The organism is Limnobaculum zhutongyuii (genome assembly GCF_004295645.1).
Lineage (GTDB): Bacteria > Pseudomonadota > Gammaproteobacteria > Enterobacterales > Enterobacteriaceae > Limnobaculum > Limnobaculum zhutongyuii.
This window is the reverse complement of record NZ_CP034752.1, coordinates 4,000,001-4,115,343: the sequence shown is the minus strand read 5'-3', so window position 1 is coordinate 4,115,343 and position 115,343 is coordinate 4,000,001. Positions and strand designations below refer to the sequence as shown.

General features: G+C 46.9%; 89 protein-coding genes, 4 tRNA genes, 5 pseudogenes and 1 riboswitch (2 of these 99 running past the window's edge). Of the genes and pseudogenes, 47 read left to right on the top strand and 51 right to left on the bottom strand.

Annotated elements, in window-relative coordinates; translation table 11 throughout:
• On the top strand, positions 1–889 hold the 3' portion of the coding sequence (locus tag EKN56_RS18335; protein ID WP_130593121.1) for an NAD(+)/NADH kinase. 35 nt of this gene lie to the left of the window's left edge; 889 of the gene's 924 nt are visible here — the last part of the coding sequence; the start codon falls outside the window, past its left edge; it ends in the stop codon at positions 887–889.
• A gap of 339 nt (positions 890–1,228) precedes the next feature.
• Positions 1,229–2,851 (top strand): annotated as a pseudogene (locus EKN56_RS18330) (sigma 54-interacting transcriptional regulator); the annotation flags it as partial.
• 69 nt (positions 2,852–2,920) lie between these two features.
• On the opposite strand, the gene fdhF reads toward EKN56_RS18330, so the two are convergent.
• The 13 genes from fdhF to EKN56_RS18265 all read right to left on the bottom strand — a co-directional run bounded on the left by fdhF (position 2,921) and on the right by EKN56_RS18265 (position 17,351).
• A complete protein-coding gene (gene fdhF / locus EKN56_RS18325) occupies positions 2,921–5,065 on the bottom strand; it encodes a formate dehydrogenase subunit alpha (protein WP_130593119.1) in 2,145 nt (714 codons plus the stop codon).
• 39 nt (positions 5,066–5,104) lie between these two features.
• Complete coding sequence (locus tag EKN56_RS18320) at positions 5,105–5,644, bottom strand: 4Fe-4S dicluster domain-containing protein (protein WP_130593118.1); 540 nt, start codon at positions 5,642–5,644, stop codon at positions 5,105–5,107.
• A gap of 403 nt (positions 5,645–6,047) precedes the next feature.
• Positions 6,048–6,521, bottom strand: coding sequence for a hydrogenase maturation peptidase HycI (gene hycI, locus EKN56_RS18315; protein ID WP_130593117.1), 474 nt, complete (start codon positions 6,519–6,521; stop codon positions 6,048–6,050).
• Positions 6,521–6,931, bottom strand: a complete 411-nt coding sequence (locus EKN56_RS18310) for a formate hydrogenlyase maturation HycH family protein (RefSeq protein ID WP_130593116.1) — start codon at positions 6,929–6,931, stop codon at positions 6,521–6,523. Before EKN56_RS18310 ends, hycI begins: the two co-directional genes overlap by 1 nt.
• Positions 6,932–6,935: 4 nt before the next feature.
• Positions 6,936–7,718, bottom strand: coding sequence for an NADH-quinone oxidoreductase subunit B family protein (locus EKN56_RS18305; RefSeq protein WP_130593115.1), 783 nt, complete (start codon positions 7,716–7,718; stop codon positions 6,936–6,938).
• Positions 7,715–8,269: a hydrogenase 4 subunit H gene (gene hyfH, locus EKN56_RS18300; RefSeq protein WP_130593114.1), complete on the bottom strand. Its 555-nt coding sequence runs from the start codon at positions 8,267–8,269 to the stop codon at positions 7,715–7,717. The genes EKN56_RS18305 and hyfH overlap by 4 nt, the downstream gene beginning before the upstream one ends.
• A 16-nt stretch (positions 8,270–8,285) precedes the next feature.
• Entirely contained in the window at positions 8,286–9,998 is a 1,713-nt protein-coding gene (locus EKN56_RS18295) for a hydrogenase large subunit (RefSeq protein WP_130593113.1), read from the bottom strand.
• Positions 9,999–10,021: 23 nt separating this feature from the next.
• Positions 10,022–11,587 (bottom strand): hydrogenase 4 subunit F, encoded by a 1,566-nt coding sequence (locus EKN56_RS18290; RefSeq protein ID WP_130593112.1) that lies wholly within the window; start codon positions 11,585–11,587, stop codon positions 10,022–10,024.
• Positions 11,588–11,592: 5 nt separating this feature from the next.
• Positions 11,593–12,243: a hydrogenase 4 membrane subunit gene (gene hyfE, locus EKN56_RS18285; RefSeq protein ID WP_130593111.1), complete on the bottom strand. Its 651-nt coding sequence runs from the start codon at positions 12,241–12,243 to the stop codon at positions 11,593–11,595.
• 11 nt (positions 12,244–12,254) lie between these two features.
• Entirely contained in the window at positions 12,255–13,694 is a 1,440-nt protein-coding gene (locus tag EKN56_RS18280; protein WP_130593110.1) for a hydrogenase 4 subunit D, read from the bottom strand.
• 18 nt (positions 13,695–13,712) lie between these two features.
• Positions 13,713–14,636 (bottom strand): respiratory chain complex I subunit 1 family protein, encoded by a 924-nt coding sequence (locus EKN56_RS18275; RefSeq protein WP_130593776.1) that lies wholly within the window; start codon positions 14,634–14,636, stop codon positions 13,713–13,715.
• A 55-nt stretch (positions 14,637–14,691) separates the two neighbouring features.
• Positions 14,692–16,710, bottom strand: a complete 2,019-nt coding sequence (gene hyfB, locus EKN56_RS18270; RefSeq protein ID WP_130593109.1) for a hydrogenase 4 subunit B — start codon at positions 16,708–16,710, stop codon at positions 14,692–14,694.
• Positions 16,710–17,351 (bottom strand): 4Fe-4S dicluster domain-containing protein, encoded by a 642-nt coding sequence (locus EKN56_RS18265; RefSeq protein WP_130593108.1) that lies wholly within the window; start codon positions 17,349–17,351, stop codon positions 16,710–16,712. Before EKN56_RS18265 ends, hyfB begins: the two co-directional genes overlap by 1 nt.
• 428 nt (positions 17,352–17,779) lie before the next feature.
• Between EKN56_RS18265 and EKN56_RS18260 the strand changes: the two genes are divergently transcribed.
• From EKN56_RS18260 to EKN56_RS18245, 3 genes and pseudogenes are all read left to right on the top strand, one after another.
• Entirely contained in the window at positions 17,780–18,682 is a 903-nt protein-coding gene (locus EKN56_RS18260; RefSeq protein WP_168189684.1) for a winged helix-turn-helix domain-containing protein, read from the top strand.
• A gap of 699 nt (positions 18,683–19,381) precedes the next feature.
• Positions 19,382–22,131 (top strand): annotated as a pseudogene (locus EKN56_RS21570) (autotransporter outer membrane beta-barrel domain-containing protein).
• A gap of 257 nt (positions 22,132–22,388) precedes the next feature.
• Positions 22,389–22,784: a surface-adhesin E family protein gene (locus EKN56_RS18245; RefSeq protein ID WP_130593104.1), complete on the top strand. Its 396-nt coding sequence runs from the start codon at positions 22,389–22,391 to the stop codon at positions 22,782–22,784.
• 84 nt (positions 22,785–22,868) lie between these two features.
• Here the strand turns inward: EKN56_RS18245 and EKN56_RS18240 are convergent, their stop codons facing one another.
• The 8 genes from EKN56_RS18240 to dpaL form a co-directional block, all read right to left on the bottom strand.
• Positions 22,869–23,108, bottom strand: a complete 240-nt coding sequence (locus EKN56_RS18240; protein ID WP_130593103.1) for an acyl carrier protein — start codon at positions 23,106–23,108, stop codon at positions 22,869–22,871.
• Position 23,109: 1 nt separating this feature from the next.
• A complete protein-coding gene (locus EKN56_RS18235) occupies positions 23,110–24,822 on the bottom strand; it encodes an AMP-binding protein (RefSeq protein ID WP_130593102.1) in 1,713 nt (570 codons plus the stop codon).
• 11 nt (positions 24,823–24,833) lie between these two features.
• The gene (locus EKN56_RS18230; protein WP_130593101.1) at positions 24,834–25,394 is read right to left on the bottom strand and encodes a GNAT family N-acetyltransferase; all 561 of its coding nucleotides are present in this window, start codon (positions 25,392–25,394) and stop codon (positions 24,834–24,836) included.
• Positions 25,395–25,481: 87 nt separating this feature from the next.
• The gene (locus EKN56_RS18225) at positions 25,482–28,196 is read right to left on the bottom strand and encodes an autotransporter outer membrane beta-barrel domain-containing protein (protein WP_130593100.1); all 2,715 of its coding nucleotides are present in this window, start codon (positions 28,194–28,196) and stop codon (positions 25,482–25,484) included.
• Between the two features lie 1,006 nt (positions 28,197–29,202).
• Positions 29,203–30,489, bottom strand: coding sequence for an MFS transporter (locus EKN56_RS18220; RefSeq protein ID WP_130593099.1), 1,287 nt, complete (start codon positions 30,487–30,489; stop codon positions 29,203–29,205).
• Between the two features lie 77 nt (positions 30,490–30,566).
• A complete protein-coding gene (locus EKN56_RS18215) occupies positions 30,567–32,159 on the bottom strand; it encodes an N-acyl-D-amino-acid deacylase family protein (protein ID WP_130593098.1) in 1,593 nt (530 codons plus the stop codon).
• Positions 32,160–32,257: 98 nt separating this feature from the next.
• Entirely contained in the window at positions 32,258–33,442 is a 1,185-nt protein-coding gene (locus EKN56_RS18210) for a YgeY family selenium metabolism-linked hydrolase (RefSeq protein ID WP_130593097.1), read from the bottom strand.
• Between the two features lie 35 nt (positions 33,443–33,477).
• Complete coding sequence (gene dpaL, locus EKN56_RS18205) at positions 33,478–34,695, bottom strand: diaminopropionate ammonia-lyase (protein WP_130593096.1); 1,218 nt, start codon at positions 34,693–34,695, stop codon at positions 33,478–33,480.
• A gap of 377 nt (positions 34,696–35,072) precedes the next feature.
• Here dpaL and EKN56_RS18200 point away from each other — a divergent pair, with 377 nt between their 5' ends.
• The 3 genes from EKN56_RS18200 (at position 35,073) to EKN56_RS18190 (ending at position 37,907) form a co-directional block, all read left to right on the top strand.
• Positions 35,073–36,821, top strand: a complete 1,749-nt coding sequence (locus tag EKN56_RS18200) for a sigma-54 interaction domain-containing protein (RefSeq protein WP_130593095.1) — start codon at positions 35,073–35,075, stop codon at positions 36,819–36,821.
• Between the two features lie 55 nt (positions 36,822–36,876).
• Positions 36,877–37,278, top strand: a complete 402-nt coding sequence (locus EKN56_RS18195; protein WP_130593094.1) for a hypothetical protein — start codon at positions 36,877–36,879, stop codon at positions 37,276–37,278.
• An 86-nt stretch (positions 37,279–37,364) separates the two neighbouring features.
• Positions 37,365–37,907, top strand: coding sequence for an HD domain-containing protein (locus EKN56_RS18190; RefSeq protein ID WP_130593093.1), 543 nt, complete (start codon positions 37,365–37,367; stop codon positions 37,905–37,907).
• Between the two features lie 52 nt (positions 37,908–37,959).
• On the opposite strand, the gene EKN56_RS18185 is transcribed toward EKN56_RS18190, so the two are convergent.
• Both EKN56_RS18185 and EKN56_RS18180 read right to left on the bottom strand, forming a co-directional pair.
• On the bottom strand, positions 37,960–38,955 hold the full coding sequence (locus tag EKN56_RS18185; protein ID WP_130593092.1) for an MBL fold metallo-hydrolase: 996 nt from the start codon (positions 38,953–38,955) through the stop codon (positions 37,960–37,962).
• Between the two features lie 76 nt (positions 38,956–39,031).
• Positions 39,032–39,613: a hypothetical protein gene (locus EKN56_RS18180; protein WP_130593091.1), complete on the bottom strand. Its 582-nt coding sequence runs from the start codon at positions 39,611–39,613 to the stop codon at positions 39,032–39,034.
• A 167-nt stretch (positions 39,614–39,780) separates the two neighbouring features.
• Between EKN56_RS18180 and yccX the strand changes: the two genes are divergently transcribed.
• The 3 genes from yccX to birA all read left to right on the top strand — a co-directional run bounded on the left by yccX (position 39,781) and on the right by birA (position 42,930).
• Positions 39,781–40,062 (top strand): acylphosphatase, encoded by a 282-nt coding sequence (yccX, locus tag EKN56_RS18175; RefSeq protein ID WP_130593090.1) that lies wholly within the window; start codon positions 39,781–39,783, stop codon positions 40,060–40,062.
• 868 nt (positions 40,063–40,930) lie between these two features.
• Positions 40,931–41,968 carry a UDP-N-acetylmuramate dehydrogenase gene (gene murB, locus EKN56_RS18170; protein ID WP_130593089.1) on the top strand — a complete coding sequence of 346 codons (1,038 nt, stop codon included), beginning with the start codon at positions 40,931–40,933 and terminating at the stop codon, positions 41,966–41,968.
• Positions 41,965–42,930, top strand: coding sequence for a bifunctional biotin--[acetyl-CoA-carboxylase] ligase/biotin operon repressor BirA (gene birA / locus EKN56_RS18165; RefSeq protein WP_130593088.1), 966 nt, complete (start codon positions 41,965–41,967; stop codon positions 42,928–42,930). The genes murB and birA overlap by 4 nt, the downstream gene beginning before the upstream one ends.
• 54 nt (positions 42,931–42,984) lie before the next feature.
• Here the strand turns inward: birA and coaA are convergent, their stop codons facing one another.
• Positions 42,985–43,938 (bottom strand): type I pantothenate kinase, encoded by a 954-nt coding sequence (gene coaA / locus EKN56_RS18160; RefSeq protein ID WP_130593087.1) that lies wholly within the window; start codon positions 43,936–43,938, stop codon positions 42,985–42,987.
• 235 nt (positions 43,939–44,173) lie between these two features.
• Here coaA and hypF point away from each other — a divergent pair, with 235 nt between their 5' ends.
• From hypF to EKN56_RS18145, 3 genes are all read left to right on the top strand, one after another.
• Positions 44,174–46,456 (top strand): carbamoyltransferase HypF, encoded by a 2,283-nt coding sequence (gene hypF / locus EKN56_RS18155; RefSeq protein ID WP_130593775.1) that lies wholly within the window; start codon positions 44,174–44,176, stop codon positions 46,454–46,456.
• Positions 46,457–46,531: 75 nt separating this feature from the next.
• Positions 46,532–47,707, top strand: a complete 1,176-nt coding sequence (locus EKN56_RS18150) for a hypothetical protein (RefSeq protein WP_130593086.1) — start codon at positions 46,532–46,534, stop codon at positions 47,705–47,707.
• A 761-nt stretch (positions 47,708–48,468) separates the two neighbouring features.
• A complete protein-coding gene (locus EKN56_RS18145) occupies positions 48,469–51,240 on the top strand; it encodes an autotransporter serine protease (RefSeq protein ID WP_246019883.1) in 2,772 nt (923 codons plus the stop codon).
• Between the two features lie 293 nt (positions 51,241–51,533).
• Here EKN56_RS18145 and frdD read toward each other — a convergent pair whose 3' ends face one another.
• The 6 genes and pseudogenes from frdD to purB form a co-directional block, all read right to left on the bottom strand.
• The gene (frdD, locus tag EKN56_RS18140) at positions 51,534–51,890 is read right to left on the bottom strand and encodes a fumarate reductase subunit FrdD (RefSeq protein ID WP_168189576.1); all 357 of its coding nucleotides are present in this window, start codon (positions 51,888–51,890) and stop codon (positions 51,534–51,536) included.
• Between the two features lie 13 nt (positions 51,891–51,903).
• The gene (frdC, locus tag EKN56_RS18135; RefSeq protein WP_130590195.1) at positions 51,904–52,293 is read right to left on the bottom strand and encodes a fumarate reductase subunit FrdC; all 390 of its coding nucleotides are present in this window, start codon (positions 52,291–52,293) and stop codon (positions 51,904–51,906) included.
• Positions 52,294–52,311: 18 nt separating this feature from the next.
• Positions 52,312–53,046 carry a succinate dehydrogenase/fumarate reductase iron-sulfur subunit gene (locus tag EKN56_RS18130; RefSeq protein WP_130590196.1) on the bottom strand — a complete coding sequence of 245 codons (735 nt, stop codon included), beginning with the start codon at positions 53,044–53,046 and terminating at the stop codon, positions 52,312–52,314.
• Positions 53,039–54,847, bottom strand: a complete 1,809-nt coding sequence (frdA, locus tag EKN56_RS18125) for a fumarate reductase (quinol) flavoprotein subunit (protein WP_130590197.1) — start codon at positions 54,845–54,847, stop codon at positions 53,039–53,041. The genes EKN56_RS18130 and frdA overlap by 8 nt, the downstream gene beginning before the upstream one ends.
• 230 nt (positions 54,848–55,077) lie before the next feature.
• Positions 55,078–56,481: pseudogene (locus EKN56_RS18120) on the bottom strand (anion permease).
• A gap of 176 nt (positions 56,482–56,657) precedes the next feature.
• Positions 56,658–58,010 carry an adenylosuccinate lyase gene (purB, locus tag EKN56_RS18115; protein ID WP_130593084.1) on the bottom strand — a complete coding sequence of 451 codons (1,353 nt, stop codon included), beginning with the start codon at positions 58,008–58,010 and terminating at the stop codon, positions 56,658–56,660.
• A gap of 333 nt (positions 58,011–58,343) precedes the next feature.
• Here purB and EKN56_RS18110 point away from each other — a divergent pair, with 333 nt between their 5' ends.
• The 13 genes from EKN56_RS18110 to EKN56_RS18050 all read left to right on the top strand — a co-directional run bounded on the left by EKN56_RS18110 (position 58,344) and on the right by EKN56_RS18050 (position 70,943).
• Positions 58,344–59,393 (top strand): LacI family DNA-binding transcriptional regulator, encoded by a 1,050-nt coding sequence (locus tag EKN56_RS18110; RefSeq protein WP_130593083.1) that lies wholly within the window; start codon positions 58,344–58,346, stop codon positions 59,391–59,393.
• 381 nt (positions 59,394–59,774) lie between these two features.
• Complete coding sequence (gene hybO, locus EKN56_RS18105; RefSeq protein WP_130593082.1) at positions 59,775–60,893, top strand: hydrogenase 2 small subunit; 1,119 nt, start codon at positions 59,775–59,777, stop codon at positions 60,891–60,893.
• A 2-nt stretch (positions 60,894–60,895) separates the two neighbouring features.
• Positions 60,896–61,885, top strand: a complete 990-nt coding sequence (gene hybA, locus EKN56_RS18100; protein WP_130593081.1) for a hydrogenase 2 operon protein HybA — start codon at positions 60,896–60,898, stop codon at positions 61,883–61,885.
• On the top strand, positions 61,869–63,050 hold the full coding sequence (gene hybB / locus EKN56_RS18095) for a Ni/Fe-hydrogenase cytochrome b subunit (protein WP_130593080.1): 1,182 nt from the start codon (positions 61,869–61,871) through the stop codon (positions 63,048–63,050). The genes hybA and hybB overlap by 17 nt, the downstream gene beginning before the upstream one ends.
• Entirely contained in the window at positions 63,047–64,750 is a 1,704-nt protein-coding gene (gene hybC / locus EKN56_RS18090) for a hydrogenase 2 large subunit (protein WP_130593079.1), read from the top strand. Before hybB ends, hybC begins: the two co-directional genes overlap by 4 nt.
• Positions 64,750–65,235 carry a HyaD/HybD family hydrogenase maturation endopeptidase gene (locus EKN56_RS18085; RefSeq protein ID WP_130593078.1) on the top strand — a complete coding sequence of 162 codons (486 nt, stop codon included), beginning with the start codon at positions 64,750–64,752 and terminating at the stop codon, positions 65,233–65,235. The genes hybC and EKN56_RS18085 overlap by 1 nt, the downstream gene beginning before the upstream one ends.
• Positions 65,236–65,237: 2 nt before the next feature.
• On the top strand, positions 65,238–65,729 hold the full coding sequence (gene hybE, locus EKN56_RS18080; protein ID WP_130593077.1) for a hydrogenase-2 assembly chaperone: 492 nt from the start codon (positions 65,238–65,240) through the stop codon (positions 65,727–65,729).
• A complete protein-coding gene (hypA, locus tag EKN56_RS18075; RefSeq protein WP_130593076.1) occupies positions 65,722–66,063 on the top strand; it encodes a hydrogenase maturation nickel metallochaperone HypA in 342 nt (113 codons plus the stop codon). Before hybE ends, hypA begins: the two co-directional genes overlap by 8 nt.
• A 107-nt stretch (positions 66,064–66,170) precedes the next feature.
• Positions 66,171–67,310 carry a hydrogenase nickel incorporation protein HypB gene (gene hypB, locus EKN56_RS18070; protein WP_130593075.1) on the top strand — a complete coding sequence of 380 codons (1,140 nt, stop codon included), beginning with the start codon at positions 66,171–66,173 and terminating at the stop codon, positions 67,308–67,310.
• Positions 67,301–67,594 (top strand): hydrogenase maturation factor HybG, encoded by a 294-nt coding sequence (gene hybG, locus EKN56_RS18065; RefSeq protein WP_130593774.1) that lies wholly within the window; start codon positions 67,301–67,303, stop codon positions 67,592–67,594. The genes hypB and hybG overlap by 10 nt, the downstream gene beginning before the upstream one ends.
• The gene (gene hypD, locus EKN56_RS18060) at positions 67,581–68,696 is read left to right on the top strand and encodes a hydrogenase formation protein HypD (protein ID WP_130593773.1); all 1,116 of its coding nucleotides are present in this window, start codon (positions 67,581–67,583) and stop codon (positions 68,694–68,696) included. Before hybG ends, hypD begins: the two co-directional genes overlap by 14 nt.
• A 3-nt stretch (positions 68,697–68,699) precedes the next feature.
• Positions 68,700–69,725, top strand: a complete 1,026-nt coding sequence (hypE, locus tag EKN56_RS18055) for a hydrogenase expression/formation protein HypE (protein ID WP_130593074.1) — start codon at positions 68,700–68,702, stop codon at positions 69,723–69,725.
• Between the two features lie 165 nt (positions 69,726–69,890).
• Positions 69,891–70,943: a PDDEXK nuclease domain-containing protein gene (locus EKN56_RS18050; protein WP_130593073.1), complete on the top strand. Its 1,053-nt coding sequence runs from the start codon at positions 69,891–69,893 to the stop codon at positions 70,941–70,943.
• A gap of 88 nt (positions 70,944–71,031) precedes the next feature.
• Here EKN56_RS18050 and EKN56_RS18045 read toward each other — a convergent pair whose 3' ends face one another.
• The 4 genes from EKN56_RS18045 to atoD are packed head-to-tail and all read right to left on the bottom strand — an operon-like array spanning position 71,032 to position 74,902.
• Positions 71,032–72,216, bottom strand: coding sequence for an acetyl-CoA C-acetyltransferase (locus EKN56_RS18045; RefSeq protein WP_130593072.1), 1,185 nt, complete (start codon positions 72,214–72,216; stop codon positions 71,032–71,034).
• A gap of 39 nt (positions 72,217–72,255) precedes the next feature.
• On the bottom strand, positions 72,256–73,578 hold the full coding sequence (locus EKN56_RS18040; RefSeq protein WP_130593071.1) for a TIGR00366 family protein: 1,323 nt from the start codon (positions 73,576–73,578) through the stop codon (positions 72,256–72,258).
• On the bottom strand, positions 73,575–74,240 hold the full coding sequence (locus tag EKN56_RS18035; protein WP_130593070.1) for a CoA transferase subunit B: 666 nt from the start codon (positions 74,238–74,240) through the stop codon (positions 73,575–73,577). The genes EKN56_RS18040 and EKN56_RS18035 overlap by 4 nt, the downstream gene beginning before the upstream one ends.
• Before the next feature lie 2 nt (positions 74,241–74,242).
• The gene (atoD, locus tag EKN56_RS18030) at positions 74,243–74,902 is read right to left on the bottom strand and encodes an acetate CoA-transferase subunit alpha (RefSeq protein ID WP_130593069.1); all 660 of its coding nucleotides are present in this window, start codon (positions 74,900–74,902) and stop codon (positions 74,243–74,245) included.
• Positions 74,903–75,574: 672 nt separating this feature from the next.
• On the opposite strand from atoD, the gene EKN56_RS21520 reads away from it, so the two are divergent.
• The gene (locus EKN56_RS21520) at positions 75,575–77,416 is read left to right on the top strand and encodes a polyurethane esterase (RefSeq protein ID WP_130593068.1); all 1,842 of its coding nucleotides are present in this window, start codon (positions 75,575–75,577) and stop codon (positions 77,414–77,416) included.
• A 50-nt stretch (positions 77,417–77,466) separates the two neighbouring features.
• Here the strand turns inward: EKN56_RS21520 and EKN56_RS18020 are convergent, their stop codons facing one another.
• The 8 genes from EKN56_RS18020 to EKN56_RS17985 all read right to left on the bottom strand — a co-directional run bounded on the left by EKN56_RS18020 (position 77,467) and on the right by EKN56_RS17985 (position 86,842).
• Positions 77,467–78,474, bottom strand: coding sequence for a purine-nucleoside phosphorylase (locus tag EKN56_RS18020; RefSeq protein ID WP_130593067.1), 1,008 nt, complete (start codon positions 78,472–78,474; stop codon positions 77,467–77,469).
• A gap of 202 nt (positions 78,475–78,676) precedes the next feature.
• Complete coding sequence (atoC, locus tag EKN56_RS18015) at positions 78,677–80,053, bottom strand: acetoacetate metabolism transcriptional regulator AtoC (protein WP_130593066.1); 1,377 nt, start codon at positions 80,051–80,053, stop codon at positions 78,677–78,679.
• Positions 80,050–81,900 carry a two-component system sensor histidine kinase AtoS gene (atoS, locus tag EKN56_RS18010; RefSeq protein ID WP_130593065.1) on the bottom strand — a complete coding sequence of 617 codons (1,851 nt, stop codon included), beginning with the start codon at positions 81,898–81,900 and terminating at the stop codon, positions 80,050–80,052. The genes atoC and atoS overlap by 4 nt, the downstream gene beginning before the upstream one ends.
• A 222-nt stretch (positions 81,901–82,122) precedes the next feature.
• Positions 82,123–82,716, bottom strand: a complete 594-nt coding sequence (locus EKN56_RS18005; RefSeq protein WP_130593064.1) for an ATP-binding cassette domain-containing protein — start codon at positions 82,714–82,716, stop codon at positions 82,123–82,125.
• A complete protein-coding gene (locus EKN56_RS18000) occupies positions 82,700–83,503 on the bottom strand; it encodes an ATP-binding cassette domain-containing protein (RefSeq protein ID WP_130593063.1) in 804 nt (267 codons plus the stop codon). The genes EKN56_RS18005 and EKN56_RS18000 overlap by 17 nt, the downstream gene beginning before the upstream one ends.
• On the bottom strand, positions 83,491–84,297 hold the full coding sequence (locus tag EKN56_RS17995; protein ID WP_168189715.1) for an ABC transporter permease: 807 nt from the start codon (positions 84,295–84,297) through the stop codon (positions 83,491–83,493). The genes EKN56_RS18000 and EKN56_RS17995 overlap by 13 nt, the downstream gene beginning before the upstream one ends.
• Before the next feature lie 8 nt (positions 84,298–84,305).
• A complete protein-coding gene (locus tag EKN56_RS17990) occupies positions 84,306–85,274 on the bottom strand; it encodes an ABC transporter permease (RefSeq protein WP_130593061.1) in 969 nt (322 codons plus the stop codon).
• Entirely contained in the window at positions 85,274–86,842 is a 1,569-nt protein-coding gene (locus tag EKN56_RS17985) for an ABC transporter substrate-binding protein (protein WP_130593060.1), read from the bottom strand. Before EKN56_RS17985 ends, EKN56_RS17990 begins: the two co-directional genes overlap by 1 nt.
• A 362-nt stretch (positions 86,843–87,204) precedes the next feature.
• On the opposite strand from EKN56_RS17985, the gene EKN56_RS17980 reads away from it, so the two are divergent.
• The 13 genes from EKN56_RS17980 (at position 87,205) to rpoC (ending at position 101,487) form a co-directional block, all read left to right on the top strand.
• Positions 87,205–87,280: transfer RNA gene (locus tag EKN56_RS17980), tRNA-Thr, on the top strand.
• Between the two features lie 11 nt (positions 87,281–87,291).
• Positions 87,292–87,376, top strand: a tRNA-Tyr gene (locus EKN56_RS17975).
• 215 nt (positions 87,377–87,591) lie between these two features.
• Positions 87,592–87,666: transfer RNA gene (locus tag EKN56_RS17970), tRNA-Gly, on the top strand.
• A 3-nt stretch (positions 87,667–87,669) separates the two neighbouring features.
• A tRNA-Thr gene (locus EKN56_RS17965) sits at positions 87,670–87,745 on the top strand.
• A gap of 114 nt (positions 87,746–87,859) precedes the next feature.
• Complete coding sequence (gene tuf / locus EKN56_RS17960) at positions 87,860–89,044, top strand: elongation factor Tu (RefSeq protein ID WP_130593059.1); 1,185 nt, start codon at positions 87,860–87,862, stop codon at positions 89,042–89,044.
• 237 nt (positions 89,045–89,281) lie between these two features.
• Entirely contained in the window at positions 89,282–89,665 is a 384-nt protein-coding gene (gene secE / locus EKN56_RS17955) for a preprotein translocase subunit SecE (protein ID WP_130593058.1), read from the top strand.
• A 1-nt stretch (position 89,666) separates the two neighbouring features.
• Complete coding sequence (gene nusG, locus EKN56_RS17950; protein ID WP_108901157.1) at positions 89,667–90,212, top strand: transcription termination/antitermination protein NusG; 546 nt, start codon at positions 89,667–89,669, stop codon at positions 90,210–90,212.
• 178 nt (positions 90,213–90,390) lie between these two features.
• On the top strand, positions 90,391–90,819 hold the full coding sequence (gene rplK / locus EKN56_RS17945) for a 50S ribosomal protein L11 (protein WP_130593057.1): 429 nt from the start codon (positions 90,391–90,393) through the stop codon (positions 90,817–90,819).
• 3 nt (positions 90,820–90,822) lie between these two features.
• Entirely contained in the window at positions 90,823–91,530 is a 708-nt protein-coding gene (gene rplA / locus EKN56_RS17940; protein ID WP_130593056.1) for a 50S ribosomal protein L1, read from the top strand.
• Between the two features lie 325 nt (positions 91,531–91,855).
• A complete protein-coding gene (gene rplJ / locus EKN56_RS17935) occupies positions 91,856–92,353 on the top strand; it encodes a 50S ribosomal protein L10 (RefSeq protein WP_130593055.1) in 498 nt (165 codons plus the stop codon).
• A 62-nt stretch (positions 92,354–92,415) separates the two neighbouring features.
• On the top strand, positions 92,416–92,784 hold the full coding sequence (gene rplL, locus EKN56_RS17930) for a 50S ribosomal protein L7/L12 (protein ID WP_130593054.1): 369 nt from the start codon (positions 92,416–92,418) through the stop codon (positions 92,782–92,784).
• 330 nt (positions 92,785–93,114) lie between these two features.
• Positions 93,115–97,143 (top strand): DNA-directed RNA polymerase subunit beta, encoded by a 4,029-nt coding sequence (gene rpoB, locus EKN56_RS17925; protein ID WP_130593053.1) that lies wholly within the window; start codon positions 93,115–93,117, stop codon positions 97,141–97,143.
• Positions 97,144–97,269: 126 nt separating this feature from the next.
• A complete protein-coding gene (rpoC, locus tag EKN56_RS17920; RefSeq protein WP_130593052.1) occupies positions 97,270–101,487 on the top strand; it encodes a DNA-directed RNA polymerase subunit beta' in 4,218 nt (1,405 codons plus the stop codon).
• A gap of 307 nt (positions 101,488–101,794) precedes the next feature.
• Here the strand turns inward: rpoC and thiH are convergent.
• From thiH to rsd, 7 genes and pseudogenes are all read right to left on the bottom strand, one after another.
• Positions 101,795–102,906, bottom strand: a pseudogene (gene thiH, locus EKN56_RS17915) (2-iminoacetate synthase ThiH).
• Positions 102,903–103,691 carry a thiazole synthase gene (locus tag EKN56_RS17910; protein WP_130593051.1) on the bottom strand — a complete coding sequence of 263 codons (789 nt, stop codon included), beginning with the start codon at positions 103,689–103,691 and terminating at the stop codon, positions 102,903–102,905. The pseudogene thiH and the gene EKN56_RS17910 overlap by 4 nt, the downstream one beginning before the upstream one ends.
• 1 nt (position 103,692) lies before the next feature.
• Positions 103,693–103,893, bottom strand: coding sequence for a sulfur carrier protein ThiS (gene thiS, locus EKN56_RS17905; RefSeq protein WP_130593050.1), 201 nt, complete (start codon positions 103,891–103,893; stop codon positions 103,693–103,695).
• Complete coding sequence (locus EKN56_RS17900) at positions 103,883–104,638, bottom strand: HesA/MoeB/ThiF family protein (protein WP_130593049.1); 756 nt, start codon at positions 104,636–104,638, stop codon at positions 103,883–103,885. Before EKN56_RS17900 ends, thiS begins: the two co-directional genes overlap by 11 nt.
• 2 nt (positions 104,639–104,640) lie before the next feature.
• On the bottom strand, positions 104,641–105,309 hold the full coding sequence (gene thiE / locus EKN56_RS17895; protein ID WP_130593048.1) for a thiamine phosphate synthase: 669 nt from the start codon (positions 105,307–105,309) through the stop codon (positions 104,641–104,643).
• Positions 105,302–107,236 carry a phosphomethylpyrimidine synthase ThiC gene (thiC, locus tag EKN56_RS17890; RefSeq protein ID WP_130593047.1) on the bottom strand — a complete coding sequence of 645 codons (1,935 nt, stop codon included), beginning with the start codon at positions 107,234–107,236 and terminating at the stop codon, positions 105,302–105,304. The genes thiE and thiC overlap by 8 nt, the downstream gene beginning before the upstream one ends.
• A gap of 95 nt (positions 107,237–107,331) precedes the next feature.
• Positions 107,332–107,447, bottom strand: a riboswitch (TPP riboswitch).
• Between the two features lie 113 nt (positions 107,448–107,560).
• Positions 107,561–108,055, bottom strand: coding sequence for a sigma D regulator (gene rsd / locus EKN56_RS17885; RefSeq protein ID WP_130593046.1), 495 nt, complete (start codon positions 108,053–108,055; stop codon positions 107,561–107,563).
• Positions 108,056–108,157: 102 nt separating this feature from the next.
• On the opposite strand from rsd, the pseudogene nudC reads away from it, so the two are divergent.
• The 6 genes and pseudogenes from nudC to EKN56_RS17855 all read left to right on the top strand — a co-directional run bounded on the left by nudC (position 108,158) and on the right by EKN56_RS17855 (position 112,610).
• Positions 108,158–108,933, top strand: a pseudogene (gene nudC, locus EKN56_RS17880) (NAD(+) diphosphatase).
• Between the two features lie 105 nt (positions 108,934–109,038).
• Complete coding sequence (gene hemE, locus EKN56_RS17875) at positions 109,039–110,103, top strand: uroporphyrinogen decarboxylase (RefSeq protein ID WP_130593045.1); 1,065 nt, start codon at positions 109,039–109,041, stop codon at positions 110,101–110,103.
• Positions 110,096–110,785, top strand: a complete 690-nt coding sequence (nfi, locus tag EKN56_RS17870; protein WP_130593044.1) for a deoxyribonuclease V — start codon at positions 110,096–110,098, stop codon at positions 110,783–110,785. Before hemE ends, nfi begins: the two co-directional genes overlap by 8 nt.
• Before the next feature lie 60 nt (positions 110,786–110,845).
• Entirely contained in the window at positions 110,846–111,436 is a 591-nt protein-coding gene (locus EKN56_RS17865) for a YjaG family protein (RefSeq protein ID WP_130593043.1), read from the top strand.
• Positions 111,437–111,624: 188 nt separating this feature from the next.
• The gene (gene hupA, locus EKN56_RS17860; RefSeq protein WP_130593042.1) at positions 111,625–111,900 is read left to right on the top strand and encodes a nucleoid-associated protein HU-alpha; all 276 of its coding nucleotides are present in this window, start codon (positions 111,625–111,627) and stop codon (positions 111,898–111,900) included.
• A 74-nt stretch (positions 111,901–111,974) separates the two neighbouring features.
• On the top strand, positions 111,975–112,610 hold the full coding sequence (locus EKN56_RS17855; RefSeq protein WP_168189683.1) for a DUF1481 domain-containing protein: 636 nt from the start codon (positions 111,975–111,977) through the stop codon (positions 112,608–112,610).
• A 274-nt stretch (positions 112,611–112,884) separates the two neighbouring features.
• Here the strand turns inward: EKN56_RS17855 and purD are convergent, their stop codons facing one another.
• Both purD and purH read right to left on the bottom strand, forming a co-directional pair.
• On the bottom strand, positions 112,885–114,174 hold the full coding sequence (gene purD / locus EKN56_RS17850) for a phosphoribosylamine--glycine ligase (RefSeq protein ID WP_130593040.1): 1,290 nt from the start codon (positions 114,172–114,174) through the stop codon (positions 112,885–112,887).
• A gap of 41 nt (positions 114,175–114,215) precedes the next feature.
• Positions 114,216–115,343: the 3' portion of a bifunctional phosphoribosylaminoimidazolecarboxamide formyltransferase/IMP cyclohydrolase gene (purH, locus tag EKN56_RS17845; protein ID WP_130593039.1), read on the bottom strand. It continues 462 nt past the right edge of the window; only the last 1,128 of its 1,590 coding nucleotides appear in the window; its start codon lies beyond the right edge, outside the window — the gene reads right to left on this strand; the stop codon is at positions 114,216–114,218.

Genomic DNA, 115,343 nt, shown 5'->3' with positions numbered 1-115,343 from the left:
CCGGCCTACTCGCTTACAGGAACTTATCCAGCGTTATGGTACCAAAGGGCAGGCCGAGTTTTACCTTAAACATTTGGGAGAGTCATTTGACTACTATCAAGAGGAGCATCGCCTGTTTATGCAGGCGTATGACTCAGTAGTAGAAAAGCTCAAAGGAACTGGCCGGTTGCAAGTGTTGGACCGGCGTTTTTTGCCCACTTATCAGTTTTCTGATGACGATATTGTAGTGGTGTTGGGGCAGGATGGGCTGGTTGCTAATACGCTGAAGTATTTGTCTGGCCAGCCAGTGATTGCGATTAATCCTATGCCAACGACTTATGATGGCATATTGCTGCCTTTTAAGGTCGGTGATTTAACCGGAGTGTTGAAATCCCTTTTATTAAACCGTTCGACAATTAAATCAATCAAAATGGCGCAAGCCACTACGAATCGTGGCCAATCACTATTGGCGGTTAACGACCTGTTTATTGGCCCCGCCAGCCATAGTTCAGCTCGCTATGAAATTGTATCTGGTAACCAGCGCGAGCGGCAAAGCAGCAGTGGAGTGATTATCAGTACTGGCCTGGGTTCTACCGGATGGTTTAAAAGTATTTTGGCTGGTGCGGCCGGTATTGCCGGAGTGGCGGTTTCATCCAAATTGAGTCAGGGATTTGCCTGGGATAGCGACTTTCTCTATTTCTCTGTCAGAGAACCTTTTCCCAGTAAAACGACCGGAACAAATTTAGTTTTTGGTAAAGTGGATAGTGCTCATCCATTAACTCTTCAGTCAAATATGGCAGATAATGGCGTTATTTTTTCAGATGGAATTGAGAATGACCGTATTGATTTTACTGCGGGCACATTGGTTAATATTGGTATTAGCAAAAGCGTTGGTCAACTGGTAGTGTAATATGTTATTGGCGACAAATTGTGTTATAAATTATAACCATATCAGATAACTAAGCACATAATGTGCATGCATATCGCATAAACCATCAGCGCTTATTACCACTATTACAGCCTAAATTTGATCCACGTTCATTTTTAGTAATCTAGTTGGCAAAAGTCATACAAACAATAAGGTTAATGGCGTAAACTATTAGCTATTACAGTAAGTTCAGAACGCATTCCTGATACTCAATGCAGAAGATAGCGAGTTCACTGATATCGCACCTGCACCAATATAGTCTGCCTGAGTAATTCATTTTCTGGCTTTAATGGCGATAGGACTATGGCATTGTTACACATAGAGCAATCAACCGGTCTTGATGAGGAAGATGCACTCCGACAGGAGTTGGAGAACTTTCGCATTTTGGTTGATGTCACCAATACTGTTATTGCCAAAAGAGACCTTACTGAACTCTCTTGTGAACTTTCTGATGAGATACATCACTTCTTTAATATCAGCTATATCAGCCTTGACCTGCCAGATAATACTAATCAACGTTTGAGCCGCTACACCACCTACTTTAAATCCAGCCAAAAAGTACAACGAACTCAGGAAAGTCTTTCGTTAGATAGCCCAACGTTATCACGAGTATTTAATGAGCCACAGGCTCGGCTGATATATGGCTGTAAGTTTAACCGGCACGATAACAATGACGATTATATTGGGGCAATGCTTAAAACTACACTGCCGACGTTTTGTCTCTTACCGCTGATATTTAACGAAAAAGTGCTGGGTGTGCTGTGTTTAGGTAGTATTGATGACAGCGTCTTTTCCAGCAAAAATATTCATCTGCTCCAGCATATTGCAGCAAGAATCTCGATAGCTATTGATAATGCACTGGCGTATGAAGAGATTTCTCGCCTGAAAGACAACCTGCTTTATGAGAACCAGTATCTCACTGAAGAGATCAAAAATTTTGAGAATTTTGATGAGATAATTGGCCAAAGTGAAGCTATGTCATCGGTGCTTGAGCAGGTTGCTATGGTGGCCGAGAGTGATTGTACCGTTCTGATACTGGGAGAAACTGGTACAGGAAAAGAGCTGATAGCCAGAGCCATTCATAAAATGAGCCAGCGTAGCGCCCGCACTATGATTAAAGTTAACTGTGCGGCGATACCTTCAGGTTTGCTGGAGAGCGATCTGTTTGGTCATGAAAAAGGGGCATTTACTGGGGCAACGGCTCAACGCATTGGCCGTTTTGAACAGGCTAATCGTAGTTCGCTGTTTCTTGATGAAGTGGGGGATATCCCACTGGAGTTGCAAGCCAAGCTGCTGCGGGTTATTCAGGAACGAGAAATAGAGCGTCTGGGAAGTAACAAGATCATTCCCGTTGATGTCAGACTGATTGCCGCCACTAACTGTAACTTGCATCAGATGGTCATTGATAAGCAGTACCGCAGCGATCTTTATTATCGACTGAATGTATTTCCTATTGTAATTCCACCGCTACGCGATCGTCCGGAAGATATTCCTCCGCTGGTTAAATTTTTTACCAAAAAGATCGCTCGTCGTATGAACCGGCATATCGAAAGCGTGCCAACAGAAACCATCAATTTGCTTAAAAAATTACCCTGGCCGGGGAATGTCCGTGAGCTGGAAAACGTTATTGAAAGAGCAGTTATCCTGACCAAAGGCACTACGCTGAATCTTCAACCGCATGAATTACAATACCATCTTTCACCTATGGATAGTCATCCTCAGCCGGTAAAAGTCATGGCTAAGCTGATGAAGACCAAGCCAGTAAAACTGGCCGATGATGATGAAACAGAACGTCAGGAAATTATTCAGGTGCTAAAAGAAACCAACGGCATCGTCGCAGGCCCAAGAGGAGCCGCAGAAAAGCTGGGTCTAAAGCGAACCACCCTGCTGTCCCGCATGCAGCGCCTGGGAATTTCAGTAAAAGATATTCAGGATGATAGTTGAATAGAGATAGATGGTTAGAAATAAAGAAAAAGGGCTGAAAAATCAGCCCTTTTCTGTATAACTGACCCGCTAGACTTCAGCGGCCTGACGTAACCGACTCTTCAACGCGCTGTACTCTTTCTGCACATAGCTTTCAGCCCAATTTTGATCCGGAATTGCTTCAAGCTTAACCGCACAGTGTTTGAATTCTGGCGTTCTGGAGATAGGATCCAGCTCATCCAGCGTCAGCTTGTTACAGGCACCGATCCACCACTGGTAGGTCATATAAACCGCGCCTTTATTGGTACGATCGCTAACGGCAGCACGACTAATGACTTTACCCCGACGGGAAGAGATCCAAACCAACTGCTGATCGCGAATACCTAATTCTGCAGCATTCTGCGTGTTGATTTGAACATAACCAGGCTCGTCCGCCAGCGTTTGCAGTGCGGCACAGTTACCGGTCATTGAACGACAAGAGTAGTGACCCACTTCCCGCACCGTTGCCAATGCCAATGGATACTCTTCATCGGTGAGCTCCATCGGTGGCCGCCAGTCGGTGGCATACAGTTCACCTTTTCCATTTGGACGGTTAAATTTACTGCCGGCAAACAGATATTGGGTTCCCGGATGGTCCAATGTTGGGCATGGCCATTGTACATAGCCTAAGCCTTCCATCTTCTCGTAAGTTGCACCATAGTAAATTGGGCACAGTTCACGCAGTTCGTCCCAAATTTCTTTAGTGTTGTTGTACTTCATCGGGTAACCAAGAGCGGTAGACATCCGGCAGATAATTTCCCAGTCGGTTTTTACATCGCCTTTAGGTTCAACGGCTTTGTAGAAACGCTGGAATCCGCGGTCTGCGCTGGTATAAACCCCTTCATGCTCACCCCATGAGGTGGCCGGGAAGATAACGTCAGCCATGGCTGCCGTCTGGGTCATAAAGATATCCTGAACGATAACCAGCTCGAGGGCTTCAAAACCCTGACGCACTACCGACAGATCCGGTTCAGTTTGCATTGGGTCTTCACCCATTACATAGAATGCTTTTACCTTACCGGAAATTGCGTTATGTGGTAGTTCGCTGAGAGGATAGCCTTTTTTCTCCGGAATCGACTCAACGCCCCAGGCTTTAGCGAATTTCTCGCGGGCAACGGGGTCGTTGACATACTGATAACCCGGCAGAGTATCAATCAGTGCTCCCATATCGCAGGCGCCCTGAACGTTATTTTGACCACGAACAGGTGCAACACCGACATTAGGGCGACCTATATTCCCCGTGAGCAATGCCAGACTGGTTAAACAGCGGACGGTATCAACTCCTTGCCCCCACTGAGTTACCCCCATGCCCCACAGAATGGTTGCCGATGGTGCAGCGGCATACATGCGGATGGTTTCACGGATCTGTTTAGCCGATAATCCGGTGATACTTTCCACGTACTCCGGAGTATATTTCTCAACGTTCTTGCAGTATTCCTCAAACCCTTCGGTGTGATTTTCAACAAACTCTTTGTTGTACAGATTTTCGCTGATTAACACATTAGCAAAGGCATTCAGCAACGCGACGTTACTGCCGTTTTTCAACGGTAGATACATGTCAGCGATACGTGCCGTTTCAATATAACGTGGATCGCAAACAATCACTTTGGCACCCTTTGCCTTAGCCTTTAAAATACGGCGGGCAACAATAGGGTGAGAGTCTGCGGCGTTATAACCGAAGATAAACAGACATTGAGTGTCTTCCATTTCAACGATGGAGTTACTCATCGCGCCATTACCCACTGAGCGGTGCAGACCTGCAACCGAAGGGCCATGTCAAACGCGTGCGCAACAATCCACGTTGTTGGTGCCAATAGCGGCACGGGCAAATTTCTGCATGATGTAGTTCACTTCGTTGCCGGGGCCACGAGATGAACCAGACGTCATAACAGCATCCGGACCGTGCTCTTCAATGATCTTTTTCATGCGGGAGCTGGCAAACTCGATTGCCTCGTCCCAGGATACGGCTTCAAGCTCACCGCCGCGCTGACGACGAATCATCGGCTTGGTCAGGCGGGGAGTCAGAATTTTGGTATCATTCAGGAAATCCCAACCATAGTAGCCTTTTAAACAAAGCTCACCCTGGTTGGTCACACCGTTGGCACCTTCGGCCCCAACGACTTTCCCGCCATCAACCAACAGGTTGATTTTACAGCCCGATGCACAATACGGGCAGACGGTAATAACTTTTTTCATGCTCGTTTAACTCCTCAAGCCAGTCGATATACCTGATGACTAAAAATGAATTTCTATGGCTTCATCCAGCGCAGCCCGTTCCTGTTTCTGCCGCATCATGGCATCAAGAGATTCCGGTGTGACCAGACGTAATGCATTGGTTGGGCAAACTCTGACGCAGGTAGGGCTTTCAGCAATTCCTTCACAGAGGTCGCACTTCAGCGCTTCAGTTTTTTGCCGTTGACTGGTGACGACGCCCGGCACAGTAACGCTTTTCGTCACGATGCTCATGGCACCGTAAGGGCAGGCGATAGCACAGGTTTTACAACCAATACATTTTTCCTGCATAACCTGAATACTGTCGTTACGTCTGACAATAGCACCGTTAGGGCATACTTCTGCACAGGGGGCATCTTCACAATGGCGACATAGAATGGCGGTACTTACGGTTTGTCCTCTGACAACCTTGATACGAGGAGCAAAGCTTTTAACCGACATATTAGCCACATCGTTATCAGTGCTATGGACCACCGCGCAGGCAACTTCACAGGTGCGACATCCAATACAGTTTTTTGGATCGGCGATAACGAACCGGTTCATAAATGTATCTCCATTACTCGCTTCCGACGGCAACCCGCCAGTAATAAATCGTGTTTAAACGTTGGTATACCCTGCGTTAAGTATGCTCACCATTAACTAAGCAGGGTTTATGCCAGTTTTTCTTATTTTATAATTTGTTGAATTTTAATAACTAATGCAACAAAGCGAATTCGTGCCGAGTGCCATAAGGCCATTATATCGACAGATACTTCGGCAAATATGTCGATAAACCGGGCGTGATAACTATTTGCAGAGTGAATAATTCCCTGGCAAAAATAGCTTGCCCCAAGCAGTGATACACCAGATAAACAATGGCAATCTTGATGTGCCGCAATATTCAGTATGATTCAGCAAACTTGTCTATTTGATGGTCATCAATTTGTGAATATGCCTGAATGTATATTTAGAGCGATATGAACTGTTGCTCGTATTGCCTGGCGATCAAACTGCGATATATCTCTTTTACTGCCACCTTAACTTCATCCGTCATTGGGAAGGCGAATGAAACGATAGAGGGTTGAATACCAATAAAAATGACGTTTGGAATATCTTCTTTCAGTTGGTCAATCAGAAAGCTCAACGGTAAGTTATGAGTACTCATAATGAACATTTCCGCGATCATGTCCGCATCAATAATGCGGATCTCTCCGGCATCCAACTCCATGTCTGCTGCATCGACAATTATCAAGGTGTCAGGCTTGAGGTCCCGAATCTGATGGGCAGAGTTCTCTGGTGCAGATCCACCATCAATCGCCAGCCAGCCGGAAATAGGCACTTCGTTCATCATGTCATAAAGCAGTGGTCCTGCACCGTCATCCCCCATCATGTTATTGCCGACGGTAAGCACCACATTATTACCGGAGGTTTGCTGTGACATTAATTTCGTCTCCTGACCATAAGATAGATAGCGGGTTCACGTTCGATGTCGTGCAACGCCTTCATCAGCGTATTTGTCCACAGGAGTTGCTCTTCTGTCAGTTGCTTAGTCACTACCGACCAAGCTTTTGCCAGAAGTTGGGTATGAGTACAATCAATGGTGATTTCACCGAATTTGATTAACCCTTCCATTTTACGCCGAGCCTCACCGCCCTCGGGTAATTGAGCAATCCAGTGGCGGTATTCCTCTGTTGGGCACTCCATCAGGGTTTTCAGACAATCAATCACACCAACGTGATGACCAATGGCCAGCGAATAATACATAACCTGCTGAGCCTGTTCGGGCATATCCTCATCGCTATCAAGGAATTTTTGATTGAGAGAGTAAAACACCACTTTATCTTCATTCATTACGCTATTTCCCATTGATTAACGGCGTACAGATGTTTTGCAAATTAGTGACAATCTCAGTTAAACGAGGGTCATCATGTTGTTTGAGATAATGGTGGATGCGCTCATCAACGTGCTGAGGGCTATCCTGAGTGAGTAACTGCATAAAGGTTTGGGCAATGTCACCACCCTGACGATAACCGGCCATACGACGTGCTTCTCGTTCCAGTTCGACTCTTAACTCCGGCGGTAGAGAAGGGAAGCGCAGTAGTGATTGCTCACCTACTGTTTCAGTGTGGTCAGGCAGTTTGAGTTTTTGATCCAACAGCCCCAGCGCCATGGCAAAACCATAGATAGTGGCGGCAGGAGTTGGAGGGCAGCCGGGAATATAGACATCAATGGGTACAATCTGGTCGCTGCCTCCCCATACACAATAGAGGTCGTGGAAGATTCCGCCACCGCACCCGCAGGCTCCGTAAGAGATACAAATTTTCGGATCGGGGGCTGACTCATAGGCACGAATAGCGGGCGTTCTCATGGCTCTGGTAACGGCACCGGTAAACAGCAGAATGTCAGCATGGCGTGGTGACGAGACCACTTTAATGCCAAACCGCTCGGTGTCGAACACCGGGGTGATAGTGCCAAAGATCTCAATTTCGCAGCCGTTACAGCCACCGCAGTCCACGCGATAAACATAGGCAGAACGTTGAATATCTTTCAGTAACGCTTTCTTCAGTTTTGCTACTTGCTCATCAACGGTGATTGGCGTTGAAATACCGTTAACCGCGTCCGGAACATTGATATTCATTTCGCCGCCTCCTGATTGAGATGTTGCCCCAGAGTAACGCCCGGCGCGCTGATGGAATTATGTTTTCGTTTACAGTCCGGACAGGTTTCAAACAGCGGGCGCATGGTCTGTGCTTCTTCAGCAGAAAGCCCCGACTGAATTAACAGCGCGATGGCGTAATCGATAGATTTACGCGGAGCAAATGGTCGATGGCATACCTGACAATCTGTCAACTGGAATACCGCTTCCTGAAATAGATCCTGTTTATTGAAAACAGCCAGTTCAAAATCTTCCGACAGGCGAATCGCCTTGGTAGGGCAGACTTCTTCACAGCGTCCGCAAAAGATGCAGCGGCCAAGGAATAGTAACCACTTACGTTCACCGGTAGCGGTATCTGTGCTCATGGTTAAAGCATTTGCCGGACAGGCCATGGTACAGGCAGCACAAGCGATACATTGCTCTGCGTGATATTCCGGTTTGCCGCGAAAATCAGGGCAAACTTCGTAGGGCTTGAACGGATATTTAACCGTGGTATCGCCGACGTTAAGTATGGTTTTTAATAACTTAAACATACTGGATTATCCTCCGTTATTTCAGCGGCGAGTTTTTGCGCTCAATGCCATACCGTTCAATTTCTTTATAGGCAACGGTTTGAGCTTTGCGCTTGCGCACATCAACCACGGTGACCCGGTCGGTACAGGAGTAGCAAGGGTCAAGGCTGCCAATAATCAGCGGCGCGTCAGATACGGTATTCCCCCGCAGCATATAACGCAGCGGTGGCCAGTTAGCATAGGTTGCGGCACGGCAGCGCCAGCGGTAAAGCTTTTGATTATCACCCAGCATGCTCCAGTGAATATCTTCACCGCGTGGTGCTTCGGTAATACCCAGGGCAAAGTTATGTGGCTGATAGCTAAAGCCCTCTACTAACAGCGGACCTGCCGGCAGGTTATCCAGTGCGTATTCAATGATGCCAATGGATTCAAAAAACTCCTGGATGCGGATCATGACCCGTGAATTAACATCACATCCTTCCATTACGTGCATATCAAAAGGAATGGAGGCGTAAGCAGTAAAAGGGTGAACTTTACGCACGTCCCGATGATAGCCGCTGGCACGAACCACCGGGCCAACCGGGCTGTAATCGCGGGCAACCTTACGATCCAGTATGCCAACGCCGCTGGTGCGCTGATGCATATTTGGCGTTTCCAACAAAATTTCTACCAGACGAGTCACTTCGGCGCGCATCTCCTGTAGCATTTTAATCGTCTGGATACGCTGCTCTTTCAGAATATCCCGTCGGACACCGCCAATCAGATTAAGGCCGTAAGTTTTACGGGCACCGGTCAGCATTTCTGCCATCTTCATGGCTTTTTCACGCACGCGGAAAAACTGCATAAAGCCGGTGTCGAAACCAACAAAGTGGCAGGAGAGGCCAATATTCAGCAGATGGCTGTGTAGCCGTTCTACCTCCAGTAAGATGGTACGAATCATTTGGGCCCGTTCAGGTACCCGAATTCCCAGCGCATTTTCTACCGAGTTGGCATAGGCGACGCTATGGGTAAAGCCGCAGATACCGCATACCCGGTCGGCGAGAAAGGTGACTTCATCGTAGCCCATTCGGGTTTCTGCCAGTTTTTCCATGCCGCGGTGAACGTAGAACAGGCGATAATCTGCATCCACAATATCTTCACCATCAACAAACAGACGGAAGTGGCCCGGCTCATCGGAAGTAATATGTAACGGGCCAATTGGCACTACCCGACTTTCTCCGGCTTCATTAACAAACTGGTAGGTTTCAGTTTTGGTGGTTGGATCCGGACGTTCCCGGTAGTCCATAGCATCTTTGCGTAGCGGATAGATATCGTCCGGCCAGTCATCGGGCAGAACTAAGCGACGTTCGTCAGGTAACCCTACAGGGCGAAGGCCGTACATATCGCGAACTTCCCGCTCCCCCCAGACACAGGCAGGAACCCGGGGAGTAACTGAAGGGAACTCTAATGTGCGCTCGTCCACCAGTATTTTAACTGTGACAAAACTTTTTACTGTGGCTTCCATCGAAAGCACGTAGTACACCGCATAGTGTCCGTTAAGCGGGCGTTCATCGTTACCAAACAGTACCGATATCCAACCGCCTTGCACGTAATACAGCCATTCTACGACTTCCGGCAGCATATTGATTTTTATCGTTACAGTAACCTGATTTTCCGTTTGCCAGCTTTCATCGATGATTGCTGAAGGAAACTTCTGTCTTAAACCTTCGACATAGTCATGACCGACTTTGGTTTCATTGGATATATTCACTTTTCTTCTCCTGTCGATCCTTGCTATTGACCATGCGTGACGGCAGATTGAACGCTTTGCCACGGTAATGTCAGGTAATCACTTAACGGTGCACCACCATTATCCAACACGATGCTGGTGGCATTGTGCAGCAACTGTAAAACCGGTTGAGGAATATGCAGACCCATGACCAGCATTAACACCATTAGTACCGCAATCGGTAAGGTGGTCAGGCTACCAAGCTCACCTTTTGCTACCGCCTCAGGGCTTGGGCCTAAAACGGTACCTGCCACCATTCTTACCAGTCCGGCGAGAACAATGGTTAACAGCAGCAAAGTGATGATAATCACAGCGATTTTTTCACTCTGAATACCGGCCGTGACCAGCATAAATTCGCTGATAAATACGTTAAACGGCGGCATGCCACCGAGAGCCAACGCACCTCCGGCAAACAGAATTGCAGTGACCGGTGCCACTTTCATGATGCCTTTGATAGCGTCCATATCCCGGGTACCGTACTTCAGCAGGACGTTACCGGAGCAACAGAACAGTAGCGTTTTTGCCAGACTGTGGTTAATGGTATGCAGCAGAGCAGCGAGGATACCCAACGGACCGCCGATACCCATGGCGAGAGCGATCAGCCCCATGTTTTCCACACTGGAATAGGCCAGCAGACGTTTCATATCGCGCTGGACGATAATAAACAGGGCGGCAACGGCGACAGACAGCAGGCCAAATACCAACATCAGAGTTTGTGGGAAGGCCGGGCCGATAGCTTTGCTGACGATAATGTAATAGCGGATAACAATCAGCATGGCACAGTTAAGCAGTACGGCAGACAGCATGGCGCTGGTTGGGCTGGGCGCTTCACTGTGGGCATCCGGTAACCAGGCGTGCATAGGGAATAAACCAGATTTAGTACCAAAACCAATCAGCACGAAGGCAAATGCCAGATGCATCAGGGTTGGATCCAGTAACTCTGCATTATCGTGCAGTACCGTCCAGAAGATGGCGCTACCCGGATCGGTTAATACGCTGGCCGCATTAGCATAAACCAGCACCGTTCCATACAGGCCAAAAGCTACGCCGACAGTACAAATGATGATGTATTTCCAGGCTGCTTCTAATGAAGATCGTTGGCCGTATAACCCGACTAAGAATGCGGAGCTCAGGGTGGTTGCTTCAATGGCCACCCACATCATAATGATGTTATTAGCGGTTACCGCCACCAGCATGGTGAATAGAAACAGATGGAAGAAACCATAATAGTTACACAGTGTTGGTACCGTGACTTCACCATGATCTACTTCGTGCCCCATATAACCCATGGAGTACAATCCGGTAAGCAGGCCGATAATACCGATGATGGCGATAAACAGGGCACCTAAACTGTCGATATAGATCCACTGATGCATGGCTAGCAGTGTGTCATTGGTTATCACATCGCTGACAACCATCAGGGATAACAGACAGGTCAGGATAATTCCCGCCAGATGGAGCAGGGAGGTTGCCTGACGGGATGCCCCACCTAATCCACGAGATGCAAAGCAGAGCAGCGAGATAATCAGCGGCACCAGTAATAGTGCATAAATCCATTCAGTATTTGTCATCTCGGTTACCCCTTCAACGCAGTGAGTTGACGTACGTCCAGGGTTTTCAGCGTGCGGTATATCTTACGCGCCATCACGGACATAATGATTACGGCAAAAATAGCATCGGTAGCTACACCAATTTCCACCAGTTCCGGCGCCTTATACGCCATCAGAGCCAGCGTCAGATGAGCGCCGTTCTCCATCAGGCAGTAGCCAAAAATCTGTTTGAGAATATTGCGCTGGCTAACAATGCACAGCAAACCCAGAAAGAAGTGGCTGAGAGAGACGCTCAGCGCTGGTTTTAGGTTCTCAACCATTGGTAGCTTCACTAAATCCACCACCAGATAGCTCAGAACAATGATGATGGCGGCAATCAGTATCAGTAGCCCCATGCCAATCACCGGGGTATCGGCGTTAGCGTCCTGAAGTTTCCCCAGCGCCTTATACATGATGTAGGGCACCAGCAGAACTTTGGTGACAAAGGCAGTTCCCGACCAGAGGAACAGCTCTTCGGCGTTCATGGTATAAGCCAGGGCGATAAAAATAAGTACCAGTATCAGCGACTGCAGAGCATAGAACAGAGCAGAGTTTTTCGGCTGCCTGGCGCCGATGACAAGCAGTGAGCTGATGATTAGCAGCCCCGCCAGATTGTTTACAATAAGCGTTCCGGTCATTATCAACTCCGTTATCCAAGCCACCAGGCGGCGATAAAGCTCGAGCACAGGGACATTACAATCAGAATGATTAGCACCCCTTGCATCGCAACAGGTACCGGTGAAGCGGTTGCCACTGCTTCAGAAGGTTCACCGGGTACGGTTTTACCAAACCAGTAGAGGAACCAACCAAAACTGGCCACCGACTCAATCAGCGCCAAAATCATTACCGGCATCATCCACCAGTGGTCTGCGGACATTGCAAAACCGGCGGCAAACAGCGGGAATTTACTGAAGAATCCGTTAAACGGCGGAATACCGGTGATGGCCAATGCGGCAATACAGAAACCAATACCCACCAGCGGCATACAGCGCATAATTCCGCGCAGTTTTGGCAACATACGGGTTCCACAGCTGTAACTCAGGGTTCCTGCTACCAGGAAGAACAGGCTTTTGGCAAAGGCATGGTTAAAGATGTAAGCAATACCGCCATCGAAGGCCATTCTGGAGCCGAAAACCGATAGAGATAACGCCAGAAAAATATAGGAAAGCTGAGTAATGGTGGAATAGGCCAACAGGCGTTTAAGGTCGGTTTGCGGTAAATACATGATGAAGCCGTAAATCAACGTAATCATTGCCATGGTTACGCCTACGATGCCGATAATTTCAGGGATTTCACCGGCAGACATCAACGCTCGGGCAAAAATATACACTCCAACCTTCACCATGGAGGCGGCATGTAAGTAAGCACTCACCGGAGTTGGTGCTTCCATGGCGTCAGGCAGCCATACGTGCAGCGGTAACTGCGCTGATTTACCCCAGGCGGCAAACAGAATGCCAAACAGTACGATGGTTTTAGCGTCACCATTCAGGTCTGCCAGCGCCGTAAGGGAGAAGGTCCCGGTTTCAGCAAATAACCAGGCGGCAGCCAGATAGAGACCAATGGCAGCAACATGGGTGATCAGCAGTGCTTTTAACGCGGAACGTAGCGACTTCGGTTTTTGATAATAACCAATCAGTGCCCATGAACATCCACCGGTAATTTCAAAAAACAGCAGTTGTCCGGCCAGCGTTGAGGAGAGCACTAAACCCGCCATCGCGCCAATAAATACCAGTAACAATGCATAATAGCGTGACTGACCTTCGTGAGGATGTTCCCGGTTCTCTTTCGTCAGATAAGCGCCGGAGTAAACACTAACTAATAATCCAAGCACCACCACGGCAAACACAATCAGCGTACTGATGCGGTCAATGGTCAGGCCAAACAGTACTGAACGACCAAAACTCACCAGTTCGTACGTGACATCTGTTCTGCCATGGCTAAACCAGGTGATGGCCAGCAACAGCGTAGCGATTGAGGCAATGGCCGCAAACAGCGTACAGAGCCATTTGGCGGTACGCTGCGGCGCCAGTCCGGTGATGATGGCACCGATAAAAGGGACCAAAATGGCCGCGAGAGCGATATTTTCCATAATCGGTTTCTTAGCTCCTTACAGACCAGTGAGATAAAACACAAATGCCAGTGCGGCAACGCCAAACCCGACCCATGTGGTACGTGAGGTCAGCAGGAAACGGCCCCGGGCCAGACTGTTTTCAAACAGTGAAGCAATCACAAACACCACCAACAGTTTGATAAGAAACAGCACAATGGCGAGGGATAGTGAGCCAATCGTCAGGACTTCACTGTTGCCAAAAGGCAGCAGCACGCCAACAAACAGCGAAGCAATCACCACCTGTTTTAGTGCCAGTCCAAGTTTTACCAGCGCCAGTGACGGGCCGGAATATTCTGTCAGAGGGCCTTCCTGTAATTCCTGTTCGGCTTCTGCCACGTCAAAAGGAATTTTTCCCATCTCGATAAATACCGCGAAAGCGCAGGCACCCATGGCCAACAGGGTCGCAGTTGGTGATTGCAGTGGGTCGGTGGCCAGTGAGGTGCTGATGCTGCCTAAATTGGTGGAGCCAGCAATCAGCGCGATCACGATAAGGGATAGCACCAGAATAGGTTCTACCAGCACGCCTAACGTGACTTCCCGGCTGGCACCGATACCGGCAAAAATACTGCCGGAGTCCAGTCCTGCCAGCGCAAAGAAGAAGCGGTACAGTGCAAACAGATAGATAACGGTAATTAAATCGCCCCCTACGCCAAACGGAGAACCCAAGGTGACAATGGGTAGCGCCATAGCGACCACCAGCATCGAGCTGAGCAAGACATAAGGCATAATGCGCGAAATGATACCGGAAGCCTCCGGCGCAATATTTTGACGGCGCAGTAGTTTGAAGATATCCCGATACTCCTGCAGCACGCCGGGACCACGGCGGGATTGCATTCTGGCCTTAATCACCCGGGAAATTCCGGACATTAAGGGCGACAGGGCCAGCAAGGCCACCGCCTGAATCAGGGCAAACAGAAACATACCGAAGGTGGTCATGATTTCTGAGTCAGAGAGTGTGATTGGCATGTTTCGCTCCTTACATCACCGTAACCAGCATCAGGACCGTCAGCGCAATGACCACATACAGGCAATAAAGCCGGAAGTCACCGTGCTGCAACCATTGAATGCGTTTACCGGACCACAGCACTGCCCTGGCAATAGGGAGTACCACCTTTTCTTCCCACCAGGGCTCTGCCCGAGTGGCTCCACGGATAGTGGATTGCATAGCCCGTGACATAACGGGAGAAGGGTCCAGCGTTTTACGCAGGCGATACAGCGGTGCAAACATAGTACGCAATGGTTGAGTGAAACCACCGGCTGACACCGCCATCTGGCCGTCATAACCATATCCACAGGCCCAGGGATTACCGCCGTGACGATGGCGCAGGCGTTGGCTTTTGAAGATGGAATAAATCAGCAGCGGCAGCGTCAGGAATCCAATCAGCAACAAAGCAATCAATGGGGTGGAGAGAACCGTTTGTGGGGAAGAGCCAGGGAAGACTAGCGAACCGCTGGCAACCGGCATGGCTGCCTGCCCGGTTAACTGAGCTGAAATATTGGCAATGACCGGAGAGACCAGTGGAGCACCAACGCCCAGCGCGATACAGAGCAACGCCAGCAGCACCATTGCCAGAATCATCGGTAATGGAACTTCGGTGGCGTTAGCCGCTTTTTCACTGCGCGCCGCACCGGCAAAGCTGATACCGTAAACCTTCACAAAACACAGCGCAGCCAATGCGCCGGTAATTGCCAGCATCACGATGGCAACAGGACCGGCGATGCGCATAATAAATGAACCTTCATGGCTCATGGTGAACAGTGCCTGATAGGTAAACCATTCGCTGACAAAACCGTTTAGCGGCGGCAGCGCTGAAATTGCCATGGTGCCGATCAGGAAGGTGATTGCGGTGTAAGGCATTAGCTTAGCCAGGCCACCCATCAGCTCCATATCTTTGGTATGAACCCGATACATCACAGAACCCGCACCTAAAAATAGTAATCCTTTAAATACCGCATGGTTCAGTAAGTGGTACAGGCCACCAAGAATCCCTACGACAGCCAGAACCGGATGTTGAGTAGCGATTCCAATCATGCCGACGCCCACACCCATCAAGATAATGCCGATGTTTTCTACCGTATGGTAAGCCAGCAGCTTTTTGATATCGTGTTCAGCCAGAGCGTACATAACCCCAAGAACGGCAGAGACAGCACCAAAGGCTAATACTACCAATCCCCACCAGGCGCTGGTGGCGCCGAGAATATCAATGCCGACTTTGATAATGCCGAAGATACCAATCTTTACCATAACGCCAGACATCAGGGCGGAAGCGTGGGAAGGGGCCGCCGGGTGAGCGCGGGGTAACCAGCCGTGTAGTGGAATCATCCCGGCTTTGGCACCAAAGCCAAAGAAGGCCAGCAGGAACACGGCGGACGCCTCTGGCGCAGACAGATTTGCCTGACGGAAGCTGTCGAAGTCCATGCTGCCGCTCTCTTTATACAGAATAAAGAAAGCTATCATGATCAGTACTGAACCAGCGTGGGCAATCAGAAAATAGAGTAGCCCGGCACTGACGGCTTCATCGTCCTGTTCGGTAATGACCAGAAAGTAAGATGCCAGAGACATCATCTCGAAGAACACTAAAAAGTAAAAGGCGTTATCCATCACGACCAGTGCCACCATTGAAGCGATAAACAGGTTCATAAATAAACCCATATATCTCGCGCCCTTACCAAGGTACTCCTCTGCATAAGAGAGGGAGTACAATGAGGTGACCACCACCAGTAAAGAAATAACCATCACCATAAAGGCAGCTAACCCATCCAGTCGTACAATGAAATGGGCAAATGAGAAAGGACCATCAACGGCAAACGTCATCATGTCAGCGCCCATCAAAATTGGCGCAGAAGCTAATAAACCAAAAATGCCGCCAACCATACTGGCAATAGCGGATAGCCTGATAACCTGCCGTTCACTACGGCTAACCAGCGGTGGCAGAATAGCACCGACCAAATAGATGACAATGGAGATAAGCAGTAATTGAAGAGGATTACCCATTATTCTTTCCCCGCTCGCTGTTGGTCTGAATGGTTATCCCCGAAAGCATTGTCGGTATGAAAGACTTCCATAGCCTCAAGGCGTTTAGCGGCGTTGGCTTGCTCAATGGCATTTTCATCGACTAAAAACAGGGTCTTGGTAGGGCAGACACGAACGCATTCAGGGCCGTGGGGCAGGAAGGCACATAAATCACATTTCACCGCTACTTGACGCAAACCCGGTGCCCAGCTCAACATAGGGTGGAGTCCCTGATTGTAGGGGGCCGTCCGTGCTTCACGTGCATGCGCATCAGCTTGTGAAAAACGATCGTAGCTGACAGGAGCCGATAATGGTTTACTTCCATCAGGTGTGATAGCCCCGAACGGGCAGGCGATAGCGCAAAGTTTGCATCCGATGCATAAGCTCTCATTAAGCATAATGGCGTTGTTGTGGTGAGTAATCGCCTTAACCGGGCAAACCCGGGCACAGGGCGCATCTTCACAATGTCGACACAGAATAGGCGCCGTACTGCTGGCATCGCGCATTACGATTAATCGGGGATGCGACTGTAGGCCTGCTGCTTTATGTACTTCACTACAGGCGGCCATACAGGTATTACATCCGATGCAATCTTTTGGCTCCGCAATAACAAAGCGGTTCATAGCCATCCCTCCGGTATTGAGATCGTCGTCCGACAGATGAAATAGTCATACTTTTAACGGATGAGATACCTTAAGCATATTTCATGCCATATGAAGTATCTTCATAATTGCATGATATTATTGTTGTTTTTATTTTTCGTGACGAAGTGGCTATGTCGTTCGACATAAATGACGTGACGTGGCAGGACGGCAAATAGAATGGTTAATATTAATAACGCAATTAAATTGTGGTAATTATAAATAATTTATTACGTGTTTAATTTCAGTTTTATGAATATTAAAAACACATTTGTTTTGGTTAAAGTGTGTTTTGTGAGATGATGTATATATATTATTCATTATTTATAATATGAATTAGTTAGTATTTTTGTAAATTTTAGCAATGCATTTGTTTTGTAATGAAAAATGGATAAAGGGATCTAACCATTGTGCATGGTATAAAATATCGGTTTAACGATCTTGTTGTTTTCGACCCGGACGAAGCTACGCTGAGCTTGGGAGAGCTTAACGATGATAACGTTATTGCTATTTCCAGCGTAACCTGTCGTCTGTTGCTGTTATTCGTTGAAAATCATGGTGAAGTTGTCAGCCGGGATGTGATATTTAAGCGCATCTGGGATGATTACGGCATGATTTCAGGAAATAACAATCTAAATCAAAATATTAGTAAGCTCAGAAAGATAGTCAAAACCTTAGGTATTGATGATGAGTTTATCTCAACGGTGCCGAAGACGGGGTTTGTATTAAATAAAGAGATTAAGCTGGATGTGTTGCGTGAGGCTGAAGAAAATGCACAACCAGCCACCAGTCCGCTGTTGGATGAAATTTTACCTGTTAGCGATGTCAATAAAATCAAGGATCCTGTCGGGTCAATTGACCCTGTACCTGCAACTGAGCCAGTATTAAACTCGCCTAAAAATATAAAACCCTCCAATTCTCTGTTAAATAAGAAAAAGATATATCTGTTGTCTTTCATCTCATTCATCACGTTAGCTGCGGTCATGGTTTATTTGCTTAATTATCGTATGGCACCCGTAGCGCATGAAGGCTATCTGGGGATGGTAAATGGGTGCAAAGTGTTTCTGGTGACAAATCAAGGTGAAAGTATTATCAATAATAAGCCAGTGAGTGAGGAAATGCTTAGATATGCGGCAAGTAAGCAACAAGTTTGCCGTGGTGATGAGTATTTATTGATTAGGGATGATGCTTTAGTTCAAACCTATATTCCCGGAGTTAATCGTTTGTTTTTGCTGAAGTGTGGAATTTTACGCGAGCATCGGATTGAGATGTGTTCGGGATTAAGCGGTGAGAGTAATTTAATTTCTAATTAAATCATATTAATAGGTAATTACTGCATATGTGGTGGGTGTCCATGCTGCGAAATTGATTTTCCTTGTATATTATTTCAAAAATTATTTTTATCTATTAAAAAACACCATTGACCTGTGATTTTGTATATTTATTCTTCTATTTTTAATTATTCATTAACAACCTTTTTGTTTTTTAGTAATTGCATCGGTGGTTGATTATTTTTTTGGGTTTTAATCCTGATGTTGAAGGTTTTAATTAGTGTAATCTGATTATTTTTTTGAATAAAAATATTATTTTTGGGATAAAAAACTAAATGCATGCGATTTGCTTATGTAATGTATTGAAAGCGTTGTTTTTGCAGTAATATATCAATTAATAGCTGCACTGTTTTTCATGGCGTTTTAAAACGGAATTTTAAATTAAATTTGATGCATTTCGAGTTTGATTTCGGAAGGAATATGAAAACCTTGAAAGATTCATCTCAAATTTCTTCCAAAGTGTTGTTTCAATTGCATCCATTGATTAGCTCGAAATGGCTTGTGTGACACGCATTCAAATATTCCCTTTTAATAGACTGCAACAGGGCAGTTTCCATTTAATGACATAAATGATGATTGAGTAACTGAATTATCGTGAATCGCGGGAAAGATTGATATGAGCGGTAACTCTGGCATTCAGGACACTGTTATCTCGAAGTTTCTTAAGGAAAAGGTGGTGAAATGAAAAATTTTATCCGTGCAGGAAAAAAAGAGTTAAGGCTGTCAAAAACAGCACTGTGCATAAGCTCTGCTTTGTTTTTAGCGGGTTTTTCTGGTGCATCTTCCGCTGCTAATTGTAGCCCTAATGGTGGCACCTTAATCTGTACCGTTGTCGGTGGGTCATCAGGCACCGTAGCATCAATCATGGGGGGAGAATATGCTCTCCTTAATCAATATAGTGATGTTGAAATCAATGCGACTGGTTCTGCAGTTGCTGCCGGTGGTGTAGGCCCGCGTGGATTCGGTATTTATGTTGACAGTAGTGGAACACTGACAGCAGATAATATCTTGATAACGACGAACGGTAGTACCTCTGACGGTATCCGCGTTAACAAAGGAAATTACGATTTTACCATATTAGGGAAATTGACCATAAAGGCTCAGGGTAGCTCTGGTGATGGTATTAACGTTGCCAACTCGAATGGTGCCGGGGGATATGTCCATATCGCTGGTGAGGGTGCCGAGATTGAAAGTAAAGGTGGAATAGGCGTTCGGGCGAATATAACCTCTAATAGCAGAGGAAATAAAATCGTTATTGCTGATGGGGCGAAGATAACAACACTGGGTACTGGCGCAAACTCCAGCGCTGGTCAGGGGTATGCTGTTTATGCTGGTAACCGCGACAGGGATACTGAGACCCTGCCTCTGATAGGCACTGCCAGAGTGATTATTGGTGACAATAGCGAGATTAGTACTGCTGGTAAAAATGCCCATGCTGTTTATGCGAATAAAACCGGGGTTATTGAGTTAGGTAGTACCAAGATAACGACTACGAATACTGGTGCTCATGGCATAGCCGCTGAAGACGGGATAACTTTTAAATGTCCTAATAGTATATGCTTAATACTTGGTACAGGCTATACCGACCAAAGAGCTTATGATGGTGGCCAGGTTTATTTGACTGGCAATACAGAGATTGAGGTAAGTGGCGCTGGTAGTTATGCGATGTATGCATCAGGTACTGATTCTTTTATCGGTTCGACCTACTCGGATAGAAGCAGTGCTCCAGGCATCTACACTGTAACCGGTGATTTATTTGCTCAAAAAACCGGTGAAATCGATTTAACTATGATCGACGGCAGTAACTTCACCGGTGCAACCTACTCTAACGAATATGATACCAGCGGTGTAGCAAATACCACCACTAACGGTACGGTAAATCTAAACATCTCCGGAGCCAGCAGTGTCTGGAATATGACCGCAGATTCTGTGGTGTCTAATCTGACATTGGATGGCGCAACGCTGAAATATGTTGAACCTGCAGATTTGACTGACCCAACTGCGTTTGTGACTAAAAACCTGATTGTTGCCGGTAACTACACCAGTAACAACGGTACGCTGGTACTGAATACCGTATTAGAAGATGAAACCTCTCCTACGGATAAACTGATTGTTAAAGGCGATACTGCGGGCCATACCGATGTTCAGATTGTTAACATCGGTGGTAATGGTGCATTGACTCCGGATGGTATTGAGATTGTTACCGTTGATGGTATTTCTGCGGGTACGTTTGGTAATAGCCGGCGTATTGTTGCAGGGGCATTTGACTACTTTGTCCGCTCCGGTAGTACTATTGCAGGAGCAGAAGATAAGAACTGGTATCTGATTTCTGATTACACTCCACCACCAGATCCGGAGCCAGAACCAGAGCCTGAACCAGAACCAGGCCCGGATCCTGATCCAGGACCAGGACCGACACCAACTCCGGATCCGGATCCTGAAGAGGAAAAACCAGTCACTCCGGTTTATCGTCCGGAAGCGGGTAGCTATCTGGCAAACATGGCCGCAGCAAACACCATGTTTATCACACGGTTACACGATCGTTTAGGCGAAACACAATACACTGACGCTTTGACCGGGGAGAAAAAAGTTACCAGTATGTGGATGCGCCACGTTGGTGGACATAACCGTTTCCATGATGGTAGCGGTCAGTTAAAAACCACCAGTAATCGTTATGTCATGCAGATTGGTGGCGATCTGGCTCAGTGGAGTACTGATGGATTAGATCGCTGGCATGTAGGGTTGATGGCCGGCTATGCTCGTAACAGCAACCATACTACATCTAACGTAATGAAATATTCTTCCAAAGGTGAAGTTGATGGTTACAGTGTAGGCCTGTATGGAACCTGGTATGCCAATGAGGCAGATAAGACGGGTACTTATGTTGATACCTGGATGTTGTATAACTGGTTTGATAACGAAGTAAACGGCGAACAACTGAAGAAAGAGAGCTATAAATCCCGTGGTATTACCGCATCGATTGAGGGGGATATAGCTTCAAACTGGGTGAAAGTGAGCGTGCCAGTTATTGGTTCCAGCCAAAAGCTCAGGTGATTTGGATGGGCGTTACTGCTGACAATCATACTGAAGATAACGGTACTCGAGTTAAGTTTGATACCGATAAAAATGTGCAAACCCGCGTTGGTGCGCGCTTCTATGCTAATGGCCATAGTCAGCTGGATGATGGTAAAAACCGTGAGTTTGAACCATTTATTGAAGCTAACTGGATTCATAACACCAGCAATTATGCCGTTGTGATGAACGAAACCAAGAACAAGCAGAAAGGCACCAGAGATATCGGCGAAGTGAAAGTTGGTATCGAAGGTAAGCTGAATAATAATCTAACCAGTTGGGTTAACGTTGCTCAACAGTTCGGTAGTAATTCCTACACCGATACACAAGGAATGGTTGGTATTAAATACAGCTTCTGATTATTAGCTGTTTGAGGTATTAATGATAACGGTCAGCGAAAGCTGGCCGTTTTTTTATCAGTGGAGCGAGCTGATGGTTAATCCGTCGGACATTCGAAGATTGTTTTAATATTGCTCTCTTCTACGGTATGATTGCCATACATAATTGTATGTTTTAATTGTTATTATTCTATTTTGAACGAATTGATATTATTGCATGTAATACCTTCGTTGGTTGTCAGGGATGCACAGATTTACTTTTTAATAATGGATTTAACATGATGAGAATATTGAGCGTAATTTTTCTGTTTTTATCTTTAGCTGTTGGGGCTCAGGCAAAGTCGACTGTTCCAAAACATTTTTCGGAAAACTGGATAGAACTATCAGAAAACAAAAGCGGTAGCCTGTTCTTTATTGATGAGGATAGTATTAAGAAAATCAATAAAAAAGAATCGATAGTGCAGTTTAGTTTGTTGATACTGAAGAGTAATAAAGATCTCAAATCCGTGATGGAAATTGATTGTGATAAACAAACGGTGCGCTCCGGGCCTGAGTATCAATATAAAAAGAGCGGGTCATTATTGATTAAGTTTGATGATTGGGAAAAAGAGAGCTCAGTAATCAAAGAAGGTACTGTTTTTGAAGTGGTGAAAAACTACGTTTGCACCCCCTAGCATTAGCGATTTAACAGATTGAAATAAATAAAAAATAGCGCCAGACTTGGCGCTATTTTTGCTTAATGATTAGCGACAGTTTGATTAGCTGGTGTGATTTTTTTCCAAGATATTCGCCAGATCTTTCACCGAGCCTAACTCCAGCCACTCTGCAACCGGCACTTCTTTTTTCAAAAAGCGCTCTACTTGCATCATAATGCTGGCAAAATCTACGCTGTCCAGCGTGGGTTTTAGCTGCTCAATCAGGCTGTCATCCTGAATCTGCTCCACTGGAATCGACAGGCAGCCCGATAGTATTTCTTTACTCTTATGTAGATAGTTCATCTCAGATATGCCCCTCTGAATCGTAGATAATAACCATATTGCCAGACAGATACGCCTCTTTGGCCTGTGCTCTGGCCAGTTTTCCTGAAGAGGTTAATGGTAACTTCTGGGTGGTAAACAATACTCTGGCCTGAACACCCGCAATTTTACGTGTCAGGTTTTGGATCTCTGTCGCCAATTGCTGAAGCTGATTATGGTCTGCTGCCAGTTCTTCGCTAGCACTGAACAGTATTGCCATTCTCTCTTCTTGCTGCTGGTTAATACTAATGGCAGCTATATTATTGACGCCAATCTGCGGCATAGTTTGTAGCAGCGACCACTCTATATCCTGTGCCCAAATATTACGGCCGCGAATAATGATGACATCTTTCTCACGACCGCTGATAAACAGCTGGTCTTGCCATAAATAACCGAGATCGCCGGTATAAATATAGCCTTCATTGTCTGACTCAATAGGAGCCTGATCGTCAATATAGCCTGTAATAATGCTGGGGCCTTTTACCCATATCTGACCGATTTCTCGCTCTGAAAGCTTGGCTTGAGTCGCTCCATCAATGATCTTAACTTCAAACCCCGGCAGCGCTTTACCACAGGAGACAATAGGTTTTTGAATCAGCTCGCTGGTTAATGTGTCGATGACCGGCGGTTGATCCACATCTGATGTGGTCACGGCCAGCGTAGTCTCAGTCAGTCCATAGCTTGGCAGGAACGATTGATAATTAAAGCCGCTGCTGGCGAAGCAGCCAGAAAACATCTTCAGCATATCCGGGCTAATCAAATCGCCACCAATACCGGCTACCCGCAGTGAAGAGAGGTCGAGAGATGGCTTATTTTCACTTTCCGCATATTTTTTCATGGCAAACTGATAGCCAAATACCGGAGCAAAGGTAATGGCCGTTTTATACTTTGACATCAGCTCCAGCCAAATCAGCGGGTTCTGAACAAAGTTCTCTGCGCTCAGGCAATCGACGGTACGTTGCCCATATACCGAGGCCAGAAGGAAGCCAATCATTCCCATGTTGTGATGGAAGGGCAGCCAGTTAAACGAACGATCTTCCGGGCGCAGCTTCATGCCATAACGTAAAACCGCATAGATGTTGGTATGTAAATCACGCTGGCTTATTTGCACCCCTTTCGGGTGGGTTGTCGAACCGGAAGAGAACTGAATATAGGCCGGCTCATCCGCCGTGAATGGAGAAAGTGCTGACAGTTCCGGCCGATCAAGTTGTTGTGCCTGATGAACCATATCGCTATACACCAGGGTAGGAATTGAAACTGATTTACCAATAGCATCAGCAATAGCTTGTGAGCTGATAATGGCTTTAGCCTGAGAAGAAGCAATAATTCTGTCTAATTTCTCAAGATAGGCTGGCATACCGCCAAGGTTGACGGTAAAGGCTATTGGGCAGGGAATTAATCCTAAATACTGGCAGGCAAAAAACAGTAGCAAAAAATCAGGGCTAGTTTCCGCTATAAAAATCAGGCGGTCATGACGGGAGAAGCCTTGTTGTTTAAGCTGTAGTGCTACCCGCATGGATTGGGCCTGCATTTGTTTATAATCCAGAACACCCGTTAGCTCACCGGAAACGTTGAAAAAGTTGAATCCGGCTTCGCCTCCAGCGGCATAGGCCAGCGCTTCCGTCGTGGTAGTAAAATCACCGTGTCGGATCGGGATACTGTTAAGTGTTGGTGTAACAACTAATTCTGATGACATAAGCGTGGCTACTATTTGTGTCGTAATGAAGAGAAGATCAGGATATCAACCCGCTCACCGTCAGGAGCAAGGCACTCCTCTTTAAGTACGGCTTCCAGATTAAAACGAGGATTCTTAACAAAGCAAAATAGCATACGCTTATTTTTGGCCAGAATACGTGCCGCCATTTTATGCAGATCGCGATAAAGGTAGAAGTGATCCAATAACGCATCAATGGTTGCCCAAAGAACGGGTTTACCCGGATATCCAGGAGCCCCAACGCCCGCAGTAATATGACCTACTTTATGATTAAGATTAACGTCAATGGTATAAAAGCCCACCAATAAGTCATTCTTCTTATCAAAGATACCAATAAAGTAATTACGATGGTTATCAAACTGCTTGGTGTAATCAGCTAATTGCTGGTGGGTGAAGTTCAGAGGTGGGAGGTTAAGTCCTTCCATCATATCCTGACTGTTCATCCACTTCAGGAAGTCAGGGGTGACATCATTTGGCGTTAAGCTACGTAACAAATATCCGTTGGTTTCAATATAAATCGGGATCCCTGCCAGATTGGGGGTGTTGGAAGCCATTTTTTCTCCCGTCTTGATTGCTGTTAATTATGTGGAATTCCCCAGTTGCATAAGGGGCAACTGGGGAAAGTCTTCAGCATAACACTATCAGAAACGCCAGTTTATATATACTTTTGCTCCATGATCTTCAGTGTTATTACCAACCTGACCATTGTACATGGCACCTATATTGGTGTTTGGTGTAACGCTGATTTCAGCGCCTGCTTCAAATATAGCTGCATCCCGACTGATAGACGAACCAATCACATTAAAGCTGTTTGCATTACTAAAGTTCAGCGTTGATGTTGAGGTTACATCGTTATAGGCATGACGCCAGCCAATATTAGTCCAGATTTTAGTCGATTGGCCGTTTTCCAGTGTAAACTGCTTGGTCATCCGGCTACCAAGAGCGGTAAAGAAGACATCCATATTATCACTGGCGCTGGTTAATTTAGCTTTACCACCACGTTCAGTGAATCCATCGGTATCAATGTGAACATAAGCTGCACCAATGTAAGGCTCAACGGTCAGGGTATCCGTAATATCAAACAGATAACGACCTTCGGTAAACACCTGTGTGGTTGAGGCATTGTAGTCCGCTTCCAGATGGTCACGTAGTTTCTGGAGCTTCACATAACGATCGGTAGTGTAATCATGCCAGGTGTAACCTACACCGGTATGCAGGTTAAAGTTACCCCACTGACCTTTGGCATAAGCTCCCACATGGTAATCATAGCGTTCGGCAGTAGAAGAGCGATCGGATACTTTTATATCTGCTTTACCGTAACCACCAGCAAGCCCCATCTTCCAGTTGTCATTCAGGGATTTATCAACCCCTAAAATAACGCCGGCGATATTGCGTTTCATCCGGGCTGAGCTACCCGAAGCGTCGAAGGTACCCCATGAGGTATAAATATGACCCCAGGCACCGGTGCCAACTGTCGTATCTAACAGACGATTATTAATGGCTTCACGCAGGAAACGGCTATCTTCCAACAGGGCGCTCTTGGCCGAGGCATGGATTTCACCAGAAAGCTGGTTTAGTGCATCTTTGGCTGAGTCGACATCAGGTTGAGAAACGATCTCCTCTTTGATGTCATTATCTTCGTTTTCCTGTTCGTCAACATTTCCACCAACGTTACATTCGTTGGAGGTCATACCATCAGTACAGATATCCTGCTCGTTACGGGTGACAACCAGATAAGCGTTATCCGCATCGTATTCATAACCCAGATCGACATAAGGCCGTGATTCCAGCGGACCAAATGCGCCGGAGACGCCGCCGGTAGCGCTAAGAATACGCCAACGACTGTCCGGTACATACAGAACGGGTTCACCACCCGCCATCGCAATAACGCCCGCACCATTTAGTGTTGCACTACCGTTAACCTGAATCACGTCAGCAATGTAGGTATTAACTACATCGCCTTCAGCATTGGTGCCAGAGGACTCAATATCGGTTGAGAGGTTGGTTATATAAGTAGAACCTGCTTCCATCACCAGATCGCCATCAATAGTAAGCACTTCTGGCGTGGTGGAACCAAACTGCCCCGGAGAAATGATACCTCCGTTACCCACAGTAGTATGACCGACATTACCAATACCCGCTAATGTGCCGCCATTGGAGACAAACATGGTACCACCCAGCACGTTATTGGCTACCAGCGTACCGCCAGTCACATAGGTTTTACCGGTGAAAATACTACGGTCGCTGTCAAAGGTCGTAACGCCATTAACCTGCTTAATTGACCCCTGACCCTCAGCACCGCTGATCAATTCATTTTCAAAAATATAAAGGCCGGAATTATCCGTATGGTTAAATACTACCGAGCCATTGCCAGCCCCAAAGATAATTTGATTCGCTTCCAGCGAGCCAACTGCTTGAGCCGCTTCACCTTCCGCAGCACCGAAGTTTAGGTTGCCGGTGCTACCAGCCTGTTGACCTAAATAGACATTGCCTAAGACGTCATTACTAAAGGTTAAATCATAGTAAGAGAGGCCTGTGTCTTCGTCGTAGGTACTCACATAAGTAATGGCACCCAGCGAAACTTTACCGCCGTTGGCGATAGTGAGATCGCCGGTACCACTTTCTCCCACGGATAAATGACCAACCTCTCCAGGTGCACCAGAGAATGATGAATGTCCCGAGACGTGCCAGATGCTGTTTTCACCTGAAACTAACACCGTGCCTTTACCGTTATCTACACCAATAAAGGCAGAGGTATTTTGATCGTCTCCACCTGGGGCAATGGTTATCAGACGGGCACCATCTTCAACCCGAATAGTGCCCGTACTACCATCACCTTTGCCAACATCCAGTCCGTGGGCAAAAACGGCACGGCTTGGTGTTGTTTTACCATTATTAGTGGTAGAACCGGCAATATTGAGCGTTCCAGACCCCTGATTCAGGCCAATTACCGCTGTTGGTAGTGGGTTATAGCTATAACCCATACCGGTTGAAATCGTAGCTTTACCACCGGACAGGATATTCATGGTGCCCTGACTGCCACTACCGCTTCCTAATGAGAAAGCGATGACATGACCGGCAGAGTTAAAGGTATCGGCTTCAACACCACTGCCAATAATATTTAGCTCACCGGTACCACCATCGGTTCCGATATGAAGTTTTTCGGTATAAACGATGGAATTACCCATGTTTTGGTCAGAGGTATTTTTACCCGTGCCGGTTAATGACATGGTTCCGTTACTGTTTAATCCGGAACCAATATTGATGGTATCCATCTGATCAAAACGGGTGGACTCTGTTATAGCACCATGCTGATATTCAAACAGACCGGTAGCACCATTACCGCCGATAACCATATCTTTGAGGTAGTGTGAATAACGATATCCGGCGCTATCAATGACTTTTAAATGGGCGTTATTATTTGCACCATCGCCAATAAATAGTGTTCCATAGTTGTATAAGGTTCCGGAACCATCGGATACGAATTCAACTGTCTGGCCGCTGGAATCAGGAATATGCCAGTTGTCATCAGTACCTGTTTGCAGACCTGTAGATGACCAGTTTCCATTGTCAAAGAATTGATTGTTTCCACTGGCATTAGTCCAGTAGATATCTTCGGCTTGTGCAGAAAAAATTGAGAATGAGGATAATATACTGATTAATATTATATTTTTTTAAATTTGTTGGGGGTTACTATTTTGGTTTTTTCCATAACCGCGACTCCATTGCTACGGTGAATATATAAGCCAGTTCCTTCGCTGTGGGAATTATATCATCGGTAGGTTTAAAAGTGTTGGTTTTGGCTTGTAAATTAATGTAACTCAAATTATTACATTGGTTTTTATTTTTATTTTCAAATAATTAATTTATTTAATTAAGTGTGTTATTTATTTTGTCTAATAGGTTTTTAAAGATAATTTATTGAGTTATTGTCAATAATATCAATTATCAACATAGGATAATGGAAATAATTCAAATGTAGGTTAATTGTTTTCTTATGGAAGATAACCTTATAAATTGTAAGTGTAATTCAATTCCTTATCTACCTTGTACCGTGAATGTAAATAGATATAAAATAATTATCAGAGATTGTCATTGATTGCATTGGAATAATCAGAATTAAATACTGAAATGTTGATGAAGAATAAAGGTATGGAGAATAGATAACTGTTAGAGTTTAACTGTTTATTTTATATACAAACAATATGGCTCTTATTATCCGGATTTCAGAGTAAGGTAATTATCAACGGTTTAATATAGGTAAACACTAAGGCGAAATTTAAATAATTATTAATATCAATAGATTAATAATAAAGCGGTTTTAGTTTCTAGCTAAAACCGCTTCTATTTTTGGCTATATGATTAAGCCTGATTTTCAACAGTCTTGTTAGAGTGAGCGTTATTAACGGTTAAAGTTACTAATGCTGAGGCAATCAACGCAATAATCATAAAGATGAAGGCACTATTATAGCTACCACCGCTGGTGTGGATCAACCAGCCCATAATAGGGGCAGAAACAACACCGGCCATCTGACCGCCGAAGTTAACAATCCCTGAAGCCCGACCCATGATTTTGTTCGGGATAGTATCCATCAGGATGCCCCAGAACATTGCCATAGCGAAGAACATAAACAGTGCGGAGATACACTGATAAACCACCGCCATGTCTGCGCTGGCAACGGTAAATGTCATATACAGGAAGCCGGCAGCAATAATTGCCGTCAGTACATATAACATTTTACGTTGAGGTTTAAATTTATCTGAGAAGTAACCGCCCAGCAGAGTACCACCTGCACCAAACAGGAATGGAATGGCTGCCATTACCCCGGTTTTAGCCAGAGAGAACTCACGTACGGTGATCAGGTAGCTGGGTAACCAGGTAGAGAAACCCCAGAAAGTAATATCAAACAGGAACCAGATCGCAGCCATTTGCCACAGCACCGGCATTTTTAACACTTCTTTAAACGGAACCGGAGCACTGGTGATGTCTGCGGCGGTACCGTCAGCTTCCAGCTCAGCCAGATCTTCTTTAGTGATACTTGGGTGATCTTTAGGGTTATCACGGGTAAAGAAGTAAATACCGGCAGCAATAAACAGGCCAGGAAGACCCAGCACAATAAACACCATATGCCAGCCAAACGCCCCAATAATACCGGCAGCGACGACGACCGCCAGCGCTGGGCCTAAGGTGTTAACCGTTGACTGAATTGCTGTTGCACGACCGCGCTCTTTAGACGGGAAATAGGTTGAGATCATTTTCCATGATGCGGCCGGGAAGCAGCCTTCACCAATACCAAACAGGAAGCGTACAGCCAGCATCAGCGGCAGAGTGAATACCATGCCGGTAAGACTGGTGAAGACTGACCACCAGGCAATACCAATGGCCATGATTTTTCTGGCACCAAACTTATCTGCCAGAAAACCGCCAGGGATTTGGAAGGAAGCGTAACCAATAAAGAACGCACTGATAATCAGACCTTGTTGTGTGGTATCCAGACCCAAGTCACGACCAATAAAGGGTAGGGAAACGCTCATCACCATCCGGTCAAGGAAAGAGAGCAGCCAGGCCAGCCAAATCAGTGAAAGTATGGTATATCGCGCCTTCCAGGTTTTCGGCTTACCCGTCGGTAAAGTAGATTGTAAACTCATAGTGATATCCTTTGGGTAGAGCTGCCCATCGCCGCAGGTTTATCTGCACGATGGACAGGCATCTGATCATTGTTTTATTAATATTTTTTTCTGATGACACTACCGCTACAGGCATAACTTTCTATGCCGTTAATTAAAGCCAGTCGTCCGTTAACCATCACTACATCAATGCCCTCCGGGTACTGGTTTGGTTCGATAAAAGTCCCTTTATCGATGACTGTTTCTGGATTAAGCATCACAATATCTGCGGCATAACCCTCCTTAAGCAGGCCACGATCTTTCAGGCCCATAACTTCAGCTGGTTTACCGGTCATCTTGCGAATCGCCGCTTCCCAACTGAGGCACTTCTCTTCACGTACGTATTTACTCAGAACGCGAGGGAAAGCACCGAATACGCGAGGGTGTGGTTTACCGGCACCCATCAGGCCATCGGTACAGACGTTTTGTTCTGGTCGGCAGAGGAATTTAATGACGTGTTCTTCGGTACCGTAGAAGTCGACCATGCCTACGGCATTCTCTTCTTCATACAGCAGATCGAAGGTGGCGTTGTAAGGATCTTTACCGCGTAATTCGCCCAGTTGAATCAGGTTGAGACCTACGGCGTCCTGATTTTTGGCAGTTTTAGCGCTGGTGACGAAAATCTGGTCCAGACCCGCGAAGTCGATAAAGTTATCCCAGCCCGGAATTCCCTGTTTGATATCAGCGATCATTTTTTCACGCAGTTCAGGTGATTCCAGACGCTCCAGCAGTTTATCGGTGCCGCCAGAATGCACCCACGGTGGCAGAATAACGCCGAGCATGGTGCTGCCTGCTACATAAGGATATTGGTCGAATGAGATACGGATACCCTCGGCCTGAGCCTGTTCCAGCATACCCAGCATTTTATCGATCAGATCCCAGTTCTTTTTGCCGCATACCTTCATATGGGAAATGTGCAGCCAGACACCGGATGCCTTGGCGATATCAATCAGTTCCTGAGTGGAGGTGATGATGTCATCGGCTTCACTACGCTGGTGGACCACGAAGATACCGTCATATTTTGCCGTCACTTTACACAGCTCAATCATTTCGGCGGTATCACCAAAGGCGCAGGGCATATAGATCAATCCGGTGGATAGACCAAATGCACCAGCTTTCAGTTCACGTTCCAGAACTTCGCACATCTTTGCTACATCTTCACGGGTGGAAGGTTTACCATCCAGCCCCATGGCTTCCATACGAATATTGCCGTGAGGAACCAGATAGGCCAGGTTGGTAGCGGGTTGGTGGGCTTCCAGCAGGTTCAGATAGCCTTCGGTATTTTTGTATTTCCAGTCGATTTTGTCGGTATCGCCATCCAGTCCGGCGATGTTTTTTCTCCAGGCGGCGATATATTGCTCAGGCAGCGGTGCTAATGCCACGCCGTCCTGACCCAATAACTCAGTGGTGATCCCCTGACGAATCTTGGCTGACAGAGCCGGATTAATAATGGCGGACAGGTCAGAGTGAGTGTGGGTATCAATAAATCCCGGACAGACGATTTTTCCGGTGGCATCAATCACCTGATCGTTGATACCGATATTCGCCTTACCGATTGACACAATTCGTCCTTCGTTTACCACTACATCGGCAATGAATCCGTCATTGCCGGTACCGTCTATCACTTTTCCGTTCTTGAATATGGTTTTCATCTCAATTCTCCGGAATGATGTGTTGTAGGGAGAGGCATCATTCTTATTTTTTGTTTTTGATGTTCTATTTTTCGTTGTTATAGGGTTATCAGCCGTTATTATTTGCCATACAGACTCTGGATAATGCCGTAATAGCCTGATGCCGAGCCGGTTAACTGGCTGATTTCAATAAACTCATCAATGGTGTGAGCCAGATTTTCACGAGATGGACCAAAACCAACGGTACGGATACCGGCTTCACCGGCGTAGTGGCTGCCGTTGGTGCAGAATGAGTACTGAGTGATAGTGGGTTCGATACCCATTGAACGCACGCCGGACAGAACTGACTGAACAAAAGGATCGGATTCTTCAAATACCCAACCAGGGAAGAAGCGCTCACCTTCGATGGTAGAACCGGTGTAGCAAGACTCTTTACCAAAGGCATAAGAGACTTTGCCTTTGAACTGCGGATCGCTGGCTTGTAGCTCTTGCAGGGCAGATTCCAGTGGAGCAATCACGCTCTCTTTGGTTTCACCCACCAGTAAACGGCGGTCATAGGTGGCACGACAGTAATCAGGAACTACTGATGCACCCGGGTAAGGTGAGGATTTAATATCGGTTAACTCCAGAATTCCCAGCCCTAACACCGGATGGGTTGGTGGCGTTACGGTGCGGATTTTGTCAATCAGCTGGGACATCTTATATACAGCGTTAATACCAGCCTGTGGGTTAGCGGAGTGTGCTGGTTTACCAAAGGTTTCTACTACGATTTCAGCCCGGCCGCGTTGACCAATTTTCAGGTTTAGTTCCGATGCTTCGCCAATGATTACGTAGTCTGGTTTATAACGCTCAGTAACCAAGCGAGCGGCCACACCTTCAAAGCACTCTTCATGCACGATACAGGCAACATAGATTCGACCAGCAAAATCACGCTGATGATCCTGACCGTAGAAGCCAACGGCAGAGATCATGGCGGCAACCGCGCCTTTCATATCGGTGGTGCCACGACCATAAATTTTGCCATCTTCAATTTCACCGCCGTAAGGGTTGCGGCTCCATTTCTCTTCATCAACCGGGACGGTATCGATATGACCATCGAGAACCAATGTTTTGCCCGGTTTATTACCAATGATTCCACCAATAATGTTGCCGTATTTATCCACGTGAATATCGTCAAACTGGTAGCTCTTCATTATTTTTTCGATAGCTTTAACGACATTCCCTTCCTGACCTGAATAACTTTTTTCATGAATAAGGGTCTGACAGTTTTTCACCACTTCATCAAAACGACTCGCTGATAACATTGTTTTTTCTCCGTTATTACTCTGAAAATGGGTGATTAATATTTTTTAAAGCTGGGAATTTCGCCGTCCCAGACGATGTCGAGGTAGCGCTGCGGATCGGTGTCGCCCTCAGTGCTGATAACTAAAATTCGGGAGTCCTGATTCAGGCCCAGTTGCTGGCGAGTTTCCGCCATGGCCGGAGACTGTATCAAAATGGATAGTAAGCCGGTGGTAACCGCGCCGGATTCACCGGAAACAATGCGTGGATCGCCTGCCAGTGGGTTACCTAAGATGCGCATTCCGTGGGTGGCAACAAAGTCAGGACAAGAAGCAAAACCATTGGCGTAATCCCGCAGCAGATCCCAACCGATACTGTTGGCTTCACCACAGGCCAGTCCGGCCATCACGGTTTGTAAGTCACCACCAACGGCGATAGCATCGCCTTTTTTGGACAGGGCTGAGCGGTACAGACAGTCAGCGATAAGTGCTTCAGCTACAATCACTTTTGGACGGTTTTCACCGTAAGCGGCGGTTAACATGCCTTGTGCCATTCCGGCAAAAGAACCAACACCTGCCTGTACGAAAACGTGAGTAGGGGGAACCTGATGTAATTGCTCGAGGGATTCCAGCATCAGTGAGCCGTAACCCTGCATAATCCACAGAGGAATTTTTTCATAACCTTCCCAGGCGGTATCCTGAACGACGATCCAGCCATGTTTTTCTGCCTGTTCTGCCGTCATGCGCACCGCATCGTCATAGTTCATATCGACGATTTCTGCGGTAGCGCCTTCATTGCGAATCGCAGTCAGACGTTCTGGTGAAGAACCTTTTGGCATATACACCACAGACTTTTGTTTTAACTGACGGGCCATCCAGGCGACGCCGCGACCATGGTTTCCATCGGTCGTGGTGGCGAAGGTCACCTCTTTCAGTATTTTTCTCACTTCATCACTGGTCATCACATCAAAAGGAAGCTCGCTGATATCTTTATCCAGTTTTTCTGCAATATGTCGGGCCATGGCATAAGCGCCACCCAGTACCTTAAATGCTTTTAACACAAAGCGTTGTGATTCATCTTTAAGACAGATGCTTTTCACCCCTAATTTTTCCGACAAGGCGGGCAAGTTGTAGAGGGGCGTTGGGGCGTATCCGGGGATAGAACGATGAAAGTTCAGTGCCTTTATCAGCTCTTCATAGCTAAACGGTTTCAGAGGCGCTGTCGGTCGTTCTGTGAATTCCGTATGGTTTATAAAAAACTGTAATTTATCCTGCATGGAAAAACCTCATGGTCTGTTTTTAATTTTCTACAACGCATTGATTGCAGAAATGGTGTTATCGATGAATAGGTAAGAGCAAGAGGCGTGCCAAATTGATTTTTTGTTGAAGATACATAACAAGAAGCGGCTATTTGTCTTTGATTCTTAATGAATTAATAGCAATTAAATTTATGATTAAGCATGGGTTCAGGAAGTTGTGACTTATCAAGATGATGATAATTTATCGATTATGATAAATTGTGTGATCTGTATGGATAAATAATTATTTTTATTTAAATACAATGAGATAATTTAAATGATTTTCTGTTTTTGGATTGGGTGCGAAAAATTTATCAAATTTTGATAAATTGATGTTTCTATAAGGATATCTGCCAATGATCTCTGTGTTGAGTAATATTCAGGATGATATTTGTAGTTATGCTGACGCTATTTCCGGTATTACCGGAACGGACGTCGAAATTATTGATGACTCTTTAGTGCGTATTGCCGGAACAGGGAAATATCGGCATATGCTCAATCAGAACGTAGCGAAAAATGGCTATATTTATCGTCATGTTTTGCAGGTGCAGGAAACTGTACTGATCAAAAATCCCGGTGAAAATGCCCTGTGCCAACACTGTGAGAAACATCTTTACTGCTCGGAAATGCTGGATCTGAACGCGCCGATTTTTCTTAACGACAAAGTGATTGGTGTGATTGGTATCATTTGTTCAACCCAGGAACAGCGCCAGACCTTACTGAATCAGATCGATAAGTTTATTACTTTTATCGAACAGGTTGCGGTAATGATCTCCAGTAAAGTTTTTGAGTGTCTGGAGCGTCTGCGTGCACAGGAAACGCTGGGAGCATTCCGCAGTCTGATCGACGCGATGGACCGTGGGGTAGTCGCTATTGATGGTAAAAATCGCATCTGGCATGCCAATCTTTCCGCTGCCCGATTGTTTAACCGGGAAGTCATTGGCCTGTCGCTGACTATCGAAACCACTGGCGATATTATCTATGGTGACGAAGAGGCCTGGTTAACGCTGGAGGATCAGAAACGCCACGTACTCTGTAAGCAGATTTCTCTCTCCTCACTGGAAAACGATAGCCTGACGATGGTGATATTTCATGATGCCCGGGACTATATGAGTAAAATCACCAGTTCAGCTTATGAGTCAGACAGCCGTGCCCGGTTAATTGGTCATTCTCAGCCAATGGAGCACTTGAGAAATACGATTGCCAAAATTGCTAACAGTTATGCCAGCGTGCTGATTACTGGTGAAAGTGGTTCTGGTAAAGAGGTGGTGGCGTTTTCTATTCATCAAAATAGCCCACGCAAAACCGCCCCTTTTGTCACGATTAACTGCGCGGCAATACCTGAGCAATTATTGGAAAGTGAGCTGTTTGGTTACGTTCGTGGTGCCTTTAGCGGCGCGGATCCAAAAGGACGGGTCGGCAAATTTGAGTTGGCTAATGGCGGCAGTCTGTTTTTGGATGAGATTGGCGATATGCCACTGCATTTACAGGCTAAGTTGTTGAGAGTGTTGCAGGAAAAGGCCATTACTCGCGTAGGTTCTAATAATGTGATCAATATTGACGTACGGATTATCGCCGCTACCAATAAAAATATTTATGACATGGTAGAAAACGGACAGTTTCGTGAAGATCTGTTTTATCGTCTGAACGTGGTGCCGCTGGTGCTGCCTTCATTACGGGAACGCAGAGAGGATATTGCCGAACTGGCTCAATATTTTGCAGATGAATTCTCAGAAAATTATGCCCGTCAACGCCAGAAGATTCCGGCTGACATTATTAATCTGCTCTACTCCTATCGCTGGCCGGGTAATATCCGTGAATTACGTAATGTCATTGAGTATATTTATGTGATGCAGGGAGATGCTACGGGGATTAATGCCAGCCATTTACCTCCCCATTTGCTGAATGTCATGAAAGAAGAAAAAAGCAGTATGAAAGGCGTTCAGCGACTGGATAAGCAGAGTAAACAGGTTGAACGTGAAGTTATCGAGAATGCTTTACGGCAATATGGCGCCAGCGTAGAAGGTAAAAAACAGGCTGCCGCAGTATTAGGGGTAGGAATTGCCACTTTGTATCGTAAAATCAAACAATATGATTTAGCCTGATGGGCTGATAGCCGATTCTGTTAACGCTGTTCGACGCGAAGGAACCGCATATTTAATGAATCATTTACGCATAATATTTCCGCTGGTGCTCTCTTCCAGCTTATGGTTACTGTTTTGCCATTCTTTAACGCTGATTCTGGAGAGCTGGGCGACCTCGACTTATGGAATCTCATCGTTAGGATGCTCTGAAGCATTACGGCTGCAGTTAAAACAGTTTAATGATCAATTGTTAGTGCCGGCGATATTGATAGGTTTACTGATTAGCCTGTTCTATTTCTTTCTGTTGTATAAGTGCTCTGACCTATTACGGCAGCCTCGCATAGTGAGAATTTTATGCTGGTTGGTTGGCGCGATAGTATTAGGAGTGGTGCTCTATTTTCTCTCTCAAATTGCAGGATTGATGTCGTTGTATTACTGGCTTCCTGTTGGTGAGTTCACAACTGATATCTGCGGTTGAGTAAATACAGAGGTTAATTTACCTGACACCTTGTTATCCATGTCATAAAGTTAATATCAGGAACTAAGTCATTTATGGGGCAATAGATGAGCGATCTGGAGTTAAGAGCGAGGGAATTTGCCACTCAGGCACATACTGAGGTAAATCAACGCCGTAAATACACTAATGCACCTTATATTGTTCACCCGGCAGCGGTCGTTGAGCTGGTTCGGTCCGTTTCCCATACTCAGGAGATGATTGCAGCCGCCTGGCTGCATGATACGGTAGAAGATACTGGAGTAAATCTGATTGATATTGAACGATATTTTGGCTACACGGTGGCGAATTATGTTGAGATGCTGACCAAAGTTAGTCGCAGCACCGATGGCGATCGCAAAGCCAGATTTCATCTTGACCTGTTGCATACCGCTCAAGCCTGTCCGGAAGCTAAAACCATTAAACTGGCGGACATTATCGACAATAGCCGAAATATTGCACTGTTTGACCCGGAATTTGCTGTGGACTATCTGGGGGAGAAACGCAGTCAGTTAGCGGTTCTGGTTCAGGGCGATCGTGGCTTATTTCAGCGTGCAGAAGAGATGGTGATGAGAGGAATGGATGAGGCCAGAAGGCGATTGAATAGCCTGTGAAGTTAATTTAGTAAGAAAGGCCGCATGCGCGGCCTTTTTGACATCATCAAAATTATTTTTCTGGCGTTACAATAATTGGGCTGTATTCAATCGGGACCCATTTATAGCCTTTGCCTTCAACGCCTACGTGTCCAAGCCCTGGAAACGGTAAGTGCGCCCCAGCAATCCACAAGTCATTTTTCGCGATATTAGCAAACATCTTCTTACGGGTTTCTATCGCTTGCTTACTGTTAACGTCGAATTCAAGCGCCACTTCAGGATGAGCAAACTGAATGGAATGGCTGTGAACGATATCACCCCATACCAACAGATTTTGATCCTTTGAACTGAACAGATAAGAGGAGTGACCTGGGGTATGGCCTGGTGTTGCAACCACTTCGACTCCAGGAATTAAGGTATCTCCGGGATTATAGACTTTAAACTTATCCGCGGTTTGATACGGGGCTACGGCATCCTGAGCCATTTTGAATAAAGGTTTTGCTTCATCCGGTGCTTTAGCCATAACGGCCGGGCTTAACCAGTAATCAGCATCACCTTTGGATGCATATACCGTGGCGTTAGGGAAAGCCATCTTACCGTCATCGGCGATACCACAAGTATGATCAGCATGCAGATGGGTTAGCAATACGGTGTCAATTTGCTCAGGTGAGTAACCCGCCGCTTTAATATTGCTGTTAATTGCTCCCAGCGTTGGGCCAAAACATTTTGCGGTACCTGAGTCTACTAACACCAGATTTTTTCCGGTATTAATCAGATAAGCGTTAACGGCAGTTTGTACGCCGTTGTTGCTGTCGATAAACATTTTGTCCATCAGGGTTTTAGCGTCTTTAGCACTTATTCCCTTGAGAAGTTTATTATCGATTTTGACATAACCGTCATACAGCGCAGTAATTTCAAAATCGCCTAATTGCATTCGGTAATAGCCAGGAACCTGTACTTTTTGTTGAGCTGGCGTTGATATATTAGCCACAGCGGGTTGGACCGCTGCAATCAGGCCGCTTCCTGCTATCGTCAGAGCAAGCAGAATCCGGCGAACGTTTGTCTTCATACCTGGTTGTTCCTCTGTGTCTGATTATGGTGATCATATCCCTATTAACTATAGAGGCATTATCACTAAATAAAAATTAACCGGCTATTTTTACAACGCGGCACTGTTGGCACAATGGATAGCTGTCGAGATATGGCTTAATTAACTGATACATAACTTCAAACTGGTTGCCATAGATGTAGAGTGCGGTTTCAGTATTGCCCTGATAGTAGCTGTGTATGCTGCCTTCATCTCCCAGCAGTTTTTCAATTTCTGCCCAGGCTTCATTAATATCACAATTTTGATAGACCTCATCCGGCAGGTCAGTACCGTTAAGATAGAGGCCGAGTCCTTCATGTTCGCCAAAAGGAATGACCTTATCCCCGATGCGTAGTCTGGACCCTTTGGGAGAGAGCGTGTTTTTCAGAAAACTCAAGATATGCTCAATAGCCTGTTCGCTGCTATCGATTGCTTCGATTTCAATGTTGCATTCCTGAATTTCACCATTATCTTCTAACAGTGAACCACCGCCGCAGATATCACCGATATTTTGTTTGTCGAGGACGATGCTTAAAGCATCGTCCAGATCGGCACGGTGCATTGGCTGCAATTTGGCGTTAAGTGTGATGGTAATGAATTCTTTTTGGGGCGTTTTCTTGCCGAAGAGATTTTTAAACATGTCAGGTTCCTTCTGAGCGTTGTTATATTTTATTCGTAGCATCAACAAATGGTAATTGAGTGCGGATATATAATAATGAATATATCTGGTAAATGATGTAATCGATTTCTTATTTTGCTAATAATTTATGGAAAGTATTTTACTTTCAGTAAGTAAAGGAGGGCGTAATGCAGGTCTGCTATGTGGCTTATGTCTCAGGAATTGTGCAGGGGGTTGGGTTTCGTTATTACACTCAACAGCAGGCAGTGGCGCTGGGTGTGACAGGTTATGCTTACAATATGGATGATGGTCAGGTTGAGGTATTTGCCTGCGGTGAGCAGCAACAGGTAGAGAAGTTACTGGCGTGGCTTAAGGTTGGGCCCAAGTCGGCGAGGGTGGAAAGGGTGTTGGTGGAGCCGCGGGCGGTGAAGGATATGAAGGATATAGCGGGGTTTAGGATTAGGTATTAAGGTTAGTTTGGCTTGGCTTGGTGTAAATTTCGCCGCTTTGGATGTTGTGTTTATTTCGGCAATGGTGCCTGCGTCGAGCAAAGGGGCGTTGGGGCGAACGCCCCTCTGCACTCCCCGTGACTGTGCAGTTTTGCTGTTTGAATGTTTGGTCAGGTGTAAGTTTCGCCGCTTTAAGTATTGTGTTTATCTCGACAGTGGTGCCAGCGTCGGGCAAAGGGCAAAGGGCAAAGGGCAAAGGGCAAAGGGCAAAGGGCAAAGGGCAAAGGGCAAAGGGCAAAGGGCAAAGGGCAAAGGGCAAAGGGCAAAGGGCAAAGGGCAAAGGGCAAAGGGCAAAGGGCAAAGGGCAAAGGGCAAAGGGCAAAGATCAGAAGGGTCTTACCCAATACTTCTCAGAAAAGTAAACTAAAGCACAAGTCGCAACCTCGAATCACGCATGCCCATATAGGCAGTGATTAATGTACAAACGCAGAACCAGTCTGCGAAGGCAGCGGCGATTAAAAAGGGCGGGGGTTGTCAGGGGTGTTAGCCCCTCAACACCCCTGACTCGACGCGTGCAGCGGAGCAGAGTTGGGCTCAGTATTTGAGGCGGCGAAATGTACACAGAACTAAAAAGAACCCAAAACAATAACAGTGGTTAAATCTTGGGTTGTCAGGGGTGTTCGCCCCTCAACACCCCTGACTCGACGCAAGCTGCGGAGCTGAGTTAGTCTCAGTATTTGAGGCGGCGAAATGTACACCGTTCTGATATGAAGCTGATTAAAGATTGAGAGGTCTATTCCCCCCTATGTCATCCCCCTATATTCAGGTAGACTAACCACATCATTTTCCCTGTATTTTAATCACCCTAATAACTACGTCAGGATCTTCTATGACTCATCCATCCGTGTCGATTCAGAATCTTCATACTTTTGGTTTACCCGTTCATGCCCGGCGCGTCATTGTTGCTGAATCTGCTGAGCAATTGGTTGATGCATGGCAGGAGTCTGAACAACAACAGTGTCCGGCATTGTTGTTGGGAGAAGGTAGTAACATGTTATTTTTAGAAGATTTTGATGGTTGGATTATTCAAAATCGCATTAAAGGCAGGGAAATCGGGCAGTCGGCTAATAACTGGTATTTGCATGTGGGTGCTGGTGAAAACTGGCATGAGCTGGTGCGGTATGCGCTGGAGCATAATATTGCCGGGTTAGAGAATCTGGCGCTGATCCCTGGTTGTGTTGGTTCCGCTCCTATTCAGAATATTGGCGCTTATGGCGTTGAGCTGAAAGACGTTTGTGAATATGTCGACCTGCTTAATTTAAGAACCGGAGAGTTAACCCGACTGAAATCTGAGCAGTGTCATTTTGGCTATCGGGAAAGTATTTTTAAGCATCAGTTCCGCGATGGGTATGCCATTGTGGCGGTTGGTTTAAAACTGCCGAAGCAGTGGAAACCGGTTTTAAGCTATGGCGATTTGCGTCAGTTTGATCTGGAAACTGTGGCGCCAATCCAGGTGTTTGATGCGGTTTGTGCCATGCGTACCAGTAAGTTACCCGACCCTAATGTGACGGGAAATGCGGGTAGCTTCTTTAAAAATCCGGTAGTAAGCGCTCAACAGGCAGCTGAAATTCTGAAGCACTACCCAGGCGCTCCTCACTATCCGCAAGCTGACGGTCAGGAAAAACTGGCAGCGGGCTGGCTGATTGATATGTGTCAACTGAAAGGCCATCGTATTGGTGGGGCTGCGGTTCATCAACAGCAGGCATTGGTACTGATTAATCAGGATAATGCCAGCTCTCAGGATGTTGTCGATTTAGCTGCTTATGTGCAAAAGCAAGTGGCTGAACGGTTTAATGTTCTGCTGGAGCCGGAAGTTCGTTTTATTGGCAAAACCGGTGAGCGCAATGCGCTTGAGGTGCTGGCATGAAGAATATTGCAGTACCGTTGCAGCTGGTAAAGATACTCTCTGACGGGGAATTCCACTCCGGTGAGCAAATAGGCGCTGAGCTGGGTATGAGTCGTGCCGCCATCAATAAATATATGCAGACCCTGAGAGATTGGGGATTGGATGTCTTTACCGTTCCCGGTAAAGGCTATAGCTTGCCAGCACCAATCCAACTGCTTGATGAGCAATTAATTAAACAGCGTTTGACTGAAGGGCGAGTGACTGTATTAGCGGTTATTGATTCCACTAACCAGTATCTGATGGAGCGGCTCGAACAACTCCAGTCTGGTGATGCCTGTGTGGCTGAATATCAGCAGGCTGGCCGCGGTCGTCGCGGTCGTCAGTGGTTTTCTCCTTTTGGTGCTAACCTGTATCTTTCTATGTTCTGGCGTTTGGAGCAGGGGCCGGCAGCGGCAATTGGCCTTAGTCTGGTGATTGGCATTGTGATGGCTGAAGTCCTGCGCAAACTAGGTGCGGAAGGGGTAAAGGTTAAGTGGCCAAATGACCTCTATCTGAACGATCGTAAGCTGGCGGGAATTCTGGTTGAGCTGACCGGAAAAACCGGTGATGCTGCCAATGTGGTGATTGGGGCGGGTATCAATTTAAGTATGCGTGAACCGGATAGCAATGTTGTTAATCAACAATGGGCAAATCTGGCTGATAGCGGTATCGCTATCGATCGTAACGAGCTGGTACCTTGCTTACTTTCAACCCTGCGGGAATCCCTGATTCAGTTTGAACAACAAGGGCTGGCTCCGTTCGTTTCTCGCTGGCGTAAGCTGGATAACTTTATCGATCGACCGGTAAAACTGTTAATTGGCGAACAGCAAATTCATGGTATTGCCAGAGGCATTGATAAGCAAGGGGCACTGTTGTTGGATCAGGACGGCGTACTTAAACCTTTCATTGGTGGAGAAATCTCTCTGCGTCCTGATAATGGCTAACTCATTCCCCCGCGTTTAGCGCGGGGGATAGTAGATCTTTATGGAGAAGCTTGGTTATTTACGCAACCGAACTTTTTCTACCGCGTGGTTATCCCCTTTTGTCAGAATCAGACTGGCCCTTTCTCTGGTGGGCAGAATATTCTGAATCAGGTTTTTTCCATTAATCTCCAGCCAGATATTGTTGGCAATATTCACGGCCTCCTCTTCTGACAGCTGGGCATAGCTATGGAAGTACGAGTCAGGATCAGAGAACGCACCCTTACGGAATTTAAGGAAGCGATTAACGTACCATTGATGCAGCAATTCTTCTTTAGCATCAACATAAATAGAAAAGTCGACAAAATCGGAAACAAAAACCCGGTGCGGTGACTGAGGATAATCCATCCCGCTCTGCAGTACGTTAAGCCCTTCAAGAATCAGAATATCCGGCTGCTCAATAACCTGAGTTTCGCCCGGCAGAATATCGTAAGTCAGATGTGAATAAACCGGCGCTTCTACCCGTGGTACCCCTGATTTAATATCTGAAACAAAACGCACCAGATTTTGAATATCGTAGGACTGAGGAAATCCCTTTTTCTGCATCATATCCCGTTCACGCAGAATATGGTTAGGGTGCAGAAATCCATCGGTGGTGACTAATTCAACGCGCCGATGTTTCGACCAACGGCTCAACAGCGCCTGTAGTACACGTGCGCTGGTGCTTTTACCCACGGCAACGCTACCGGCAACGCTGATAATGTAAGGAACCCGTTGGTTTTTAATTCCCAGAAACTTCTCCAGTACCGCCTGATTTTGCAGATTACTGTCGATGTAAAAATTTAACAGTCGGGAAAGCGGTAAATAAACCTGAGAAACCTCGTCCAGCGACAGGTCTTCGTTGATCCCTTTCAGGTTAATAATTTCTTGTTCGGTTAACGTCAATGGCTCTGAATCCCTCAGAGCAGCCCATTGTTTACGACTAAATTCCATGTAGGGGCCTAAAGCAAATAGTTGTTGATTGTTATTCATAAACCGTACTCTGTTGGTCAGCATCCTGTGTATTGTTATTGCGTCGTAGCTGCGGGCCGAACAAGGGAATAGTCGACGTGAGGTGACATTATAGACATCTTCAGCCAAATCAGAGTAGTTTTTGTGGCCTAATTGATAATTTCTTTGATCTTTTTGGATGACCCGTCGTGATTGGTGGCGCAAAATGGCGGTGATACGGGCGATAATCGTGAACATTATTTTTAAGGGGCATGATGTGATATCGAATGGGATACAGCTTCGGGTTAAAGGAAAAGTGCAGGGGGTCGGTTTTCGTCCTTATGTATGGCAATTAGCTCATGATTTAGCGTTAACAGGCGATGTCTGTAATGATGCTGAAGGCGTACTGATTCGTCTGGTGATGCCACCAGAAGACATTTATCAGACTTTTTTAACCCAACTTTATCAACGCTGCCCGCCGCTGGCTCATATAGAAAGCATTACTCCTCATTGTTTAAACTGGCAGACGTTACCGATGGATTTCGCCATTCGCAGCAGTGGTGAAGGCCATATGGATACCCAAGTGATACCCGATGCGGCAACCTGTCCCAATTGCCTGAGCGAGCTTTATCATCCTGAAGATCGTCGTTACCACTACCCCTTTATTAACTGCACCCATTGCGGTCCACGCTTTACGATTATTCACAAAATGCCTTATGACCGGCCTAATACGGCAATGGCTGAATTTCCTCTGTGTCCGGCCTGTTTAGTGGAATATGAATCACCGGCAGACCGTCGTTTTCATGCTCAGCCCAATGCCTGTCCGGTTTGTGGTCCTCACATCTGGCTTAGTCGCCAAGGTGATTTATCAGCCACGGGAATAATCGGAGACAATGCGCTGCAACAGGCCGCTGATTTATTATTAAACGGTGGTATTTTGGCCATAAAGGGTTTGGGTGGCTTTCATTTAGCGTGTGATGCCACTAATAGTGATGCCGTTAATAAATTACGTCAGCGTAAACATCGCCCGTCAAAGCCCTTAGCCGTTATGTTGCCCTCAGCACAGTGGCTGAATTATTGTAGTCAGGAACATGATGACGGATTAAAGCAGCTGCTAAAAAGCAGCCCGGCCCCGATTGTTTTGTTGACACAATCTCTGGGTTCCCCTTTAAGTGATGCCATTTGTCCGGGGTTGGATGAAGTGGGGGTGATGCTGCCATCAAATCCTTTGCAGCACCTGTTAATTGGTATGGTTAACCGACCGTTGGTGATGACTTCCGGTAACGCCTCCGGTAAACCTCCGGCGCTGTCAAACCAGCAGGCACTGGATGATTTAGCCGATATTGCTGACCTGTGGTTGATGCATAATCGGGATATTGTGCAGCGGGCAGACGACTCGGTAATACGCTATCACCATGGTAAAGCGGAGATGTTACGGCGTGCCAGAGGCTATGTCCCTGATGCGATTGAGCTACCTCAGGGTTTTGAACATCTATCTCCGATTCTCGCGATGGGCGCCGATCTGAAAAATACCTTCTGCTTGTTAAGGGGTAACTCTGCGGTACTCAGTCAGCATTTGGGCGATCTGGACGATCTGGATATTCAGCAGCAATATCAACAATCACTCAGGTTATTTGAAGATATTTATCATTTTGTACCAGAAGCTATCGTCGTTGATGCCCATCCTGGCTACGTCAGTCACCGCTATGGCAGAGAACTGGCAGCACAATATGGATTGCCGATTATAGAGGTTTTGCATCATCATGCTCATATTGCCTCCTGTCTGGCAGAACATGGCTGGCGAAAAGAACAAGGGCCGGTAATTGGTCTGGCTTTGGATGGTCTGGGATACGGCGAGAATGGACAGCTATGGGGGGGAGAATGTCTGTTGGTTGACTATCAGCATTGCCATCACCTTGGTGGGTTGCCCGCAGTGGCAATGCCAGGAGGTGATAAGGCATCTTCTCAACCGTGGCGTAATCTTTTAGCGCAGTGGCTACGCTTTGTACCTGACTGGCAAAACTATCCCGCAGCGGCAGTGATTCACCGGGAAAACTGGCAGCCATTGGCTATTGCCATTGAGCGAGGGCTAAATTCGCCGCCAGCATCTTCTTGTGGTCGTTTGTTTGATGCGGTTGCTGCAGCGCTGGCAATCTCTTCTTCTGCTATCAGTTGGGAAGGGGAGGCGGCCTGTAAGCTGGAGGCGCTGGCTCGACAATGTTGTCGAACAGCTCATCCGGTAACGATGCCAGTGGTAAATAATCAGTTGGATTTGGCGACATTCTGGCATCAATGGTTGGCATATCAGGCACCAGCGGCAGAGAGAGCCTATGCGTTTCACGACGCATTAGCCCAAGGTTTCGCTACTATGGCTAAGATGTTTGCCCGACAGCATCAGATCGACACCGTTGTGCTGTCCGGAGGTGTTATGCACAATCGATTATTGCGGGAGTTATTGATCCATTATCTGGGAGAAATGCAGGTTATTTGGCCAGAACGTTTGCCAATGGGGGATGGTGGATTATCTCTTGGACAGGCGATTATTGCGGCAGCCCGTTAATAAGCGTCTATCATTGATCTGTTATTGGAAACTGGCGACACACATAATACGTGTCGATATCAGTTAAGGGTTGCTATGAAATTATTAACGTTACTTTCCGCCACGGCAATTATTTGGCTTGGCGTGCTGTGTCCGGCATATGCACAACATGATGAACAGCAAATGACCTATACCGGTCAAATTGGTAAATCTCCAGTGGTCATTGAGCTGGTTACTTCTGAATCGAATGAAGTAACAGGGCGCTATTTTTATCTACGCTATCGTAAAGATATCGCTCTGACGGGAACCCTATCAGAAGGTGGTAGTCTTGAGCTATATGAAAATGAACGGGTGACAGGCAAGCAAAAAGCGCCGAGGTTGATGTTAACGCCAACGCCTGAAGGGGGACTTAGCGGTCAGTGGCATGGCGATAAAGCAAAAACTATTGATGTATCACTGCTGCCAGCAATTGTTCCTGTAGGCCAAAAACAAACGCTAACGCCTTATCAGAACGAATTGAGCAAGGATAATCTCTATGACTATTTGCGCCTGCTGAATATGCCTTTGAAGGCAGAGAATGAACAGGAGTTCATGGGATATCGTATTCGCTGGTGGAAAGAACCTGGTTCAGGCATTCGAATGTTTGAACTGGTATCTGGTTATCCTCAGGATCAGATGGCCCAGGTGAATGTAAGGTTGAGAGATCGGTTGTGGCGTGAAGTTGTTGATTATCATGGGTGTATGTTGGGAGGATTATCAGGTAGTTCCGGACAGGCAGACTTTAATCAATCGGTAAAACCAACCTATTTTTCCCCTTTGGTGATTAGCGCATCGGTATTTACTGATTACTATTGTGGTGGTGCCCATCCAGACTTTGCTGATTCACCAATCAATTTGGATATGAAGAGTGGTAAGGAACTGGCGCTTGAAGATGTCATCTGGCTCGGAAAAGGTAAGCCAATTTATTACAACGAGCAGGGTGGCGATGATGCAAGTTTTGAAACATTCTCCGCTTATCGAAGCACAGTTTTTGCCCCCTGGATTGTAGAACAAATGCGTAAGCTTCATCCATCTCAAATGAAAAAGAGTGATGAATGTGATTACAGTACGGTTGAATACTGGTCATTTGTTAACTGGCATTTTACGCCGAAGGGGATCTATTTTAGCCCATCATTTCCCCGAGTTGCTCGGGCATGTGAATATCCGGACTGGTCAGTACTGCCTTACTCTGTGATCAAAACACATGCCGGCAGTTTTAACATTACGAATTAATCAAAACGGTGCGGTACTGAACGGATATCCGTAGGTATAACCGCATCGCATTGATATCTACTCTAATTTAACAACACTTTAATTCACTTGTTTTTTATATGGTTTATTCAAATTGTTAATGTTCAAAGTTAAATAATAAAAAATAAATTCATTTTATATGAAACACCCTTTTGATTGTTTATTAATCAAATATGTTATCAAAATATTAATGTCCATAAAAAAATTCCGGTTTTTATTTATTCTATTTAAATCCACATAAAAAGTGTTCCTTTATGAGTGGTTAGAATAGTTTTATATCACTTATAACTGTGTGGTTATTTTATTGTTTTATAAGAGTTAATGATCATTATTTAATCAAAAATCACATTTTATTTCTTTAGTTAATTGTTTTAATTGAATTAATTCTATTGTTAATTAATTGTAAATAAAATATCTCTATATATTTGACGGGTGTGGATAGTGCGTCTAGCATTACATTTAGAATAACCATCAAAAGTGTCGTTGCAATTCATTTGATAGGGTTAGTCAGTAAGCAACATAACATTGTTATTCATAAGTATTATCTCCGAAGCCTTTGGGAAAGCTTTCAGGGGGAGGGATGACTTATATCTGAAATCCGAAATACTAAGTCTTATTTGCGGAATTCAAGGAGTGTTTAAATTGCTTATAAAAACGGCTAATAAAAGCCGGAGGTACTCCTCATGTCCTCAGAAAAATCATTATTACAAAAATCTTTATATCTCACTGGAAATTCTCTTTTAATGTTAACTCTTTCTGCCTGTGGTGGCGGAGGAGGAGGCGGTGGTGGTGGCGGTAATGACGGCGTTGGCGGAACTTCTACTCCAACTACACCTCCCGCAGAAACGACTGCTCCGGTTATCTCAGCGACAGAACCATTTACTCGCGATACCTACAACCAGAATTTGTTTATTACTCATGCCGCAGAAGCTCGTATGGCGGGATATACCGGTGCCGGAGTGATTGTCGGTTTGGTTGATAGTGGGGTATTAACTTCCAATCTGGCACTTCAGGGCAAAATCGCTCAATCATTAACTTATGTTGACCCAAGTACTAACGATACCAGCGTGGGCGATGTCCGTGGTCATGGTACCTCCGTAGCGCAAACTTTAGCAGGGCAGCGGGTCGGACCGTTCTCCGGTGGTACTGCGCCAGGGGTTACTATCGTCAGTGGCCGCATTATTTCTGATACCTCCAGTTCCGCAGGCAGTAAGGGGTACTCTTTAGCCAAAGTGAATTATGATATGGCGAATGCGGGCGCTAAAATTCTGAATAACTCATGGAGTATGCCTGACTGGTCGGTGACTGATACATCAACCACCAACAGCTATGTTAATGCTTATCAATACTTTGTGGTTTCTCATGGTGGATTAGTTGTATTTGCCAGCGGTAATGACAGCGATATTACGCCAACCAAAATTGCCTCTTTACCAACCATTGCTAATTCAGCTGCCTTAGAGAAGGGATGGTTGGTGGTTAGCGCCGTTAATGTGAACCGGCCTGATGAGCTTTCGGCTTATGCGAATGCCTGTGGTATCAGCATGAATTATTGTCTGGTGGCTCCGGGCACGGTATCGGTTCTGAGTCAAAATGCAGAAACTGGTGCGCTAAGCAATTCACTGGTTTCTGGTACATCATTTGCCACTCCTCAAGTAACCGGTGCTGCTGCGATGGTATGGCAAGCATTCCCCTATTTTACCAATGATTTAGTTCGCCAGACTCTGCTGGGAACCGCAACCGATATTGGTGCTCCTGGCGTGGATGCCACCTTTGGTTACGGCATGCTAAATGTTGATGCCGCAGTACGTGGTCCGGCGAAGTTTGACTGGGGTGATGTCAGCGTTTCATTCAGTGGCTATAGCTCAACCTGGGGTAACTCAATTAGCGGAACCGGTGGCCTGATTAAGAATGGCACCGGTACTTTGATACTTGGAAAAGATGCGACCTATACCGGTTTAACTCAAGTATTAGGTGGTACGCTGGCTTCCGATAATGGATTGGTTTCTGCGGTAAACGTTGGCCCATCCGGTACGCTGGATGTCCATCGTGTTGGCGGTAACGTTAACAATCAGGGCAACGTAGTATTACGTAATGGTCAAACCAACTTTAACAGCAATTATACCCAAACTGCTGATGGCCATTTAGCGCTGGTATTAGGCTCCACACTGAATGTTCAGGGAACTGCATCTCTGGCTGGCGATCTTCATGTACTGGCGGTTCCGCAGGGGTATGTCACCACAACTCAGCGTCAGGATGTGTTAACCGCTCAGGGGGGCGTAACCGGAAAATTTGCTACTTTCACTAAGGCATCCGGTGTTTTTCTGGATGCAACACCAGATTACAGTAACAATCAGGTTTGGTTGGATATCCAACGAGTACAGGCCACGAATGTCGCCGGTGTGGAATACAATGCGGCAGCAACTTCAGGTGCCACCCGGGTTGAGCAGGCATTTACTCAGTTAGATCAGCAACTGGCTAATTCACCAACTCCGGCTGATGCCAAAATGTCTGAATTCCTGAATGGTGCGGCCAGCCTGCAACAGTCACCGAATGCTCAGGCGGCTCAAGCCTCACTGGAGAGCCTGTCCGGACAACTACCCGCCGCGACTATGGCTATGACCATGCAGGCGGTTAACGTTAATAACCGTCAGGTTTCTGACCATATTGCTCAGCTAATGGATTCCCCAAGAAGTAACGCCTGGACCGGCAATATTAATTATCAAAGCAACCTGAACAGCACCGGTTTCTCTGGTGTTAATTACAACATGAACGGCTGGGTGATGGGACAGGATGTTTTTCTGGATAAAAACACCTTTATCGGTAGTTCACTTACCCGCAGTAATACCTATGGTAGCTTGAGCCGTGGCTCAGAAAACAGTAGCGGTACCGTGGGTGAAGCCTCTTTGTATGGTGGTAAGATCTTTGACTCTTACTATGTCACCGGGCGTATTGCATCCGGCTATTACGATGGGCAACAAAAACGGACCCTGTTATTGGGTAATCAGACTGCGCGTGTTAACAGCGATCAAAGCGGTAATTATTTCACACTGGGTAGTGAAATGGGTTATCGCATGAAGAAAGAGGGCTGGCAGTTTACCCCTTATGTTGATACGCAATATATCAGCCTGAAACAGGATGCTTTTAAGGAAACCGGTGCTTCTGGTTTTGGTTTACAGGCTAACTCGCAAACTACCACCCGCTGGCAGGCTGGTGTAGGTGCCCGGGCTGGCTACAGTTGGGATATGGGAAATAAAGGTAAAGTTAACCTGACCGCCCAGACTCACTATCAGCGGGCTATCGCCCAGGATAACGGCAGTTACAATGCCAGCTTTACCGGTGTGAACCAATACATGCCGCTGGATGGTGTTCCACTATCTCGCGATGTGATGATGGTTGGTAGCGGTCTGGAGTGGGAGTTCTCGGATAACATGGCGCTGAACATGATGTATGAGCAGTATTTTGCTGATAATCAGCAGTCGAATATGGTGAATATGAATGTTAGTGTCAGGTTTTGATTTTGGTCTTTGTTTTCAACAAAGCCAATCGTCGGGAGAGACGGGCGTGGGGGGCGACTTGGCGTGAGCCAACGAAGTGCCCGTAGCCCGGCTAGGCCCGACGCACTCTGTGGCTGAGTACAGATGCCCTTCCGGCCTTACACTGTAGGCCATATAGGTACATCGCCACCACGGCCGGAATACCCACAATCGCCAATTTTAAAACTAAAACCTTTCCCCTATACGAAAAAAGCGCCCCCGACAGGGGCGCTTCTTAACAACATGTATCACTACAGTCAAACGGGGTATGCCACTTACAGCATAAACACCCCAATCACCGCAATCACACTCAGCACGGTCGCCAGACCGTAAAACACCAGCTTGCCCGCAGGTACATGCCACTTCAGGTCATGCGTCATATGGTGCATACGGTGTAAGCCACACCATATCGGCAGGATTATCATCAGCAGTAAAAACACACGGCCAATAAAGCCCTGACAGAACGCCAGAATGCGCGGATAACTCAGCGCCTCCGGTGCCCAGCCCAGCGGAAGAATTATCGCCACCAGTAATATAATCACCGGCGCAATAATCGCTCCCCACATACCGCCCGCACCAAACAGGCCCCAGAATACCGGCTCGTCAGAGCGCTTCGGATTTTGTTCAATCATGTCAGTCGACTCCTTAAATCAGTGCCACGGCCAGAATTATCAGGCTCGCCACAATCGTTACGCCCCAGAAGAACATCACAATCGGCTTCGCGCTCAGCTTCTCTGTGCCCACCACAATGTTCGCCGCTTTCGGTGCCAGGTCAAACCAGGTCTTGGTATGAACCAGCGCCATAATCAGCGTAATGATATTAATCACCATCACCACCGGGTTGGCTAAAAAGCCCACAAAGCCATACCAGCTCTCCGGACTTCTCAGGGCAAACACACCGAAAATCAGCACCAGACTGAACCACACGGCAGGTACCGCCGTGCTCTCACGGAACATATAAAACTTATAAAACCCGAGTCTCTTCCACCAGTCAGCTTTCACCTCGCGGACATAGGGTTTACGTTTGGTCATCATAATAGTATCCCTCTCCCTTTATTGAGGTTTCAGCATGGCAATCATAAAGTCTTTCGAACTTTCCACCTTGCCCTGCTGAATAGCCGCAGCCGGGTCAACGTGTTTCGGACAGACTTCAGAACAGTAACCGACGAAGGTACAACTCCATACGCCATTCTTGCCGTTAAGCTGTGGCATACGGGCCGCTTTACCCTTATCACGTGTATCCAGGTTGTAACGGTGTCCCAGGGTAATCACTGCCGGACCAATAAATTCCGGGTTCAGACCAAACTGAGGACAGGCGGCATAACACAGACCGCAGTTGATACAACCGGAAAACTGATGGTATTTCTCCATCTGTGCCGGCATCTGAATGGTCGGACCGTTCTCCGGCTTCAGACTGTCATTAATGATATAAGGCTTAATGGCTTCCAGACTCTCAATAAAGTGAGTCATGTCCACCACCAGGTCGCGCTCAATCGGGAAGTTACCCAGCGCTTCCACCTTCAGACCATCGGTGTAGTCCCGCAGGAAGGTTTTACAGGCCAGTTTAGGCACCTTGTTCACCATCATGCCGCACGAACCACAAATCGCCATCCGGCAGGACCAGCGGTAAGACAGGTCCGGAGCCAGGTTGTCCTTAATATAGCCCAGAGCATCCAGCAGGGAAGTGGACGCATCATAAGGCACATCATACGCCTCGAAGTGGGGTTCACTGTCGCGCTCCGGGTTATAGCGCATGACTTCAACTTTGAGGGTTTTCATCTCAGACATTCGCCTGCTCCTTCTTTAATGCCTCTTCTTTAGCCTGGGCTTCCGCCTCGGCACCGTATACACGTTTGGCCGGCGGGAGGGTGGTAATTTTCACATCACTGTACTCAATGCGCGGGGTGGTGCTGTCCGGGCTGTAGAAGGCCAGTGAATGTTTCAGGAAGTTCACATCATCACGCTCGGTACAGCCTTCATCCAGACGCTGGTGCGCGCCACGGGATTCACGACGTAACAGCGCCGAGTGAGCCATACAGTCAGCCACATCCAGACCATGACCCAGCTCAATGGTGTACAGCAGGTCAGTGTTGAATACGCTGCTGCGGTCAGTAATGCTGACGCGCTTGAAGCGGTCTTTCAGTTCAGCAATCTTATCGACGGTCTTCTGCATTAACTCTTCGGTACGGTAGATACCGCAACCTTCTTCCATGCTCAGGCCCATCTCATCACGGATTTTCGACCAGTTCTCGGTGCCTTCCTGCTTGAGCAGGGCATGCAGACGGCCTTCAATGTCCGCCACCTGTGCATCCAGCGCGCTGCTGTTAGCCGGTGCGGCAGATTTGGCACGCTCAATGGCATGTTCACCGGCCACACGACCGAATACCACCAGCTCTGCCAGAGAGTTAGAGCCCAGACGGTTAGCACCGTGCATGCCCACAGAGGAACATTCGCCCACGGCAAACAGACCAGCCAGACGGGTTTCACACTGCTGGTTGGTCTCAATCCCACCCATGGTGTAGTGCGCAGTAGGACGAACCGGAATAGGCTCTTTCACCGGGTCAACGCCGACATAGGCTTTGGAGAGTTCACAGATGAACGGCAGACGCTCAAGCAGCTTCTTCTCACCCAGATGACGCAGGTCCAGATAGACCACATCGCCGCGCGGAGTAGGAATGGTACGACCGGCGCGCCATTCATGCCAGAAGGCCTGGGAAACTTTGTCACGCGGACCCAGCTCCATGTATTTGTTTTCAGGTTTGCCCAGCGGAGTCTCAGGACCCATGCCGTAATCCTGCAGATAACGGTAACCGTCTTTGTTGACCAGAATACCGCCTTCACCACGACAACCTTCGGTCATCAGGATACCGGAGCCCGGCAGGCCGGTCGGGTGATACTGAACGAATTCCATATCACGTAGCGGAACGCCGTGACGGAACGCCATACCCATACCGTCACCGGTCACGATACCGCCGTTGGTGTTGTAACGGTAAACGCGTCCGGCACCACCGGTGGCCATCACCACGGCATTGGCACGGATTTGAATCAGGGTGCCTTCCATCATGTTCATGGCGACTAAACCACGGACATGACCTTCATCAGAGAGCAGGTCGAGAACGAAGTGTTCATCAAAACGCTTGATGTTAGGGTATTTGAGGGAGGTCTGGAAAAGGGTGTGAAGCATATGGAAGCCGGTTTTATCGGCGGCAAACCAGGTACGCTCAACTTTCATGCCGCCGAAGCGACGGACGTTGACGGAGCCATCATCTTTACGGCTCCACGGGCATCCCCACTGTTCCATCTGCACCATTTCACGTGGGCTGTTTTCCACGAAGTACTGAACGACGTCCTGCTCACAGAGCCAGTCTCCACCGGCGACGGTGTCGTGGAAGTGAGATTCGAAGCTGTCTTCAGGCTTGATAACGGCAGCGGACCCGCCTTCGGCGGCCACGGTGTGGCTGCGCATGGGGTAGACTTTAGAAATCAGCGCAATGGTACTGTTGGGATTCGCTTCGGCAGCGGCAATGGCTGCACGAAGACCGCCACCACCTGCACCGATGATAGCAATGTCTGCGTTAAAGGTTTGCACTGCATTCCTCCAAATGTTCCAGTTTAATGGATGGGTTAAAGTTTTCTTATTGTGTGTGTAGCAACAGATTAGTTATATGAACCGGCATATTATAGCCGAGCTGGCGAGCTTAATATGGCATTTGCATCACTCTTTTGTTGTATGAGTGACAAAATATTTGTGCATTTGCCATATTAAGTATGTGCTTTATTATTTTAATTGATTTAATTTCCAATGGGATATTTAGGTGATTACCATAAACCTAATACTTTCCACCACATTGATCCCACCCCAATCCAGATAATTAAATTTACTACCGAGAACAAAAATCCTATTTTCCACCAGGTACTAAGGTCAACATATCCGGCTCCATAATAGATAGGACCTGGTGCTCCGCTATAGTGTGTTATTGGCAGACAGATATTGGCGGTGAAGGCGAGTGCTAACGCCACAAGATAAGGTGGCGCACCGGCGGCAACTGCCACGGCAATAAATGCCGCATACATTGCGGAAATATGCGCCGTCAGGCTGGCAAAAGCGTAGTGTGAATACATATAGATAATGACCAGTAAAAATAGGGTCGTTATCCATGAGTAGCCGCTCATTGAATGGCTGGCCGCATCGGCGAACCAGGGAATAAATCCTTTGGCTGATAATTGTGCTGCTAGTCCAACCAGACTGCCCATCCAGATTAAGGTATCCTAGGCGCCGGTTTCTTTGATGACATTATCCTAGGTCAGTACCTGCGTCATTAACAGGAAAGAGACTGCCAGCATGGCTACCGTTGTGGCGCTTAAACCGTTCCAGCCGGAAGTACACCACAGAAAAAGAGAGAGTAAGAAAACTGCGGCCAGAATTTTTTCGTGAGTGGTGATGGCCCCCATCTTTTTAAGTTCTTCACTGGCGATTATTTTTGCCTGCGGGATCTTCTTTAATTCTGGTGGATAAACCAGATACATCAGCCACGGAATGGTAATAAAGGCAATAATTCCCGGTACACAGGCTGCCAGCGCCCAGGTTCCCCAGGTAATTTCCACACCGATAGTTTTCGCTGCCAGTTCCACGATCATCGGGTTACCCGCCATAGCGGTCAGGAACATGGCGCAAACCACGGATTCAGTCTGATAAATAACTTGCAGGAAATAAGCTCCTGCTTTACGGCTGGTTGGTCCGGGTTCGGAATCCAGTGCAGAAGCAAGGCTACGGGCTATCGGAAAGATAATTCCTCCAGCTCGCGCCGCGCTGGATGGCGTTGCCGGAGCCAGAATCAGATCGCTTAATGCCAGCGCATAGCCCACTTTTAAGGTGCTGTCACCGATGGCTCTGAGGATCATATAGGCAATACGGCGGCCTAAACCAGTTTTGATAAATCCTCTGGCAAACAGGAAAGCAGCAACAATCAGCCAGATAGCGCCTGAACTAAAACCTGATAAGGCTTCAGAGAGCTTTAGCGTATCGGTTAGTACAATGGCGGTGATACCAATAAAGGCAACTGCACCAACCGGCACAGGTTGAAGAATGAATCCGATGATGATGGCAACCATTAAGGCAAACAGGTGCCACGCCTGAGGTGTTAATCCTTCTGGTACCGGAATAAACCAGATAGCTATCCCAATCAGAATTGTCACCAGCCCTTTTATTAAATTATTGGACATATGACCTCCATGCAGGGGGTATTACTGACCGTACAGATAAAATAATTGTTTGATCTCTCTTTGTTTTTATCTGTTTTCTGGCGCAATAATAACCACCCCGCTTATTGTTATTTTTGTTCAGGTATTGGTATGGGATACCAATGACAGAAGCCGAAGTTAGCTTCTGTTCCCATGCATTACTTCGCCATCGGGCGTTTAGCTAACACGCGATCGACGAAGGTGGTTGCCAGTCCGATGTAGTTATGTGGATTCAGCATTTGCTTGATTTCATCAGTAGTGAAGTGCTGCATGACTTCCGGATGGGCGAGCAGGGCATCCTGCATGGCAATGTCTTTTTCGAAGGCATCCATACAGATGGTGTAGACAATTTCATGGGCGGTTAAGCGGCCCATTTTAGTGCCCAGATGCATCATCACTGACTCTGACAGCATCAGACCTTTCAGGCAGTTAAGGTTCTTCTCCATTTTTTCCGGATAGACCATCAGGTTTTCCAGAATATCTACGCTCTTCTCTAATGCGGCATCCAACAGATGACAGGCTCTTTGCACGAAATCCCATTCGGCGATTTCACAGCTCCAGTCACGCTCGTTTTCACAGTTCATGGCCTCAACCGCCAATGGTGCCAGCGCACGTACGCTACGGGTCAGGGCGATAACGTTTTCACAAACCTGTGGGTTACGCTTATGTGGCATGGTGCTGCTGCCTACTTTTCCCATAAAGAATGGCTCTTCCAGCTCGCCAATTTCAGTACGTTGCAAGGTAAGAACTTCACGGGTGATTTTACCGATGGTGCTGGCAACTAATGCCAGTACGTTGATAAATTCGGCAATGTTGTCCCGTGCTGAGTGCCAGGCAATATCCGGTGCATTTAGCTTCAGCTCTTTCATCATTAATTCTTGTACTTTCAGCCCTTCAGTCTCTAAAGAGGCTAAAGTGCCTACTGCACCAGAGAACTGACCAACAAACAGGCGTGGCGTGATCTCATTCAGACGGGTAACGTGGCGAGAGAGCTCGGATGCCCAAACGGCGGCTTTAAAGCCCATGGTAATTGGGAGTGCATGTTGCACATGGGTGCGACCTGCCATTACCACATGCTTATATTTTTCCGCCAGTACATAGCAGGCCGATTCACACTGTTGTACTTTTTTTAGCAATACCGCATGAGCTTCACGAATTTGCAGAACCAGACCGGTATCCACAATATCCTGACTGGTTGCTCCCCAGTGCACGAATTCCCCGGCGTTATTATCCAGAACGTTTTTAAACGCTTTTAGCAACGGAACGATGGTGATTGAGCTTTTATAGAATTCGCCAATGGAAGGAATATCCAGCAGGTCAGCATTGGCTTTGCTGCAAATTTCTTTCATGGCTTCCTGTGGGATGATTCCCAGCGTACCTTCCGCTTTTGCCAGTGCGGCTTCGGTATCCAGCCATTTCTGAACCAGATTCTTATCGCTGAAAATAGTACGCATCTCTTGAGTGCTGAAAAGAGGACCAAAAACCTGACTATCGATAACGGTAGAGTTCATGTTTTATCTCCAGTTTAACGTTAAACTAAAAAGGGAAAAATAATCAGGAAGTGGGTCATCAGCATTTTTAGATCTGGCTTATAAGGTTTAAGTCAGCGCTGAAGTACCTATTCCTGAGTAGTTTGTTAAATTCACTTTAACGTTAAACTTGTGCGTTAATTATTTCCATACAAAAATTGTGGTTTGTGAGCTGAGTTACAAATAAAAATTTTTTATGTTATAAAACAATGCATTATAAAATGACTAAATTATGCGTGTGACGGGTGAAGCCGTTAGTGTTATTCCGTATACTGTTTTCCCGGTTAAATTGTGATTTTTTGTTAAAGGTTGGACATGAGCGAAAAGCGTAGCAGTCGGATTACGGTAAAGGACATAGCAAAGATTGTTGGAGTATCAGCTACCGCTGTTTCAATGGCCTTAAATAATCGGGGAGCATTAACCGATAGCCGCAGAGAAGAAATTAAAAGAGTCGCGGCTGAATTAGGTTATGTACCGAATGCCGGGGCCCGTTCTCTGCGCGGTAGTCACACGCGTTCATTTGGTGTGGTAATTAACTATTTTAATAACCCATTCTTCCATGATTTCTTTATGGGTCTGGAAGATGTGACGAATAAAATCGATTTTTCTTACTGGGTTTCCCAAACCTGGGACGATCTGGAACAGGAGCAAAAGCAGGTAAGAAAGCTGGCGCAGCTTGGTGTGGATGGGCTGATTGTACTTCCCTGTTCCAAAGAGATCTCCCATCTGACAGAGATGACTTCTCGTTTTAATATCCCTCTGGTGTTAATCAGTCACTCTCTGGAACAGCATTTTCCGGCGGTGGTTGCAGATAATATTGTCGGGGCCAGAATGGCAACCGAACACTTGCTGTCGCTGAAAGACCGGCCGGTATTACATATTGCCGGACCGGTGGAAGCTAAGTCGGGTATTCAGGAGCGATATCAGGGTTATTGTCAGGCAATGGAAGCGGCTGTTCCTGATTTTGATGCGCAGCGTAGCGTGTTTTATGTTGAGCGATTACGTGCTGAAGATAGTTATGAAATAATGTCGGAAATTTTGAAATATTATTCATTACCGCTGTCATTATTTGTAGTGAATGATGAAACTGCTTTAGGGGTATTAAATTATTGCCATAATAATAAGTTAAGAGTACCTGAGGATATTTCTGTAGTCGGTTTTTCTGATATTGATTTATTGGAGAGTTTGAATATTTCTCTATCTACAGTGGCTATTCCACGTCGTGAAATGGGGCAATATGCAGCACATAAATTATTATCTAAAATAGATTTGCCTCATCAAAATAAACCGTGTTTAGGTGAAAATGAAATAATAACGACACTACCCGTATCGTTGATTATCAGAGATTCTTCACGTATCCGATAATATTATTATTTGCGAAATGATTCCTATTTGAAAATTAATTATTTAATTGATTTTAATATATATTTATATTTTGTTACTTATTGGTTTTTTCTATTCTGACCCCTCCTGATCAATATCAAAAATTTTGAATGTTGCCCTGCGTATAATCAAATGTGGTTATATAAAATAAGTTAATGTTACAAATTATTAATTCATTGTTAATTTTGTGTTCATAGCATGCATTTGCTGAATCGTTTTTAGTCACATATCAATGAAAAATTGGACCTATGTTCCACGGTGTTTGATAAAGATCAAACGAGGTTTGTTTCATAGGCCTAACATTTGTCCACTAAATTCGTATAAATGAACAATGTCGTTAGTCACCGTAAAGGAATAATTATAATGATAGAAGACAACCCTCTTCTTCCTTCCCACGGTATTAATCGCCGTGATTTTATGAAGCTGTGTACAGCACTGGCCGCGACTATGGGCCTGAGTGCTAATGCAGCCGCTGAAATTGCGGAATCGGTTAGTAACCCTCAACGCCCACCTGTTATCTGGATCGGGGCGCAAGAGTGTACGGGATGTACGGAATCGTTGCTGCGTGCGACTCACCCTACCGTTGAGAACCTGATACTGGAAACCATTTCACTTGAGTATCATGAAGTGCTTTCCGCTGCTTTCGGTCATCAGGTTGAAGAAAACAAGCACAATGCCATTGAGAAATATAAAGGGCAGTACGTACTGGTCGTTGATGGTTCTATTCCATTAAAAGATGACGGCATCTACTGTATGGTGGCTGGTGAACCAATTATCGACCATATTCGTAAAGCGGCTGAGCATGCTGCGGCGATTATTGCGATTGGCTCATGTGCGGCATGGGGTGGTGTAGCGGCGGCTGGTGTTAACCCGACAGGTGCTGTAGGCCTGCAAGAAATCCTTCCGGGTAAAACCGTCATTAATATTCCTGGTTGTCCACCAAACCCACATAACTTCCTGGCAACCGTTGCTCATATCATTACTTTTGGTAAAGCACCAAAACTGGATGCTAAAAACCGTCCTACTTTTGCCTATGGTCGTCTGATTCACGAACATTGCGAACGCCGTCCACATTTCGATGCTGGCCGCTTTGCGAAAGAGTTTGGTGATGATGGCCACCGCGAAGGCTGGTGTCTGTATCATTTAGGCTGTAAAGGCCCTGAAACTTACGGTAACTGCTCAACGCTACAATTCTGTGATGTTGGTGGTGTATGGCCTGTTGCTATTGGTCACCCTTGTTATGGTTGTAACGAAGAAGGGGTTGGCTTCCATAAAGGAATCCATCAACTGGCCAGCGTTGAAAATCCAACGCCGCGCTATGCGAAACCAGATGTCGATAACCGTGAAGGTGGAAGTGTTTCACCAACGGCGGTCGGCTTGATTGGTGGTATAGCTGGTCTGGTTGCCGGGGTAAGCGTGATGGCGGTTCGTGAACTTGGACGTCAGCAAAAGAAAGACGATACTGACTCACGGGGAGAATAACCGTGAATAGACGCAATTTCCTTAAAATAGCTTCAGGTGGTGCGCTGCTGGCGGGTGGTACGTCTACCTGTCTTGCGGCTGCTGAGAATAAACCACCTATTCCGGGTTCTCTGGGGATGTTATATGACTCAACACTTTGTGTGGGCTGTCAGGCCTGTGTGACAAAGTGTCAGGACATTAACCATCCACAGCGAAATCCTGTTGGCAACCAAACCTGGTCAAATAACGATAAGCTGTCCCCTTACACCAATAACATCATTCAGGTGTGGAGTAGTGGTACTGGCGAGCATAAAGATCAGGAAGTAGACGGTTACGCCTACATCAAGAAGCAGTGTATGCACTGTGTTGATCCAAACTGCGTTTCAGTTTGTCCGGTATCTGCGCTGAAGAAGGATCCGAAGACCGGTATCGTTCATTACGACGCTGATATTTGTACCGGCTGCCGTTACTGCATGGTGGGTTGCCCGTATAACATTCCTAAGTATGACTATAACAACCCATTTGGTGAGTTACACAAGTGTGAGCTGTGTAATCAGAAAGGTGTTGAACGTCTGGATAAAGGCGGTTTACCGGGTTGTGTGGAAGTTTGCCCTGCTGGTGCCGTGATTTTTGGTACGCGCGAAGAGCTGATGGCGGAAGCCAAGAAGCGTCTGGCGCTGAAAGCGGGTGATGAATATCACTATCCTCGTCAGACATTAACCAGTAACGACCCGTATATCCATACGGTTCCGAATTACTATCCTCATCTGTATGGTGAAAAAGAGGGTGGTGGTACTCAGGTGTTAGTGCTGACTGGTGTTCCTTTTAAAAACCTTGATTTACCAGAAGTTGCAGAGCTCTCTACCGGTGCACGTTCTGAAAATATTCAGCATACGGTTTATAAAGGCATGATGTTGCCGCTGGCCGTTTTAGCGGGCTTAACCGTGTTGGTTCGTCGTAATACTAAAAACGACCATCACGAAGAAGGAGATGACAATGAGCACACATCATAAGCCAACGCCGCTGGGCGGCAAACTCGTCAGCTGGCCGATTATCGTATTCGGGCCGTTGGTTGTGCTGTGCTTAATTTTTGTGGTTAAGCGTTTAGTCTTTGGACTGGGCTCGGTATCCGATCTGAACGGCGGTTATCCGTGGGGTATCTGGATCGCCTTTGACCTGTTAATCGGCACTGGTTTTGCCTGTGGTGGCTGGGCGTTAGCCTGGGCGGTATATGTCTTTAATAAAGGCGAATACCATCCTCTGGTTCGTCCTGCGCTGTTAGCCAGTCTGTTTGGTTACTCTCTGGGTGGTTTGTCGATTACCATCGACGTAGGCCGTTACTGGAACTTACCGTACTTCTACATCCCGGGTTATTTCAACGTAAACTCGGTATTGTTTGAAACGGCGGTATGTATGACCATCTATATTGGCGTCATGGCGTTAGAGTTTGCACCGGCACTGTTTGAGCGCATGGGATGGAAAGTTTCCCTGAAGCGCCTGAATAAAGCGATGTTCTTTATTATCGCGCTGGGTGCATTACTGCCAACCATGCACCAATCATCCATGGGTTCTCTGATGATTGCCGCAGGTCATAAAGTTCACCCAATTTGGCAAAGCTATGAAATGCTACCACTTTACTCATTGCTGACCGCGTTCATTATGGGATTCTCGATAGTGATATTCGAAGGATCGCTGGTGCAGGCGGGGCTGAGAGGTAAAGGGCAGGATGAGAAAGATATGTTCAGGAAGCTGATGGGTATCATTAGCGTATTCCTGCTGCTCTTCCTGGTATTGCGTTTCGGTGAGTTGGTGTACAGAGATAAGCTGTCTTATATCTTTGCCGGTGACTTCTATGCGCTGATGTTCTGGATTGAAATCGCATTGCTGCTATTCCCACTGGTGGTCTTCCGTTTCCGTAAATGGGCTAACGATTCTCGTATGCTGTTTATTGGTGCCGTCAGTATGTTGTTGGGTTGTGCTATGTGGCGTATGTCTTACTCCCTGGTAGCGTTTAATCCAGGTGGTGGTTACCACTATTTCCCAACCTGGGAAGAACTGTTAATTTCAATTGGCTTTGTGAGTATCGAGATATGTGCCTATATCTTGCTGATTCGTCTACTGCCGATTATTCCTTCTTTAAAAAATCTTCATAAGAATCAAGAGGCTAGTAAAGCATGAGCCAACGTATCACTATTGACCCGGTAACTCGTATCGAAGGTCACTTGCGCATTGATTGCGAAATTGAAAATGGAAAGGTCTCCAAAGCGTGGGCGTCAGGTACTATGTGGCGTGGCATGGAGGAGATCGTAAAGGGTAACGATCCGCGTGATGCATGGATGATTGTTCAGCGTATCTGTGGCGTGTGTACCACTACTCATGCTATTGCATCCGTTCGTTCTGTTGAAAGTGCATTGAATCTGGATATTCCGGTAAACGCACAATACATTCGTAACCTGATACTGGCTGCGCACATGACGCACGACCATATCGTGCACTTCTATCAGCTTTCAGCGTTAGACTGGGTGGATATCACCTCTGCACTACAAGCCGATCCAGCTAAAGCTGCGGCCTTATTGAAAGGTGTTTCCAGCTGGCATCTGAATAGTGAAGAAGAGTTCACTAAAGTTCAGAACAAAATTAAAGATCTGGTAGCCAGCGGCCAGTTGGGTATTTTTGCCAACGGCTACTGGGGTCACCCGGCGATGAAATTACCGCCAGAGGTGAACCTGATTGCTGTTGCTCACTATTTGCAGGCGCTTGAATGTCAGCGTGACGCTAACCGTGTGGTAGCATTACTGGGTGGTAAAACACCTCACATTCAAAACCTGGCAGTTGGTGGGGTCGCTAACCCAATCAATCTGGATGGCTTAGGCGTACTGAACCTTGAACGTCTGATGTACATTAAATCTTTCATTGACCGCTTAAATGACTTCGTACAACAAGTGTACAAAGTAGATACGGCAGTGATTGCAGCGTTCTACCCTGAGTGGCTGGAATTGGGCAAAGGGGCGGTAAACTACCTGAGTACCCCTGAATTCCCGACCGATAGCAAGAATGGTAGCTTCGTATTCCCGGGTGGTTACATCTCTAACAGTGATTTATCAACTTATCGTCCGATTACCTCTCAATCAGATGAGTTCCTGATTAAAGGTATTCAGGAAAGCGCTAAACACGCCTGGTATAAAGATGAAGAGCCACAGGCTCCGTGGGAAGGAACAACGATTCCTAACTACAGCACCTGGGATGAGAACGGCAAATACTCATGGGTTAAGTCACCAACCTTCTACGGTAAAACGACTGAAGTGGGTCCATTAGCCAATATGCTGTGTAAACTGGCTGCTAACCATGAACCAACCAAGAAGCATCTGAATGATATCGTGGGTATTTATACCGCATTAACCGGTAAAACCATTGAAGTTGCTCAGCTGCATTCAACACTGGGACGTATTGTTGGCCGTACTGTACACGCATGTACTCTGCAAGATTTGTTACAAAATCAGTATAAATCACTGATTGAAAACATCGGCAAAGGGGACCATGTTGCCTATGTGAAACCAAATATTCCGGCAACCGGCACCTTCAAGGGCGTAGGCTTTGCGGAAGTTTCACGCGGAATGTTATCCCACTGGATCGTCATCAAAGATGGCAAAATTGAGAACTATCAGGCAGTGGTTCCATCTACCTGGAACTCTGGTCCACGTAACTTCAATGATGACGTTGGGCCATATGAGCAGTCTCTGGTAGGTACTCCGATTGCCGATCCGGCGAAACCATTAGAAGTTGTACGTACCATTCACTCCTTCGACCCATGTATGGCTTGTGCGGTACACGTGGTTGACGCGGATGGTAATGAAGTCACAAAAGTTAAGGTTCTTTAATGCGGATATTAGTTTTAGGCGTTGGTAATGTTCTTTTAACCGACGAAGCGATAGGCGTACGTGTTGTTGAAGCACTGGAGCAAAACTACGTCCTGCCCGACTACGTAGAAGTTCTGGACGGCGGAACCGCCGGAATGGAACTGCTGGAAGCAATGGCAAACCGCGATCATCTGATCATTGCCGATGCTATTGTTTCCAAGAAGCGCACGCCGGGCACCATTATGATTTTGCGTGATGAAGAAGTGCCAACGCTGTTTACTAATAAGATTTCTCCGCATCAGTTAGGTTTGGCCGACGTTCTGTCGGCCCTCCGCTTTACCGGGGAATTCCCCGGTAAACTGACTCTGGTTGGTGTTATTCCTGAATCTCTGGAACCGCACATTGGCATGACCGCAACGGTTGAAGCCATGGTTGAACCAGCGTTACAAGAAGTGATAGCGGCCTTGCGCTCATCTGGTGTAGAAGTTCTACCCAAGGAGAAATAAGCATGTCCGATGAGATTTATGGCTACGCAGAGGAGCCAACGGCTCTGGTTCAGCGCGCTTTTCAGGATGTTGCTGATAAAGCGATGCACGACCTCTCTTTCCTTCATCCTGATATGCCGGTGTATGTCTCCGGCTTTAAGCTGTTTGAAGGGCAGTGGGTTGGCTGTGTTATTACCCCATGGATGCTGAGTGCATTGATATTGCCAGGGCCGAATCAGATTTGGCCGTTGCGCACTATCAGTGACAAACTGGGGTTAGCGATGCCTTATGACAATATGACCTTTACCGTTGGTGAGCTGGAAGGTATTTCCCAATATCTGACGTGTTCATTGATGTCCCCGCTTGATCATTCTTTAACGCCTGAACAGGGTGTACAATTGGCCAACGATTGTACGCGCATGCTGTTGTCGATTCCGGTTAGCGATCCGGATGCTCCGACTCAATTAGGGCGGCGTGCACTGTTATTAGGCCGCAGGAATTGTAGTAATGCATGAAGTATCATTGTGTGAAAGCACAATAGAAATTATTCAGAAACAAGCTCAACAACATGGTGTGAAGCGGGTTACCGGCGTATGGTTAGAAGTCGGGGCCCTCTCCTGTGTGGAAGAGAGTTCTCTGCGATTTTGTTTTGATGTTGTCTGTCGTGGTACTGTAGCCGAAGGCAGTCAGCTTCATATTATTCATAAACCTGCTCAGGCCTGGTGTTGGGACTGTAGCAGTGAAGTAGAAATTACTCAGCATGAGGCTCAGTGCCCTAAGTGTCAGGGTTTTAGTTTGCGCGTCGACAGTGGCGATACGCTGCAAATTAAAGAGCTGGAAGTTGAGTAATACCTTGAATAACTAATTCGAATATTTATCTCATATTGCCGATGCAAATGAGCTGGCCGAATTTACCGATTGAACTGTGACAAGATAATGTCTTGAGGGGGAGTTATATGTGTACTACTTGCGGATGTGCTGCGGGCGAGCGGCGAATTGAAGGAGAGGAACACGCGCATTTTCACCATCACGGACACGATCACCATCACAGCCATGAGCATAATCATGCTCATGATCATGACCACCATCACCACGATCACGACCACGAACATCATCACCACGATCACGGGCATAGCCATCACGACCATGCTCATCACGGACATAGTCACGATCACGGGCACCATCACCATGACGAACATCACCATGGTCATCATGAAACTCCGCGCACCATTGTTATCCATCATCATTACCACCATCAGGGGGATGTACATCACCACGTACATACTGCCATCGCTCAAAAGATGGGTGATGTAGAGTTTGAGCTGGAGATGGAACAAAAAGAGAGCGCAGAGAAGAGTGAAGAGAAATTTCAGCCGCGTGAAATCGAACAAGATTTAGATTACGGTCATGGCGAAGCAGGCACTCACGCACCGGGCATGAGCCAGAAAAGAATGCTGCAAATCGAGATGGATGTGCTGAGTAAGAACAACCATCTGGCGGAGCATAACCGAGAGTACTTTGCTGACAAACATATTCTGGCGCTGAATCTGGTATCAAGTCCGGGTTCTGGCAAGACCACATTATTAACTGAAACCCTGATGCGTTTACGGGAGCGTTTATCCTGCGCGGTGATTGAAGGGGATCAGCAAACCACTAATGATGCCGAGCGTATTCGCGCCACCGGTGTACCGGCAATTCAGGTGAATACCGGTAAAGGCTGTCATCTGGATGCACAAATGGTACACGATGCAGCTACTCGCCTTGAGTTAAAAGAGAAGAGTCTGCTGTTTATTGAAAACGTAGGTAATCTGGTTTGCCCTGCCAGTTTTGACTTGGGTGAACGGGCGAAGGTTGCCGTTTTGTCAGTGACGGAAGGGGAAGATAAACCCTTAAAATATCCCCATATGTTTGCCGCATCAGAACTGATGATTTTGAATAAAATCGATTTACTGCCGTATCTGCATTTTGATGTTGCGGCCTGTATTGCTAATGCTCGTCGGATTAACCCGAATATTCAGGTTATCCAACTGTCGGCAACCAGTGGTGAAGGTATGGAAGCCTGGGTTTCATGGCTGGAGACGCAGTTATGTGCTTAGGGGTTCCGGGGCAAATTGTTGCCGTAGGTGAAGATATTCATCAGTTAGCTCAGGTTGACGTTTGTGGCGTAAAACGCGATGTGAATATTGCCCTCATTTGTGAAGGCGAACCGGCTGAATTAATCGGTCAATGGGTTCTGGTTCACGTTGGTTTTGCGATGAGCATCATCAATGAAGAAGAGGCGCAGGCCACGCTCGAAGCTCTGATGGCAATGAGTGTGCTTGAACATGAAGTGGGCGATTTCCTCGGGATCAATGCCGGAGCGGATGATGCAGTACGTTGATGAATTCCGCGATCCTGAACTGGCAAAAACGCTGCTGTCCCATATTCGCCATAAAGTCTCAGCTATTGCTAAGGCCGGTGAGCGTCCACTGCAATTGATGGAAGTGTGCGGTGGGCATACTCATGCTATCTATAAGTTTGGTATTGACCAACTGCTACCACCAGAAATTGAATTTGTGCATGGGCCGGGTTGTCCGGTCTGTGTATTGCCGATGGGACGCATTGACGGCTGTATTGAAATTGCCGAACGTCCTGAGGTGATTTTTTGTACCTATGGCGATGCGATGCGGGTGCCTGGGCGCAATGGCTCTCTGTTAGATGCCAAACGTCGCGGTGCTGATGTGCGTATTGTCTACTCTCCATTGGATACCCTGACTTTTGCTGAGCAAAATCCGGATAAGCAGGTAGTGTTTTTTGGTCTTGGTTTTGAAACGACGATGCCAAGTACCGCGTTGACGCTACAGCAGGCTAAACGTCGTGGTTTAACCAATTTCAGTATTTTCTGTCAGCACATTACCATTATTCCAACCTTGCGTAGCCTGCTGGAGCAGCCTGATGTCAGAATTGACGGCTTTCTTGCTCCCGGCCATGTCAGCATGGTGATTGGCACTACGCCTTATGGCTTCATTGCAGAAGACTTCCATAAACCACTAGTGGTTACCGGATTTGAACCATTAGATATCCTGCAAGCGCTGGCAATGCTGGTGGACCAGATACATGATGGTCGTTGTGAAGTGGAAAACCAATATAAACGTATCGTATCTCAGCAGGGAAATGCGCTGGCGCGCAAAGCTCTGGATGAAGTATTTGAACTGAAAGAGAGCAGCGAATGGCGTGGTTTGGGCTCGATTGCCGGATCTGGCGTTCAACTGACTCCAGCCTATCGTGAGTTTGATGCAGAATTGCGTTTCAATACTCAAGAGCATCAGGTGGCTGACGATCCTCAGGCTCGTTGCGGTGATGTTCTGACCGGGCGCTGTAAGCCAAATGATTGTCCGCTGTTTGGTACCCGCTGTACGCCACAAAACGCGTTTGGGGCACTGATGGTTTCTTCTGAGGGCGCGTGTGCCGCCTATTATCAATATCGTCGGGGGCTCGCTTAATTTATGGCTTTTACTGAAAAAGATGTCGTTACCATGGCCCATGGTAGCGGCGGTCAGGCTATGCAGCAGCTGATTGAACAGCTGTTTTTACAGGCTTTTGCTAATCCGGCGTTGAATGAGCGGGAAGATCAGGCTCGTATCCCGTTGTCATTACTTACCTCTGTGGGCGATCGTTTAGCATTTAGTACTGATAGCTATGTTATTGATCCTATATTCTTTCCCGGCGGCAATATCGGTAAGCTGGCGGTTTGTGGAACGGTTAATGATGTGGCGGTAAGCGGTGCGGTTCCGCAATATCTCTCCTGTGGGTTTATCCTTGAAGAGGGACTACCGTTGCTCCAGCTGGAGCAAATTGTTAAATCCATGGCTGATACCGCTGCAGCAGCAGGCGTAGAGATTGTCACTGGCGACACTAAAGTGGTACAGCGTGGAGCGGCAGACAAAGTCTTTATTAATACGGCGGGCATTGGCGCTATTCCCGGAACGATTAACTGGGGGGCTCAACATATTCGTCCCGGCGATCGCATTTTAGTGAGTGGAACGCTGGGAGACCATGGCGCAACCATTCTGAATTTGCGTGAGAATCTGGGGCTTGAAGCTGAGTTAACCAGTGATTGCGCCGTATTAACGCCACTGATTGCCCCATTACGCGAGATCGATGGTGTCAGAGCATTACGTGATGCAACCCGGGGTGGTGTCACTGCCATTCTGCATGAATTTGCTGCTGCCAGCGGCTGCGGTATGTCGATTAATGAAGGGGATCTGCCGGTCAATCCTGCTGTTCGCGGCGTATGTGAGCTGTTGGGGCTGGAACCGCTGAACTTTGCCAATGAAGGTAAGCTGGTGATTGTCGTAGCGCCAGAAGCGGAACAGGCAACCTTAGCTGCATTACGAGCCCATCCTTTAGGCAAAGACGCTGCGGTGATTGGAACGGTAACGGATACTGCCCGAGTTCAACTAAAAGGAATTTTTGGCGCTTCTCGCCTGCTGGATTTACCGCATAGCGAACCATTGCCAAGAATTTGCTAATAACAGTATTGATAAAAATAGCCCCGACAGGTGAAAGCCGTCGGGGCTATTTTTATGGAAGAAAACAAATATTGGGTAATAGATTCCAGATAATAAAAGCTGAGTGAGGGGGCCGGTAGGAAACATTTTATGATTTGCTCTGGCTTGTATCAGAAGAATCAAAAAATGACCTCAGAATTAATTCCTTCAGATTATGGTGAATGGTTAGCGGCGCTAAAAACTCAAATTCAGACTGCGCGGCAAAAAGCTATCTTAGCGGTCAATCAGGAGTTGCTTGCGCTTTATTGGCATATTGGGAGAGACATTTTAACCCGACAAGCGGAACAGGGTTGGGGAACCAAAGTTATTGAACAGTTAGCCAAAGATTTAAGAACAGCGTTTCCTGAGCTTAAAGGTTTTTCTCGCGCTAACCTTATGTCGATGCGTGCTTTTGCTGAAGCCTGGCCTGATATTGTAATTGTCCAACAGCTTGTTGGACAATTACAATGGGGGCATAACATTGTGTTATTAACCCGTTTAAAAGATACCGGGTTACGTCTGGCCTATGCCCGGCAGGCGCTTGAGTATGGTTGGTCTCGTAATACATTGAATATACATATTGAGACTCAACGTATAGAACGAGAAGGGTTAGCAGTTACTAACTTTGAATCCCGTCTTCCCGGATATCAATCTGAACTGGCCAGAGATTCATTAAAAGATCCTTATCGTCTGGATTTTCTTGGTCTTGGAAAAGATGCGGAAGAACGGGCGATAGAGTCGGCGTTAGTACAACACATTACTCGCTTCTTGATTGAACTGGGGAGTGGGTTTGCTTTTGTCGGGCGACAGGTTCATTTAGAAGTTGGCGGTGATGACTTTTTTATTGACCTCTTGTTTTACCACTTAAAGCTACGCTGCTATGTAGTTGTTGAGCTTAAAGCTGGTGCTTTTAAACCGGAACATGCGGGGAAGCTGAGTTTTTATCTTAGTGCTGTTGATGCTCAGATAAAACGTTCAGAAGATTCTCCTACCATAGGGTTATTACTGTGCAAAAGCCAAAATCGAGTTGTTGCTGAATACGCTCTGCGTGACTCTAATCATCCGATAGGCGTTGCGGAGTACCAACTGATTAATTCGTTACCAGATAAATTATTGACGGACTTACCCAGTATTGAAGAGATTGAAGCGGAGCTTATTGGTCAACATATTGATTTGGATGAACAGGCGAAATTTGAGTAAGAGGAGGGGCGTTGACGCGGGTGAACGAAGGATTTGGATATAAATGCCGGCACCAAATGATACCGGCATTTGTGGTAGAAGCGAATGATTAGCTCATGCGCTCAACAATCATTGCAATACCCTGACCACCACCAATACACAGCGTTGCCAGACCCAGAGTTTTATCTCTGGCTTGTAACGAGTGCAGCAGGGTTACCAGAATACGCGCACCGGATGCACCGATTGGGTGACCCAGAGCAATTGCACCACCGTTAACGTTAACTTTGGCGGCATCGAATCCCAGTGTTTTGCCAACGGCCAGGAACTGAGCGGCGAAAGCTTCGTTAGCTTCAATCAGATCAATATCAGACAGTGACAGGCCGGTTTTCTTTAACGCGTTCAGCGTTGCAGGAACCGGGCCCATGCCCATCAGCGATGGTGCAACACCGCCGTTGGCATAGCCTCTGATACGGGCCAGAGGCGTTAATCCCAGCTCTTTGGCACGGCTTTCAGACATAACGACCAGAGCCGCAGCACCATCGTTAATACCTGAAGCGTTACCTGCGGTTACCGTACCCTCTTTAGTGAAGGCAGGACGCAGTTTCGCCAGACCTTCCGCCGTGGTGTCAGCTTTCGGGAACTCGTCGGTATCGACAATGATGTCACCTTTGCGGGTTTTTACCGTTACTGGAACGATTTCTTTGGCAAAAGCACCGCTGTTAATCGCAGCTACGGCTTTTTGCTGTGATGCCAGCGCCAGAGCATCCTGTGCTTCACGGCTGATATCGTACTCTTTAGCAACGTTCTCTGCGGTGATTCCCATGTGGTAACCGTGAGTGGCACACATTAAGCCATCTTGCAGGATAACATCCATCAGTTTGCCATCACCTAAACGGTAACCCCAACGCGCTTTGCTATCCAGTAAGTAAGGCGCCTGACTCATGTTTTCCATACCACCGGCAATAATTGCCTGAGCATCACCGGCAAGAATCGCTTGAGCTGCCAGAGCGACACTTTTCAGGCCTGAACCACAGACTTTGTTTACGGTATAAGCACAAACCGTTTCAGGAATACCGCTTTTCAGCAGAGCCTGACGGGCTGGGTTTTGACCTAAACCAGCCTGGAGTACGTTACCAAAAATAACTTCATCAACTGCTTCACCGCTGATACCAGCACGGGCCATTGCTTCACGAATAACTACTGAACCTAAATCAACGGCGGAAACCGAAGCCAGTGAGCCATTAAAGCTGCCGATGGCGGTGCGCGCTGCGCTGACGATAACAATGTTGTTCATAACTCAATTCCTTAATTTTTATCTATTTTACTATTGGCGTCAGAATACGGTGAGGCCGATAACAAATATGATGCCGGAGAACAGCAGGGCGGTAACACAGTAACCCATAATGTCCCGAACCCCTAAACCAGCAATAGCCAGTGCAGGTAAGGCCCAGAATGGTTGTGCCATGTTCATCCACTGTTCACCGTAGGCAATTGCCATGGCTGATTTACCCAGATCGGCACCTAAAGCTTGTGCCGCAGGCATAACAAATGGACCCTGAATAACCCAGTGACCGCCGCCTGATGGTACTGCGAAGTTAATCAACGCAGAACTGAAGAAGGTCATGATTGGGAAGGTATCTTTGTTGGCAACGTTAATAAACCATTCAGTGATCAGACCGCCTAAACCAGAGTGTTCCATCATTAACTGGATACCGGCATAGAACGGGAATTGTACCAGAATACCAGCGGTACTTTTGGCTGCGGCAGAAATGGCGCGCATATAGGCCATTGGCGTTTTGTGCAGCAGTAAACCGGCAATCATAAACATCATGTTGACGGTGTTGATGGTGATATTGAAGCCTTTTTCGTAGAAATACATGCCTAAGTAAGCAATACCCAACGCACCAATGATCCACGCGATGATACGGCTTTCTTCCATTTTTTCTGCCACTGGAGCATCAGCAGGAAGTTTTTTCTGGAAGTCTGGCTCTTCAGCCAGCAGAGATGGATCAACAGTTACCACATCTTCTGGTTTTGGCATCATCATACGGGTAACAAACGGCATCACCACAATCAGAGATAACGTGATAAAGATGTTGTAGTCAGTAAAAATGGTTTGAGAAACTGGGATCAGGCCCGCGATATACTCAACCGGGTTGCCTGGCGTTGCGGCCAGCAGTGGCATGGAACCAGAGAAACCACCGCCCCATGTCAGGAAGCCGATGTAAGCACAGGCAATCAGCAATGGATAGTCAGAGCCTTTCACCCGACGAGCCACTTCACGGGCAAACATTGCGCCTACTACCAGTCCAAAGCCCCAGTTAATTACACAGGCAACGGAACCAAAGAAGGTGACCAGCATAACGCCCTGAGCAGGGGTTTTAGCAGCTGATGCGGTTAATTTCAGGATACGCTTAACCGGTGCGGAGCTGGCCAAAGCATGTCCTGTTACGATAATCAGCGCCATTTGCATACCGAAACCAAGCAGGTTCCAGAAGCCGTTACCCCACATTTGCACCATATCGACAGGTGTATGTGGTGTCAGAGCCAGTGCAATCACAAACGTGAGCATGGTTAACAACATGGCGAAAATTAACGGATCGGGCAGGTAGCGGCTAACAAAGCCGGTTAAGAAACGAGATATGCGGCCGATCATGCTACACCTTCCTCAACAACGATTGGCATAACTTTAAAGTCTGCAGCCACGCTAAATTCAGCATCGGTTGCAGCCTTGATAGCTTCAAGCGTAACGCCCGGAGCATGTTCTTTCAGAATTAGCTGTCCCTTTTCAAACTCGAACACGCCCATCTCAGTCACAATCATGCTGACTTTGTTCTTGGCGGTTAACGGTAAAGTGCACTGCTTGAGGATTTTTGATGAACCATCTTTGGCACAATGCTCCATCGCGATAATAACGCGGCGAGCACCGGTAACCAGGTCCATTGCTCCACCCATACCCGGAACCATTTTTCCCGGGACCATCCAGTTTGCCAGGTTAGCATGTTGGTCAACCTGCAGACCGCCTAAAACGCTGGCGTCCACATGACCACCACGGATCAGAGCAAATGAGAAGGCGCTGTCGAACATGGCTGCCCCAGGCAGAACTCCACAAGGTTGTCCGCCAGCGTTGACCAGATTAGGATGAGCTTCAGTTACCGGGCCTAAACCCAGAAAACCGTTTTCTGACTGTAGAGTGATATGAATATCTTGCGGTAAGTAGTTCACTACCTGAGTTGGCAAGCCGATACCCAGGTTCACAATGTCACCATCATGTAGTTCAAGGGCTACGCGGCGAGCGATAAGTTCTTTTGCGTTCATGATTAGCTCTCCTTTGGATAAACAATGTGATCGATTAATGCGCCAGGTGTCATTACGTGGTCCGGAGCAATATCACCCACTTCCACCAGACTATCCGGTTCAGCAATAACCACATCTGCAGCTAGCGCGATGATTGGGTTAAAGTTACGAGTGGTTAATTCATAAACCAGGTTGCCCTGATGGTCAGCGATATGGGATTGAATCAGTGCTAAATCAGCACGCAGAGGGAGTTCCAGAAGATATTCAACACCGTCGATAGTCAGTTTTTGTTTGCCTTCTTCAACCACGGTACCAACGCCGGTAGGGGTTAAGAAACCACCAAGGCCAGCGCCACCGCAGCGGATCCGTTCAATCAGCGTACCCTGAGGTACCAGCTCTACTTCCATTTCTCCGGCAATCATACGGCGACCGGTTTCCGGGTTGGTGCCAATGTGTGAAGCAATCACTTTCTTCACTCTGCCGTTAACCACTAAGGGGCCAATACCGGTATCAACAAATGCAGTATCGTTAGCAATGATAGTTAAATCTTTTACACCAGAATTAAGGAGGGCCTCGACCAGACGCGGCGGTGTCCCCACACCCATGAAACCGCCAACCATGATAGTCATACCATCACGAAAATATTCAGCAGCCTGCTGTATATCAATATGTTTATTTTTCATAATTATTCCTTATGTTTTGACGTCCGAAGAAGGACTCACACAAGGAATTGCAAGGTGTGTGCCAGTTATGGTTTTTATGCAACTTTTTGCACTTAATTAAAATTAATTATTAATAATCAGTTGATTAACTTTATTTTAAGAAAGTGCTGAAACGAGGAAGAAGCTAAAATTAGCAAGATAGAGTGTGCAATTATTTGCACAGGTGTGCACCTTTTGTTTCACCGTCGGGGTGTGACAGCAATCAGGATTTGCGATTTCGGAGCAATATTCGAAAAAGAAGGGTTATCCGCAGAGGTCTGCTAAATCATAGCTGTCATAAGTCAGGATTTAGTTTCATTTTATGCTATTCATGTATTTATGTTGCCTGATTAGATGGTTTTTTTCATTGGCACTTTAAACGTGTTTGAGCGCATTTCTTTGTAAAGAATAAGTCATTTCTATTTAAATTTATATTTACTCAATTTCTACCTGGGAATGATTTATTAATGGATTATTTTCTCCCTTTTTTTATTGAGATAAACTTTTTAATTCAATTGTTTGATCTAATTAGTTATTTTCATTTCATTGATAATAAACATTATTGTTTATTTCATGTCAATAATTCTATTTTTATAAAAAATAAATGAATGTTTAACTCATTGTTTTTTTTATTTTATCTGGCGGGGAACAAATATGGCTATCTTTGATATCAAGGGATATTCCAGTAAAGAATCAGCAGAATTAGTTAACCAGTCTTTAGCGATAATTAATTATTCATTTCGAGGGTTACCCGAGGGATTGGCAGAAGGTTATTACAAATATGGTATGACGACGACAGGGATAGTTCCGATGGTTTGGACTGGTCTGTTTGGTTCTAAAACTTCTCAGGGTGTAATGAACTGGAGTGGATTAAAAGGTGCTGAAGATAGAAGCTACCAGAGTCTTGTGGATAGAGGGTGGCAACGAATTTCCGCCAGTGAATTAAATTACCAGGGAAAGGAAGATAAGTGGAATGCCATCGTTGGTGAACATCCGCTATTTCGTTCTGCTCAGGCTGATGTTTTAGGGGTTCACGATGAGCAAGGGCAGTTAAGTAAAATCACCGTTGCCTTTCGTGGTATTACCGGAGAACGGGAGAATCTGGTTACCGATACTTTGATGGATGTGGTGAATCTTTATAACAGTATTGTGAAACCACAGCCGGATTATTTACCTAAAGCGTTTGGTGAGTTACTGCAAACTGTTGCGGAATTTGCTCAGACAAATGGCCTGAGCGGGGAAGATATTATTTTTACAGGCCACAGTTTAGGAGGTTCACTGGTCAGTAATATGGCCATGCTCAGTGAAGCTGAATGGGACGGTTTTTATAAAGATTCTGTGTATATCTCTTCCGCCTCTTCACGTATTGATGGCAATGCCATGAATGTTTTGCATTATGGTTTAGAGAACGATCCCGTTTACCGAGTAACCGACAGTGGAAAAATTATGTTCTTTGACTCGTTATTTGCTCACGATCAGGAATACCCTAATTCAACCGATAATATTGTTGGTTTTAACGATCTTTATGCAGGTAAGGCTGGATTACTGAACTGGTTGCCTTATAGCATTGCTAATCCGGTTTCATGGGTAACGCACATGCCGTTTACCTATAGTGATGTGATTAAAGGCATTACTCGTTCCCAATTCTATGATTTAACCGAGCAAGATTCAGTGATTGTAGTATCCAGTCTGTCTGATATGGCACGAGGATATACATGGGTAGAGGATCTTCAATCCGGAACTTCCAGTCATTATGGTAAAAGTGCTTTTATTCTCGGTTCTGACCATGATGACCTGCTGCGTGGTGGCTCAGGTAACGATCGTCTGGAAGGCTTTTCCGGTGATGACCGTTTTCAATTAGGGCAAGGACATAACATTGTCGCCGGTGGTGAAGGTAATGATGTGCTTGAATTGACTCATCCTTTATCGGAATACAGCATTAGTCGTGATAGCGAAGGAACGGTCTATTTGTATCATGCAGAGCAAGGTACTTTAAACACGCTGTATGAGGTGGAATATATATCAGACAACACAAATGGAACGGTCTATAAAATAAGTGAAAATGGATTGCAGCGGATGGACGACCCTTCCATCGTTTATGATTATGCCACCACAATCACTGGTTCAGCAGATGATGACCAATTACAGCTAACAGAGAATGGCTGGATGTTTGGTGGCGATGGTAATGATGTATTGATTGGTAGCGCAGAACCTACGTTATTCTTTGCAGGTAAGGGAGATGACACATTAGTCAGTCTGGCCGATGACCTGTTTGTGTTTAATGATGGTGACGGCAATGATGTTATTCACGGCTTTGAACAGGGCGATCGGATCCAGTTGGTTGGCATTGCGGGATTAACCCGAGTCGAGGATTTATTTAAAGATCTCATGCTCACTGAGCAAGGGGTGACGATAAATTATGGCGACAATAACTCAATATTGCTGGTTGATGTACCTCGTGAGCAGTTGAGTATGGACCAATTTATTCTGGTTTAAAGGAATTCCTGGGGAGTAAAAGGGCTGCATAGTTGCAGCCCTGGATAAGATTACTTCAGCGGCGGTACACCGTCTTTCCATGTATTCCAGTGGTTCACAATGTAGTCAGTCATTTCACCACCGACAGTGGCAATATTCTCTACGGTTTCTTTAAAACCACCCGCCGTTTGGCCCGGAGCCGGGTCTAAATGCTCCAGCGTGGTTTCGTTAGGATTCCCCTGATCGAAATTAACCGATCCACGTAAACTGAATATGCGTTGAGTGGTGCCCTGAGTGCGAGCAATCACCTGAGTGATGGCAGCAATTTCCATTTCAGTGACCAGATAGTCGTCTGCACCGTACAGTTTAGCAATGTACTGAGCTTCTTTAGACATTCCCGGACCGTGGAAGAAAGTGTCTCCGGTCATATGAGTACCCGTCAGAACCTTTGGTGCGCGTCTGGCATTATCATCAGGGTAACGTTCACGGTATTTTTGTGCGCCTTCAGAATCCAGCAGCTTAGTTTGTCCGGTAACTTTCATCGCCCAGGAAACCAGCGTAGGGTTGAGCTGGTAGCTACGAATATTTTCGTAACCTTTACGTGGCATAAAGGTTTGGCCGTTATGTAGTCCTTCCTCCGGTGCCCAGCGGTGGCCAAGATCGTAATCAATCGCCCATGAGCCCCAACTGACATCACCGATAGTGCCACGAGATGGCGGGGTACCGGCAACGCCGTTAATCATAAAATAGGTTTGTGACATATCAAACTTAGGGTTTAACAGGATAGCTTGTACGGAGGAGGAAGAGGCTACTTTACCCATGCCTAATACGGAACCGCATACGCCATCGTCGTTACAAAAAACCGGTGATGCAGCACCCTTAACCGTGATTGGTTGGCTATTTTTAAAATATTTCTCATACCAATACTGAAACTCTCCGGCTTTATCTCCGGTGTTTTGACCGATCTCAAACATAGAGCCGACGAATACTTTTACTTTTATTGGGGCTTCGTTAGCCAGCGCCTGACCAGAGATAAAAAGGGGAAGAAAAAACAATGGGTACACACTCTTTTTAAACATCACTTATTTCCTGTTATGGTTCACGTAATCGTTTGCGCTATTTTCTCTATTCACGAATAAAAAAACCAGCCGTTATTGTTCATTCATGGAAATAATTTTCTTATTCTGTTGGTAGGATGGGTTTCCCCGGCATTGAAAAGCGCCTGGTTAAGGCATGGTGTAACCGGCCTGAAGGCCGGTGATAACAGAAATAAATGCGATGTTAGTCAATACGGTACTCTTGTAATTTATACATTAATGCCCGACGGCTAATTCCCAATACTCGGGCGGTCTGAACCCGGTTACCCTGATTGTTAGCCAGCGCAGTGCAAATTAATTCACGCTCATAAGCTTTCAGATTTTCTTTTAGCGTATGTCCTATCAGGGTATGTACCGTTTCGCTGATATGGGGAACATTGAGTTGCTGCTGTAAGTGTTCCGGCAGCTCATCAGGGAAGATAATAAATCCTGTACTCATGATGACCGCGCGCTCAATGGCGTTGGAGAGCTCTCTGACGTTTCCTGGCCATGGATAGCTTTCAAGAATGGTTAATGTGCTGGGATCCAGCTCAACTATCTCTTTACCGTTTTCGGCACTGAATTTTTGTAAAAAATGCTGAGCCAACAGCGAAATATCTTCCGGGCGTTCACGCAGAGGGATAGGAGAAAGATGTATTACGTTCAGTCGATAGAACAGATCCTGACGAAACTCCCCCTGTTCCACCATGGCCGCCAGATTACGGTTAGTGGCGGCAATCAGGCGAATATCGGTTTTGATGGTCTGGCTTCCTCCCAGTCGTTCAAACTCTCTTTCCTGCAGAACGCGTAACAGTTTTACCTGTAAATTATGGGGCATTTCGCCCACTTCATCTAATAATAGAGTCCCTTGGTTCGCACGTTCAAATAGCCCCTGACGCTGAGTTTGTGCGCCGGTAAATGCCCCTTTTTCATGGCCGAATAATTCACTCTCCAGTAAAGATTCCGGTAGTGCACCACAGTTAATCTTAATGAAAGGGCCTTTGGCGCGTGGGCTGTTGTAGTGAATGGCTTTAGCGATTAACTCTTTGCCGGTACCGCTTTCTCCGGTGATCAGTACGCTGGCGTTGCTCTGGGCTATTTTGGCCGTATCTTTACATAGCTCCATCATTTTTGGGCTGTTAGTCAGAATACGATCCCACTGATAGCTGTCTGACAATGCGCGATGCAGCAGATTAATTTCCTGCTTCATTTCTCTGAGTTGCATGGCGCGGCCGATCATCATTTTCAGCTCATCGAGATCGAAAGGCTTAATCACATAATCAAATGCCCCCAGACGCAGTGCCTCCACCGCAGTTTCCACTGCCGCATAGGCGGTCATTAAGATTACCGGTATGCTCTGGTGAGTTTGCCGCATCACCTGTAGTGCTTCCATACCATTTAGCTTTGGCATGCGAATATCCATCAGGACGATATCTGGCGTCTGTTGTTCAAAGAGCTCTAACGCCTGCTGACCGTCCTCTGCGCAGATGGGCTGGTGCCCGTCACGGGTAAATACCGTGGTGAGCATACGGCGAACGCTCTCTTCATCATCAACGATTAGAATACGGTAGGACTTTTTCATTGTGGAATTCCTTCGCTATGCTTAACCGGCAATACAATGGTAAAGGTGGTGCCCTGATTAAGCTTACTTGTCAGCGTAATATCCCCATCGTGGGCGGTAATAATACGATGGCTGATTGAGAGACCAAGCCCGGTACCTGATGGTTTAGTGGTATAAAACGGATCAAATATTTTGGTTTTTATTTCGTCATTAATACCACAACCGTTATCGGAAATGACGATTTCCCGTCGATCTGGTGATAACGCCCGGGTAGTAATAATTATCTCCCCTCGGGCTGCAATAGACTGTACAGCATTAATCAACAGATTGAGCAATACCTGCTTTAACAGTTCTCCATCGGCTTCAATATCGGACAACGGCTCTTCGAGTTGAACCACAAAATCAATTCTGGCTTCAACGCCTTTGGTTTTTACCAGAATCAGACTTTGATTAATAATCTGATTTAAATTTATTTTCTGATACAGGCTTGGCCTTGGGCGAGCGAAGTCTAACAATTGTTGGATAACTTTGTTGATGGAATGTACTTCTTTCAGAATAATTTGAGTATATTCCAGCCGCTGTGGGTCGGTTTCACTGTCTTTTAGTATCTGAACAAAGCCGCTGATGGCGGTTAGCGGATTACGAACCTCATGCGCCACGCCGGCCATTAACTCGCCAAGCGTCGCTAAACGCTCTGCCTGCTCAATACGGCGTTGAACCTCTTTCTTAGCGGTTAAATCGGTGAAAATAACCAGAGCACCAACGGTATCCCCCTGAGCATTACGTAGCTGGCTGGTACTGACGCTAATCTGGATAGTGCGATTTTTGCCGGGATAATCGACTTCCAACGCTACATGCTCGATATTGTGGATTAAGGTGTCGAGTACCGGGCTAAAGAAATTGGTATTTTCAAATATTTCTGCATAAGGCCTGCCGATCAATTCTTTTTGGCGATAGCCTGTAATTCCTTCTGCCGCCGGGTTCATCATAGTGACGCAACCTTCGATATCCACTGAAATCACGCCATCAACGGCGCTTTCAATGATCAACTCGTTTAACGTTTTCGCTTCTCTTAGTGCTCGTGCGAGTGAATTTACGCTGTCGGATATTTCTCCCATTTCCCCGTTCATGGCGGGGATTTGTGTTTTTAAATTGAGAGGGAGCTCATTCAGTCCTGATTTAATAGTATCAATATCTGAGGCAAATCTGCGGGAGAAAGCAACGATCATCCAGATACTAAACAGCATACCAATACAGATTACGGCAATAATCTTCAGGTCCATGGCTAATGCCTGACGGGCAATATCATTGGAGAGCTCATTAGCCCAGATATAGCCGATAACCTGATCGTCACGCTTGATAGGGATCATCGAGTTCATGATGTTACCCCGTACCTGCGACCCCCAACGAACCAGTGGTTCCCCGCTTGCCATGACGTCCCGTCCGGGATGATCCTGTTTTATCGTGACCCCAACAGCGTTGCCGTGTAGTGCCTGTGGGCCATAGGTAATAATGGCATCCAGCTCCCGGTTGTAATAACCGGCACCAACACCGGAAAACGCTTTAGTGATGGTGTCAGTCACCGGGGCTAACTGCTTATTCAATGCGGCTATGCGCTGATCGCGAGGCAGGTCAGGATAGAGTTTAAATGAATCTTTTAGCGCATCATCCAACAGTCGGGTAACCGCGGATAACTTAATCTTTTTTTCCTGCAAGAGCGCATCCCGGCCTTCAGTTTCAACCAGATAGCCAATAACCAGCGTTGGCAGCGAGACCATTACAATAGCTAACACCATCATTTTGCTGCGCAGGGTATGTGGTCTGAATCGTTGAATGAACCGTTTGTAGTCCAAAATAGGGGAAGACATTGCAGTCGGTTCCTTAGATATTAATAGCGTTTTTTCTGGCGACGAAGCTGTAGCCAGAGCGTTGGCCTGACTATAGTTCTTCAGACAGATGGTACAAGAGGCACAGTCTCAAAATGTGAGGAATATCCTACAGTATGTAATAGTAACGCAGGGAAACTTTAGGTTTTATCGACAGGGCTCTGGTCGTTTCGTGATTGACAACCATGCTGGGGGAAATAGCCGTTATGTCTCAGATTGCCAGACTTGAGTACACACTTGATCTAACAGCGCTTTGCTATGGCTAATAACAACCATACCCAAATTACGTTGTTGGCTCTGTTGCAAAATAAAACGCCAGGTTTGAGCTTGCATTAGCGGGTCCAGTTGGGCGGTAATTTCATCAGCAATCAGAAACCGTGTTTTTGGGGCCAGTGCACGGAGCAGGGCAATACGAGCGAGTTCGCCGCCGGAAACTTCTGACGGATAGCGTTTTAATAATTCAGGATTAATTGCTAATGCTTCCAGCCACTCATTTCCCGGTTGCCAAGCGTCATACAGTGCGGCACCGGTGGTTCTGGCCGGATTAAATGTACGTTCGGGGTGTTGCGGAACCAATTGTACCGGACAGTAACCTTTGAGGGGCAGCGGTTGATTGTCCAAGGTGATACGGCCATTTGTTGGTTGTTGCCAGCCAGCTAATACTCTGCCCAGCGTGGTTTTACCATATCCGCTGGGGGCGAAAATACCCAGCCGTTCTGCTGGAGATATGGATAAGTTAAGGCTATGCCAAAGCGTCGTTTCTCTTTGAGTGATGCTCAAATTATGCGTTTGCAGCATGATAAAGCGGCTCCGGAGTATGAATAAAATGCTGCTCAGGTAGTGCCTGCCACAGAGATTGAAGCCATGAGCTACCGCCACCATGACGCAGAGCGCTGGAGTGAATAACTTCCTTAATCGTTCCCTGATGTAGCACAGCAATACGATCGGCAAAATTAGCGGCCAGATTTAAGTCGTGAGTGATCCACAGTACTCCACGGCCTTGATGACATAATCCTTTCAGGTGGTTGAGTAAAATTTCTGCATGATGATTATCCAGCCAGGCGGTGACTTCATCCGCCAGAATAAAACGCGCCTGACTCAGAGTGGCGCAGCTAACTAAAACGCGTTTTGCCATCCCACCTGAAAGTGATAGTGGATATTGCTCTAACAACTGCTCAGGTAAATTATATTGTTGTAATTGTTGAGAAATGGCTTGATATGAAGGTGTTTCTCCACTGAGTTTCGCTGCCCGTTGGATTTGCTTTCCTGTTTGAATTAAAGGATTAAGGGCGCTGACACTTTGTGGAATATATCCCAGTGTATTTCCCCTAAGGCTCTGCTGTTGGGCTGCGTTGATAATACAGTCATCAATTAAAATTTGACCGGATGAACGCATCGTGGAAGGCAGCAACCCTAAAATGCTTTGCAACAATAGACTCTTACCTTCCCCGCTGCCACCAACCAGCGCTACCAGCTCCCCGGCCTGAACTTTCAGGTTGATGTTATGCAAAATTGAGTTCCAGACCGGAGGTCGAAACCAACGCTCTTTAGCACAGGACAGTTCAAGATTTTTTAGTTGTAACATGATGATTTCCTTAGCCAGATTTTTTGCAGGCTACGGGCTAATTGATCGATAGTCAGAACCAGAATGACCAGCGTCAGGCCTGGATAAACTGCCAGCCACCAGTCGCCACTGCTCAAATAGCGCAGGGCATCAGATAACAGTAATCCCAGAGAAGGCTCATGGGGCTCAAGCCCAAATCCAAGGAAGCTGAGCCCGGCGCTATGCAGCACCGCATGAGGGAAAATCAGTAACGCCCCCACCAGAAGTTGCGGTAACAGCAGCGGCAAATAGTGTTTATAGCAGCATTGCCAGCGGCTGAGACCGGTACGCTGAGCCAGCAAAATGTAATCAGCCTGACCGATTCGTAATAGTTCTGAACGCAGAATAAGCGCCAGCTTGGGCCAGTGGGTCAGAGAAACGGCAATAATCACCCCCCATTTCCCGCCGCCAAAGGTAAAGCAGATCAGAATCAATAGCAGTAAATGGGGTAGAGCAATAAACGTATCAATCAGTGTGCGGATAAGGTAATCCATGGTTTTGCTTAGCTGACTGAGGATGGCAATAACCAGCGCCAGAAGACCGCTGCATAATGCGGTGATAAACCCGATTTGTATGCTGGTCATCATACCCTGTAAACAACGCAACCACAGGTCGCGACCCAAATTATCGGTACCAAACCAAAATTGCAGAGAAGGAGCACTGCGGCGGCTGAGCAGATTCAGCGTAATTTCCTGATAGTTGCTGTGAATGCCCAGAAACAGCAAGATACCAAGTAGCACCATTGCCAGAAGCAGTTGAAGCAGCGTTTTGTTCATTGAGCTTTTCACTGAACCCTCCGCAGCGGTGCATTAATACGGTTTAGCAATATTGCAGCGCAGGTATTGCCAATAAAAACCAGTAGCGTGATAAATAGCACTATACCCAGTAATAGCGGCACATCCCCACGCAGTCCGGCGTCAATCGTTGCCTGCCCTAAACCGGGATAGGCAAACACCTTCTCGGCTAACAGCGCACCTCCCAACAATTCTCCCAATGAGGCAAATTGCAGGCAGATAGCAGGCGTCAGGGCGTGGCGTAGCAGATGAAATCTAATCAGCGACCAACCTTTGTCGCCTTGTGCATGAGCGTAATAAATAAATTCACTTTGGGTTACTTCTTCAATGCGGGAACGGGTATGCAGGGCAATATTACCTACTCCTAATAATCCTAAAGCGATGGTGGGCAAAATCAGATGATGAAGGCGCTGAATCAGGGTAGCTTCACTTCCTGTCAATCCTGGCGGCCAGGCGCAGCAAATAGGAGCCCACTCCAGTTTTACCGAAAAGAACGCCAGCAGCAGTATACCAATCCAGAAGGTAGGCAGAGAGGACAGCAGATAACACAAAGTGCGAATAATACTGTCAGGCCAACGATTGAGATAACGGCCGGCAATGAGTCCTAATGCAATGCCCAATACACCGGAAAGTATCCAGGCAGATGCCAGCAGCATGAAGGAGGTGAGGAATCGCTGGGTAATAACTTCAGTAACCGGTGCGTTATACACCATGGAGTAACCAAGGTCGCCCTGTAACAGCTGTTTTAACCAGAGAAGAAAACGCTGCCATAGCGGTTGGTCCAAACCCCAACGGGTGGCGATTTGCGCATACTGTTCAGGTGGAACATGCAGTAAATCGTTACCAATATAGGCACGAATTGGATCTACCGGAGAAAAACTCAGTAAAACAAAAGTGCCCGCTGCAACCATAAGCAGCAGGCTGATAAGTCTTAAACTAAGCAGTGGCAACTGGCGCATTACTTACAGGTCCAGCTCCAGTTCTCAAGATTATTGAGTACTGTCCAGTCACCGTGTGCTTCCGGCGCTCCCTGACCTAAGCTAACACAGGGATTAATCAGATAGGTATGATTCAGATTAATCAGCCACGCCCAGGCCGCATCGCCTTTAATACCTACACCAGTGGTTCCGTCCCAGTCAACTTTTTGCCATATTGGTGTGGCAGCCTGCCAGTTCGGGGTTTCTATCGCCTGTTGTAGATGTTTATCTACTGTGGCGTTAGAGTAGTATCCCGGATTGAAATAGCCTTCTCCTTGCAGCTTGCTGGAGTAGTGATGATACAGCTCCATCGGATCCAGACTCCCCCAGCCAAACAGAGTTGGGTTAGCGTGCATATAGCGTTCTACTGTTTCCCAACTGCCTGACTTGAGGGTTACTTCAATACCGATAGGTTTTAGCATGGCGCTAAAAGCTTGTGCCAGATCGCGACGAGTGCTGTCACCGCTGGCATACCAGAGGGTGAGTTTGGCCGGAGTACCGTTTTTCTCGCGAATTCCATCAGGTGTTTTGCTCACCCATCCTGCCTGTTGCAGAATTTGACGGGCTTTCTCAACATCACCATCTTTGAATTGTGCTTCAGGGTTATCCCATGGAAGCCCTTTAACTGCGGAGTAAGCTGGCGTTGCGTGTCCATCAAACAGTTGGGTTGCCAGAAGCTGGCGGTCAACCGCATAGTTAATCGCCTGGCGAATAGCGATATCGGCCGTAATGTTATTACCGATATCATTTCCCTGAGCATCTTTCTTGCCGGCAGGAATCATCGGAAACATAATGCCGCGGTTTTCAACACTTGGTTGAACCAACAGCTTCATATTGTTCACTGGCTGATTAGCCAGAGTTTGTGGAACGCGAACTAAATCTAACTTGCCGCTGCTGGCTGCAGCATAGGCACTATCTTGATCTAAAAATACAAATACCAATTTGTCGAAGCCATTCTTTTTACCTGCGTAATAAGGATTTGCTTCAACAATTAGCTGTTGTCCTGGCTGTAAACTGGCTAGCTTATAAGGACCTGCGCCAACAGGCTGGCGGGCAAAGTCTTTGCCATATTTTGCTTGTGGAACGATGCCCAGTGCGCCAAGCACATTGATAAAGGTACTTTCAGGATGTTTAAGATGAATGGTTAGCGTTTGCTTATCAATAGCTTTAGCCTGCTGAAAACTACCCATATCGGCCTTGCCACCGCTAATTGCCGCCTGATTATAGGAAAACACCACATCGTCAGCGGTTAATGACGAGCCATCGGAGAATTTTAAATCGGGTTTAAGATGTACTGTCCAGATCAGGCCATCATCACTTAACTTATAGCTATCAACCAGTACGGGTTGCCAGCTCAGGTCAGCATTCTGTCGTAATAAGGGGCTGTGAAGTAATACATAGCTACCATGGCTCCAACCCAGCAACGGATCAAAACCCTCGGAAGGTTCAGCACCAATAGCCAGTTTCAATGTATGATTTTGTGCAACAGCGGGCGCAGCGGCTAAGGTTGCAAGCAGACAAAATGCGAAAGGGGATAATCTGGACTTCATGAGATAACGTTGCTCCTGATATTTTATTAATAGAGTTTGGAATGCGTTAAAACGTTCATCATAACTTTTCATGAAAACTTCATACTTTAGGTGCGTTTTATAACAAGGATGAAAAATCCGCACTTTGATTTAGATCGGATATATCGAAATTTGAGTAAAATGTGTGGTAAAAAACGCGGGACAAAAAACAGATAAAAATAACTGGTCAAATTTTGTTTAGTTGAGTCTCGAAAATTGACTATAATCTGCTCGCTGTGGATGAAAAAAAGGCAGGTTTGATTAAAAAGTGAGCGATAGCGCATTAAACTGAATTTTTTTGTTGCATCGTTCTTCATGTCTCCCTAGAATGCGCAGCACTTGATGCCGGCTTAGCTCAGTAGGTAGAGCAACTGACTTGTAATCAGTAGGTCGCCAGTTCGATTCCGGCAGCCGGCACCATCAAGTTTTTGGGCGGGGTTCCCGAGCGGCCAAAGGGAGCAGACTGTAAATCTGCCGTGATTCACTTCGAAGGTTCGAATCCTTCCCCCGCCACCATATTTGATTGTATTGACGCGATGTGGCATCAATACAGTGTCTGAAAAGACACCTGAAAGGGGATGAGTTAAGAACTTCAGTTGAAGTTCAGCACTCAGCAAAGCGAGAAAAACTACTGAGTAGTTACCCAACGGGTGTATCGCAGCGTCTGAAGTCATTCTTCCCCCACCACCGAGTTTAGAGTGTTGAAGCACCAGGTCACTGAGTTCGGAACTGCGGGCATCGTATAATGGCTATTACCTCAGCCTTCCAAGCTGAAGATGTGGGTTCGATTCCCACTGCCCGCTCCAAATGCTGATATAGCTCAGTTGGTAGAGCGCACCCTTGGTAAGGGTGAGGTCGGCAGTTCGAATCTGCCTATCAGCACCACTTTCCCTTCTACAGTAAATTCCCCTGATAACTTCTAACTCGAACTGATATTACAAGCTTTTGCTTGGTTAATGTGGTTTAACCACGATCTATCGTGTTTTAGAGGGACTATCGATGTCTAAAGAAAAATTTGAACGTACAAAACCGCACGTAAACGTCGGTACTATCGGCCACGTTGACCACGGTAAAACAACTCTGACAGCAGCTATCACCAACGTATTAGCAAAAACTTACGGTGGTCAGGCTCGTGCATTCGATCAAATCGATAACGCACCAGAAGAAAAAGCACGTGGTATCACCATCAATACTTCTCACGTAGAATACGACACCCCAAGCCGTCACTATGCACACGTTGACTGCCCGGGACACGCCGACTACGTTAAGAACATGATCACTGGTGCTGCTCAAATGGACGGCGCTATTCTGGTAGTAGCTGCAACTGACGGCCCAATGCCACAAACTCGTGAGCACATCCTGTTAGGTCGCCAGGTAGGCGTTCCTTACATCATCGTGTTCCTGAACAAGTGTGACATGGTTGATGACGAAGAACTGTTAGAATTAGTTGAAATGGAAGTTCGTGAACTTCTGTCTCAGTACGATTTCCCAGGTGATGATACTCCGGTAATCCGTGGTTCAGCACTGAAAGCGCTGGAAGGCGACGCTGCATGGGAAGGCAAAATCATCGAATTAGCAGAAGTACTGGATTCTTATATCCCAGAGCCAGAGCGTGCAATTGATAAGCCGTTCCTGCTGCCAATCGAAGACGTATTCTCTATCTCTGGCCGTGGTACAGTAGTAACCGGTCGTGTAGAGCGCGGTATCGTTAAAGTGGGTGAAGCGGTTGAGATCGTTGGTATCAAAGAGACCACTCAAACCACTTGTACTGGCGTAGAAATGTTCCGTAAATTACTGGACGAAGGCCGTGCGGGTGAGAACGTTGGTGTTCTGCTGCGTGGTACTAAGCGTGAAGAAATCGAACGTGGTCAAGTACTGGCTAAACCAGGTACTATCAACCCACACACCCAGTTCGTATCAGAAGTTTATATTCTGAGCAAAGATGAAGGTGGTCGTCATACTCCATTCTTCAAAGGCTACCGTCCACAGTTCTACTTCCGTACAACTGACGTGACCGGTACTATCGAACTGCCAGAAGGCGTAGAGATGGTAATGCCAGGTGATAATATTCAGATGACAGTAACGCTGATTGCTCCAATCGCGATGGACGAAGGTTTACGCTTCGCTATCCGTGAAGGTGGCCGTACTGTTGGTGCTGGTGTTGTTGCTAAGATCATCAAATAAGTTTGACGTAACTAGCTTTAAGAGGGCATCATTTGATGCCCTTTTTCAACGTTGTGAATTAAAAAGAACCTATCTCATCAAGTTTTTCTACCCTGTAATCTGGTATAAGGGTAGTGAGAGCTAGGGTGAGATAGGCTCATATACGGCGTATTATGCCGAAGAACGAGCATTCGGCTTGGTTGCTCTGCTATACTGCGGGGTGAAAGATTTATTTAAGTCATAATGACAGGTTGGTTTATGAGTGCGAATACCGAAGCTCAAGCAGGCGGGCGCGGACTAGAAATAGTTAAATGGCTGATTGTCGCTGCGTTATTGATTGCTGCTATCGTAGGTAATTATATCTATCGTGGATATAGCTTACCGATACGTGCAATTGCGGTAGTGGCGATTATTGGCATTGCTTTTGTGATTGCGTTGTTTACCGTTAAAGGTAAAGCAACCGTCGAATTTGCGCGCGCTGCACGCATTGAAATGAAAAAAGTAATTTGGCCTACACGTCAGGAAGCGCTGCAAACAACGTTGATCGTTGCGGCGGTGACTGTTGTTATGTCACTGATTCTATGGGGGCTAGATGGTATTCTGGTCCGTTTGGTCTCATTTATAACTGGCCTGAGGTTCTAAGATGTCTGAAGCCCCTAAAAAGCGTTGGTACGTAGTGCAAGCATTCTCTGGTTTTGAAGGTCGCGTAGCGCAGTCTCTGCGTGAGCACATCAAACTGAACGAGATGGAAGATCAATTTGGTGAAGTGATGGTTCCAACCGAAGAGGTTGTTGAGATTCGCGGTGGCCAACGTCGTAAAAGCGAACGTAAATTCTTCCCAGGCTATGTATTAGTCCAAATGGCGATGAACGATGCTACATGGCATTTGGTTCGTAGCATTCCGCGCGTTATGGGCTTCATTGGCGGTACTTCAGATCGCCCAGCTCCGATTAGCGATAAAGAAGTTGATGCGATTATGAATCGCCTGCAACAGGTTGGCGATAAGCCGCGTCCGAAAACGCTGTTCGAGCCGGGTGAACTGGTCCGCGTTAATGATGGTCCATTTGCTGACTTTAACGGTGTGGTTGAAGAAGTTGACTATGAGAAGAGTCGCCTGAAAGTATCGGTCTCTATCTTTGGTCGTGCGACACCTGTTGAACTGGATTTCAGCCAGGTCGAAAAAGGCTGATTTACTAACCAACACCGGTTAGTAAAAGATAACCGTCAGGTTATTGGATTACTGTATTGTAAGATGCGCGGGGTTATCGTATAATTCCGCGCCTTTTATTTTATAAAAGCACACACAGCTTTATTTAAAAACGGGGGGAGCCTTTCGAGGCGTTATCACCCAAACCGAGGAAATACACATGGCTAAGAAGGTCCAAGCCTACGTTAAGCTGCAAGTTGCAGCTGGTATGGCAAACCCAAGTCCACCAGTTGGTCCAGCTCTGGGTCAACAAGGCGTGAACATCATGGAATTCTGTAAAGCGTTCAATGCTAAAACTGAAAGCATTGAAAAAGGCTTACCAATTCCTGTGGTAATCACCGTTTATGCAGACCGTTCTTTCACGTTTGTTACTAAGACTCCACCAGCTGCTGTTCTTCTGAAGAAAGCTGCAGGTATTAAGTCTGGTTCTGGCGTTCCAAACAAAACTAAAGTTGGAACTGTTACAAACGCGCAAGTTCGTGAAATTGCACAAACTAAAGCCGCGGATATGACTGGTGCTGATGTAGACGCTATGGTGCGTTCTATTGAAGGTACTGCTCGTTCCATGGGCCTGGTAGTGGAGGGTTAATCAATGGCTAAGCTAACCAAGCGCATGCGCGTAATCCGTGACAAAGTTGATGCAACTAAACAGTATCAAATTACTGAAGCTGTTGCTCTGCTGAAAGAATTAGCAACTGCTAAATTCGTTGAGAGTGTAGACGTTGCCGTAAACCTCGGTATCGATGCTCGTAAATCTGACCAAAACGTTCGTGGTGCAACTGTACTGCCACACGGTACCGGTCGTACCGTTCGTGTAGCTGTATTTACTCAGGGTGCAAACGCTGAAGCAGCTAAAGAAGCTGGTGCAGATCTGATCGGTATGGAAGATTTAGCAGACCAAATCAAAAAAGGCGAAATGAACTTCGACGTAGTGATTGCTTCTCCGGATGCAATGCGCGTTGTAGGTCAATTAGGCCAGGTATTAGGTCCACGTGGTCTGATGCCAAACCCGAAAGTGGGTACCGTTACTCCTAACGTTGCTGAAGCGGTTAAGAACGCTAAAGCAGGTCAGGTTCGTTATCGTAATGATAAGAACGGTATTATCCATACCACTATCGGTAAAGTTGACTTTGATGCAGATAAACTGCAAGAGAACTTAGAAGCTCTGCTGTCTGCACTGAAGAAAGCTAAACCATCTATAGCTAAAGGTGTTTTTGTTAAGAAAGTTAGCCTGTCAACCACCATGGGTGCTGGCGTAGCTATCGATCAAAGCAGCCTGAGCTCAGCAGCGAACGTTTAATTCACTGCTTTACTATGGAGCCAGATTCGTCTAGAATTTGGCCCCTTAGAATTTTTCGGTTGGAGCCTGGCCTTATCCAGGCCTCCGTCCAAGACCGCAGGTGTATGGCAACATACTTAATTGCTTGTTCTTAATGAAAAAGTATAACGACCTGCGTAGACGGTGAGAGAGCCAAAAGAATGTTTTTCTTATTAAAAAGAATAGTCTTTGCTGGATTCTACTCACCGTGTTTTAACGCCTGTTCATCGTTTTCTTCGGGAAACGATTGATTCAGGTGATGTGAGTTCCGGGAATTATCCCGGTCTAATCCAGGAGCACAAAGCCAATGGCATTAAATCTTCAAGACAAACAAGCGATTGTTGCTGAAGTTAGCGAAGTAGCCAAGGGTGCGCTGTCTGCAGTAGTTGCGGATTCCCGCGGCGTTACTGTAGCCAAAATGACTGAACTGCGTAAAGCAGGTCGTGAAGCTGGCGTATATATGCGTGTTGTTCGTAACACCTTAATGCGTCGCGTAGTTGAGGGTACTCCATTCGAGTGCCTGAAAGACACGTTTGTTGGTCCAACCTTAATCGCATTTTCTACTGAACATCCGGGCGCAGCTGCTCGTTTATTCAAAGCGTTTGCTAAAGAGAATGCAAAGTTTGAGGTTAAAGCAGCAGCCTTTGAAGGTGAGTTGATTACTGCGGCAAATATTGACCGTTTAGCAACTTTACCAACCTACGACGAAGCAATCGCACGCCTGATGGGAACCATGAAAGAAGCCGCTGCCGGCAAATTGGCTCGTACCTTGGCTGCGTTGCGCGATCAGAAACAAGCAGCTTAATTGCTTATTCTATCGTTGCTTTTTAGCGTATAAATTATTTCTATATTTTAGGATCACTTGTTATGTCAACTATCACTAAAGACCAAATTTTAGACGGTATTGCAGCTCTGTCTGTAATGGAAATCGTTGAATTAATTTCTGCTATGGAAGAGAAATTCGGCGTTTCTGCAGCAGCTCTGTCTGCTGGCCCAGCTGCTGTTGTTGAAGCTGCTGAAGAGAAAACTGAATTCGACGTAATTCTGACTGCTGCTGGTGCTAACAAAGTTGCTGCTATCAAAGCAGTACGTGGCGCAACCGGTCTGGGTCTGAAAGAAGCTAAAGACTTAGTTGAAGCTGCTCCAGCTGCTGTTAAAGAAGGCGTGAGCAAAGACGAAGCTGAAGCTCTGAAGAAAGCACTGGAAGAAGCTGGTGCTTCTGTTGAGGTTAAGTAAGACCTCGTTCCAGTTTGCAGCCTGACTTACAGGCTGATGGCTGGTGACTTTTTAGTCACCAGCCTTTTTGCGCTATAGGGTTTCAGTAGAATTTCACACTGTTTGCCTACTGAGTAACCCCAATATTTCTTTCTATTGACGACTTAATATACTGCGTTCCCAGCCTGGTTTGCTGACCAGCTAACAGCGTAATGAAATGATTTAAGAGTAATAGAAATGGGTATTGCGGAAGATTTTCATTCTTCCGATCGAAATAAATAGTGTTGCATGAAGAACTGTCCCTGTTCGGACGGACAGAGTGGGTCACTGATCAGCGAGCTGAGGAACCCTATGGTTTACTCCTATACCGAGAAAAAACGTATTCGTAAGGATTTTGGCAAACGTCCACAAGTTCTGGACATTCCTTACCTTCTTTCTATCCAGCTTGACTCGTTCCAGAAGTTCATCGAGCAAGACCCGGAAGGCCAACATGGACTGGAAGCAGCATTCCGTTCAGTGTTCCCTATCCAGAGCTACAGCGGTAACTCAGAGTTACAGTATGTAAGCTATCGTCTTGGTGAGCCTGTATTCGATGTCAAAGAGTGTCAAATCCGTGGTGTGACCTATTCCGCACCGCTGCGCGTAAAACTGCGCCTGGTGATTTACGATCGTGACGCTCCGGCGGGCACGGTTAAAGACATCAAAGAACAAGAAGTTTACATGGGTGAAATTCCACTCATGACCGATAACGGTACCTTTGTTATTAACGGTACAGAGCGTGTTATCGTTTCTCAGTTACACCGTAGTCCGGGTGTGTTCTTTGATAGCGACAAGGGTAAAACCCACTCATCGGGTAAAGTGCTGTATAACGCACGTATTATTCCTTACCGCGGTTCCTGGTTAGATTTCGAGTTTGACCCGAAAGATAACCTGTTTGTTCGTATTGACCGCCGTCGTAAGCTGCCAGCGACCATTATTCTGCGTGCGCTGGATTTCTCGACTGAACAAATTTTAGATCTGTTCTTTGACAAGATCGTATTTGAAATCCGTGATAACAAGTTGCAGATGGAACTGGTTCCTGAGCGCCTGCGCGGTGAAACTGCCTCTTTCGACATCGAAGCTGGCGGTAAGATCTTTGTAGAGAAAGGTCGTCGTATTACTGCTCGTCATATTCGCCAGCTTGAAAAAGATGGCATCGATAAAATTGAAGTTCCGACCGAATACATTATTGGAAAAGTCGTATCTAAAGATTATATCGATGAGAAGACCGGGGAAATCATTTGCCCTGCGAATATGGAGCTGACGTTAGATCTGCTGGCTAAGCTGAGCATGGCTGGCCACAAGCGTATTGAAACGCTGTTTACCAACGATCTGGACCACGGTGCTTATATCTCCGAGACCGTACGTGTCGATCCAACCTCCGATCGCTTAAGCGCGCTGGTTGAAATTTACCGTATGATGCGTCCTGGTGAGCCACCAACGCGTGAAGCTGCAGAAAACCTGTTTGAGAACTTGTTCTTCTCTGAAGATCGTTATGACCTTTCTGCGGTAGGCCGCATGAAGTTCAACCGTTCTTTAAGTCGTGAGGAAATTGAAGGTTCAGGCATTCTGAGCAAAGACGACATTATTGAAGTGATGAAGAAACTGATCGGTATCCGTAATGGTATCGGTGAAGTGGATGATATCGATCACTTGGGTAACCGTCGTATTCGTTCCGTTGGTGAGATGGCCGAAAACCAATTCCGTGTTGGTTTAGTGCGCGTTGAGCGTGCGGTTAAAGAGCGTCTGTCATTAGGCGACCTTGATACCCTGATGCCTCAGGACATGATCAACGCTAAGCCAATTTCGGCAGCGGTGAAAGAGTTCTTTGGTTCAAGCCAGCTTTCACAATTTATGGATCAGAACAACCCACTGTCTGAGATTACGCACAAACGTCGTATCTCTGCACTGGGCCCGGGCGGCTTAACGCGTGAGCGTGCTGGCTTTGAAGTCCGTGACGTACACCCGACTCACTACGGTCGCGTATGTCCAATCGAAACCCCGGAAGGTCCAAACATCGGTCTGATCAACTCCCTGTCTGTGTATGCGCAGACTAACGAGTATGGTTTCCTGGAAACCCCATATCGTCGCGTACGTGACGGTCTGGTAACCGATGAGATTCATTACTTATCCGCCATTGAAGAAGGCAACTACGTTATCGCTCAGGCGAACTCCAACCTGGATGACGAAGGCCGCTTCATGGAAGATCTGGTGACCTGTCGTAACAAAGGTGAATCAAGCCTGTTCAGCCGCGATCAAGTGGACTATATGGACGTTTCAACCCAACAGGTTGTCTCCGTAGGTGCTTCACTGATCCCGTTCCTGGAGCATGATGACGCCAACCGTGCCCTGATGGGTGCGAACATGCAACGTCAGGCGGTTCCAACCCTGCGCGCTGATAAGCCGCTGGTAGGTACCGGTATGGAACGTGCTGTAGCAGTTGACTCCGGTGTAACCGCCGTTGCAACTCGTGGCGGTACCGTTCAATACGTTGACGCATCTCGTATCGTAATTAAAGTTAACGAAGACGAGATGATGCCGGGCGAAGCAGGTATCGATATTTATAACTTGACTAAATACACCCGTTCTAACCAGAACACCTGTATCAGTCAAATGCCATGCGTCTCTTTAGGCGAGCCAGTTGAACGCGGTGACGTGTTAGCTGATGGTCCGTCTACTGACCTGGGTGAACTGGCTCTTGGCCAGAACATGCGCGTCGCATTCATGCCTTGGAATGGTTATAACTTCGAAGACTCCATCCTGGTATCTGAGCGTGTTGTACAGGAAGACCGTTTCACAACGATCCACATTCAGGAACTTTCTTGCGTATCCCGCGATACTAAGTTAGGGCCGGAAGAGATCACTGCTGATATCCCTAACGTGGGTGAAGCAGCGCTGTCTAAGCTGGATGAATCCGGTATCGTTTATATCGGTGCTGAAGTGACCGGTGGTGACATTCTGGTTGGTAAAGTAACGCCTAAAGGCGAAACTCAACTGACGCCAGAAGAGAAACTGCTGCGCGCGATTTTTGGTGAGAAAGCGTCTGATGTTAAAGACTCTTCACTGCGCGTGCCAAACGGTGTTTCAGGTACCATTATTGACGTTCAGGTATTTACCCGTGACGGCGTAGAAAAAGATAAGCGTGCGCTTGAAATCGAAGATATGCAGCTGAAGCAGGTTAAGAAAGACCTGACCGAAGAGCTGAAGATTTTCGAAGCTGGTCTGTTTGCTCGTATTCACGATGTGCTGGTTTCTGGCGGCATCGAAGAAGAGAAATTGAGCAAGCTGACTCACGACAAGTGGCTTGAAATCGGTTTAAGTGACGAAGATAAGCAAAACCAACTGGAACAGTTGGCGGAGCAATACGACGAACTGAAATCTGAGTTTGAGAAGAAACTTGAAGGTAAGCGCCGTAAGATCACTCAGGGCGACGATTTAGCCCCTGGCGTTCTGAAGATTGTCAAAGTCTATCTGGCGGTTAAGCGTCAGATTCAGCCTGGTGACAAGATGGCAGGTCGTCATGGTAACAAAGGTGTTATCTCTAAGATCAACCCGATCGAAGATATGCCTTACGATGAAAACGGCGTGCCTGTTGACTTAGTTCTGAACCCGCTGGGTGTACCATCGCGTATGAACATCGGTCAGATTCTGGAGACCCACCTGGGTCTGGCTGCTAAAGGTATTGGCGACAAGATTAACGCCATGCTGAAACAGCAGCAGGAAGTTGCAAAACTACGTGAATTTATCCAGAAAGCTTACGATCTGGGTGATGATACGCGTCAGACAGTAGACTTAGCTAAGTTTACCGATGAAGAAGTGCTGACTCTGGCAGAGAACCTGCGTAAGGGTATGCCGATTGCAACACCAGTGTTTGATGGTGCAAAAGAGAAAGAAATCAAAGAGCTGCTGACTCTGGGCGGTTTACCGACCTCTGGTCAGATCACGCTGTTTGATGGACGTACCGGTGAACAGTTCGAACGTCCGGTTACCGTTGGCTATATGTACATGCTGAAACTGAACCACTTGGTTGATGACAAGATGCATGCACGTTCTACCGGTTCTTACAGCCTGGTTACTCAGCAGCCGCTGGGTGGTAAGGCTCAGTTCGGTGGACAACGCTTCGGTGAGATGGAAGTGTGGGCGCTGGAAGCTTATGGTGCAGCGTACACGCTACAGGAAATGCTGACCGTCAAGTCCGACGATGTAAACGGCCGTACCAAGATGTACAAAAACATCGTGGATGGCAACCATCAGATGGAGCCAGGCATGCCGGAATCCTTCAACGTATTGTTGAAAGAGATCCGCTCGCTGGGTATCAACATCGAGTTGGAAGAGGAATAAATTCCTCTTATTTCCAGCCCCGGTCGCCGGGGATGGTTGCAGGGCACAGGGGCGCTTAACCCCTTAAACGTAAGTTTAGGAATAAGTTGAGCGCCCAACAGGTTTAACTCCGACAGGAGCCGATCCGTGAAAGACTTACTGAAGTTTCTGAAAGCACAAACTAAGACCGAAGAGTTTGATGCAATCAAAATAGCGCTGGCCTCGCCAGACATGATCCGTTCTTGGTCTTTCGGCGAAGTTAAAAAGCCGGAAACCATTAACTACCGTACGTTCAAACCAGAACGTGACGGCCTTTTCTGTGCCCGTATTTTCGGACCAGTAAAAGATTACGAATGCTTGTGCGGTAAGTACAAGCGTCTGAAACATCGCGGTGTCATTTGTGAAAAATGTGGCGTTGAAGTGACTCAGACTAAAGTGCGTCGTGAACGTATGGGCCATATTGAACTGGCTTCTCCTACTGCGCATATTTGGTTCCTGAAATCACTGCCATCTCGTATCGGCTTATTGTTAGATATGCCATTACGTGACATCGAGCGCGTACTGTACTTCGAATCTTATGTGGTTGTTGAAGGCGGTATGACTAACCTGGAGCGTCGTCAGATCCTGACTGAAGAGCAGTATCTGGACGCGCTGGAAGAGTTCGGTGATGAATTCGACGCCAAGATGGGCGCTGAAGCTATCCAGTCTCTGCTGAAAGGCATGGATCTGGAAGCTGAGTGTGAACAACTGCGCGAAGAGTTAAATGAAACCAACTCTGAAACCAAACGTAAAAAGCTGACCAAGCGCGTTAAGCTGCTGGAAGCGTTCATTCAGTCTGGCAACAAACCAGAGTGGATGATCCTGACCGTATTACCGGTTCTTCCACCAGATTTACGTCCGCTGGTTCCGCTGGACGGTGGTCGTTTTGCGACCTCTGATCTGAACGATTTATATCGTCGCGTGATTAACCGTAACAACCGTCTGAAGCGCCTGCTGGATCTGGCTGCGCCAGATATCATCGTACGTAACGAAAAACGTATGCTGCAGGAAGCGGTTGATGCGCTGTTAGATAACGGTCGTCGTGGTCGTGCTATCACCGGTTCTAACAAACGTCCTCTGAAATCTTTGGCCGATATGATCAAAGGTAAACAGGGTCGTTTCCGTCAGAACCTGTTAGGTAAGCGTGTTGACTACTCCGGTCGTTCTGTAATCACCGTAGGTCCATACCTGCGTCTGCATCAGTGCGGTCTGCCTAAGAAGATGGCATTAGAGCTGTTCAAACCGTTCATTTACGGCAAGCTGGAACTGCGTGGTTTAGCCACCACCATTAAAGCTGCCAAGAAGATGGTTGAGCGCGAAGAAGCCGTAGTATGGGATATCCTGGACGAAGTTATCCGCGAACACCCGGTACTGTTAAACCGTGCACCAACCCTGCACCGTTTAGGTATTCAGGCGTTTGAACCGGTTCTGATCGAAGGTAAAGCGATTCAGTTGCACCCATTAGTGTGTGCGGCTTATAACGCCGACTTCGATGGTGACCAAATGGCGGTTCACGTACCGTTGACGCTGGAAGCCCAGCTGGAAGCGCGTGCGTTAATGATGTCTACCAACAACATCCTGTCTCCTGCGAACGGTGAGCCAATCATCGTACCATCTCAGGACGTTGTTTTGGGTCTGTACTACATGACCCGTGACAAAGTGAATGCGAAAGGCGAAGGCATGGTCCTGAGCGGACCTAAAGAAGCCGAGCGCGTATATCGTGCTGGTCACGCAGAGCTGCATGCTCGCGTTAAAGTTCGTATCACTGAGTATGAAAAAAATGCTGAAGGCGAACTGGTTGCTAAAACGGGTCTGGTAGATACTACCGTTGGCCGCGCCATCCTGTGGATGATCGTGCCAAAAGGTCTGCCTTACTCAATTATCAACCAGGCGTTAGGTAAGAAAGCCATTTCCAAGATGATTAACACCTGTTATCGCATCTTGGGCCTGAAACCTACCGTTATTTTTGCTGACCAGACTATGTACACCGGCTTTGCTTATGCAGCACGCTCCGGTGCGTCTGTCGGTATCGATGACATGGTGATCCCTGCTAAGAAAGCAGAAATCATCACTGAAGCCGAAACCGAAGTGGCAGAAATTCAGGAACAGTTCCAGTCTGGTCTGGTTACCGCCGGCGAACGTTATAACAAAGTTATCGATATCTGGGCTGCCGCTAACGAACGCGTAGCGAAAGCGATGATGGAGAACTTGTCTTCTGAAACCGTGATTAACCGTGACGGTGTGGAAGAGAAACAAGTTTCCTTCAACAGCATCTTTATGATGGCTGACTCCGGTGCGCGGGGCTCGGCAGCACAGATTCGTCAGTTAGCAGGTATGCGTGGTCTGATGGCTAAGCCAGATGGCTCAATCATCGAAACCCCGATCACTGCGAACTTCCGTGAAGGTCTGAACGTACTCCAGTACTTCATCTCTACTCACGGTGCTCGTAAAGGTCTGGCGGATACCGCACTGAAAACTGCAAACTCCGGTTATCTGACTCGTCGTTTAGTTGACGTGGCGCAGGACTTAGTAGTTATCGAAGACGACTGTGGAACTCACGATGGTATCGTGATGACGCCAGTTATCGAAGGTGGCGACGTTAAAGAACCTCTGCGTGAGCGCGTATTAGGTCGTGTAACGGCTGAAGACGTTCTGAAGCCAGGTACTGCTGACATTCTGGTGCCGCGTAACACGCTGCTGAATGAAAAATGGTGTGACCTGTTAGAAGAGCACTCTGTTGATATTATCAAGGTACGTTCTGTTGTTAGCTGTGATACCGACTTCGGTGTTTGTGCTAACTGTTACGGACGCGATCTGGCCCGTGGCCATATCATCAACAAAGGTGAAGCTATCGGTGTTATCGCCGCTCAGTCAATCGGTGAGCCTGGTACACAGTTAACCATGCGTACGTTCCACATTGGTGGTGCGGCATCGCGTGCGGCTGCTGAATCCAGTATCCAGGTGAAAAACACCGGTAACCTGAAGCTGAAGAACGCTAAGTTTGTTATCAACGCTGCTAACAAGCTGGTTATCACTTCACGTAATACTGAACTGACTTTAATCGATGAATTTGGTCGTACTAAAGAGAGCTATAAAGTGCCTTATGGTGCCGTTATGGCGAAAGGTGATGGCGTTGGCGTTACCGGTGGCGAAACTGTCGCTAACTGGGATCCACATACCATGCCAGTTATCTCTGAAGTAGGCGGTTTCATTCGCTTTACCGACATGGTTGATGGCCAGACGATTACTCGTCAAACCGACGAATTAACCGGTCTGTCTTCAATCGTTGTGCTGGAAGGTGCTGAACGTACTGGTAGTACTAAAGACCTGCGTCCTGCGCTGAAAATTGTTGATGCTAAAGGCAATGATGTCCTGATCCCAGGTACTGATATGCCGGCTCAATACTTCCTGCCGGGTAAAGCAATTATCCAGTTAGAAGACGGTGTAGAGATTAACCCAGGTGACACACTGGCGCGTATTCCTCAGGAATCTGGCGGTACTCGCGATATTACCGGTGGTCTGCCACGCGTTGCTGACCTGTTTGAAGCTCGTCGTCCGAAAGAGCCTGCGATTCTGGCTGAAATCAGCGGCGTGATCTCCTTCGGTAAAGAGACTAAAGGCAAACGTCGTCTGGTAATCACTCCGATGGATGGCAGCGAGCCATACGAAGAGATGATTCCTAAGTGGCGTCAGCTGAACGTGTTTGAAGGCGAACTGGTAGAGCGCGGTGACGTTGTTTCCGATGGTCCTGAGTCTCCACATGACATCCTGCGTCTGCGTGGTGTGCATGAAGTGACTCGTTACATCGTTAACGAAGTGCAGGAAGTTTACCGCTTACAGGGCGTTAAGATTAACGATAAACACATTGAAGTTATCGTTCGTCAAATGCTGCGTAAAGGTACTATCGTTCATCCGGGTAACACTGAGTTCCTGGAAGGCGAGCAAGCCGAATACTCTCGCATCAAGATTGCTAACCGCACCCTTGAAGCAGACGGTAAACTGGCTGCAACCTTTGCCCGTGACCTGTTAGGTATCACCAAAGCATCGTTGGCAACAGAGTCCTTCATCTCTGCGGCATCGTTCCAGGAAACAACGCGCGTGCTGACCGAAGCTGCCGTTGCTGGTAAACGTGATGAGTTACGTGGTCTGAAAGAGAACGTTATCGTTGGTCGCCTGATCCCGGCGGGTACCGGTTACGCTTATCATCAGGATCGTGCACGTCGCCGTCATGTTGAAGACGTTGCAACACCTCAGGTTAGTGCCGAAGAAGCAACAGCCAACCTGGCTGAGCTACTGAACGCTGGTCTGGGTAGTGATGACGAATAATCAGCCCAATTAGCTGAGTTAAAAACCGCCCCAAGGGGCGGTTTTTTTATGCCAGATACCTACAGATTTTTATCCGCAGGCGGTGAGAAAGGGCTGAGGTAAAACGAATAAAGATTCTTATACGAAATACCTCAGCGTTGCTGATGCAGAGCCGGGGGGAAATCAGTGGCTCCGGTAAAGGTGTCGACTGCCTTTACCCGGCGACTATATGCAATTTATTTTTTCTCTGTTATCGCCACAGCTTGATGTTGCGTGACATAGCGAAAAAGAATTTACGGTATATTGCCGTTTTCATTAGCTCTGCGAGCTATATCCCTGAAATATGCCCCAGATATCGATCCCAGTCTTTCCAGACCGGCTGAAGTCCTTTAGCCATCAGCGCTTCGGCCACCCGCTGTGGGGAACGATTATCATGAGGTGAAAACTGTTCCAGCTCCGGCTTGTTATCAGCATAGCCACCGGGTTGAGTTTTTGAACCGGCGCTTACGCTGTTAATCGCCAATGGCACTACATGGTCACGAAAGTACGGCGATTCACGGGTAGAGAGAGAAAGTTCCACTTCCGGAGCAAACAGGCGAAAGGCACAGATAAGTTGAACCAACTGAGCATCATCCATCAGCGATGCGGGCTCAGTTCCGCCGGTACAAGGGCGCAGACGAGGAAAAGAGATAGAATAACGGCTTTGCCAGTAGCGCTTTTGCAGAAAATTCAGATGCTCCGCCAGTCGGCGGAAAGTCCGATTAGCGTTCCCAGTCCAATTTTGTCTATACCCGCATCTCCCAGCCTTTCTGGGGTTGCCAGTCGCCAGAAAAAGTCCTGTTTATTGCCTTTCAGATGGTGCTGTTGATAGGTGGAGCCATGATAGGTTTCCTGATAGACCATCACCGCATCCAATCCTAAAGTTTTTAGTTCAGCATACTCTTCGGTTTTTAGCGGCTGTACTTCCATCATCAGTGAACTGAATCTTTGTCGAATAGCGGGAAGATGCTGACGAAAGTAGTCCATGCCGACCTTTCCCTGATGCTCTCCGGTGACCAGCAGCAGATGTTTGTAACCCATAGCGTTTAATGCCTGACATTCCAGAGCAATTTCATGTTCATCCAGCGTTTTACGCTTAATGCGATTGCTCATTGAAAAACCACAATAGCTACAATCATTGGCACAAAGGTTGGAAAGATACAGCGGAGCGTAAAAACTAATGGTATTACCAAAACGCTGGCGGGTGAGGCTCTGTGCCCTTTGCGCCATCTCTTCCAGATAGGGTAACGCCGCCGGAGAAATCAGCGCCATAAAATCACTCAGCGTACGCTGTTGGTTTCTCAGTGCCAGTTCCACATCTTTTGATGTTTTGCCATACAGACTCAGGGAAATATCATCCCAGTCCAGATTTTGCCAGCGGTGGCGAAATTCCGTTTTCATTTCACCTCCACCGCTTTGGACTTGAGAAAGTCAGTTAACGGGCTGGAAGCGGATGCGTGGCCATTGTGGCGTATTGCACCTAATCCGGACTGTCTGGCTAAGCGACCAGCTTCAACGGCCAGTTTAAAAGCCTGCGCCATGTTTATTGGGTCTCTGGCTACGGCAATGGCGGTATTCACCAGCACGGCATCGGCTCCCATTTCCATCGCCTGAGCGGCATGGCTTGGGCTGCCGATTCCTGCATCCACTACTACCGGAACAGTGGACTGTTCAATAATGATGTTTAAAAACTCTTTGGTGACTAAACCTAAATTGGAACCAATAGGTGCACCTAATGGCATCACTGCAGCACAACCAACTTCCTCCAGACGTTTACACAACACCGGGTCGGCACCACAATAAGGCAGCACAATAAAACCTTGTTTAACCAGCTCCTCTGCCGCTTTTAAGGTTTCAATCGGATCTGGTAGCAGATAACGGGCATCAGGATGAATTTCCAGCTTGAGCCAATTGGTTTCCAGTGCTTCTCTTGCTAATTGAGCCGCAAAAATAGCTTCTGCGGCGGTTTTTGCTCCCGAGGTATTAGGCAGTAGTTTGATGCCATGTTGCTGTAGCGGTGTCAAAATAGCATCACTACTACTATGAACATCAACCCGTTTCATCGCCATGGTTGCCAGTTCTGAACCAGAAGCAGCTATGGCCTGCATCATCATCGTTGAAGATGAAAACTTTCCGGTACCAACAAACAGATGTGAGGTAAATGTAGTCTCTGCGATAGTTAACATATCATCCCCCTGCAATGGCTTGAAAAAGTAAAATGTCATCACCATCCTGAAGCAGATGGCTGTCCCATTGGGTGCGTGGACATATTTGCTGATTAACTGCCACCGCCATACCCACTGCAGATTTATTTAACTGCAGGAGTAGAGCAGATAGAGTCATGGGAGGCTCTACGTTAATCGGTGATTCATTCACCCTAATTTGCATACTGACCTCCGCATACCTGACAATTTGGATCGCGTTGCAGTCGTAAAGTGGTCCACTGATGTTGTTTACCATCAAATAGCTGTAGTTTGCCTTCCAGGGCTGAGTTTCCTCCTGTAAGCAGTTTTATTGCCTCCAGTGCTTGTAGTGAGCCGATAGTACCCACCATTGGCCCAAGTACTCCGGCAGTACGACAGTTACGTTCCGGCTCCTGTTGGTCAGGATAGAGACAGGCATAGCAGCCATGATTGAACGGTGGCTTCAGCACCATTAACTGTCCGCTAAAGCTGACTGCACTGCCGCTGACCAGTGGGATCCGATGTTGGATACAGCCAGCATTAACAGCATGCCGGGTTGCCATGTTATCGCAGCAATCCAGCACCAGATCGACCTGAGGTAAAATCTTATTCAGGTTCTCATCAGTGAGCCGCTGGGCCAGGACTTGATAACTGATTTGTGGATTCAGCGCCTGTAACTGCTCTTTTGCCTGTTTGGCTTTAGAACGTTCAATATCCTGAGTACGAAACAGTATTTGACGCTGTAAATTAGTCAGATGAACACTGTCGTCATCTGCCAGTAATAGGTTGCCTACACCTGCCGCTGCCAGATAGAGCGATACCGGTGAGCCAAGCCCACCCAGACCTACAATTAACACCGTAGATTGTCTGAGTTTGATTTGTCCTTCCGGTCCGATATCTTCCAGCAGTAATTGGCGGCTATAGCGCAAAAACTCGCTGTCGTTTAGCATGATTAACGCCCCTCATGTTCTATTAATCGGAGCAGTTCAGCGGTGGCCTGACGCCAGTCCTGAGCTTGAGTAATGGCACTCACCACGGCGATGCTGCCAACTCCACAGGCCAATACATCCGGTACGCGGTCGATACTGATGCCACCTATGGCTACGGTAGGATACTCAGGAATGGTGGCGACATGACGCTTTAGCTCGACTAATCCCTGGGGAGCAGAAGGCATATCTTTAGTTTGAGTCGGAAAAATATGGCCTAAAGCAATATAAGAAGGGCGAACGGCAACCGTTAGCGCCAACTCCTCATCATCATGGGTAGAGACACCCAGACGCAGGCCCGCCTGATGAATGGCCTGAAGATCGGCAGTCAGTAAATCTTCCTGGCCAAGATGGACTCCGTAGGCTTGGTGTTTGACTGCCAGTCGCCAGTAATCATTGATAAACAGGCGCGCATTAAAACGTTTTCCCAGTTCAATGGCCTGTTGGATAATACCTTCCACTTCACCGTCGGGTTGGTCTTTAATACGCAGTTGAATGGTGGTAACACCGGCATTTAGCAAACGTTCGATCCAGCTCAGAGTATCAACCACCGGATAGAGTCCCAGCTTTTTCTCCGTTGGAGGAAACGGCGTATCGGGTAAGGCAGAAAGATGGGTTTGGATGATATCAGCCATGAGCGTTTTTCTCCGTTATTGCAGTATCTGATGCGGCAGGGTGATAAAGTTCGCTGCCCTGAGCGCGGAAATTTTCTGACATTTCGTTCATTCCGCTGGCTTGCACTGACAGTAAATTTTGTTGTGCCTGATCTTTGGCGAAATCCCGTACTTCCTGAGAAATTTTCATTGAACAGAACTTCGGCCCGCACATTGAGCAGAAGTGGGCAACTTTGCCGGAGGCTTGCGGTAAGGTTTCATCGTGATAGGCTCGGGCGGTTTCCGGATCGAGGGCCAGATTAAACTGATCTTCCCAGCGGAATTCAAAGCGAGCTTTTGACATAGCATTGTCACGAATTTGTGCGCCAGGGTGGCCTTTCGCCAGATCGGCAGCATGAGCAGCAATTTTATAGGTAATAAGCCCTTGCTTTACGTCGTCTTTATTAGGCAGACCAAGGTGTTCTTTGGGAGTGACGTAGCAAAGCATGGCGCAGCCAAACCAGCCTATCAGAGCGGCACCAATGCCAGAGGTAAAATGGTCATATCCCGGGGCGATATCGGTGGTTAGCGGCCCTAAAGTATAAAAGGGTGCTTCATGACAGTGCTCCAGTTCAAGGGTCATATTCTGGCGGATCATATGCATAGGAATATGGCCTGGTCCTTCAATCATCACCTGAACATCATACTCCCAGGCGATTTTAGTGAGTTCACCCAGCGTTTTCAGTTCTGCAAACTGAGCTTCATCATTGGCGTCCTGAATAGAGCCGGGGCGCAGGCCGTCACCCAGTGAAAGAGCAACATCGTACTGGCTGCATAATTCACAAATTTCACGAAAATGCAGATAGAGAAAGTTCTCCTGATGGTGAGACAGACACCATTTCGCCATAATGGAACCGCCCCGGGAAACAATGCCCGTCAGGCGATTGGCCGTCATTGGCACGTAGCGTAGCAGCACACCGGCATGGATAGTGAAGTAGTCGACGCCTTGCTCTGCTTGTTCTATTAGCGTGTCTTTAAATACTTCCCAGTTGAGGTTTTCAGCTATACCGTTTACTTTTTCCAGCGCCTGATAAATGGGTACGGTACCAATAGGAACTGGGCTATTGCGGATAATCCATTCACGAGTTTCATGAATATAGCGTCCGGTAGAAAGGTCCATTACCGTATCCGCTCCCCAGCGGGTAGACCAAACCAGTTTTTCTACTTCTTCTTCAATCGATGAAGTTAACGCTGAGTTACCAATGTTAGCATTCACTTTCACCAGAAAGTTTCGACCGATGATCATCGGTTCTGATTCCGGATGGTTGATATTCAGAGGAATAATCGCCCTGCCAGCCGCCACTTCATCACGAACAAATTCGGGAGTGATATTGTCCGGCAATACGGCTCCAAAGTTTTGTCCGGGATGTTGCTGTTTTAATACATCGGTACGAATACGTTCCCGTCCCATATTTTCTCGGATGGCAATAAACTCCATTTCCGGCGTTACGATCCCCGCTCTGGCGTAATGTAACTGGGTAACTCGTTTGCCGGGCTTCGCTTTGCGAGGGGCGGGAAGATGGGTGTAACGCAGGTGGTCTAAACCTTCGTCGGCCAATCTCTTTTGGATAAAGTGTGAACTGACCTGGGGCAAAGGCTCAGAATCACCACGTTGTTCGATCCAATTTTTTCGCAAAGCAGGTAACCCTTGTCGAACATCCAGCGTTGCTTGAGGGTCGCCATAAGGGCCGGAAGTATCATAAACCGGTACCGGTTCATTATCCTGATATTCAGGCTCCTCTTTGCTACCGCCAATCAGCGTGGGTGATAGCTGAATTTCACGCATAGGCACGCGCAAATCCGCTTGTGAACCTTGTAGATAGATACGTTTAGAATCGGGAAAGGCGCTTCCCTGTAGCTGGTCAATAAATTGCTGCGCCTGAGCGCGTTGGGTTCTTCGGTTAGACATAGCAAACTCCTAATAAATTAAGGATTGCTTGTCCGGAGTTCGGAGAGGGAGTAATGATAAAGCCGAAAAGGAGGTCAATGATTTCAGTTTATCTGGATGATATTACTCTTGTTCCCTTCGCGGGTATTAGCCCGATCAGGTTCCGCGGATCCCGAATTAACGGTCTCAGCCTGTGTCACCAGGGTGGCACTAGGCACTCCGACAAGATTAATCACCAAAAGCGGTGATGCAACACAGTATAAGTAAGCTAACAAAAACCACAAGTGGGTTTTCGCGCCGGGTTTATACTCTAATGGTGTCAGTCACTAACACCACGTTTAGCTATTATTTTGAAGCAGCAGAAGAGTGATGACTCAGCCAGCTGTTGGTCGCTTCCTGAATCAGTTTATCTTCCAGAGAGAAGCGTCTTTCCAGTAGTTCACCAACGGTTGAAAGATCTTCATGCAGTTGTAATATGGTGTCTTCGTTGATGCCCTTTTCGACATAATTATCGTAGAACGCCATAATTTTTTGAGTGTTCTCTTCTAATCTCGGGTAGGCTTTTTGGCCAATAAGCAGATTTGGGCTGCTGGCCCCTTCTTCCTGGGTAATGACTTTGTCATAAATATGAAAATGGCAAGAAGAGGGGTAGTCCACCAAATGGTGTCCAAAATCGATTAGGGCTTTTTCATCGAGAGGAATATTTTTTTCTTTGTTTGGCTTAATACCAACAAGACGGTAATAAGTAACCAGTAGGTTTTTACGAGATTCTAACCACTGATCAATCAGTTTAATTTTGCCGCCCACGCGCTCGGCTAAGCTTTCAAGTTGGTTTAGCATAGTGTTTCCAGAGTGATGGCTGTTAGTAAAATAGCAAGTTAAAGTAATGTAAATCTATTGTTGTTAGATTGCCAGCAAATTAAGAGGTTGAGCAAAACGTTTATGGAACAACAACTACAAGGTAATGAATCCGGCTGGTGGCTACTGAGTCACGCCGGGAAATTATGGTTGCCAAAAGGTGAGGTGCCTTATGGTAGTGCCAATGATTTTGGTCTGTCGGGCGAAAAGGCGCATCGAATTGGTGAGTGGCAAAGTGAGTCCGTTTGGCTGGTATGTAAAGAGCGCTCAAGGGAGATGGCTTCAGTTCGGCAATTACTCAATGAAGATCGTGGATTGTTCCAGCTGGCAGGCAGAGCAGTTCAGTTAGAAGGGTTTTATCGGGCACATCAGTTCTGCGGGTATTGCGGTCATCCAATGTATGTCAGCGATCGGGAGTGGGCCTGCTTATGTAACAACTGTCGTCAGCGCTACTATCCGCAAATAGCGCCTTGCATTATTGTCGCCATTCGCCGTGAAGACCGAATTTTACTGGCGCAGCATAACCGTCATCGGGGGGGATTTACACCGCACTGGCTGGTTTTGTTGAGGTGGGGGAAACGCTGGAGCAGGCGGTAGCCCGGGAAGTACATGAAGAGAGTAATTTGCAGGTGACCAATCTGCGCTATATCTCTTCTCAGCCGTGGCCGTTTCCACATTCGCTGATGGTGGCCTATTTAGCTGACTATGCAGGTGGAGAGCTGAAAATAGATACTTCGGAATTGCTGGATGCCGACTGGTTTCGCTATGACAATCTTCCTCAACTTCCTCCTCCTGGTACGGTAGCGCGCAGATTGATTGAAGATACCATCGCATTATGTCGATCTGAGCATGATTATTAGCATTTTGCCGACCAGTATATCGGGCAGATATAGTAAGATGCCCTCTTTATATTGGAAGAGCTTGTTGCATGCTACAATGCGCGCAATACCAGAAGGATAAAAATAATGAATCAATTAAAAAACGATCGCTATCTGCGTGCGTTATTACGCCAGCCTGTTGATGTAACCCCAGTTTGGATGATGCGTCAGGCCGGACGTTATTTGCCTGAATATAAAGCAACCCGAGCTGAAGCCGGTGATTTTATGTCGCTGTGTAAAAATGCCGAGCTGGCCTGTGAAGTGACATTACAGCCACTGCGTCGTTATGCGCTGGATGCGGCTATTCTATTTTCCGATATTTTAACCATTCCTGATGCGATGGGATTGGGACTTTACTTCGAAGCCGGAGAAGGCCCTCGCTTTGAACGCCCTATCACCTGTAAAGCGGATGTTGATAATCTACCTGTTCCCGATCCGGAGCAGGAACTGGCTTATGTGATGAATGCGGTGCGCACTATTCGCCGTAATCTGAAGGGAGAAGTTCCCCTTATCGGTTTTTCCGGCAGTCCCTGGACTCTGGCAACCTATATGGTGGAAGGTGGCAGCAGCAAAGCATTTACAAAAATCAAAAAGATGATGTATGCCGATGGCCCCGTGTTACATAAGTTACTGGATAAGATTGCAGACAGCGTCATTTTATATCTGAACGCTCAAATTAAAGCCGGTGCGCAGTCGGTGATGATTTTCGATACCTGGGGTGGGGTATTAACCGGACGTGATTATCTGGAATTCTCGCTGACCTACATGCACAAGATTGTTGATGGTTTGATGCGTGAAAATGAAGGTCGAAAAGTGCCGGTAACGCTGTTTACTAAAGGTGGTGGTCAGTGGTTAGAAGCCATGACGGATACAGGTTGTGATGCGCTTGGATTAGACTGGACTACCGATATTTCTGATGCGCGTAAGCGTGTAGGGGATCGCGTGGCGCTACAGGGAAATATGGATCCTTCCATGCTGTATGCACCGCCTGCCAGAATTGAGCAGGAAGTGGCAACGATTCTCTCCGGATTTGGTCATGGTAACGGCCACGTCTTTAATCTGGGGCACGGCATACATCAGGATGTTCCACCTGAACATGCTGGTGCTTTTGTTGAAGCGGTTCATAAACTGTCTCGCGCCTATCATGATTGATACCGCGTCTTTGCGGGCTGAACAGTCAGAAAAAGCCCGGTTGATTGTCAGAGACGATCGGCTGGGTTTTACTGAACCGGACTGGATCGCTGGTGCAGATGTTGGTTTTGAACAGGATGGAACCATAACCCGGGCAGCGATAGCCATTCTGAGTTATCCCTCGTTGGAGCTGGTGGAGTATCAGATAGCCAGAGTGCCAACCAATATTCCCTATATTCCCGGATTACTCTCTTTCCGTGAATGTCCGGCTTTGCTGGCCGCATGGCAAAAGCTCACCATTAAGCCTCAACTGCTATTTGTTGATGGTCAGGGTATTGCTCATCCCAGACGGCTAGGTGTTGCCAGCCACTTTGGGCTGTTGGCGGATGTACCAACGATTGGTGTGGCAAAGAGCCGCCTTTGTGGGCAACATCGACCATTGACAGCAGAACCGGATGATTTGGCTGAACTGAGCGATAAGAATGAGTTCCTCGGTTGGGTATGGAACAGTAAAGCGCGCTGTAAGCCGCTGTATATTTCAGTTGGGCATCGAATCAGTGCAGATAGTGCACTGACTTGGGTAAAACGTTGTATGCGCGGTTATCGCTTACCGGAACCAACCCGTTGGGCTGATGCAATCGCTTCACGGCGCCCAGCGTTTTTACGCTGGCTTGCGCAACACCCAGAAAAAAATATTGATTAAGCTACGGCTATTATAACGTGGGAAATTTCCCATCATATTGAATATTAATGAGATATCTTAATGCTACGTAACCCGATTCACAAACGTATGGAAAAGCTGACCGGCTGGCAGCACTACACTTTTATGGCCTGCTTGTGTGAGCGTATGTATCCAAATTATCAGGCGTTTTGTCACCAGACCGGGTTTGCGGAACCGCAAGTGTATCGCCGTATTCTGGATTTAGTTTGGGAAACGCTGGTAGTGAAAGGCGCAAAAGTGAATTTTGACAGCCAGTTGGAGAAGCTGGAAGACATCATTCCTGATGCGGAACAATTTGATATATATGGTGTTTACCCAGCTATTGATGCCTGCGTTGCTCTAAGTGAAGTGTTGCACTCTCATTTAAGTGGCGAAACATTGGAACACGCCATCGCCGTGAGTGAGATGTCAGTTCGTACCGTAGCAATGTTGGAGATGACCGAAGCTAATCGTGAAATGACCGACGATGAGCTAAAAGCCTTGCCACTCATTGAACATGAATTTGACGTTCAGTGGGAAATATACCGTCTGCTGGTGGAGTGCGAAGAGCGTGATATTGAGCTGATTAAAGGGCTAAGAGCGGACTTAAAAGAGGCAGCAACCAGCAATATTGGTATAAATTTAACACAATAGATGATAAAACGTGATTCAGAGCTTAAATAATAGCATGTTAAGGCTTCACAGCCGCCCTCTATTGGTCTACATTTGTCTTGCCTTTGAAAGGTGGCTATCGAGACGCTCAGGCTAAGGGTTTAGAAATTTTCTTTTCCCGCCCGTATTCGATACATTGCATGCCATAAAACACATTGTAAGGATAATTTATGAACAAGACTCAACTGATTGACGTAATTGCAGACAAGGCTGGTATTACTAAAGCTCAGGCCAAAGCGGCTCTGGAATCAACCTTAGGCGCAATTACTGAGTCTCTGAAAGATGGTGACCCAGTACAACTGGTTGGTTTTGGTACATTTAAAGTGAATCATCGTAATGCCCGTACTGGTCGTAACCCACAGACTGGTAAAGAAATCAAAATTGCTGCAGCTAATGTTCCAGCATTTGTTTCTGGCAAAGCGCTGAAAGAAGCTGTTAAGAAGTAATTAACAGCCACTTGATGAGATAAAAAAAGGGGCAGAATGGCCCCTTTTATTTTATTCAGACCATGATAAAACGATTGATTGTTATAAGCAGTCTGATTCTGACGGGATGCAGTACTTCACTAAAAGATCCTACGTTAAGTGCCTCGGGCTATATTGCCACTGATGGCATGATGAGAATCTGGACTAAAGTCAGTGGCGAAGGTCAGCATATGCGGCTGATGAGCGTATACACGCCTTATACCGGTAGCACTGTCTCCACCTATTATGAATACTCGGCAGGAAAAGTCAGTTTGATCCGCCGTGAAGTTCAAACGCCTGATGGCTATCCTAAAGAATTAATGCGTCTGGACAGCGAAGGTAATCCCAGTTTTATGCAGCGCCAACTGGCGGATCGCAATGAGCAGCTCTCTGCTGACGACATTCTAAGACTAAAATACGAAGAGCAGCGGATTCTGACGACCAGTGAGTCCCTTGATGCCGGTAAGATCGTGTTGTATCAGGGCTATATTAATAATGGTGAGATTATTACCTGTGCCGGAGAGACTGTGAATCCGGTATTTTCGTATGAGCAACAGTCATGGATTGAAAAGCGCGTGCGTAATGGCGGCTTTATTAGTCTAGCGTGGTTAGATGCGCCGCGGGGAATGCAGCTGTTGCTGGTGGCGAATGAGAATTTTTGTTCGTGGGAGCCGAGGTTGGGGACATTTTGATTGGTGATGGGTTCTTTTAATATCAGCATCAATGGATATTCCGGCCGTAAAAGTAGAGTGCCTATATTTGTAGAGTGCTCGGCCGGAAGACAATCTGTACTTAATTTCTGAGTGCGTCGGGCCAGCGCTAGCGCTGTTCAAACAGGCAAAGCCTGTTTGTCGTTGGCTCACGCCAAGTCGATCCCAACGGCGGCCTCTCCCTCCGTTTGAAATCTGTAAAATTAAATAACAAAAGGTCGCCATACAGCGACCTTTTGTATTACTGACGAATGAATTACTTCTGATTTTCACGTTCGATGGCGCGGTAGCCGATGTCTTTACGGTAAATGCAGCCGTCCCATTGGATTTGGGCAGCGATTTCGTAAGCACGGCGTTGGGCTTCGGCAACGCTGTTTCCTAATGCGGTTGCACAGAGTACGCGCCCACCCTGGGTTACAACGTGGCACTCTTTCAAGCCGGTACCAGCATGGAAAACTTTTCCGTCTTCCATTTCTTGTTGTGGCAATCCTGTAATTACATCGTTAGTACGGTAATCACCAGGATAACCGCCAGCGGCCAGAACTACGCCCAGCGAAGCTCGTGGATCCCAACGGGAGGTTTTTTCATTTAGCTTACCTTCCACACCGGCCAGACAAAGTTCAATCAGGTCAGACTGCATGCGCAGCATGATTGGTTGGGTTTCCGGATCGCCAAAGCGGCAGTTAAACTCAATAACCTTCGGCTGACCCGCGTCGTCAATCATTAATCCGGCGTACAGGAAGCCAGTATAGGTGTTACCTTCGGCCTCCATACCTTTTACAGTAGGCCAGATAACCTGATCCATGATGCGCTGATGTACTTCATCAGTCACTACTGGTGCTGGTGAATACGCACCCATTCCACCCGTGTTGGGGCCAGTATCACCATCATAAGCACGTTTATGGTCCTGACTGGTTGCCATTGGAACTACGTTCTTACCGTCAACCATCACAATAAAACTGGCTTCTTCACCGGTAAGAAATTCTTCCACTACGATACGATGGCCTGCATCACCAAAGGCATTACCTTCTAACATGTCTTTAGCGGCCTCTTCGGCTTCCTCCAGGGTCATTGCTACAATAACCCCTTTACCGGCAGCCAGACCATCAGCCTTAATCACGATTGGGGCACCTTTGGCGCGAATATATGCGAGTGCCTGATTGAGGTCGGTAAAGTTTTGGTATTCCGCACTGGGAATATGATTACGAGCCAGGAAATCTTTGGTGAAGGCTTTGGAACCTTCAAGCTGGGCTGCTGCTTGGGTAGGGCCAAAAATCTTTAGTCCAACTTTGCGAAAAGCATCCACCACACCTTTAACCAACGGGGCTTCGGGACCAACAATGGTTAAACCGATATTCTCTTTTTGGGCGAAATATACCAGAGCATCAATATCTGTGGCGGCAATTGCCACATTAATCAGATTTGGCTCCAGCTCAGTACCGGCATTGCCGGGAGCAACGAATACTTTATCAGCCAGCGGCGACTGGGCTGTTTTCCATGCCAGTGCATGTTCTCTTCCGCCATTACCAATAATTAATATGTTCATCTTTCTGGCTCCGTGTAAATGTCGAAATTCAGTTATTGGTATTAGTGACGGAAATGGCGCATATCGGTAAAGATCATGGCGATACCGTGTTCATTGGCGGCGGCAATAACTTCATCATCACGAATAGAACCGCCAGGCTGGATAACGCAGGTGATACCTACGGCAGCTGCGGCATCAATACCATCGCGGAACGGGAAGAATGCATCGGAAGCCATAACGGCCTCTGCAACCTGTAGTTTTTCATCTTCCGCTTTAATTCCGGCGATTTTAGCTGAATAGACGCGGCTCATTTGGCCGGCACCTATACCGATAGTCATATTGTCGCGGGCATAAACAATGGCATTAGACTTAACAAACTTGGCCACTTTCCAGCAGAACAGCGCATCACGTAGCTCTTTTTCCGTTGGCTGACGAGTAGTAACGACTTTCAGGTCGGTCTGACTAACCATACCAAGGTCGCGGTCCTGAACCAGCAGGCCGCCATTCACGCGTTTAAAATCTAATCCGGCAACCCGGACGTCCCACTGACCACATTCCAGTACGCGAATGTTTTGTTTCGGTGCTAAAACTTCCAGTGCAGCTGCGCTTACTGATGGCGCAATAATGACTTCAACAAACTGGCGGCTGATAATGGCTTCAGCCGTTTTGGCATCCAGCTCCTGATTAAAGGCAATGATGCCGCCAAAGGCTGAGGTCGGATCGGTTAAATAGGCGCGTTCATAGGCATGAAGAATATTATCTCCTAACGCAACGCCACATGGATTAGCGTGCTTAACAATGACGCAGGCTGGCTGAGTAAACTCTTTGACGCATTCCAGCGCTGCGTCAGTATCCGCGATATTATTATAGGAGAGGGCTTTGCCCTGAAGCTGTTGAGCGGTAGCGACTGAGGCTTCTTTTACCGTTTCTTCAACATAGAATGCGGCCGCCTGATGGCTGTTTTCACCGTAACGCATATCCTGTTTTTTAATGTACTGAAGGTTTAGCGTGCGAGGGAAGCGGCCGGATGGTTTATCGGTTTCACCATAATAGGGAGCAACTAGCGAACCAAAGTAGTTAGCAATCATACCGTCATAGGCTGCAGTATGTTCGAAAGCGCGAATCGCCAGATCAAAACGTGTTTCGTAGCTTAATCCATTATTGCCGCTATCCATCTCACTGATGATATC

What these genes read in the sequence shown, in the direction of transcription:
- hybE (WP_130593077.1), top strand. Translation starts at nt 65,238, where the DNA reads ATGTCCGATGAGATTTATGGCTACGCAGAGGAGCCAACGGCTCTGGTT.
- hybB (WP_130593080.1), top strand. Translation starts at nt 61,869, where the DNA reads ATGAGCACACATCATAAGCCAACGCCGCTGGGCGGCAAACTCGTCAGC.
- EKN56_RS21520 (WP_130593068.1), top strand. Translation starts at nt 75,575, where the DNA reads ATGGCTATCTTTGATATCAAGGGATATTCCAGTAAAGAATCAGCAGAA.
- rplA (WP_130593056.1), top strand. Translation starts at nt 90,823, where the DNA reads ATGGCTAAGCTAACCAAGCGCATGCGCGTAATCCGTGACAAAGTTGAT.
- hemE (WP_130593045.1), top strand. Translation starts at nt 109,039, where the DNA reads ATGAATCAATTAAAAAACGATCGCTATCTGCGTGCGTTATTACGCCAG.
- atoC (WP_130593066.1), bottom strand. Translation starts at nt 80,053, where the DNA reads ATGAAAAAGTCCTACCGTATTCTAATCGTTGATGATGAAGAGAGCGTT.
- EKN56_RS18225 (WP_130593100.1), bottom strand. Translation starts at nt 28,196, where the DNA reads ATGGTTATCGGCGGTAATGGTGCTACCGGTCTGTTTGAATATCAGCAT.
- EKN56_RS18130 (WP_130590196.1), bottom strand. Translation starts at nt 53,046, where the DNA reads ATGTCTGAGATGAAAACCCTCAAAGTTGAAGTCATGCGCTATAACCCG.
- EKN56_RS18005 (WP_130593064.1), bottom strand. Translation starts at nt 82,716, where the DNA reads ATGCTGCAAACGCATAATTTGAGCATCACTCAAAGAGAAACGACGCTT.
- hybC (WP_130593079.1), top strand. Translation starts at nt 63,047, where the DNA reads ATGAGCCAACGTATCACTATTGACCCGGTAACTCGTATCGAAGGTCAC.
- tuf (WP_130593059.1), top strand. Translation starts at nt 87,860, where the DNA reads ATGTCTAAAGAAAAATTTGAACGTACAAAACCGCACGTAAACGTCGGT.
- EKN56_RS18240 (WP_130593103.1), bottom strand. Translation starts at nt 23,108, where the DNA reads ATGAACTATCTACATAAGAGTAAAGAAATACTATCGGGCTGCCTGTCG.
- coaA (WP_130593087.1), bottom strand. Translation starts at nt 43,938, where the DNA reads ATGAATAACAATCAACAACTATTTGCTTTAGGCCCCTACATGGAATTT.
- purD (WP_130593040.1), bottom strand. Translation starts at nt 114,174, where the DNA reads ATGAACATATTAATTATTGGTAATGGCGGAAGAGAACATGCACTGGCA.
- EKN56_RS18280 (WP_130593110.1), bottom strand. Translation starts at nt 13,694, where the DNA reads ATGGAAAATATCGCTCTCGCGGCCATTTTGGTCCCTTTTATCGGTGCC.
- hypE (WP_130593074.1), top strand. Translation starts at nt 68,700, where the DNA reads ATGGCTTTTACTGAAAAAGATGTCGTTACCATGGCCCATGGTAGCGGC.
- dpaL (WP_130593096.1), bottom strand. Translation starts at nt 34,695, where the DNA reads ATGCAGGATAAATTACAGTTTTTTATAAACCATACGGAATTCACAGAA.
- hypA (WP_130593076.1), top strand. Translation starts at nt 65,722, where the DNA reads ATGCATGAAGTATCATTGTGTGAAAGCACAATAGAAATTATTCAGAAA.
- hypD (WP_130593773.1), top strand. Translation starts at nt 67,581, where the DNA reads ATGCAGTACGTTGATGAATTCCGCGATCCTGAACTGGCAAAAACGCTG.
- rpoB (WP_130593053.1), top strand. Translation starts at nt 93,115, where the DNA reads ATGGTTTACTCCTATACCGAGAAAAAACGTATTCGTAAGGATTTTGGC.
- EKN56_RS18230 (WP_130593101.1), bottom strand. Translation starts at nt 25,394, where the DNA reads ATGGCTTCCAACACCCCCAATCTGGCAGGGATCCCGATTTATATTGAA.
- EKN56_RS18185 (WP_130593092.1), bottom strand. Translation starts at nt 38,955, where the DNA reads ATGAAGACAAACGTTCGCCGGATTCTGCTTGCTCTGACGATAGCAGGA.
- rplJ (WP_130593055.1), top strand. Translation starts at nt 91,856, where the DNA reads ATGGCATTAAATCTTCAAGACAAACAAGCGATTGTTGCTGAAGTTAGC.
- rplL (WP_130593054.1), top strand. Translation starts at nt 92,416, where the DNA reads ATGTCAACTATCACTAAAGACCAAATTTTAGACGGTATTGCAGCTCTG.
- EKN56_RS18235 (WP_130593102.1), bottom strand. Translation starts at nt 24,822, where the DNA reads ATGTCATCAGAATTAGTTGTTACACCAACACTTAACAGTATCCCGATC.
- murB (WP_130593089.1), top strand. Translation starts at nt 40,931, where the DNA reads ATGACTCATCCATCCGTGTCGATTCAGAATCTTCATACTTTTGGTTTA.
- atoD (WP_130593069.1), bottom strand. Translation starts at nt 74,902, where the DNA reads ATGAAAAATAAACATATTGATATACAGCAGGCTGCTGAATATTTTCGT.
- EKN56_RS18190 (WP_130593093.1), top strand. Translation starts at nt 37,365, where the DNA reads ATGAGCGATCTGGAGTTAAGAGCGAGGGAATTTGCCACTCAGGCACAT.
- EKN56_RS18245 (WP_130593104.1), top strand. Translation starts at nt 22,389, where the DNA reads ATGATGAGAATATTGAGCGTAATTTTTCTGTTTTTATCTTTAGCTGTT.
- hyfB (WP_130593109.1), bottom strand. Translation starts at nt 16,710, where the DNA reads ATGGGTAATCCTCTTCAATTACTGCTTATCTCCATTGTCATCTATTTG.
- hycI (WP_130593117.1), bottom strand. Translation starts at nt 6,521, where the DNA reads ATGTCACAGCAAACCTCCGGTAATAATGTGGTGCTTACCGTCGGCAAT.
- hupA (WP_130593042.1), top strand. Translation starts at nt 111,625, where the DNA reads ATGAACAAGACTCAACTGATTGACGTAATTGCAGACAAGGCTGGTATT.
- hypB (WP_130593075.1), top strand. Translation starts at nt 66,171, where the DNA reads ATGTGTACTACTTGCGGATGTGCTGCGGGCGAGCGGCGAATTGAAGGA.
- nusG (WP_108901157.1), top strand. Translation starts at nt 89,667, where the DNA reads ATGTCTGAAGCCCCTAAAAAGCGTTGGTACGTAGTGCAAGCATTCTCT.
- EKN56_RS18085 (WP_130593078.1), top strand. Translation starts at nt 64,750, where the DNA reads ATGCGGATATTAGTTTTAGGCGTTGGTAATGTTCTTTTAACCGACGAA.
- EKN56_RS18000 (WP_130593063.1), bottom strand. Translation starts at nt 83,503, where the DNA reads ATGTTACAACTAAAAAATCTTGAACTGTCCTGTGCTAAAGAGCGTTGG.
- EKN56_RS18290 (WP_130593112.1), bottom strand. Translation starts at nt 11,587, where the DNA reads ATGACAAATACTGAATGGATTTATGCACTATTACTGGTGCCGCTGATT.
- EKN56_RS17910 (WP_130593051.1), bottom strand. Translation starts at nt 103,691, where the DNA reads ATGTTAACTATCGCAGAGACTACATTTACCTCACATCTGTTTGTTGGT.
- EKN56_RS18180 (WP_130593091.1), bottom strand. Translation starts at nt 39,613, where the DNA reads ATGTTTAAAAATCTCTTCGGCAAGAAAACGCCCCAAAAAGAATTCATT.
- EKN56_RS18050 (WP_130593073.1), top strand. Translation starts at nt 69,891, where the DNA reads ATGACCTCAGAATTAATTCCTTCAGATTATGGTGAATGGTTAGCGGCG.
- rsd (WP_130593046.1), bottom strand. Translation starts at nt 108,055, where the DNA reads ATGCTAAACCAACTTGAAAGCTTAGCCGAGCGCGTGGGCGGCAAAATT.
- EKN56_RS17900 (WP_130593049.1), bottom strand. Translation starts at nt 104,638, where the DNA reads ATGCTAAACGACAGCGAGTTTTTGCGCTATAGCCGCCAATTACTGCTG.
- EKN56_RS18040 (WP_130593071.1), bottom strand. Translation starts at nt 73,578, where the DNA reads ATGATCGGCCGCATATCTCGTTTCTTAACCGGCTTTGTTAGCCGCTAC.
- EKN56_RS17995 (WP_168189715.1), bottom strand. Translation starts at nt 84,297, where the DNA reads ATGAACAAAACGCTGCTTCAACTGCTTCTGGCAATGGTGCTACTTGGT.
- hyfE (WP_130593111.1), bottom strand. Translation starts at nt 12,243, where the DNA reads ATGACCGGAACGCTTATTGTAAACAATCTGGCGGGGCTGCTAATCATC.
- EKN56_RS17985 (WP_130593060.1), bottom strand. Translation starts at nt 86,842, where the DNA reads ATGAAGTCCAGATTATCCCCTTTCGCATTTTGTCTGCTTGCAACCTTA.
- EKN56_RS18320 (WP_130593118.1), bottom strand. Translation starts at nt 5,644, where the DNA reads ATGAACCGGTTCGTTATCGCCGATCCAAAAAACTGTATTGGATGTCGC.
- atoS (WP_130593065.1), bottom strand. Translation starts at nt 81,900, where the DNA reads ATGTCTTCCCCTATTTTGGACTACAAACGGTTCATTCAACGATTCAGA.
- EKN56_RS18110 (WP_130593083.1), top strand. Translation starts at nt 58,344, where the DNA reads ATGAGCGAAAAGCGTAGCAGTCGGATTACGGTAAAGGACATAGCAAAG.
- EKN56_RS18275 (WP_130593776.1), bottom strand. Translation starts at nt 14,636, where the DNA reads ATGTTTCTGTTTGCCCTGATTCAGGCGGTGGCCTTGCTGGCCCTGTCG.
- thiC (WP_130593047.1), bottom strand. Translation starts at nt 107,236, where the DNA reads ATGTCTAACCGAAGAACCCAACGCGCTCAGGCGCAGCAATTTATTGAC.
- EKN56_RS18150 (WP_130593086.1), top strand. Translation starts at nt 46,532, where the DNA reads ATGAAATTATTAACGTTACTTTCCGCCACGGCAATTATTTGGCTTGGC.
- secE (WP_130593058.1), top strand. Translation starts at nt 89,282, where the DNA reads ATGAGTGCGAATACCGAAGCTCAAGCAGGCGGGCGCGGACTAGAAATA.
- thiS (WP_130593050.1), bottom strand. Translation starts at nt 103,893, where the DNA reads ATGCAAATTAGGGTGAATGAATCACCGATTAACGTAGAGCCTCCCATG.
- EKN56_RS18210 (WP_130593097.1), bottom strand. Translation starts at nt 33,442, where the DNA reads ATGTTATCAGCGAGTCGTTTTGATGAAGTGGTGAAAAACTGTCAGACC.
- hyfH (WP_130593114.1), bottom strand. Translation starts at nt 8,269, where the DNA reads ATGTTTAAGTTATTAAAAACCATACTTAACGTCGGCGATACCACGGTT.
- EKN56_RS18195 (WP_130593094.1), top strand. Translation starts at nt 36,877, where the DNA reads ATGAATCATTTACGCATAATATTTCCGCTGGTGCTCTCTTCCAGCTTA.
- EKN56_RS17990 (WP_130593061.1), bottom strand. Translation starts at nt 85,274, where the DNA reads ATGCGCCAGTTGCCACTGCTTAGTTTAAGACTTATCAGCCTGCTGCTT.
- frdD (WP_168189576.1), bottom strand. Translation starts at nt 51,890, where the DNA reads ATGATTGAACAAAATCCGAAGCGCTCTGACGAGCCGGTATTCTGGGGC.
- EKN56_RS18265 (WP_130593108.1), bottom strand. Translation starts at nt 17,351, where the DNA reads ATGAACCGCTTTGTTATTGCGGAGCCAAAAGATTGCATCGGATGTAAT.
- EKN56_RS18200 (WP_130593095.1), top strand. Translation starts at nt 35,073, where the DNA reads ATGATCTCTGTGTTGAGTAATATTCAGGATGATATTTGTAGTTATGCT.
- EKN56_RS18020 (WP_130593067.1), bottom strand. Translation starts at nt 78,474, where the DNA reads ATGTTTAAAAAGAGTGTGTACCCATTGTTTTTTCTTCCCCTTTTTATC.
- purB (WP_130593084.1), bottom strand. Translation starts at nt 58,010, where the DNA reads ATGAACTCTACCGTTATCGATAGTCAGGTTTTTGGTCCTCTTTTCAGC.
- yccX (WP_130593090.1), top strand. Translation starts at nt 39,781, where the DNA reads ATGCAGGTCTGCTATGTGGCTTATGTCTCAGGAATTGTGCAGGGGGTT.
- EKN56_RS18305 (WP_130593115.1), bottom strand. Translation starts at nt 7,718, where the DNA reads ATGAATATCAATGTTCCGGACGCGGTTAACGGTATTTCAACGCCAATC.
- EKN56_RS18045 (WP_130593072.1), bottom strand. Translation starts at nt 72,216, where the DNA reads ATGAACAACATTGTTATCGTCAGCGCAGCGCGCACCGCCATCGGCAGC.
- hybG (WP_130593774.1), top strand. Translation starts at nt 67,301, where the DNA reads ATGTGCTTAGGGGTTCCGGGGCAAATTGTTGCCGTAGGTGAAGATATT.
- rplK (WP_130593057.1), top strand. Translation starts at nt 90,391, where the DNA reads ATGGCTAAGAAGGTCCAAGCCTACGTTAAGCTGCAAGTTGCAGCTGGT.
- thiE (WP_130593048.1), bottom strand. Translation starts at nt 105,309, where the DNA reads ATGGCTGATATCATCCAAACCCATCTTTCTGCCTTACCCGATACGCCG.
- EKN56_RS17865 (WP_130593043.1), top strand. Translation starts at nt 110,846, where the DNA reads ATGCTACGTAACCCGATTCACAAACGTATGGAAAAGCTGACCGGCTGG.
- EKN56_RS18215 (WP_130593098.1), bottom strand. Translation starts at nt 32,159, where the DNA reads ATGAAAACCATATTCAAGAACGGAAAAGTGATAGACGGTACCGGCAAT.
- EKN56_RS18035 (WP_130593070.1), bottom strand. Translation starts at nt 74,240, where the DNA reads ATGAACGCAAAAGAACTTATCGCTCGCCGCGTAGCCCTTGAACTACAT.
- nfi (WP_130593044.1), top strand. Translation starts at nt 110,096, where the DNA reads ATGATTGATACCGCGTCTTTGCGGGCTGAACAGTCAGAAAAAGCCCGG.
- EKN56_RS18145 (WP_246019883.1), top strand. Translation starts at nt 48,469, where the DNA reads ATGTTAACTCTTTCTGCCTGTGGTGGCGGAGGAGGAGGCGGTGGTGGT.
- frdC (WP_130590195.1), bottom strand. Translation starts at nt 52,293, where the DNA reads ATGATGACCAAACGTAAACCCTATGTCCGCGAGGTGAAAGCTGACTGG.
- EKN56_RS18310 (WP_130593116.1), bottom strand. Translation starts at nt 6,931, where the DNA reads ATGAATGAAGATAAAGTGGTGTTTTACTCTCTCAATCAAAAATTCCTT.
- birA (WP_130593088.1), top strand. Translation starts at nt 41,965, where the DNA reads ATGAAGAATATTGCAGTACCGTTGCAGCTGGTAAAGATACTCTCTGAC.
- EKN56_RS18220 (WP_130593099.1), bottom strand. Translation starts at nt 30,489, where the DNA reads ATGAGTTTACAATCTACTTTACCGACGGGTAAGCCGAAAACCTGGAAG.
- hybO (WP_130593082.1), top strand. Translation starts at nt 59,775, where the DNA reads ATGATAGAAGACAACCCTCTTCTTCCTTCCCACGGTATTAATCGCCGT.